Annotated in this window: 86 protein-coding genes, 2 tRNA genes, 1 pseudogene and 1 riboswitch; of the genes and pseudogenes, 31 read left to right on the top strand and 58 right to left on the bottom strand. The window is 73.6% G+C overall.

Annotation, left to right across the window (positions count from 1 at the left end):
• The first annotated feature begins 515 nt into the window (after positions 1–515).
• The 4 genes from ABT093_RS15045 to ABT093_RS15030 all read left to right on the top strand — a co-directional run bounded on the left by ABT093_RS15045 (position 516) and on the right by ABT093_RS15030 (position 5,439).
• Positions 516–1,796: a serine hydrolase domain-containing protein gene (locus tag ABT093_RS15045; protein WP_350564246.1), complete on the top strand. Its 1,281-nt coding sequence runs from the start codon at positions 516–518 to the stop codon at positions 1,794–1,796.
• Positions 1,797–2,008: 212 nt separating this feature from the next.
• A complete protein-coding gene (locus tag ABT093_RS15040) occupies positions 2,009–3,307 on the top strand; it encodes a serine hydrolase domain-containing protein (RefSeq protein ID WP_350564244.1) in 1,299 nt (432 codons plus the stop codon).
• A gap of 117 nt (positions 3,308–3,424) precedes the next feature.
• Positions 3,425–4,060: a TetR/AcrR family transcriptional regulator gene (locus ABT093_RS15035; protein ID WP_350564242.1), complete on the top strand. Its 636-nt coding sequence runs from the start codon at positions 3,425–3,427 to the stop codon at positions 4,058–4,060.
• On the top strand, positions 4,057–5,439 hold the full coding sequence (locus ABT093_RS15030; RefSeq protein WP_350564240.1) for a carotenoid oxygenase family protein: 1,383 nt from the start codon (positions 4,057–4,059) through the stop codon (positions 5,437–5,439). Before ABT093_RS15035 ends, ABT093_RS15030 begins: the two co-directional genes overlap by 4 nt.
• A 470-nt stretch (positions 5,440–5,909) precedes the next feature.
• Here the strand turns inward: ABT093_RS15030 and ABT093_RS15025 are convergent, their stop codons facing one another.
• Positions 5,910–6,032 (bottom strand): hypothetical protein, encoded by a 123-nt coding sequence (locus ABT093_RS15025; RefSeq protein WP_350564238.1) that lies wholly within the window; start codon positions 6,030–6,032, stop codon positions 5,910–5,912.
• Positions 6,029–6,391, bottom strand: a complete 363-nt coding sequence (locus ABT093_RS15020) for an ATP-binding protein (RefSeq protein WP_350564236.1) — start codon at positions 6,389–6,391, stop codon at positions 6,029–6,031. Before ABT093_RS15020 ends, ABT093_RS15025 begins: the two co-directional genes overlap by 4 nt.
• Positions 6,392–6,470: 79 nt before the next feature.
• On the opposite strand from ABT093_RS15020, the gene ABT093_RS15015 reads away from it, so the two are divergent.
• Positions 6,471–7,448, top strand: a complete 978-nt coding sequence (locus ABT093_RS15015) for a helix-turn-helix domain-containing protein (protein WP_350564234.1) — start codon at positions 6,471–6,473, stop codon at positions 7,446–7,448.
• On the top strand, positions 7,448–7,633 hold the full coding sequence (locus ABT093_RS15010) for a DUF397 domain-containing protein (protein WP_350564232.1): 186 nt from the start codon (positions 7,448–7,450) through the stop codon (positions 7,631–7,633). The genes ABT093_RS15015 and ABT093_RS15010 overlap by 1 nt, the downstream gene beginning before the upstream one ends.
• Positions 7,634–7,834: 201 nt before the next feature.
• On the opposite strand, the gene ABT093_RS15005 is transcribed toward ABT093_RS15010, so the two are convergent.
• On the bottom strand, positions 7,835–10,195 hold the full coding sequence (locus ABT093_RS15005) for an ATP-binding protein (protein WP_350564231.1): 2,361 nt from the start codon (positions 10,193–10,195) through the stop codon (positions 7,835–7,837).
• The gene (locus tag ABT093_RS15000) at positions 10,192–10,572 is read right to left on the bottom strand and encodes a hypothetical protein (RefSeq protein ID WP_350564229.1); all 381 of its coding nucleotides are present in this window, start codon (positions 10,570–10,572) and stop codon (positions 10,192–10,194) included. The genes ABT093_RS15005 and ABT093_RS15000 overlap by 4 nt, the downstream gene beginning before the upstream one ends.
• A 151-nt stretch (positions 10,573–10,723) precedes the next feature.
• On the opposite strand from ABT093_RS15000, the gene ABT093_RS14995 reads away from it, so the two are divergent.
• The 3 genes from ABT093_RS14995 to ABT093_RS14985 all read left to right on the top strand — a co-directional run bounded on the left by ABT093_RS14995 (position 10,724) and on the right by ABT093_RS14985 (position 13,174).
• Complete coding sequence (locus ABT093_RS14995; protein ID WP_350564227.1) at positions 10,724–11,353, top strand: RNA polymerase sigma factor; 630 nt, start codon at positions 10,724–10,726, stop codon at positions 11,351–11,353.
• The gene (locus tag ABT093_RS14990) at positions 11,350–12,381 is read left to right on the top strand and encodes a CU044_5270 family protein (RefSeq protein WP_350564225.1); all 1,032 of its coding nucleotides are present in this window, start codon (positions 11,350–11,352) and stop codon (positions 12,379–12,381) included. The genes ABT093_RS14995 and ABT093_RS14990 overlap by 4 nt, the downstream gene beginning before the upstream one ends.
• Positions 12,382–12,496: 115 nt before the next feature.
• Positions 12,497–13,174 (top strand): peptidase inhibitor family I36 protein, encoded by a 678-nt coding sequence (locus tag ABT093_RS14985; RefSeq protein WP_350564223.1) that lies wholly within the window; start codon positions 12,497–12,499, stop codon positions 13,172–13,174.
• Between the two features lie 84 nt (positions 13,175–13,258).
• Here the strand turns inward: ABT093_RS14985 and ABT093_RS14980 are convergent, their stop codons facing one another.
• Positions 13,259–14,776 (bottom strand): MFS transporter, encoded by a 1,518-nt coding sequence (locus tag ABT093_RS14980; protein WP_350564221.1) that lies wholly within the window; start codon positions 14,774–14,776, stop codon positions 13,259–13,261.
• A 161-nt stretch (positions 14,777–14,937) separates the two neighbouring features.
• Between ABT093_RS14980 and ABT093_RS14975 the strand changes: the two genes are divergently transcribed.
• On the top strand, positions 14,938–15,684 hold the full coding sequence (locus tag ABT093_RS14975; RefSeq protein WP_350564219.1) for a TetR/AcrR family transcriptional regulator: 747 nt from the start codon (positions 14,938–14,940) through the stop codon (positions 15,682–15,684).
• Between the two features lie 107 nt (positions 15,685–15,791).
• Here ABT093_RS14975 and ABT093_RS14970 read toward each other — a convergent pair whose 3' ends face one another.
• The 11 genes from ABT093_RS14970 to ABT093_RS14920 all read right to left on the bottom strand — a co-directional run bounded on the left by ABT093_RS14970 (position 15,792) and on the right by ABT093_RS14920 (position 27,375).
• Entirely contained in the window at positions 15,792–16,568 is a 777-nt protein-coding gene (locus tag ABT093_RS14970) for an ABC transporter permease (protein ID WP_350564217.1), read from the bottom strand.
• The gene (locus ABT093_RS14965) at positions 16,565–17,521 is read right to left on the bottom strand and encodes an ATP-binding cassette domain-containing protein (protein ID WP_350564215.1); all 957 of its coding nucleotides are present in this window, start codon (positions 17,519–17,521) and stop codon (positions 16,565–16,567) included. Before ABT093_RS14965 ends, ABT093_RS14970 begins: the two co-directional genes overlap by 4 nt.
• 37 nt (positions 17,522–17,558) lie before the next feature.
• Positions 17,559–18,395, bottom strand: coding sequence for a DUF4097 family beta strand repeat-containing protein (locus tag ABT093_RS14960; protein WP_350564213.1), 837 nt, complete (start codon positions 18,393–18,395; stop codon positions 17,559–17,561).
• Between the two features lie 97 nt (positions 18,396–18,492).
• On the bottom strand, positions 18,493–19,059 hold the full coding sequence (locus ABT093_RS14955; RefSeq protein WP_350564212.1) for a hypothetical protein: 567 nt from the start codon (positions 19,057–19,059) through the stop codon (positions 18,493–18,495).
• Between the two features lie 146 nt (positions 19,060–19,205).
• The gene (locus ABT093_RS14950) at positions 19,206–20,273 is read right to left on the bottom strand and encodes an adenosine deaminase (RefSeq protein WP_350564259.1); all 1,068 of its coding nucleotides are present in this window, start codon (positions 20,271–20,273) and stop codon (positions 19,206–19,208) included.
• A gap of 90 nt (positions 20,274–20,363) precedes the next feature.
• Positions 20,364–21,743 (bottom strand): DUF445 domain-containing protein, encoded by a 1,380-nt coding sequence (locus ABT093_RS14945; protein WP_502884226.1) that lies wholly within the window; start codon positions 21,741–21,743, stop codon positions 20,364–20,366.
• A 53-nt stretch (positions 21,744–21,796) separates the two neighbouring features.
• Positions 21,797–23,113, bottom strand: a complete 1,317-nt coding sequence (locus ABT093_RS14940; protein WP_350564210.1) for a nucleotide sugar dehydrogenase — start codon at positions 23,111–23,113, stop codon at positions 21,797–21,799.
• Positions 23,110–24,477, bottom strand: coding sequence for a glycosyltransferase family 2 protein (locus ABT093_RS14935; protein ID WP_350564208.1), 1,368 nt, complete (start codon positions 24,475–24,477; stop codon positions 23,110–23,112). The genes ABT093_RS14940 and ABT093_RS14935 overlap by 4 nt, the downstream gene beginning before the upstream one ends.
• 184 nt (positions 24,478–24,661) lie before the next feature.
• Positions 24,662–25,621, bottom strand: a complete 960-nt coding sequence (locus ABT093_RS14930; protein WP_350564206.1) for an ABC transporter ATP-binding protein — start codon at positions 25,619–25,621, stop codon at positions 24,662–24,664.
• A 31-nt stretch (positions 25,622–25,652) separates the two neighbouring features.
• Positions 25,653–26,516, bottom strand: coding sequence for an ABC transporter permease (locus tag ABT093_RS14925; RefSeq protein ID WP_350564205.1), 864 nt, complete (start codon positions 26,514–26,516; stop codon positions 25,653–25,655).
• Positions 26,509–27,375 carry an ABC transporter permease gene (locus ABT093_RS14920; RefSeq protein WP_350564203.1) on the bottom strand — a complete coding sequence of 289 codons (867 nt, stop codon included), beginning with the start codon at positions 27,373–27,375 and terminating at the stop codon, positions 26,509–26,511. Before ABT093_RS14920 ends, ABT093_RS14925 begins: the two co-directional genes overlap by 8 nt.
• A 260-nt stretch (positions 27,376–27,635) precedes the next feature.
• On the opposite strand from ABT093_RS14920, the gene ABT093_RS14915 reads away from it, so the two are divergent.
• Complete coding sequence (locus ABT093_RS14915) at positions 27,636–30,089, top strand: transglycosylase domain-containing protein (RefSeq protein WP_350564201.1); 2,454 nt, start codon at positions 27,636–27,638, stop codon at positions 30,087–30,089.
• A gap of 29 nt (positions 30,090–30,118) precedes the next feature.
• On the opposite strand, the gene ABT093_RS14910 is transcribed toward ABT093_RS14915, so the two are convergent.
• The 3 genes from ABT093_RS14910 to ABT093_RS14900 form a co-directional block, all read right to left on the bottom strand.
• On the bottom strand, positions 30,119–31,294 hold the full coding sequence (locus tag ABT093_RS14910) for a winged helix DNA-binding domain-containing protein (RefSeq protein WP_350564200.1): 1,176 nt from the start codon (positions 31,292–31,294) through the stop codon (positions 30,119–30,121).
• Between the two features lie 62 nt (positions 31,295–31,356).
• Complete coding sequence (locus ABT093_RS14905) at positions 31,357–31,659, bottom strand: co-chaperone GroES (protein ID WP_078881937.1); 303 nt, start codon at positions 31,657–31,659, stop codon at positions 31,357–31,359.
• Between the two features lie 203 nt (positions 31,660–31,862).
• Positions 31,863–32,213 carry a DUF3618 domain-containing protein gene (locus ABT093_RS14900; RefSeq protein WP_350564198.1) on the bottom strand — a complete coding sequence of 117 codons (351 nt, stop codon included), beginning with the start codon at positions 32,211–32,213 and terminating at the stop codon, positions 31,863–31,865.
• A 131-nt stretch (positions 32,214–32,344) separates the two neighbouring features.
• Here ABT093_RS14900 and bcp point away from each other — a divergent pair, with 131 nt between their 5' ends.
• Positions 32,345–32,821, top strand: coding sequence for a thioredoxin-dependent thiol peroxidase (gene bcp / locus ABT093_RS14895; protein WP_350564196.1), 477 nt, complete (start codon positions 32,345–32,347; stop codon positions 32,819–32,821).
• Positions 32,822–33,004: 183 nt separating this feature from the next.
• Positions 33,005–33,688, top strand: coding sequence for a hypothetical protein (locus ABT093_RS14890; RefSeq protein WP_350564194.1), 684 nt, complete (start codon positions 33,005–33,007; stop codon positions 33,686–33,688).
• A gap of 90 nt (positions 33,689–33,778) precedes the next feature.
• Here ABT093_RS14890 and ABT093_RS14885 read toward each other — a convergent pair whose 3' ends face one another.
• Positions 33,779–36,157 (bottom strand): chitinase C-terminal domain-containing protein, encoded by a 2,379-nt coding sequence (locus ABT093_RS14885; RefSeq protein ID WP_350564255.1) that lies wholly within the window; start codon positions 36,155–36,157, stop codon positions 33,779–33,781.
• A gap of 409 nt (positions 36,158–36,566) precedes the next feature.
• Between ABT093_RS14885 and ABT093_RS14880 the strand changes: the two genes are divergently transcribed.
• Together ABT093_RS14880 and ABT093_RS14875 are read left to right on the top strand one after the other, a co-directional pair.
• Complete coding sequence (locus ABT093_RS14880; protein ID WP_350564192.1) at positions 36,567–37,397, top strand: HNH endonuclease signature motif containing protein; 831 nt, start codon at positions 36,567–36,569, stop codon at positions 37,395–37,397.
• Positions 37,398–37,411: 14 nt separating this feature from the next.
• Positions 37,412–37,489 (top strand) — tRNA-Leu (locus ABT093_RS14875).
• A gap of 63 nt (positions 37,490–37,552) precedes the next feature.
• Here ABT093_RS14875 and rdgB read toward each other — a convergent pair.
• The 4 genes from rdgB to ABT093_RS14855 form a co-directional block, all read right to left on the bottom strand.
• Positions 37,553–38,158: an RdgB/HAM1 family non-canonical purine NTP pyrophosphatase gene (gene rdgB / locus ABT093_RS14870; RefSeq protein WP_350564190.1), complete on the bottom strand. Its 606-nt coding sequence runs from the start codon at positions 38,156–38,158 to the stop codon at positions 37,553–37,555.
• A gap of 74 nt (positions 38,159–38,232) precedes the next feature.
• On the bottom strand, positions 38,233–38,622 hold the full coding sequence (locus ABT093_RS14865; protein WP_350564188.1) for a hypothetical protein: 390 nt from the start codon (positions 38,620–38,622) through the stop codon (positions 38,233–38,235).
• Between the two features lie 209 nt (positions 38,623–38,831).
• Positions 38,832–39,566: a ribonuclease PH gene (gene rph / locus ABT093_RS14860; RefSeq protein WP_350564186.1), complete on the bottom strand. Its 735-nt coding sequence runs from the start codon at positions 39,564–39,566 to the stop codon at positions 38,832–38,834.
• Positions 39,567–39,740: 174 nt separating this feature from the next.
• Complete coding sequence (locus ABT093_RS14855; protein ID WP_063349220.1) at positions 39,741–39,974, bottom strand: PTS sugar transporter subunit IIB; 234 nt, start codon at positions 39,972–39,974, stop codon at positions 39,741–39,743.
• A 379-nt stretch (positions 39,975–40,353) separates the two neighbouring features.
• On the opposite strand from ABT093_RS14855, the gene ABT093_RS14850 reads away from it, so the two are divergent.
• From ABT093_RS14850 to ABT093_RS14835, 4 genes are all read left to right on the top strand, one after another.
• Positions 40,354–41,643 (top strand): PTS transporter subunit EIIC, encoded by a 1,290-nt coding sequence (locus ABT093_RS14850; RefSeq protein ID WP_350564184.1) that lies wholly within the window; start codon positions 40,354–40,356, stop codon positions 41,641–41,643.
• Positions 41,644–42,049: 406 nt separating this feature from the next.
• The gene (locus tag ABT093_RS14845) at positions 42,050–43,321 is read left to right on the top strand and encodes a PTS transporter subunit EIIC (protein WP_350564183.1); all 1,272 of its coding nucleotides are present in this window, start codon (positions 42,050–42,052) and stop codon (positions 43,319–43,321) included.
• Positions 43,322–43,780: 459 nt separating this feature from the next.
• On the top strand, positions 43,781–44,827 hold the full coding sequence (locus ABT093_RS14840; protein ID WP_350564182.1) for an LLM class flavin-dependent oxidoreductase: 1,047 nt from the start codon (positions 43,781–43,783) through the stop codon (positions 44,825–44,827).
• Positions 44,824–46,113 carry an LLM class flavin-dependent oxidoreductase gene (locus ABT093_RS14835; RefSeq protein ID WP_350564181.1) on the top strand — a complete coding sequence of 430 codons (1,290 nt, stop codon included), beginning with the start codon at positions 44,824–44,826 and terminating at the stop codon, positions 46,111–46,113. The genes ABT093_RS14840 and ABT093_RS14835 overlap by 4 nt, the downstream gene beginning before the upstream one ends.
• Before the next feature lie 37 nt (positions 46,114–46,150).
• Here ABT093_RS14835 and ABT093_RS14830 read toward each other — a convergent pair whose 3' ends face one another.
• Positions 46,151–47,167 carry a LuxR C-terminal-related transcriptional regulator gene (locus ABT093_RS14830; protein ID WP_350564179.1) on the bottom strand — a complete coding sequence of 339 codons (1,017 nt, stop codon included), beginning with the start codon at positions 47,165–47,167 and terminating at the stop codon, positions 46,151–46,153.
• 142 nt (positions 47,168–47,309) lie between these two features.
• Between ABT093_RS14830 and ABT093_RS14825 the strand changes: the two genes are divergently transcribed.
• Entirely contained in the window at positions 47,310–48,227 is a 918-nt protein-coding gene (locus tag ABT093_RS14825; protein WP_350564177.1) for a branched-chain amino acid transaminase, read from the top strand.
• A 4-nt stretch (positions 48,228–48,231) separates the two neighbouring features.
• Here ABT093_RS14825 and ABT093_RS14820 read toward each other — a convergent pair whose 3' ends face one another.
• From ABT093_RS14820 to clpS, 9 genes are all read right to left on the bottom strand, one after another.
• Positions 48,232–48,978, bottom strand: a complete 747-nt coding sequence (locus ABT093_RS14820; RefSeq protein WP_350564175.1) for an MBL fold metallo-hydrolase — start codon at positions 48,976–48,978, stop codon at positions 48,232–48,234.
• A gap of 198 nt (positions 48,979–49,176) precedes the next feature.
• Entirely contained in the window at positions 49,177–49,368 is a 192-nt protein-coding gene (locus ABT093_RS14815) for a MerR family transcriptional regulator (protein WP_350564174.1), read from the bottom strand.
• Positions 49,369–49,520: 152 nt separating this feature from the next.
• Positions 49,521–50,489, bottom strand: a complete 969-nt coding sequence (locus ABT093_RS14810) for a PLP-dependent cysteine synthase family protein (protein ID WP_350564172.1) — start codon at positions 50,487–50,489, stop codon at positions 49,521–49,523.
• Positions 50,490–50,585: 96 nt separating this feature from the next.
• The gene (locus tag ABT093_RS14805) at positions 50,586–50,864 is read right to left on the bottom strand and encodes a MoaD/ThiS family protein (protein ID WP_218200404.1); all 279 of its coding nucleotides are present in this window, start codon (positions 50,862–50,864) and stop codon (positions 50,586–50,588) included.
• Positions 50,865–50,967: 103 nt separating this feature from the next.
• Positions 50,968–51,087: a putative leader peptide gene (locus ABT093_RS14800; protein WP_326846449.1), complete on the bottom strand. Its 120-nt coding sequence runs from the start codon at positions 51,085–51,087 to the stop codon at positions 50,968–50,970.
• Between the two features lie 150 nt (positions 51,088–51,237).
• Positions 51,238–51,669, bottom strand: a complete 432-nt coding sequence (locus ABT093_RS14795; RefSeq protein WP_350564170.1) for a M67 family metallopeptidase — start codon at positions 51,667–51,669, stop codon at positions 51,238–51,240.
• A 54-nt stretch (positions 51,670–51,723) separates the two neighbouring features.
• A complete protein-coding gene (locus ABT093_RS14790) occupies positions 51,724–53,181 on the bottom strand; it encodes an amino acid permease (protein WP_350564169.1) in 1,458 nt (485 codons plus the stop codon).
• Positions 53,182–53,404: 223 nt separating this feature from the next.
• Complete coding sequence (locus ABT093_RS14785; protein WP_350564167.1) at positions 53,405–53,989, bottom strand: DUF2017 domain-containing protein; 585 nt, start codon at positions 53,987–53,989, stop codon at positions 53,405–53,407.
• 81 nt (positions 53,990–54,070) lie between these two features.
• Complete coding sequence (clpS, locus tag ABT093_RS14780) at positions 54,071–54,364, bottom strand: ATP-dependent Clp protease adapter ClpS (protein WP_350564165.1); 294 nt, start codon at positions 54,362–54,364, stop codon at positions 54,071–54,073.
• 201 nt (positions 54,365–54,565) lie between these two features.
• On the opposite strand from clpS, the gene ABT093_RS14775 reads away from it, so the two are divergent.
• Complete coding sequence (locus ABT093_RS14775; protein ID WP_350564163.1) at positions 54,566–55,882, top strand: nicotinate phosphoribosyltransferase; 1,317 nt, start codon at positions 54,566–54,568, stop codon at positions 55,880–55,882.
• 182 nt (positions 55,883–56,064) lie between these two features.
• A complete protein-coding gene (locus ABT093_RS14770; RefSeq protein WP_350564162.1) occupies positions 56,065–56,655 on the top strand; it encodes an isochorismatase family protein in 591 nt (196 codons plus the stop codon).
• Positions 56,656–56,702: 47 nt separating this feature from the next.
• Here ABT093_RS14770 and ABT093_RS14765 read toward each other — a convergent pair whose 3' ends face one another.
• Positions 56,703–57,719: a hypothetical protein gene (locus ABT093_RS14765; protein WP_350564160.1), complete on the bottom strand. Its 1,017-nt coding sequence runs from the start codon at positions 57,717–57,719 to the stop codon at positions 56,703–56,705.
• Positions 57,720–57,975: 256 nt separating this feature from the next.
• Here ABT093_RS14765 and ABT093_RS14760 point away from each other — a divergent pair, with 256 nt between their 5' ends.
• Together ABT093_RS14760 and ABT093_RS14755 are read left to right on the top strand one after the other, a co-directional pair.
• Positions 57,976–58,749, top strand: a complete 774-nt coding sequence (locus ABT093_RS14760) for a hypothetical protein (protein ID WP_350564158.1) — start codon at positions 57,976–57,978, stop codon at positions 58,747–58,749.
• A gap of 551 nt (positions 58,750–59,300) precedes the next feature.
• Positions 59,301–59,762: an RNA polymerase sigma factor gene (locus ABT093_RS14755; protein WP_350564156.1), complete on the top strand. Its 462-nt coding sequence runs from the start codon at positions 59,301–59,303 to the stop codon at positions 59,760–59,762.
• Positions 59,763–59,811: 49 nt separating this feature from the next.
• On the opposite strand, the gene ABT093_RS14750 is transcribed toward ABT093_RS14755, so the two are convergent.
• Positions 59,812–60,384 (bottom strand): DinB family protein, encoded by a 573-nt coding sequence (locus tag ABT093_RS14750; protein ID WP_350564155.1) that lies wholly within the window; start codon positions 60,382–60,384, stop codon positions 59,812–59,814.
• Between the two features lie 273 nt (positions 60,385–60,657).
• Here ABT093_RS14750 and ABT093_RS14745 point away from each other — a divergent pair, with 273 nt between their 5' ends.
• Positions 60,658–61,251, top strand: a complete 594-nt coding sequence (locus ABT093_RS14745; protein ID WP_350564153.1) for a GNAT family N-acetyltransferase — start codon at positions 60,658–60,660, stop codon at positions 61,249–61,251.
• Here ABT093_RS14745 and mycP read toward each other — a convergent pair.
• From mycP to ABT093_RS14715, 6 genes are all read right to left on the bottom strand, one after another.
• Positions 61,242–62,474, bottom strand: a complete 1,233-nt coding sequence (mycP, locus tag ABT093_RS14740) for a type VII secretion-associated serine protease mycosin (protein WP_350564152.1) — start codon at positions 62,472–62,474, stop codon at positions 61,242–61,244. The genes ABT093_RS14745 and mycP overlap by 10 nt on opposite strands.
• Before the next feature lie 131 nt (positions 62,475–62,605).
• A complete protein-coding gene (locus ABT093_RS14735) occupies positions 62,606–64,093 on the bottom strand; it encodes a WXG100 family type VII secretion target (RefSeq protein ID WP_350564150.1) in 1,488 nt (495 codons plus the stop codon).
• Between the two features lie 44 nt (positions 64,094–64,137).
• Positions 64,138–64,590, bottom strand: coding sequence for a DUF2563 family protein (locus ABT093_RS14730; protein ID WP_350564148.1), 453 nt, complete (start codon positions 64,588–64,590; stop codon positions 64,138–64,140).
• A 95-nt stretch (positions 64,591–64,685) separates the two neighbouring features.
• Positions 64,686–65,411: an endonuclease V gene (locus ABT093_RS14725; protein ID WP_350564146.1), complete on the bottom strand. Its 726-nt coding sequence runs from the start codon at positions 65,409–65,411 to the stop codon at positions 64,686–64,688.
• A gap of 150 nt (positions 65,412–65,561) precedes the next feature.
• A complete protein-coding gene (locus ABT093_RS14720; protein ID WP_350564145.1) occupies positions 65,562–66,287 on the bottom strand; it encodes an RDD family protein in 726 nt (241 codons plus the stop codon).
• A gap of 89 nt (positions 66,288–66,376) precedes the next feature.
• A complete protein-coding gene (locus ABT093_RS14715) occupies positions 66,377–67,837 on the bottom strand; it encodes an RDD family protein (protein WP_350564143.1) in 1,461 nt (486 codons plus the stop codon).
• 407 nt (positions 67,838–68,244) lie between these two features.
• Here ABT093_RS14715 and ABT093_RS14710 point away from each other — a divergent pair, with 407 nt between their 5' ends.
• Positions 68,245–68,661: an SsgA family sporulation/cell division regulator gene (locus tag ABT093_RS14710; protein WP_350564141.1), complete on the top strand. Its 417-nt coding sequence runs from the start codon at positions 68,245–68,247 to the stop codon at positions 68,659–68,661.
• A 41-nt stretch (positions 68,662–68,702) separates the two neighbouring features.
• Here the strand turns inward: ABT093_RS14710 and ABT093_RS14705 are convergent, their stop codons facing one another.
• The 4 genes from ABT093_RS14705 to ABT093_RS14690 form a co-directional block, all read right to left on the bottom strand.
• Complete coding sequence (locus ABT093_RS14705) at positions 68,703–70,100, bottom strand: glycosyltransferase 87 family protein (RefSeq protein ID WP_350564140.1); 1,398 nt, start codon at positions 70,098–70,100, stop codon at positions 68,703–68,705.
• A 162-nt stretch (positions 70,101–70,262) separates the two neighbouring features.
• Positions 70,263–71,915, bottom strand: coding sequence for a glycoside hydrolase family 18 protein (locus ABT093_RS14700; RefSeq protein ID WP_350564138.1), 1,653 nt, complete (start codon positions 71,913–71,915; stop codon positions 70,263–70,265).
• A gap of 234 nt (positions 71,916–72,149) precedes the next feature.
• A complete protein-coding gene (locus tag ABT093_RS14695) occupies positions 72,150–73,715 on the bottom strand; it encodes a sensor histidine kinase (protein ID WP_350564137.1) in 1,566 nt (521 codons plus the stop codon).
• On the bottom strand, positions 73,712–74,431 hold the full coding sequence (locus tag ABT093_RS14690; RefSeq protein ID WP_350564135.1) for a response regulator transcription factor: 720 nt from the start codon (positions 74,429–74,431) through the stop codon (positions 73,712–73,714). Before ABT093_RS14690 ends, ABT093_RS14695 begins: the two co-directional genes overlap by 4 nt.
• Positions 74,432–74,585: 154 nt before the next feature.
• Here ABT093_RS14690 and ABT093_RS14685 point away from each other — a divergent pair, with 154 nt between their 5' ends.
• On the top strand, positions 74,586–75,146 hold the full coding sequence (locus tag ABT093_RS14685; RefSeq protein WP_350564133.1) for a hypothetical protein: 561 nt from the start codon (positions 74,586–74,588) through the stop codon (positions 75,144–75,146).
• A 28-nt stretch (positions 75,147–75,174) separates the two neighbouring features.
• On the opposite strand, the pseudogene ABT093_RS14680 reads toward ABT093_RS14685, so the two are convergent.
• Positions 75,175–75,621, bottom strand: a pseudogene (locus ABT093_RS14680) (VOC family protein); the annotation flags it as partial.
• Between the two features lie 331 nt (positions 75,622–75,952).
• Between ABT093_RS14680 and ABT093_RS14675 the strand changes: the two are divergent.
• Positions 75,953–76,528 (top strand): Lrp/AsnC family transcriptional regulator, encoded by a 576-nt coding sequence (locus tag ABT093_RS14675; RefSeq protein WP_350564132.1) that lies wholly within the window; start codon positions 75,953–75,955, stop codon positions 76,526–76,528.
• Between the two features lie 43 nt (positions 76,529–76,571).
• On the opposite strand, the gene ABT093_RS14670 is transcribed toward ABT093_RS14675, so the two are convergent.
• The 5 genes from ABT093_RS14670 to ABT093_RS14650 form a co-directional block, all read right to left on the bottom strand.
• Positions 76,572–77,378, bottom strand: coding sequence for a S16 family serine protease (locus tag ABT093_RS14670; RefSeq protein ID WP_350564130.1), 807 nt, complete (start codon positions 77,376–77,378; stop codon positions 76,572–76,574).
• A 78-nt stretch (positions 77,379–77,456) separates the two neighbouring features.
• Entirely contained in the window at positions 77,457–78,107 is a 651-nt protein-coding gene (locus tag ABT093_RS14665; protein ID WP_350564128.1) for an IclR family transcriptional regulator, read from the bottom strand.
• Between the two features lie 367 nt (positions 78,108–78,474).
• Positions 78,475–78,918: a DUF2752 domain-containing protein gene (locus ABT093_RS14660; RefSeq protein ID WP_502884225.1), complete on the bottom strand. Its 444-nt coding sequence runs from the start codon at positions 78,916–78,918 to the stop codon at positions 78,475–78,477.
• A gap of 3 nt (positions 78,919–78,921) precedes the next feature.
• Positions 78,922–79,167: a TM2 domain-containing protein gene (locus ABT093_RS14655; protein WP_350564126.1), complete on the bottom strand. Its 246-nt coding sequence runs from the start codon at positions 79,165–79,167 to the stop codon at positions 78,922–78,924.
• Positions 79,168–79,433: 266 nt separating this feature from the next.
• Positions 79,434–81,266, bottom strand: a complete 1,833-nt coding sequence (locus ABT093_RS14650; protein WP_350564252.1) for a DEAD/DEAH box helicase — start codon at positions 81,264–81,266, stop codon at positions 79,434–79,436.
• 320 nt (positions 81,267–81,586) lie between these two features.
• On the opposite strand from ABT093_RS14650, the gene ABT093_RS14645 reads away from it, so the two are divergent.
• The gene (locus tag ABT093_RS14645; RefSeq protein WP_350564125.1) at positions 81,587–82,021 is read left to right on the top strand and encodes an SsgA family sporulation/cell division regulator; all 435 of its coding nucleotides are present in this window, start codon (positions 81,587–81,589) and stop codon (positions 82,019–82,021) included.
• A 227-nt stretch (positions 82,022–82,248) separates the two neighbouring features.
• Here ABT093_RS14645 and ABT093_RS14640 read toward each other — a convergent pair whose 3' ends face one another.
• Genes ABT093_RS14640 through ABT093_RS14630 form a run of 3 tightly spaced genes read right to left on the bottom strand, consistent with a single transcriptional unit; the run spans position 82,249 to position 86,839 of the window.
• Positions 82,249–84,873 (bottom strand): bifunctional lysylphosphatidylglycerol flippase/synthetase MprF, encoded by a 2,625-nt coding sequence (locus ABT093_RS14640; protein ID WP_350564123.1) that lies wholly within the window; start codon positions 84,871–84,873, stop codon positions 82,249–82,251.
• Positions 84,870–86,198, bottom strand: coding sequence for an alpha/beta hydrolase (locus tag ABT093_RS14635; protein ID WP_350564121.1), 1,329 nt, complete (start codon positions 86,196–86,198; stop codon positions 84,870–84,872). Before ABT093_RS14635 ends, ABT093_RS14640 begins: the two co-directional genes overlap by 4 nt.
• Positions 86,195–86,839, bottom strand: coding sequence for a class F sortase (locus ABT093_RS14630; protein ID WP_350564120.1), 645 nt, complete (start codon positions 86,837–86,839; stop codon positions 86,195–86,197). Before ABT093_RS14630 ends, ABT093_RS14635 begins: the two co-directional genes overlap by 4 nt.
• 438 nt (positions 86,840–87,277) lie before the next feature.
• Here ABT093_RS14630 and ABT093_RS14625 point away from each other — a divergent pair, with 438 nt between their 5' ends.
• Positions 87,278–88,582 (top strand): polysaccharide deacetylase family protein, encoded by a 1,305-nt coding sequence (locus ABT093_RS14625; protein WP_350564119.1) that lies wholly within the window; start codon positions 87,278–87,280, stop codon positions 88,580–88,582.
• 30 nt (positions 88,583–88,612) lie between these two features.
• Here ABT093_RS14625 and ABT093_RS14620 read toward each other — a convergent pair whose 3' ends face one another.
• Together ABT093_RS14620 and ABT093_RS14615 are read right to left on the bottom strand one after the other, a co-directional pair.
• Positions 88,613–90,052 (bottom strand): MFS transporter, encoded by a 1,440-nt coding sequence (locus ABT093_RS14620; RefSeq protein ID WP_350564117.1) that lies wholly within the window; start codon positions 90,050–90,052, stop codon positions 88,613–88,615.
• Positions 90,053–90,134: 82 nt separating this feature from the next.
• Complete coding sequence (locus ABT093_RS14615) at positions 90,135–90,449, bottom strand: DMT family transporter (protein WP_350564115.1); 315 nt, start codon at positions 90,447–90,449, stop codon at positions 90,135–90,137.
• A gap of 45 nt (positions 90,450–90,494) precedes the next feature.
• A riboswitch (guanidine-III (ykkC-III) riboswitch) is annotated at positions 90,495–90,560 on the bottom strand.
• A gap of 256 nt (positions 90,561–90,816) precedes the next feature.
• Between ABT093_RS14615 and ABT093_RS14610 the strand changes: the two genes are divergently transcribed.
• Positions 90,817–90,888, top strand: a tRNA-Cys gene (locus ABT093_RS14610).
• 104 nt (positions 90,889–90,992) lie between these two features.
• On the opposite strand, the gene ABT093_RS14605 is transcribed toward ABT093_RS14610, so the two are convergent.
• The gene (locus ABT093_RS14605; RefSeq protein WP_350564114.1) at positions 90,993–93,320 is read right to left on the bottom strand and encodes a xanthine dehydrogenase family protein molybdopterin-binding subunit; all 2,328 of its coding nucleotides are present in this window, start codon (positions 93,318–93,320) and stop codon (positions 90,993–90,995) included.
• Between the last annotated feature and the right edge of the window lie 510 nt (positions 93,321–93,830).

Genomic DNA, 93,830 nt, shown 5'->3' with positions numbered 1-93,830 from the left:
GGTGGCGCTCGCGGCCCCCCGGGCCGGGGCCCCGGCCGGGCCGCCGGGGCGGCCGGGGGCCCCCCCCCCGGGGGGGGCGCCGCCGCCCCGCGTTCGCGGGGTGCCCGGCCGTGGCTGTGCCCCATGGCCGGGCGGCAGCCGTCCTCGCCGCACCGGGCCGCGTGAACGGCGTTCGGCCGGGACCTGCCGTTGGCCGACCCCGCCGTCGCTCCGCCCGTACGGCCGGGAGCCCGTCGCCCGAACCGAGGGCGAACCGTACGGGCACTCCGCCGCCGCTCCCGAAGGCGGCCTCGACACCTGACCGAACGTCGCCCCGGCCGCCACGGCGACGTCCACCGGCGGGCGCCGTCAACCCCGGTGATGCCGATCCGCCTTCCCGCCACCCCCGCCGTTCGGCCGGGTCGTGCCATACCCCGGAGGGCCGCCGGGGCCGCTCCGGAGGACGACGCGGATGACCCCAACATGTGCGAACTTGGCCTCAGGGGCCCGGAGTTCGGGCCCGGGGAGGGATCACCGTGAACGTCACCCGCACCACCCCTGCCACCTCTGCCACCTCTGCCACCCGCGCCGTGCGGCTCGCCGCCGCCGCGCTGGCCGGCGCCACCGTCCTCGCGCTCGCCCCGACGGCGGCCGTGGCGGCCGACGGCGGGAGCGCTCCCGCCACCGCGTCGGCCGGCGCCGCCGCGCGGGTCGACCTGAGCCCCGAGCTGCGGGCCATCGTCGAGCGCGGCTCCTCGACGGCCGCGCTCGGCGAGGCGCGCGAGAACGGCCGCCGGGTCTGGCGCGACGCCGCCGGGGTCAACGACCTCGACTCGCCGCGACCGCCGCGCGCCGACGGCCGGTTCCGGATCGGCAGCGTCACCAAGACCTTCGTCTCCACGGTCGTGCTGCAGCTCGTCGACGAGGGGAAGCTCCGGCTGGACGACCCGGTGGAGCGCTACCTGCCGGGCGTCGTCCCGAACGGCGGCACGATCACCCTGCGCCAACTGCTCAACCACACCAGCGGCTTGTACGACTACCTGGAGGACCCGCGCTTCCTCTACCAGGACGAGGCCAGCCTGCGCAGCTACCTCGCCGACCGCCGCTGGACGACCTGGAGCCCGGCCCAGCTGATCGAGGTCGGCGTGCACGGGACGCCGTACTTCCCGCCCGGGCAGGGCTGGCACTACTCGAACACCAACTACGTCCTCATCGGCGAGGTGGTCCGCAAGGTCACCGGGCACAACTGGCGCGGCGAGGTGGACCGGCGGATCGTCAAGCCGCTGCACCTCGACAACACGGTGTTCGCGGGCGCCCGGCCGGGCATACCCGGCCCGCACGCGCACGGGTACGCCAAGCTGCCGGAGGGCCTGGCCGACCTCACACTGATCAATCCGAGCTTCGGCGACGCGGCCGGCGACGGCATCTCCACCACCGCCGACCTCAACCGCTTCCACGCCGCCCTGTTCGGCGGCAGGCTGCTGTCGGCGGCCCGGTTCGCGGAGATGACCACGGCCGTCCCGGCGCCGATGATCGGCGCGCACTACGGGCTGGGCCTGATCCGGTACGACCTGCCCTGCGGCGAGGTCTGGGGCCACACCGGCGGGATACCGGGCTACAACACGGTGTGGCTCGGGCCGAAGGACGGCACCCGGCAGTTCTCGCTCTCCTTCACCCTCTCGCAGGGGGCCGAGACCGAGGAGACCTTCACCACGCTGAACGCCTTCATCGTGAACGCGTCCTGCGGCTCCGGCACGCCCGGCGCCAAGGGCGCCACGGGCGCCACGGCGAACTCGGCCTTCACCTTCGTACGTTGAGCGACCCGCCGGACGGCGGGGAGGGTGCGGTGTCAAGCCCGGTGACGCCGATTGGCCTGCGTGCCACCCCCGCCGTTCGGCCGGGTCCCGGGATACCGGCGGTGGACCGCGGGGGCCCGCGAGGCCGTCCGGAGGACGACGCGAGGCGGGTGGGGCGGGTGCGAGTCTGAGCGGCGAGGGCCCGACGCACGGGCCGGGGAGGCTGGTTCACCATGGCGTTCGTTCAGGCTCACGCACCGCGCAGACTCGGCCGGTTGGGCATGCGGCTGGCCGCCGTCGCACTGGCCGGGGCGACGGTCGTCACGCTCGCCCCGGCGGCGGCGATGGCGGCCGCGCCCGCCACGCCCACCGCGCCCGCGGGGAGCGAGGACCGCAAGGGCGGCGTCGACGCCCAGGCCGAGCTGCAGGCGTTCATCGCGGACGGCTCCTCGACGGCCGCGTTCGCCGAGGTCCGGCAGGACGGCCGCCGGATCTGGCGCGGCGCGGCCGGCACGGCCGACCTGACCACCGGGCAGCCGGTCAGGCCGGACGGCCGGTTCCGGATCGGCAGCGTCACCAAGACCTTCGTGTCCACGGTCGCGCTCCAGCTGGTCGCCGAGGGCAAGCTGCGGCTGGACGACCCGGTGGAGCGCTACCTGCCGGGCGTCGTCCCGAACGGCGGGGCGATCAGCGTGCGCCAACTGCTCAACCACACCAGCGGGTTGTTCGACTACCTGGAGGACCCGCAGTTCTTCTACCGGGACGAGGCGAGCCTGCGCGACTGGGTCCACGGGGCGAGCCGCTGGCAGGACTACCGGCCGGAGCAGCTGATCGCCGTCGGCTTCGCCCACCCGCCGTACTTCGCGCCGGGCGAGGGCTGGAAGTACTCGAACACCAACTACGTCCTCGCCGGGATGCTGATCAGGAAACTGACCGGGAACAGCTGGCAGCGCGAGGTCGAGCGCCGGATCGTCAAACCGCTGCACCTCGACGACACGGTGTTCCCCCGCTCCGAGACCGGCGTGCGCGGCCCGCACACCCACGCCTACGCCAAGCTGGCGGAGGGTCCGGCGGACATCACCCGGCTCAACCCGTCCGTCGCCGACGCGGCGGGCAACGGCATCTCCACCACCGCCGACCTCAACCGCTTCCACGCCGCCCTGTTCGGCGGCAAGCTGCTGCGGCCGGCCGAGCAGGCCGAGCTCAAGCGGACGGTGCCGACCGGATCGGGCCACTCGTTCTACGGACTCGGCGTGGCCCAGGCCGACTTCGGCTGCGGCCCGCTGTGGGGCCACGACGGCGGCATCCCGGGCTGGGGCACCCTGCTGTTCGGCACGGCGGACGGGAAGCGGCAGGTCGCGCTGTCGTACAACCCGTACGAGGGCACGGACCCGTCGGGCCTCGACGCGGCGGTCGTCGACGTGGCGATCAAGACCCTGTGCGGCACCTCGGCCCCGGCGGGGGCGGCCGCGGACGCGCGCGCCGGGCTCTCGGCGCTGCGGAGCCCGAGCGCGGTGGGCGCCGCGCGCTGAGCGCCCTCCAGGGCCGGCGCCGACCGCAGGTCGGCGCCGGCCCGCTGCGGACGGTCCGTCAACCCTGGTTCCGCCAAGGGGTGGTAACAGCGTTTCTCCATGGTTACGCTGTTACCCATGAACACGATCTACCAGGCCGCGTTACAGCGCGGCCAGGAATCGGCCCGCGCCGCCGTCCTCGACTGCGCGATCGGCCTCCTCATCGCCGACGGCCCCGCCGCACTGACCATGCGGCGGGTCGCCGCCGAGATCGGCGCGTCGACGAAGGTCCTCTACACCATGTTCGGCGCCAAGGAAGGGCTCGCCGACGCCCTGTACCGGGAAGGCTTCGCCCGGCTGCGCCGCACCCAGGAGCAGACCCGGCTCACCGACGACCCGCTGACCCACCTCAACGACCTCGGCGCCGCGTACCGGCAGCACGCCCTGGCCGAACCCGCCTACTACCGCGTCATGTTCGAGCAGGCCATCCCCGGCTACCGTCCGAGCGCCGAATCCCTCGCCTCCGCCGAGACCGCGTTCGAGACCTCCGTGGCCGCCGTCGGAGCGTGCATCACCGCCGGTGTCTTCCGCCCCGGCGACCCGTACGAGATCTCCAAGCTGCTCTGGGCCGCCGCACACGGCGCGGTCAGCCTCGAACTCGCCGGCCACTTCCCGCCCGACACCGCGGACCGCCGCTTCACGGCGCTGATGGCGGCGGTCGGCCGGGCCTTCCTCGCCGACGCCCCCGGGCCGGACGGAGGACCGACCGCATGACCGCCCCCGCACGCACCAACCGCTACCTGTCGGGCAGCTTCGCCCCCGTTACCGAGGAGGTCACCGCCCACGACCTCCCCGTCACCGGCCGGATACCCGCCCACCTCAGCGGCCGCTACCTGCGCATCGGCCCCAACCCGCTCGGCGTCGAGGACCCGGCCGCGCACATCTGGACGCTCGGCGAGGGCATGGTGCACGGCGTCCGCATCCGCGACGGCCGCGCCGAGTGGTACCGCAACCGCTGGGTCCGGTCCGCCTCCGTCGCCGACCGGCTCGGTGAGCCGCGCCGTGGCGCCCCCGTCGACGAGCGCATGGACTTCGCGCCGAACGTGCAGGTCGCCGGGCTGGACGGCCGCACCTTCGCGCTCATCGAGGGCGGGCTGAAGCCGTACGAGCTGACGTACGAGCTGGACACGGTGGGCGCCTGCGACCTCGGCGGGACGCCCGAGGGCTACACCGCCAACGCGCACTCCGTGTTCGATCCACGCGCCCGTGAACTGCACTCGGTGGCCTTCCGCTACGGCGCCGAGGCCGTGCAGCACATCGTCATGGACGACACCGGTACCGTCCGCCGCGTCACGACCGTTCCCACGCCGGGCAGCCCGTACATGCACGACTTCGCGCTGACCGAGGACTACGTCGTCCTCTACGACGCGCCCGTGGTCTTCAGCGCCGCGCACCTGGGCACCGGCGTGCCGTTCGTCTGGGACGACGGCCACCGGGCCCGGGTGGGCGTGATGTCCCGGGAGGGCGGCGAGGTGCGGTGGTTCGAGGTCGCGCCGGGCCTCGTCGGCCACACCCTCAACGCCCACCAGCGCGGGGCGGAGGTCGTCGTGGACATCGTCCGCCACCCCGAGGGCTTCGCGATCCGGGACTTCGGCACCAGCCGCCCGACCCTGGACCGCTGGACGGTCGACCTCACGGCCGGCCGGGTGCGGGAGGAACGCCTCGACGACCGCATCCAGGAGTTCCCCCGGCTCAACCCCCGGTACACGGGGCAGCCGTACCGGTACGGCTACGCCGCCGCCGTCGAGCTGTACGCGCCGCCCGCCGGGCCCGAGGACAACCGGCCGGACGAGGGCTTCAGCAGTGCGCTGCTGAAGCACGACCTGCTGCGCGGCACCACCGAGGCGCACGAGTTCGGGCGGTTCGGGGCCGTGGGCGAGGGGGTGTTCGTGGCCGCCGAGCACCCGACCGCGGAGGACGACGGCTATGTGATGGCCTACGTCCACGATCCGGAGCGCGGCGCCGCCGACCTGGTGATCCTCGCCGCCCAGGACTTCACCGGCGAACCGGTCGCCCGCATCCACCTGCCGGCACGGGTACCGCTCGGCCTGCACGGCAACTGGGTGCCGGACGATGAGTCAGGGACGCACTAGCGTCCACTCGGTAGCGATGCGGCTGGACGTGAGGGCGTGCTTTCCGTCCTCCTCGACCGCGTTCGCCAGCGTGATGTGACACTTCTTCGGGCCGACGACGTCGATGTGTACCTGGTATCCGGCATCCGTCACCCAGGAAGCCTCCCAGGTGCCGTTCGTGATCCCCCAAAGGTCGCCGGTCGCAGGAACGCCAAGGCGATGGCTGGGATGGCGTACTTCGCGGCGCTTTCCACGGCGGGACCGCAGCAGCACGGTGATCGCCGAAGCCAGGCTGCGCTCACAGGAGGAGCGACGACCCGCCGATCGGCAGATGGACGGCGGCAGTTCGGCACCGGGACGATGATCGGGCCGGGGCCGTCGCCATCCTCGCCCACCCCTGCGGCGGCGATGGCGGGGCAACGTCCCCGGCACTGGCGTCCGACCTGACCGACCGGGCAGCCGGTCAGGTCGGACGCGCCCGCCCGCCGGGCCTACTCGGGTATGCGGTGATCGCGGTCGCGTTGGCGCTCGTGGAGGAAGTCCGAGCGGAGCCGGCAGACGGCGCCGACGACGGCCGCCGTGATGATGAGCGCCAGGAGGCCGAGCACGGTCACGCGGCGGCGTCGAGCTCGAACCAGACCAGCTTGCCGCGCTTCTGGGGTTCGGCGCCCCAGCGGTGGGTGAGGCCCTGGACGAGCTGGAGCCCCCGGCCGGACTCGGCGAGCCCGGCCGGGGTGAGAGGGACGGGGAGGTCGGAGGAGTCGTCGCCGACCGAGACGCGGAGCGTCCGGTCGAGGATGCGGACGACGACGACCGGCGCGATCGTCCGGCCGTGGCGCCAGGCGTTGACGATGAGCTCGACGAGGGCGAGTTCGGCGTCCGCGACGGCCTCGGGGAGGAAGCCGGCGAGGTCCATGGACGACCGGAGGGTCTCTCGGGCGACGATGAGGGAGGGGGTGTTGCGGTTACACATGGGGACACTCCCAGCGGTGTAGGTGGGGGCGCACCGGAGGGAGGCATGAGGGTGCCAACTGCCCGGCTGAGGGAGGTTGATGACAATCCGTCCGGTGAGCGGTGCGTCACAGACTGTAGAGCATCAAGCGGTACATGTACCACCGGAGTCGGTATTTGTACCGCCAATCGCGGCTGGACTCGTGCAACGCTCACGGTGGATGCTTGGGCGCATGCCACCTACCCCAAGTGCACGAAGGCAGCGGGTCGGCATCGAGCTACGGAAGATGCGAGATGCCGCCGGCACGACCACCGCCGAGGCCTCCACGGTCCTCGGCGTGGACCGCACAAAGATCACGCTGATCGAGCAGGCCCTCTACGCGGTGACACCGGAGAGAGTCACCGCGCTTGCCCGCAAGTACGGCGAGACCGACGATGCGTTCGTCTCGGCGCTCGCGACGATGGCGGGTGATCGCTCCAAGGGGTGGTGGGAGGAATACCGGGGAGCCGTACCGCTCGGATTCCTCGACCTTGCCGAGCAGGAGTACTACGCAAAGGCGATGCAGTCCTATCAGATCTGCCATCCGCCGGGCCCCATGCAGTCCGAGCGGTACAGCAGGGCAATCTTCCGGAATGCCCAAACTCCACTGACTCCGCGCATAGTCGAAACGCGCGTTGAGCATCGCATGCGCCGGGCCGATATCCTGATGTCAGAAGGCGCGGCGCCCTATACCGCGATCGTGCACGAGGCCGCGCTCCGCATGCAGTTCGGCGGACGCGAGGTGCTGCGGGAACAGCTGAACTGGATGCTGGAACTGTCGGAGCGTTCGCACATCACGCTTCGCGTCATCAGCTTCGACTCCGGGGGCTTCATGGGATCCGGGCAAGCCCTGATCTACATGAACGGCCCGGTTCCGCGCCTCGACACCGTGCAGTACGACACTGTCGAAGGTCCGACGTTCCTGCACACGACGGAGCATCTGGAGAAGTACCGCGGACTCATGAAGGTGATGACCGAACGGTCGCTCTCCGTGGACGGTTCTCGCGACCTGATTTCAAAGATCAAGAAGGAGCTCTGATGGAGGAACTCTCGTGGGCACGACCGTCGTCGTGCGCGAACGCCAACAACTGCCCGGAGGTGGCCATCACCGATGACGGCGTCTATGTCCGGAGCAGTCTCCACCCCTCCTCCATAGCCCGGCTGACCGTCACGGAATGGCGTGACCTCGTGGCCGGCATCCAGATCGGCGAATTCAACGCCTGACGCTGATCTTCCAGCCGCGCCCTTCGCTGAGCAGCGAAGGGCGCGGCCCGGGTTCAGTTAGCACGCCGGCATGCTCTGGCCTCCACAGCCCTTTTCCGCCGCCACCATGCCGCATCTCCCTGTCCCGCCACCGGTGCTTCTCCGGTCTCCGTTGTGTGTGTCGGATCGACGCGGTCCCTTGGACTGCTCGGACCGGGGCGACTACTCGTCGGCCTTGCTCAGCGCCTTCTCGGCTTCCTCCACGGCGCCGCATGCCCGGTATGCCGCTGCCGAGGCCTCTCGCATGGCCCGCACCTCGGCGGCGGGTCGCTGGGCGGCGAGGAGGGTGTCGGCGAGTTCGTCGGATGCCGCGCCCAGCCGATGCCGGTCGTCCAGGTTCTCGAACAAGCCGACGGCCCGCTCGCCGGCGTCAATCGCCTCGACCATCGCCCCTCGACTCCGCAGTGTGGTGCCGAGGTTGTTCCAGGCGATGGCTTCCCGGTGATGGTCGCCGAGGTCCTGGTGCCGGGTCAGAGCGGTGCGATGGGCCGCCTCGGCCTCCTCGAATCGCCGCAACGCCTGCAGCACGACGCCGAGGTTGTTCCAGGCGGTGGCTTCCCGGTGATGGTCGCCGAGGTCCTGATGGCGGGTCAGAGCGGTGCGATGGGCCGCCTCGGCCTCCTCGAATCGCCGCAACGCCTGCAGCACGACGCCGAGATCATCCCAGGCGACGGCTTCGCCGTGGTGGTCGCCGAGAGCCTGGTACTGGGAGAGGGTGGTGCGGTGGGCCGCCTCGGCCTCCTCGAATCGCCGCAACGCCCAGAGCACGTTGCCGATGTTGCTCCGCGCAGTGGCTTCCCCTTGGTGGTCGCCAAGGCTCTGGTGCTGGGTAAGAGCGGTGCGATGGGCCGCCTCGGCCTCCTCGAATCGCCGCAAGGCCTGCAGTGCGAGACCGAGCTCGATCCACGCGCTGGCCTCCCCGCGAGGGTCACGGCTGTCGTGTGCTGCGGCCAGAGCGATTCTGGCGATGTCCAGGTGGTCGTCGAGGCGGCGACGCAGGTTGAGGTAGAAGCTGAGGTGGGAGGTGAGGTGTTGGGCGGTTTCGTAGCGACCTGCGGCGTGGGCGGTATGGACGGCGGCGACAAGGTTGGCGCGCTCGGCGGCCAGCCATGCCAGCGCCTCTGCCCGGCCGCTGAATTGCTGTCCCACGCCGACACCGTGCTCGACCGGATTCACGCGTGCCTCCGCCTCGTGGGTGGTGAAGGTGTAGTGGTCCAGGAGGCGTTGCAGAGCAGTGGCGGTGTGGGCGGGGTGTCGAGCGGCTTGTTCGCCGGCGTAGGCGCGCACCAGGTCGTGCATGTGCCAGCGCCCGGTGTCGGGGTCCTGGCGGATCAAGCTGGCCTTGGAGAGTGCGACGAGACGGGCCCGGACGTCCCTGAGCTTGCTGATGCTGGTGACCGCAGCGGCCGTCTCGGTGGACAGGTCCGGTCCCGGATTGACCGCGAGAAGGCGGAACAACTCGGCGTGGGGCAGGGACAGCCGCTGATAGGAACGTTCCAGCACGGCGCGTACGGCCCGTGGGCCGTCCTCCAGCACGTCGAGGCGCTCGCCCAGGTCATGCATGTCGTCGGCGAGCCGACTCGGCTTCAGCCCCTTCTCGGCGACCAGCTGGGCGGCGGCGATCTGCAAGGCGAGCGGCAGGTGGCCGCACAGTTCGGCGACCCGGGCCGCGCCGTCGGGGTCGTCGGCGATCCGCCGGTCCTTGGGCAAGGTGCGGCGCAGGGCGGCGGCCATGAGGGCGACGGACTGTTCGGGGTCAAGCACGTCCAGGTCCACCAGCCGGGCACCGAGTGCGGCGGTGAAGTCGTCGCGGGAGGTCACCAGCAGCCGGTGCGGACCGGCACCGGGGACGAGGTGCCGCACCTGTTCGGCGGCGTTGGCGTTGTCGGCGAGGACGAGGACGCGTTCCCCGGCCTGCTCCCGCACGGCCAGTTGGGCGCGATAGTAGGCGGCACGCTGGTCGGCCCCCGGCGGGATCCGCTCGGGATCGGTTCCCAGGGCGCGCAGGGCGGCATCGAGAACCTGGTCGGCGTCGAGAGTGGTGTCGTCGTAGCCGTGCAGGTCCAGGAACAGCACCCCACTGAACAGGCCCCGCTCGATCGCCGCGTGGGCGACGGCGAGGGCCAGGGTGGTCTTGCCCATCCCTCCCATGCCCAGCACCGACGCCACCACCACCGGCTCCGGGTCGGCAACCGGACGCAGCAGGTCGAGTAGTTCCTCCAACTCCTCGCTCCGGCTGGTGAAGCCCGCCGGGACGGCTGGAGGAGGAGCCAACGCCGACTGCACGGCAGCGGGCAGCGGCGCGTGGTGGTGCTCGTGGACATGGATGTCCCGGCCGGCCTGGTGGATCCTTCCGGTGCCGTCGGCCCGCAGCTCGGTGTGCTCGACAGTGCTCTGCTCACCGAGTGCGGCATGGGCGATGTCACCACCCGCGCCGACCGCGCCCTCCCCGGAGGCCGCGACCTCCCGCCCGGTGACCGGCTGCCCGGCGCGCGGCTTCTTCCAGGGCAGTTCACGCGTCACGAGCGCCGCCCGCTCAGGTCGATGCCGACGATGTCCCCGCCGGCGGCGATCGAGCCGGGCCCGGTGGCGCGCACCTCACGCGTGTCGACCCCGTCCACGACCCCGCCCCCGGGAGCAGCGCCGGCCGCGGTGATGCTGCCGGCCGCGGCGATGCCGCCCTCCGCGGCCCGCACCCGCACCTCCCGCACGTTCCCGCCCGGCGCGGCAGGCCCCGCGGACCGCCGCAGTGCGAGCAGGGTCAGCGGAACGCCGGCCAGCGCGACGACCGCACCGGTCACGCTCGCGATCTTGTCCGCGCCCTCCAGCTCCCCCAGCGCCGCGACGGCCACCAGGCCGACCCCCGCCGCCGCGCAGACCGCGGCCACGGTCCACCACATCCACCGGCGCACCCGCGCCACCCCCAACTCCCGAGCTCGGGCATTCCTTGTGACCGAATATCATTCCATCCCCGAGACCGCAGGTCGGCATCCTCGAACTTCCCTGGAACCACCTCCGCCCTGCGGACACCAGTTCTGCGTGGAGTCCTCCTTGTCCAGTAAGCAGACGCAGGCCGGCGAGCGGCAGCTCTTCGCCGAGCTCTACGATCAGCACGCTCGCACGGTCTTCGCGCACGCGTACAGATCCACCGGGGACCGCGACCTCGCGGACGACATCGTCTCCCTCACCTTCCTCGAAGCCTGGCGGCTCCGCAGGAAGCTCCGCGACGAGGTCCTGCACCCCCGCGCCTGGCTGCTGGCCATCGCCACCAACGTGCTCCGCAACACCGCCCGCACCGCGCGCCGGCACCGGGACGCGATGTCCCGGCTGCCCCGGCGCGACCCGATCCCCGACTTCGCCGACGAGGTCGTCAGCCGGATCACCGACGCCGGCACGGCCGCGGCCGCCGTGCGCGCGCTCGACCAGCTCGGCGGTCCGGAGCGCGAGGTGTTCACGCTCGTCGTCTGGTCCGGGCTCGGCTACGCCGAGGCCGCCCAGGCCCTGGGCATACCCGTCGGCACCGTCCGCTCCCGGCTCTCGCGCGTCCGGGACAAGCTCCGCCGGATCGTGGACGCCGAGGATCCGCCCGCACCACGCCGGGCCTCCTCGGTCGCCCCGGCTCCCTCCGGCCTCGCCATCAGCCATCAGCCCGTGGGCCACCACCAGGAAAGGCGGCCATGAGCAACACACGCACCGACCACTCCGAGTGGAACGAGCACAGCGAGCGCCGTGAACTCGCCCGGCTGCTCCCCCCGCCGCCCCACCCGGAACCCTCCCCCTCGCAGCTCGCCGCCCGCCGTGACGTCCTCCTCGCCGAGTTCGCCCGGCCGCGCCCCTTCTCCGCCCTCACCGCCCGCTGGCGCGGCCTGGCCGTGGTGGCCGCCGTCGCCACCGCCGCCGCCATCACGGCCGTCACCCTCGCCCCCGACACCTCCTCCTCGCAGGACCCGCCGCCGCCCGCCACCGCCGCCTCCGTCGAACTCCTCGACCGGATCGCCAAGGTCGCCTACAGCCAGCCCCAGCGCCCCGCCCGGGACGACCAGTTCACCTATCTGCGGACGGTCTCCCACACCACCACGCTCTCCGAGGCCTCCGACGGCGCCATGGCGCCCGCCCCCATCACCGCCACCACCGAGCGCTGGACCGCCGTGGACGGCAGCCGCGCCGGCCTCCAGCGCCGCGACGGCGCCGACGCCCAGCTCCCCGCCGTCGCCCACGGCGGCTCGCTGAACTCCCCCACCTACCGTCTGCTGGCCAATCTGCCGACCGATCCCGACACCCTGCTGAAGCTGATCTACACCGACGCCCGGCCGAACCACGGTCCCGGTTCGGCGTCGACCGCCGGAGCGGACCACGAGGCCTTCGTCACCATCGGGGACCTCCTGCGCGACTCGGTCGTCCCGCCCCAGGTGGGCTCGGCGCTCTACCGCGCCGCCGCCCGCATCCCCGGGGTGGTGGCCGTGGACGACGCGGTCGACGCCACCGGACGGCGCGGGGTGGCGGTGGCCCGGGTGAACGACGGCCGGCGCTTCGAGTGGATCTTCGACCGGGCGACGCTGCGGCTGCTCGGCACCCGCACCGTCCTGCTCCAGGACGGCCCGTGGGGCAGGACGGGCGAGGACGTGGCGTCCACCGCCGTCCTCGCCCAGGGCATCGTCGGCGCCCCCGGCGAGGCGGCGCCCGCGGAGGCCGCAGAATCAAGCCATTGAGCCAATTCGGTCAGCCATTGACCGGTCCTTGTCGGAACTATTGTGCGAACGGCTGATCCGGCGTTGGGTCGTGGCAGCACAGTCCTGCCACGACTCATCAGGGGAGAAGTTGACCGTGCGTTCCTTCCGCATGCTCGCCGTCGCCACCGCGGCCGCCGGCGCGCTCGCGCTGGCGGCCCCGGCGGCCACGGCCACACCCGCGCCGTCCGCACCGGCGGCCCCGTCCGCCGACGCCCAGCAGTCCGCCGGCTCGACGAAGGCAACGCCGTCCAAGCCGGTGATCGCCACCTACAAGGGCCGGCAGATCGACCTGGCCAAGGGCTGGGACGGCGCCCGCGTCTGCACCGAGGTGACGGGCGGCGCCGTCTACTGCCACGACAGCGTCGCCGAGGCCGACGCGGCGCTCGCCACCATCGACCCGGCGCTCGCCCGGGCCACGAAGGCCGCGAAGGCGGCCGCCCCGGCCGCGGCCGCCAACGTCGTGCTGTCGCCGCAGGCGACCTCCGACTGCGGCTCCGGCTGGGCCTGCCTCTGGGAGCACGCCAACTACTCCGGCTCCCTGCTGCGCTGGTCGCAGCCGGGCACCAAGTACCTCTCCGACTGGTCGTTCCGCGACATGGCCAGCTCCGCCTGCGTGTTCCGCTCCGGCGGCGACCTGACGGTCTACGACGACCGCACCCTGCAGCCGGACCCCTCGGTCTACCTGTGGAACGGCAACTGCTACGACTTCACGGGCCTGAGCTACCCGTACGGCGGCAACTGGAACGACAAGGCGGACTACATCGTCCTGTAGCCGCCCCGCCCGGTGCCCGCGCCGACGCCCGAAGGCCGGCCCCCTCCCCGGGGTGCCGGCCTTCGTCGCGTTCTCCCGCCGGTGTCACACCGCCAGCTCGGCGATGTCCTCCTTCGGGGCCTCCGGGGCCTCGGTGGCACCCACCTTCTTGTTCCGCAGCACCACCGCCGCCAGCAGGGCCGCCGCCAGGACGCCCGCCGCGCTCACCGTGAGGGTGGTGGACATCGCCGAGGTGAACGCCTCCCGGGCCGCGTGGGCCAGACCCGCGTCGCCCTTGGCCCCGGCCTCGGCCAGCGCGCCGACGATCGACTGCTTCGCCTCCTCGGAGGAGCCGGCCGGCATCTCGTCGGCGTAGCCGCTGGCCAGCAGCGAGCCGAGGATCGCGATGCCGAGCGCGGTGCCCGCCTGCTGGATGGTGTCGTTCAGGGCCGAGCCGACGCCCGCCTTCTCCGGCGGGATCTCGCCCATCAGCGCGCCGACGGCGGCCGGCATCGCGAGGCCGGCGCCCAGGCCGAGCAGGGCCAGCGCCACCGCCGGGACGGTGAAGCCGGTGTCCGCGTCGACCGTGCTGAGCAGGACGAACGAGCCGGCCATCAGCCCCATGCCGACCAGGACCAGCGGCCGGAAGCCGACCTTGGCCGTCAGACCGGCGCCGGCACCGTTGCCGATCAGCGCGGCGACCGCCATCGGCACGAAGGCCAGGCCCGCCTTGAGCGGTGAGTAGTCCAGCACGAACTGCAGGTACTGGGTGAGGACGAGCAGCAGACCGCCGTTGCCGATCTGGACCAGGGTCAGCGAGAGCGAGCCGCCGCTGAAGTTGCGCTTCTTGAACAGCACCAGCGGCACCATCGGCTCCGCCACCACGTTCTGCCAGATCACGAAGCCGCCGAGCGCGACGACCGCCACCACCAGGGTGATCAGCGAGGTGCCGCCGAACGCGCCGTGCTTCGGGATCTCGATGATCCACCAGATCAGCGCGGTCATGCCGACCGCCGAGAGGACCGCGCCCAGCGGGTCCGGCTTCTGCCACGGCCCCTTGGACTCGGGCATCAGGACCAGCGCGGCGGTGATCGCCAGCACCACCACCGGCACGTTGATGAAGAAGATCGAGTGCCAGGAGAAGTGGTCGATCAGCACGCCGCCGAGCACCGGGCTGCCGACCAGGCCGAGCATCGAGACCGAGCCCCAGGCCGCCATGGCCTTGCCGCGCTCGTCCTCCTCGAAGACGGTGATGAGGATCGACAGGGTCGAGGGCATGATCAGCGCGCCGCCGACGCCCATCGCCACCCGGCTCGCGATGACCTCACCGGGGTTGCTGCAGACCGTCGCCGCCAGCGAGGCCGCTCCGAAGAGCAGCAGGCCGATGATCATGATCTTCCGCCGGCCGAACCGGTCGCCGAGACTTCCGGAGGTCAGCAGCAGTCCGGCGAAGACCAGGATGTAGGAGTCGAGGATCCACTGCGTGTCCTGTGCGGTGGCCTTCAGGTCCTCGGTCATCGACGGCACCGCCACGGTCAGCGCCATGCTGTCGACCACCAGGACCAGCGTGCTGAGGCACAGCACGATCAGGATCCACCAGCGCCGCGGGTTACGGCCTTCCATGATTTTTCCCCTCCGAAGTACGACGATGCGTACGATGTTCCGTCGATGCGCACACTGTACGCAGTGCGGAACAGTGTGCGCAATCCTGTTTCCTGTACGCTTCCTGCGAACGGTGTACGCAGGGATGTTCTGAGACCGCTTCACGCGAGGAGGACCGGCCGATGGCCGCCAAGACGAACCCGATCCCGTCCGTGTGGGCCCGCCGGCAGCGCGAGCCCGAGTCACCCGCGCTCAGCCGGGAGGCGATCGTCCGGGAGGCGATCGCCATGCTCGACGCCGACGGGGTCGAGGCGCTCTCGATGCGCAAGCTCGGCGCCCGCCTCAACGCCGGCGCGACCTCCCTGTACCGGCACGTCGCCACCAAGGACGAGCTGATCGAACTCGCGCTGGACGAGGCCTTCGGCGAGATCCCCGTCCCGGACCCCCGCGCCGCCGACTGGCGGGCCGACGTCACCGCGACCTGCGAGGCCTTCCGGGCCACCACGCTGCGCCACCGCTGGCTGGGATCCGTCATCGGCCAGGCCGGACTCGTCTACCTGGGTCCCAACCTGGTCACCGTCTCCGAGCGGATGGCCGCGCTGTTCGCGGCCGCCGGCTTCCCGGAGCCCTCGCGGGCCATCGACACGGTGCTCTCCTACGTGCTCGGGATGAGCACCACCGAGGCCGCCTTCCTCACCACCGTGATCCGCAGCGGGCAGACCGAGGCCGAGTTCGTCGCCGACCTGATGCCCTCCGCCCAGGAGGCGGTGGCCGGGCACGAGTTCCTGTCCGACGCCTTCGCCGACGCCGCGGCCAACGCCGTCGTGAACCCGGCCGCCCTGCGGGACGAGAAGTTCGCCTACGGCCTGAACGTCATCCTCGACGGCCTGGCCCTGCGGCTTCCCCGCCGGGAGGAGCCGGCGGCCTGAACGGCCCTGCGGCCTGAACAGCTCCGAACAACCCGGCCGTCCGGTCGTTCAGGCCCGCGGCCGCCGCCCGTCCCTGTGGCGGCCGCGGACCCCGCGCCCCCCTGCCGTCAGCGCTTGGCCGGACGGCGGAAGGTGGCGCGGGCCCAGAGGTACCCGGCGGCGGTGAGGGCCGCGCACCAGGCGAGCGAGACGATCCCGCTCGACCCGATGGCGGTGCCCATCAGCAGCCCCCGCAGGGTTTCGATGAGGGGCGTGAACGGCTGGTACTCCGCGAACCAGCGCAGGGCGGTGGGCATCGACTCCGGCGGCACGATCGCGCTGCCGACGAAGGGCAGGAACTGCAGCGGCAGCGGCAGGTTGCTGGCGCTCTCCGGCGTCTTGGCGACCAGGCCTATGCCGGCCGACAGCCAGGTCAGCGCGAACGTCACGAAGAGCAGCAGCCCGGCCGCCGCCACCCACTCCAGCGGACCGGCGTCGGGGCGAAAGCCCATCGCGAAGGCGGCCGCGACCACGATCAGCAGACCCAGCACGGTCTGGATCACGCTGCCCAGCACGTGCCCGGTGAGGAAGGCCGAGCGCGCGATCGCCATCGTCCGGAACCGGTTGACGATGCCCTCGGTCATGTCGACGCAGACCCCGACCGCCGTCACCAGCGAGCCGGCGGTCGCCGCCATCAGCACGATGCCGGGCGTCACGTAGTCGATGTAGTCGCCGCCCCCGATGCCCGCGCCCAGGGTGTCGCCGTAGGCGTAGTTGAAGAGCAGCAGGATCATCACCGGCATCAGCACGACCGAGAAGGTCATCGCCGGATAGCGCTGCGCGTGCCTGAGGTTGCGCCGCAGCATCGTCAGCGAGTCGGTGACGGCGTAGGACACGGTGCTCATCGGGCGGCCCCCTCCGCGGTCAGGGTCAGGAAGACGTCGTCGAGGTCGGGTGTGTGGACGGTGAGCGACTCGGCCCGGACGGCCGCGTTGTCGAGGACGTCGAGGACGGCCTTCACCGTGACGACCGAGTTGTCGCCGGGGATCGACAGGGTGAGCGCCTCGGCGTCCGCGCCGGCGTAGTCGAACAGCGCGGCGGCCGCGGCGAGCTCGGCGGGGCGGGCGAAGTGGAGCCGGAGGTGACCGCCCGGGATGCGCCGCTTGAGCTCCTCGGCCGTGCCCTCGGCGACGATCCGGCCGCCGTCCAGCAGGGCGATCCGGTCGGCCAGGTGGTCGGCCTCCTCCAGGTACTGGGTGGTCAGGAAGACGGTGACGCCCTGCTCCTGGACCAGCCCCTCGATCAGCTCCCACATGGTGCGCCGGCTGCGCGGGTCCAGCCCGGTGGTCGGCTCGTCGAGGAAGATCACCCGGGGGTCACCGACCAGGGTCATGGCGAGGTCGAGCTTGCGCCGCATGCCGCCGGAGAAGGTGCTCGCGGGCTTCGCGGCGAACCCGGTCAGCTCGAAGCGCCGCAACAGCTCCGCCGCCCGCCGCCGCCCCTCCCGGCGGGCGAGGTGGTGCAGGTCCGCCATCAGCAGGAGGTTCTCCTCCGCCGTGAGCAGGTCGTCCACCGCCGAGAACTGCCCGGTGACGCCGATCGCGGCGCGCACCCGGTCGGCCTCCCGGACCACGTCGTGGCCGGCCACCCGGACGGACCCCGCGTCGGCCGGGACGAGGGTGGAGAGGATCTCCACCGCGGTGGTCTTGCCGGCGCCGTTCGGCCCGAGCAGCGCGAAGACGGTGCCCTCGGGGACCCTCAGGTCGATGCCGTCGAGCACGGTCCGCCCGCCGTAGGCCTTGGTCAGCCCGACGGCCGAGATGGCCGTGTCCGGCCCGAGCGTGCTGGTGATGGTCATGTGGTCACTCCCCCTGTCCGTGGTCGGCCGCGGCCGGTCAGGCGCGCCGGATCACGACGTCGCCGAGCTGGGTCCGGGCCCGCACCTCGAGCCGCTCCAGGGCCTCGCCCGGCGCCCCCGAGGCCTCCAGCTCGTTGCGGACGCCGCCGACCTTGGTGTGCACGTCGAGCCAGGCGGCGGTGCCCTCCGGGATGCCGATCTCCAGATCCCCGATGGAGGTCTGCAGCACGGTGCGGCCGCGGACCACCTCGCCGATCCGGATGGTGCCGTGGGCGGACTTGGCGTCCACCCCGGCCAGCGCGGTGCCGACGGTGATGGCGCCGTTGGAGGAGTTGGCCCGCAGCTCGCCGCCGACCTGCCCGACGACCGTCTCGCCGTTGAGGTTCTTGACCGTCAGGGAGCCCGCGACGCTGGTGAGCTCGATCCGCCCGGAGGACTGCACCTCGGCGTCCCCGTCGGCCCGCCGCAGCCGGACCTCCCCGTGGTCGCTGCGCAGGTGGACGGTGGCCGCCTCGTCGACCTGGATCCGGCCGACCGAGGTCTTCAGCCGGCAGTCGCCGAAGACGCCCTCCAGCAGGAAGTCGCCCATCGGGACGTCGCCGCGGACCTCGGAGCCGGCCGGCACCTCGATCTCGACGTCGATCGATCCCGGACGGCCGAAGATCGACCGCTTCTTCGGAGCCTTGAGCACCAGCGCGCCGTTGACGCAGGTGACCTTGGTCTGCTCGGCGATCCGGACGTCCGTCTCGGAGGCCGGGTCGGCCGGACGGACCTCGACGACCGTGTCGGTGCGCTTGGCCGCGGTGATCCGCACCGAGCCGATGTCGAACTCCAGGGTGACGCTGATCGGGTTGGGGGTGTCGAAAGAAGGCATGACTGTCCCGTCCTCGTGGCTCTGCCCTGCGTCGCCGCAGGTGGAAAGGGGTGGAGTAGGCAGGTGGGCGGATGGTCGGGTGGAACGGGCGGGCGGACTAGCGGACCCAGCCGGTGAACCCCTGGCCGAGGGCGCGCCTGGCCCGCGGCTCGGGCCGCACGGGTGCGCCCGGGTCCAGCGCGGCGGAGACGGCCCGGACCAGCCAGGCGTTGACCGAGAGCCCTTCCTGGCCGGCGGCCTCCTCGACCCGGGCCTTGAGGTGGGCGGGGAGCCGGAAGTTGATCCGGGCGGTGTTGCCGTCGTCGGCCCCCTCGCCCGGGCCGGCGGCCGGGACGGCGGACACCGCCGACGGTGCCACCGGTGGTGCCGGTGGTGCCATCGCGGCACCGACCGGCTCGGTGTCGTGGAACGCGTCGGCGCCCGGCGGCACCGAGACCACGAACTCCGGGTCCAGCCCGCGCAGCCGGACGTCCACCGAACCCGGCGCCAGCTCCCGCGTCACCTCCCCCATGGCATCGGAGAGCGCGTTCAGCAGCGTGAGTCTGGCGGCCGCTTCCAACGGCAGGGTCAGGCGCTCGGCCAGGGCGCGTGCCTCGTCCCCGCCCGCGCCCGCGGCCACCGCGAGCTCGTGCCGGAGGTTGTCGACGTACGGCGTGAGATCCATGGCTAGAGAATGGCACACCCTTGGCGCCATGTCGAGCCTTTTTGGCACCACACCATGGCGCCATTCAGGCGAAGACGTGGCACCGGAGACGCCAAAGGCCCCGCCGACGCACGCCGACGGGGCCCCGAGGAGCGGAAGACCGCAGGTCAGACCTGGCGCCACCGCGCCAGGTGGGCGTCGATCTCGCCCGCCAGCCGCGCCTTGCCCGGGGCGTCGAGGAAGGACGCCTCCACCGCGTTCTTCGCCAGCGCCGCCACCCCGGCCTCGTCCAGGCCGAGCAGCCGGGCCGCCACCGCGTACTCGGTGTTGAGGTCGGTGCCGAACATCGGCGGGTCGTCGCTGTTGACGGTCACCAGCAGCCCGGCGTCGACCATCCGCTTGATCGGGTGGTCCTCGATCCGCTCCACCGCGCGGGTGGCGATGTTGGAGGTCGGGCAGACCTCCAGCGGGATCCGGTGCTCGCCCAGGTGGTCGAGCAGCGCCGGGTCGTCGACCGCCCGGGTGCCGTGGCCGATGCGCTCGGCACCGAGCACCCGCAGCGCGTCCCAGACCGTCTGCGGCCCGGTGGTCTCGCCCGCGTGCGGGACGCTGCGCAGGCCGGCCGCCCGCGCCCGGTCGAAGTAGGGCTTGAACTGCGGGCGCGGCACGCCGATCTCCGGGCCGCCGAGGCCGAAGCTGACCAGGCCCTCGGGCGCGAGGTCGACGGCGAGCCGCGCGGTCTCCTCGGCCGCCGCCAGCCCGGCCTCGCCCGGGATGTCGAAGCACCAGCGGAGCACCACCCCGAGTTCCTTCTCGGCGCGCACCCGGGCGTCCTCGATGGCCTCCATGAAGGCGACGTCGGGGATGCCCCGGCTGACCGAGGAGTAAGGGGTGACGGTCAGCTCGGCGTAGCGGATGTTCTGCCGGGCCATGTCCTCGGCGACGCCGTAGGTCAGGGCGCGGACGTCCTCGGGGTCGCGGACGAGGTCCACGACGCTCAGGTAGACCTCGATGAAGTGCGCGAAGTCGGTGAAGGTGAAGTACTCGGCCAGGGCCTGCGGGTCGGCGGGCACCCTGGCCCGGCCCTCGTGGCGCGCGGCCAGCTCGGCGACCACGCGCGGCGAGGCCGATCCGACGTGGTGGACGTGCAGCTCCGCCTTGGGCATCGCGGCGATGAACGCCTCGATGGAGCGGTCCGCGGGGCCCGCGGGGGTGCTGGCGCTGGGGGTTCCGATCCGACTTCCGTCCGGCTGGACCACGGTGGGTGCCCTTCTCTGAGGTCTACGCGCGTTTGAGCGGTGCTGGCAAGGATAAGCAGACCGGGCTCAGCCGCCGAGCGCGACCGCCACGGTGTGGATCAGCAGCCCCGCGAGCGCGCCGACCACCGTGCCGTTGATCCGGATGAACTGGAGGTCCCGGCCGACGTTGGCCTCGATCTTGCGCGAGGCGTCCTCGGCGTCCCAGCCCGCCACCGTCTCGGAGATCAGCGAGGTGATCTCGGTCCGGTAGGTGTCGACCAGGTACTGGGCGGCGTCCTGGAGCCAGCCGTCCACCTTGGCCTGCAGCTTCGTGTCGGTGGCCAGGCGCGAGCCGAAGCCGCGCACGCCCTCGCGGATGCGCCGGCGAAGCTCGCTCTCCTCGTCCTCGGCGGCGTTCAGCACCAGCGACCGGACGGCGGCCCAGGTGGAGGCGATGAGGTCCTGCACCTCCGGCCGGGCGAGCAGTTCGCCCTTGGCCCGCTCGACCCGGGCGATGGTCTCCGGGTCGGTCTGCAGCTCGGTGGCGAAATCGGCGAGGAACTTGTCGACCGCGCCGCGCGCCGGGTGCCGCGGGTCGTCCCGGATGTCGGTGACGAACCGCATCAGCTCCTTGTAGACCCGCTCGCCGACCTGGTGGTCGATGAACTTGGGGGTCCAGCCGGGGGTCTTCTGGGTGACCCGCTCGACCACCTCGGCGTGGTTGTCGGTCAGCCAGTCGTGCGCCCGCACCGCGATCAGGTCGACCACCCCGTGGTGGCCGCCGTCCGCGACCACCTTGCCGAGCATCCGGCCGGCCGGCTCGGCGACCGAGGTGGCGGCGGCCCGCCGGGTGACCGCCTCGGCGACGACCGCCTGCACGTCGTCGTCGCGCAGCACGGCGAGCACCCCGCGCAGCGCCGCCGAGGCCTCCTTGGTGACCCGCTCGGCGCTGCCCGGCGCGGCCAGCCACTCGCCGAGCCGCCGGGCGATGCCGAGCGCGGCGAGCCGGCCGCGCACCACGTGGCCGGAGAGGAAGTTCTCCCCGACGAAGTCGCCGAGCGAGCGGCCGAAGGCGTCCTTCTTGGTGGGGATGATGGCGGTGTGCGGGATGGGCAGGCCGAACGGGCGGCGGAACAGCGCCGTCACCGCGAACCAGTCGGCCAGCGCGCCGACCATGCCGGCCTCGGCGGCGGCGGCCAGGTAGCCGGCCCAGGCCCCGGCGCCGGCCGCCTTCGCCCAGGTGGCCAGGACGAAGACCAGGGTCGCGAAGGCCAGCAGGCCGGTCGCGATGGTCTTCATCCGGCGGACGCCGCGTCTCTTCTCCTCGTCGGCCGCGGTGAACCGCATCCCGGGGCCGGTCCCGCTGAAGGCTTCGTCGCTCACCCCGCCAGTCTGCCCGCTGCCCGGCGCGAACGGACGGCGCTCCCGGGTATCGCGCGCCGGTCCGGTGTCACACCCGCCCCACACGGCACCCGCGCGAGCCCGGGCGGAAGGCGAACGAACGGGGCGCGCCGCAGCCGTCACGCGCCCCCGAGCACCATCCTGCGCACCCCGGCCACGCCCGCCCACCGGGCCGGATCGGTGCACCGCCGCCCGTCCAGCAGCACCCGCACGCCCGGCAGGTCGGCCGGCGCCAGCTCCCGGTACTCCGGGTGGTCCGCCTGGAGCACCGCCGCCGCCACCGGCTCGCCGCCCCACGCGGGCAGGCCCAGTGCCGCCAGCTCCCCCGCCGGGTACAGCGGGTCGGCCACGTACGGCCGGGCCCCGGCCGTACGCAGCGCCTCGACCAGCGGGAACACGCCCGAGTACGCGGTCTCCTTGACCCCGCCCCGGTACGCGGCGCCCAGCACCAGCACGCCCTGCCCGGCGAGCCCGCCGTCCAGCGCGCCGTCCAGCGCGCCGACCGCGTACGCCGGCATCTCCAGATTGGCCGCCCGGGCCGCGCGGACCACCGTCGCCGCGGGGTCGTTCCAGAGGTAGAGCCGCGGGTAGACGGGGATGCAGTGGCCGCCGACCGCGACGCCCGGCCGGTGCAGATGGCTGAACGGCTGCGAGTTGCAGGCGTCCGCGACGGCCGCGAAGTCCACCCCGATCCGGTCCGCGTACCGGGCGAACTGGTTGGCCAGCGCGATGTTGACGTCCCGGTAGGTGGTCTCGGCGAGCTTGGCGAACTCGGCGGCCTCGGCGGACTCCAGCTCCCAGACGCCGTTGGGCCGGCCCTGGGCGTCCAGCTCCGGGCGCGGGTCGAAGTCCAGCACCGCCCGGTAGAACTCGGCGCCGCGCCGGGTGGCGGCCGGGTCGATCCCGCCGACCAGCTTGGGGTAGCGGCGCAGGTCGGCGAAGACCCGGCCGGTGCGGACCCGTTCGGGGCTGAAGACCAGCGCGAAGTCCCGGCCGGGGGCGAGCCCGGAGCCGGCCGCCAGCCGCGGCGCCCAGCGGCCCCGGGTGACGCCGACCGGCAGGGTGGTCTCGTAGCTGATCAGCGTGCCCCGGCGCAGCCCGGCCGCGACGGCGTCGGTGGCGGCGTCGAGCAGGGTGAAGTCGGGGGCGCCGTCGGCGGTGGTGACCAGCGGGACGACCAGGACGACGGCCTCGGCCCCGGCGACGGCGGCCGCGGTGTCGGTGGTGGCGCGCAGCCGCCCGTCGGCGACCACCCGCTTGAGCGCCTCCTCCAGCCCGGCCTCCCGGGGGAACGGCGGCCGGCCGTCGTTGACGGCCTCGACGACCGGCGGGGCGACGTCGGCGCCGGTGACCCGGTGGCCCTTGGCGGCGAACTGGACGGCGAGCGGCAGGCCGAGCTTGCCGAGGCCGACCACGCAGATGTCGAGCGGGTTCACCGGCTGCCCCCGTTCGCCCCGGGTCCCACGGAACCGGGCCCCACGGAACCCGACGCCGCGGAACCGGACCCCGCGGCACCCGACCCCGCGGCACCCGACCCCGCCACCGCGTTCGCCAGCCGGCGCCAGGCCGGGTAGCGGCGCAGCCGCCGACGCACCCCGACGGGCACCGCGCCGCGCCACAACTGCTGCACCAGCCTCGGCGGCGGCGCGGCCACCCCGTCGGACTCCACAAACGCCACGGACGCCACGGACGCCACCGCCTCCTCCCCCAGCAGGAACAGCTCGTCCGCCAGGCCCACCTCGGCGTCCCGGAACGCCGGGTAGCCCGCGTACCGCCGCCGCATCCCGTCCGCCCCGTCCTCCGTCACCTCCGCGGGCGCGCCGTGCTCGGCCTCCCAGGCGATCAGCTCGCCCAGGGCCCGGTACCGCCCGGTGGCCGCCAGCTCCAGCCGCACCCGGTCCGCGGCGGCGAGCCGGTGGTACACCTCGTGCGCCGCGAACCGCCGGACGAGTTCGCCGACCCCGGCGCACACCTCCTCCCGCAGCGGCGGGTCGAGGTCCAGGAGGCCGGCCCGGAGCAGCTGCGGCACCTCCCAGCCGAAGTGCCGCGCCTTGATCGCGTCCAGCTGCCCGCCCGGCGCGGCCAGCTCGGCGGCCACCCACTGCACCGCCGCGACGCCGCGGATCCGGTCCAGCGCCCCGGCCCGCTGGGTGACGTTGCCGCGGTCCTCGCGCAGCACCAGGAAGTAGTGGTCGTAGTCGGCGAGCACCGAGATCCGGCGGGCCCTCAGCAGGGCGGCGAGGGTGAAGGGCTGGTCGGAGTAGACCTTCAGATCCTCGTTGCGGGCCAGGTTGTGCCGCCGGATCAGCTCCAGCCGGAACAGCTTGGTGTCGGCGAGCGCCCAGGCCAGCGCGGAGTCCTCGAAGCCGACCGAGGCGGCGGTGGCCCCGAAGATGCCCTGCGGGACCTGCCGCCCGTTCACCCCGACCTGCTTGGGGATCAGCACGTCCGACTCCCAGGTGTCGGCGGAGGTCACCATCCGTTCCAGCGCCTCGTCGCCGAGCCAGTCGTCGGCGCCGAGGAAGAGCACGTACCGGCCGCGGGCCAGCGCCAGGCCCCGGTTGGTGGGGGCGGCCGGGCCGCCGGAGTTGGCCTGGTGGACGACCTGGAACAGTCCGGGGTGGCGGGCCGCGTAGGTGTCGAGCAGGGCGCCGCCGCCGTCCGTGGAGCCGTCGTCGACCGCGACCACCTCCATGCGCGCGTGCCCGATGCTCTGCCGGACCAGCGAGTCCAGGCAGGCGGTCAGGTACGGCATGGTGTTGTAGACCGCGATCACCACGGTCACGTCGGGTACGGTCATCGGGCGCTGCCCTCCGGTGCACGGGTCGCCAGGACGGTGCCCGGCGCCGCGCCGCCCGCGAAGCGGGGCGGGCGGCGCGGCGCCGGGCGATGCAACGGTCAACTAGGCGGCCCGGCGCGGGGTCACGTTCGCCACCCGCACGAGCGAGCGGCGGCGGACGCCCGTTCCCCGGCCGAACGGTTGCTCAGCCGATGGCGACCTCCGCGTACATCCGGGCGATCACGTCCTCGATGGCGGGCTCGCGCACCGAGAGGTCGACCAGCGGGTAGCCGGCGGCGACGGCCGCCACCACCGGGGCGGCGCTCTGCTCGGCCGGGAAGGCCAGCCACTGGCGCGGCCCCTCGACCCGGACCACCCGGGTGCCGGGCACCTCGATCGGCGGGCGCTCCTCGGCCAGGTCGACGACCAGGGTCCGCTCGCTGTCGCCGACCGCGTGCAGGCCCCCCAGCCCGCCGTCGTAGACGACCCGGCCGTGGTCGATCACCATGACCCGGTCGCAGAGCTGCTCGATGTCGGTGAGGTCGTGCGTGGTGAGCAGCACCGTGGTGCCGCGCTCGCGGTTGACCTCGCGCAGGAAGTCGCGCACCTTGCCCTTGCTGACCACGTCCAGGCCGATGGTCGGCTCGTCCAGGTACAGCACGGCCGGGTCGTGCAGCAGGGCGGCGGCGAGGTCGCCGCGCATCCGCTGGCCGAGCGAGAGCTGGCGCACCGGCGTGTCGAGCAGCGTGCCGAGGTCGAGCAGTTCGACGCAGCGTTCCAGGTTGGCGCGATATCGGTGCTCGGGGATCCGGTAGAGCCGGCGGGCCAGCTCGTAGGAGTCGCGCAGCGGGAGGTCCCACCACAGGGTGGTGCGCTGCCCGAAGACCACACCGATCCGGCGGGCCAGCGCGACCCGTTCGCGGGCCGGGTCGACGCCGGCCACCCGCAGCCGTCCCGCGCTGGGGACGAGGATGCCGGTGAGCATCTTGATGGTGGTGGACTTGCCGGCGCCGTTGGGGCCGATGTAGCCGACGCACTCGCCGGCCCGGACGGTGAAGGTCAGTCCGTCGACGGCGCGCACCTCGCGCTTCTCGCGCTTCAGCCGGCCGGCCTTGGCGCGCACGGTGAAGGTGCGGCGGACGTCGTCGAGTTCGATCAGTGCCATGGGTCTTCCTCAGTAAGGGCGGTGGGTGGAATCAGCTGCCGGCGCCGCGGTAGGCGCGCAGGCCGGCGCGCCAGACCAGGCCGGCGGCGGCCAGGCTCAGCACGGCGGCCAGCGGCGAGGCGAACCGGAAGGCGGCGGGCAGGCCCAGCGGGTCGGGCTCGTCGAGGATGTGCAGGGCGGGCAGCCAGTTGACGAAGGCCAGCGGCACGCCGAAGACGGTGCCCGCGACCAGTTCCTTGGCGAACACCGTCGGCGGGTACTGCAGCACGGTCGCGCCGCCGTAGGTGAAGGAGTGGTGCAGCTGCCCGGACTCGCCCCACCAGAACTGCAGGCCGGCGAAGCCGATGAAGACCGCGGCGAAGATGAGGGTGCCGCAGAGCAGCAGCACGGGCACCAGCAGCACCCGGTCCCAGGTCCAGCGGACGTCCAGCACGAACAGCGACCAGACCAGCACGGCCGCCGCCTGCGCGGGCCGTCCGATCCGGCGCAGCGAGAACCGCTCGGCGCAGATCTGGGCGAGCGCGGGCGCGGGCCGCACCAGCATGGTGTCCAGGGTGCCGGTGCGGATGCGCTCGCCGAGGGCGTCGATGGAGCCGACGAACAGGTTGGCCGTGCCGAGGGCGAAGGCGGAGGTGCCGTAGAGGAAGCCCAGTTCGGGCAGGGTCCAGCCGCCGAGGCTGTCGGTGTGCCGGAACATCAGGATGATCACGACGAAGTCGAGGAAGGTGATGGTGACGTTGGCGAAGGTCATCATCACGAACGACGCCCGGTAGGACATCAGCGCCCTGGTCCACATGGCGGCGACGAGCCACCAGGAGCGCACCGCCCACGCCGTCCGGGCGGCCAACCGTTCACGGGGAGCCAGCGGTTCGCGGGAAACAAGCAGCTCAGCCACCCTGGACCACCACCTTGCGGGTCGCGAGCAACTGGACCAGCCGCCCGGCCGCGAGCAGCACCAGCGCCCAGGCCAGCTGGAAGCCCAGCGCGCCGAGCAGTCCGGTGCCGGTGGCACGCTCCAGGAAGACGTCGGTCGGCACCTTCACCAGCGCCGCCCAGGGCAGCACCGTGGCGAGGTCGCCGAGCCGGCCGGGGAAGAGCGCGAGCGGCAGCAGCATCCCGGAGAAGAAGATCGACAGCATCACCATCAGGGTCCGCACCCCCTCCGAGTCGTGCAGCCAGAAGCCGGTGAGCGCGACGAGGAACCGCAGGCCGAAGCTGACCACCACCGCGAGCAGCACCGACAGCAGGAAGAACACCCAGGTCAGCGGGTGTTCGGGCATCCGAGTGCGGAAGGCCAGGGCGCCGACCAGCACGGGCGGCACGCCCCGGGCGAACAGGTCGAAGGCGGCCCGGCCGAGGTCGGTGGCCAGCCACCAGCCCTGGAAGTCCACCGGGCGGTAGAGGTCGATGGCGATGTCGCCGCTGCGGAACCGCTCCTGGACGTCGTCCTGGAAGCCGCCGCCCATGACGGCGACCGTCATCAACAGGGCCTGGCTGACCCAGATGTAGGTGACGGCGGCGCTCTCGTCGTAGCCGCCGAGGCCGGGGCGGGCCCGCCAGAGGGCGACGAAGGTGTAGGCGAGGATGAAGCCGAAGACCGTGTTGGTGAAGGCCCCGGCCACGGTGGCGGCCCGGTAGGTGGAGAAACGGCGGAAGGCGCCGCGGACGACCGCGGCGTACAGGCTCAGGGCGGCGCGGGCGCCGCCGGGATCGGGAGGACGGAGCTCGGCCCGAGACGGCCCAAGCCTCTGCATATTGTCTCCTTATCGACAAATGGCGGCACAGGGAGACCCCTGTCCGCGAGCGCGCATGCCGGACCGGCCCCGGCCGCCCATCCCCCGGGGGTCCCGGGCCGGGCGGCGGAGCTGACGGGCCGAAGCCCGAAGTGGCTGCGCTATCTGGTTTGCACCTTTCACCGTACTGCGACCGCGCCCCGCCCGCACCCGGTTTTTCCATCACCCGACCGGAGCCGCCCCGGCAGCTGATGCGCAGTCAAATAGCACATAATCTCCGCATGACCCCGCGCACCAGCCGCCAGGCCAAACGGGCCGCCCGCCGCGAGGCCCGCCGCGCCCTACCGCTCCGGCGACGGCTGCTGCCCACCTGGCGGGTCACCCTCGGCGCCGTCCTCGGCACACTGCTGCTCGCCGTCGGTGCCTTCGCCGTGCTCTACGTCATCGTGCCGCTGCCCGACCCCAACGCGCAGGCCGTCGCCCAGAGCAACATCTACCTCTACGCCGACGGCGTCACCGAGATCGCCCGCACCGGGGCCGTCAACCGCACCGACGTCACCATCGACGAGGTCCCGGTCACCACCCGGCAGGCCGTCGTCTCCGCCGAGGACCGCACCTTCTACCAGAACCGCGGCATCGACCTGAAGGGCATGGTCCGGGCCGGCTGGAACAGCCTGACCGGCCAGGGCATGCAGGGCGGCTCCACCATCACCCAGCAGTACGTCAAGAACTACTACCTCACCCAGAGCCGGACCATCGAACGCAAGGGCCGCGAACTGCTCATCGCCCTCAAGGTCGACCAGCAGCGCGGCAAGGACGAGATCCTCGCCGGCTACCTCAACACCAGCTACTTCGGCCGCGGCGCCTACGGAATCCAGAGCGCCGCCCGCGCCTACTACGGCGTCGAGGCCTCCCAGCTGACCCTCCCGCAGAGCGCCTACCTCGCCGCCCTGCTCCAGGCCCCCAGCGCCTACGACGTCAAGACCGCCACCCCCGCCAACCGCGAACGGGCCGTCGCCCGCTGGCACTACACCCTCGACGGCATGGTCCAGCTCGGCTTCCTCGGCGCCACCGAACGCGCCGCCCTCACCTTCCCCGAGCCGATCGACCCCCAGCCCGCCACCGGCCTCGCCGGCCAGGCCGGCTACCTGGTCGGCGTCGCCGACGACTACCTGGTCGGCAGCGGCATCCTCGACAGCGCCACCCTCAAGGCCGGCGGCTGGCGCATCACCACCACCTTCGACCAGCAGAAGCAGGACGCCTTCGTCCACGCCGTCCAGGACGAACTCACCGACGAACTCGACCCCACCGCCCGGCCCGACACCGACACCGACGTCCGGGTCGCCGGCGCCTCCGTCGAACCCGCCACCGGCCGCGTCGTCGCCGTCTACGGCGGCCCCGACTACGCCAGACAGCCCTACAACGACGCACTGCGCCAGGACAACCAGATCGGTTCCACCTTCAAGCCCGTCGACCTCGCCGCCGGCCTCACCTCCCACCACAGCAGCGGCGACGGCCACCCGATCACCACCGAGACCCGCTACGACGGCACCAGCGAACGCCCCGTCACCGACGGCCCCACCCCCTACGCGCCGCCCAACGAGGACGACCTCGACTACGGGCCCGTCACCCTGCGCCAGGCCATGGCCAAGTCGGTCAACTCCGTGTACGCGCAGGTCGGCGTGGACGCCGGACTCGACCACGTCCGGGAGACCGCCATCCGGCTCGGCATCCCCGGCGACGTCCCCGGCCTGGACCCCGCCAACACCTCGATGACCCTCGGCACCGCCACCCCCAGCGCCCTCGACCTGGCCGGCGTCTACGCCGCCCTCGCCAACCACGGCGAGGCCCACCGGCCCTGGTCGGTCGCCGCGCTGGAACGGATCACCCCCGGCACCGGCCCCGTCGAGGCACCGGAACTGCCCGAACACATCCCCGCCACCGCCCTCGACCGGGGCACCGCCGACGCCGTCACCGACGTCCTGCGCGACGTCATCAGCACCCGCGGCACCGGCGCCGCCGCCCTCGACCTCGGCCGGCCCGCCGCCGGCAAGACCGGCACCACCGACGCCAACCTCTCCGCCTGGTTCGCCGGCTACACCCCCGAACTCGCCGCCACCGTCGGCCTCTTCCGCGAGAACCCGAAGACCCACGCCAAGGAACCGCTGGCCGGCACCGCCGGCTACGCCCGGATCAACGGCGGCGCCTTCCCCACCCGGATCTGGACCGCGTACATGAGCGCCGTCCTGGACGGCACCCCCGTCCAGAGCTTCGACCTCGAACCCAGCGAGGGCAACGGCCGCCCGGCCGGCGGCGGACCCACCGGCACCCCGACCGCCACCTCCACCGCCACCTCGTCCGCCGCCCCCACCGCCCCCGTGCCCTCCCCCCACGCCCCCGGCGGCCGCGACGGCACCGCCCAGACCCCGGCGGCCCCGGCCGCACCCGCGGCCCCCGCCGCGCCGCTCACCCCCCGGCAGCCGACCGTCCCCGCCCCGGAGCCCACCCGGCCCACCGCCGCCCCCGAACCGGTCACCCCCACGGCACCCGCCGCGCAGGAACCCACCCAGCCTCAGCCCACCCCCAGCACCCGGCCCACCACCGACCGGCCCACCGCCCAGCCGGCGACCACCGCCCCCAGCAAGGCCCCCGACCCGACCCGCACCCCGGGCCCCGGCCCCAGCACCGCCCAACCCCCCGCCGGCGCCCAACCGGGCACCCCGCCCCCGGCGTGACGCCCGAGGCGACACGCAGGCGCGACGCCTCAGGCCACCAGCTCACGCTCCAACGGCGTCCGGAACCGCGGCGTCACCCGGACCGCCCCCAACCAGCCCGCCAACCGCCGCGCCTGCGCCGCCACCGCCTCCCCCGCCTCGGCCCCCACGTCCCCGAACAGCCGCCACACCACCTCGCCGTCCGCCCGCTGCGCCCAGCCGCCGACCACCCGGCCGCACCACCACACCGTCGGCCCCGCGTTCCCCGCCCGGTCGAACAGCGCCGGCACGTCCCCGGGCCGCAGGTACCAGTCCCGGCCGCGCCAGCCCATCACCGCCGGATCCAGCCCCGGCAGCAGCGCCGCCCACGGCTCCGGCTCCGCCACCGGCCCCTCGTCCCCCGGCAGCACCAGGCCCACCGCGCCGCCGGACAGCGACACCTCCACCGCGCCGACGTCCGCCAGCGCCTTCCGGACCTCCCCCAGCGTCCAGCCCGTCCACCACTTCACGTCCTCGACGGTGCCCGGCCCGTACGACGCCAGCCAGCGCCGCACCACCTCCGCCTTCGCCTCCCGCACCGGCACGTCCGGCCACGGCGCCACCGGCGCCCACGGATAGCTGTTGCTCAGCCACGACCCACGCGGCCGGGAGCGCCGCACGTGCCCGTCCGAGGCCAGCACCCGCAGCAGCCGGCTCCCCACGCTCTGCTTCGCCTCGTACGGCTTGCCCACCGACATCAGCATCGTCTCGCGCAGCGCCGGCACGTCCGCGCCCAGCTCGGCCGTGGTCGCCTCACCGCGCGCCGCCAGCGCCGCCAGCACCGCCCGCTCGGTGCGCGCCAGCCGGACCTCGTCCCAGCCCTCGGCGAACTCCGCGAGGTGCTTGACCAGGGTCGCCCGCTCCTTGGCCGCGATCTGCCGCGCCGCCGCCGCGCTCACGTACGGCGCGAACTCCTCGGTCACCGCGAAGAGCGTGCGCCGCATCGACAGCAGCTTCACCAGCGAGACGTCCTCGTACAGCGCCCGCTCCACCTCGCCCGCCGACGGCTCGCGCAGCCGCGCGCACGCCGACAGGTACACCGTCGCGGGGTCGGAGGCGTGCAGCCCGACGACCGCGTCGGCCACCTCCTCCACCCGCGCCGCCCACCCGCCGGGCGCCAGCAGCAGCCGCCGCCCCAGCCGCGCCCGGCGCTCGGCGTCGCCGATCTCCACTCCACTGCTGACCATGACCGGCTCCCCGGGGCTCAGAGGTCGGGCGACAGGACGACCGGCGGGACCTCGTACGGCGGCTAGAGGTACAGACCCGTCGAGCCCTCGGTGTCACCGAAGCGCATCGCGGCCACGGCGTGCAGGTCGCGCTCGCGCAGCAGGACGTAGGTGGCGCCGCGGACTTCGACCTCCAGCTTGTCCTCGGGGTCGTAGAGGACCCGGTCGCCGGGCTCCACGGAGCGCACGCTCTGTCCCACGGCCACGGCCTCGGCCCAGGCGCAGCGCTTGGAGATCTCGGCCGTCGCCGGGATGAGGATGCCGCCGGTGGAGCGGCGCTCGCCCTCGCCGGCCTCGGTCTTCACCAGCACGCGGTCGTGCAGCATCTTGATCGGCAGCTTCTCGCCCAGCCGGTCGTGACGCGGCGAGTCGGCCTCGGCGGAGAGGGACTGCTGGGTCGGTTCGTCGTTCGTACTCACGACCCCGAAGGTACCGCCCCCGGGCGCGGCGTGTGACGCCAGCCCGGTCCTGCGGCGGGAACGGCACCGGGCCGGGCACGCGGTGCCCGGCCCGGAGGTGCGGTGGCCGCTCAGCCCTTGCGGCGCCGGCGCGCCGAGGCGACCAGCAGCACCAGGCCGACGCCGACCAGCGCGGCCGGGACGATCCGCTCCTTGCGCGGCTGCCCCTTCTCGTCCACGAACTGCGCACGGGCCTGCTCCACCAGCCCGCTCGCGGCCACGTACGCCCGGCCGGCCTTCTCCTCGACGGCGGCCACGGCCTTCGCCTTCACCTGGGCGGAGATGGTGGTCGGGTGCACCCGCACGGCGAGCTCGTCCAGCGTCGCCGCCAGCTGGGTGCGGGTCCGGGCGATGTCCGCCTCGATCTGGGCGGTCGTCCGCGCCGACTTGTCCGTACTGCTCGCCTCGCCCACTCGGGCCACCCCATTCACTGATGTTCGTCCTGTGCGACTGACCCAGTGTGTCAGCTACCACGCGCAGCCGCGCGGCCCCACCCACCATCGGAGGTAGGTTTGCCGTGGTACGACCGCCCGTCCAGCACCAGGAGAAACCCGTGAGTGAGCGTCTCCAGCCCGGTGACACCGCGCCCGCCTTCACCCTGTCCGACGCCGACGGCAACGAGGTGTCCCTCGCCGACCACCTCGGCCGCAAGGTGATCGTCTACTTCTACCCGGCCGCGCTCACCCCCGGGTGCACCAAGCAGGCCTGCGACTTCACCGACAACCTGGAGGTCTTCTCCGGGGCCGGCTACGACGTCATCGGCATCTCGCCGGACAAGCCGGAGAAGCTCGGCAGGTTCCGCGAGGCCGAGGACCTCAAGGTCACCCTGCTCTCCGACCCGGAGAAGAAGGTGCTGGAGGCCTACGGCGCGTTCGGCGAGAAGAAGCTGTACGGCAAGACCGTCACCGGCGTGATCCGCTCCACCGTGATCGTGGACGAGCAGGGCAAGGTCGAGCACGCGCTGTACAACGTCAAGGCGACCGGCCACGTCGCCAAGCTGCTGCGCGACCTCAAGGTCGCCGCGGCCTGACGCGACGCCCGGGCACGGCGGCGGCGCGTGACGTTTCGTCACCGCCGTGTCCCGGTGCTGTCCGCGCTCTGCCCGGGACCTGTCGGCGGCGGGCCCGCACCCCCTAGCGTTCTGCTCACCGGGCGCCAGCCGCCCGGGTCACGTTCCCGCCCCAGGAGTAGAGCCGTGCAGAGTGCCAGATCCGTGTCCACCGCCCGTGTCGCCGTCGCTGGCGCGATCGTCGCGGCGCTCGCGCTGACGGCCTGCGGGCCGGAGAACGAGGACACCGCCGTACCGCCGCCGGCCACCCCGGCCGCCTCGGCACCGGCGACGGCGCCCGCCACGGCACCGGCCTCCGCACCCGCGAGCAGCGCCGCCGGCAGCTCCGCGAGCGGCTCCGCCAAGCCCTCCGCCCCGGCCGGAAAGCGCCGGGTCGTCGACGCGCGGACGGCCGGCGGGCTCGCCAGGACCACCGGGAAGGACGCCGTCTCCGACGTCGCCGTCGACCCGGGCGAGATGCGCGAGAACATGCACATGGTGCTCGCCGACTTCGACCGCCCCGGCCAGACCTCCGGCCGCCGGATCCTGCTGATCGCCGTCGACAACATCCCCGAGGACCCGGCCAAGCGCCGCGAGCACCTCTGGCGCGGCATGATCGACTACGCCCTGCGCAACGGCTCCACCGGCGAGCCGACCACCGCCACCCCGTTCGCGGCCGGCCCGCTCGGCGGCTCGCTGGAGTGCCTCAAGCTGCCGGAGGCTCCCACCACGGACGTCGTCTGCGGCTGGTCCGACGCCTCCACGGCCGGCGTCGCGCTGTTCCCCAGGACCACCCCGGCGGAGGCGGCCGCCCTGTTCGCCACGATGCGCGGCGACATCGAGAAGTAGGCCCGGAGACACGACGACGCAGCGGTGGCGGCGCACCCCCCGACCGGGTGCACCGCCACCGCCGTCTCTCACCTCAGGCGACCGCTGTCATCAGCAGGCGCCGAGGTCGCTCCAGACACCCCAAGAGCCGCTGGCGCTCGGGTCGTCGCCCTTGGTCCACCACTTGTTCTGGTAGTAGTGGCCCTTCCAGGAGACCTTGGTCGGGGTGGCGTAGGTGGTGCCCGCGTCCCAGCTCGGCGCACCCGCGCAGCCGGCCGGCGTGGTCGGCGGCGTCGTGGGAGGCGTGGTCGGAGGCGTGGTCGGCGGGGTGGTGGGAGGCGTGGTCGGCGGCGTCGTGGGAGGCGTCGTCGGCGGGGTGGTCGGAGGCGTCGTGCCGCCGTCGACCGCGCCGCGGGTCAGGTCGCCCTTGAGGCCGTACAGCGTGCCGCCCACGTTGACCGTCCAGTTGGACGGGGTGGACACCGGCAGGTAGTAGACGAAGTCCATGTCGATCGACGCGCCCGGCGCGAGCGACTGCCAGCCCGGCAGCTTCACCGAGACCCGGTTGTAGGTGCCCTTGAGGCCGCCCACGTTGCCGGTGCCGGAGTGGTCCTGCTTGATCACGGTCAGACCGAAGCCGGACTGGTCCTTGGCGTTGCCCGGGGCCGAGTTGCTGTAGTCGAACTGGAACTCGGTGCCGCCCGGCAGGGTCGTCGTCGAGTTGTTGACGATGTGGATCTTCGGGTTGATCGGGTAGTTCGAGTCACCCAGCGCGAAGTTGGTGAACGACACGTCGATCGGCAGGGTCTGCTGCGGCAGCGCGATCGTCGAGCGGGTCGCGCCGTACGGCGAGGCCGCCTTGAACTTGTCGTACATCAGCGTGGTCAGCGTGTCACCGGGCACGTACTGGCCCTTGCCGCCGTTGGCGGTGGCGTCCCACTTGTAGTCGCCCGCGAGCTCCCAGATCATCGTGCCGCCGGCACCCTGGTTGACGATGTAGTCGGCCTTGGCGGCGATCGACTGCTCGTCCTCGGTCGACAGGTAGACCTTCTTGGTCTCGTTCCACAGCCACGGCGCCACCAGGGTGGAGCTGTAGTTGCGCACGTAGCTGCCCTGCAGGGCGGTGTCGGTCACGCCGTACTTGGAGAGGTAGTCGGGCACGATGCCCTTCTCCAGGTTCTTGGCGTGCCACATCGGGTTCGACCCGGCCGGGGACTCCTTGCCCGCGTCGTCCTTGTCGTTCCAGATGTTGTCGATGCCGACCGCGCCGTCACCGCACGAGGTCAGGCCGGAGCCGACCGGGCAGGTGGTCGCCGCGGCGGTGCCCCAGAGACCGTTGGTGCCGCCCTGGACGTTCTTGAAGCCGCGGGTGTAGTACGGCAGGCCGACGTTGATCCGGCCGGCGGGCATCGCACCGCGGAAGTAGTGGTACGACCAGTCGGCGTTCAGGTAGCCGATGCCGCCGTACTGGCCGGTGCCGTAGACGTTGGCCGCCGCCAGCTCGCCGTCCTTGCCGTCGTCGAACAGCGCGGCGTTCGGGCCGACGTACTTGTTCCAGGAGCCGTGCAGGTCGTACGACATGATGTCGACGTAGTCCAGGTACTGCGCGATCTGGAAGGTCTCCATGCCGCGCAGCAGGTAGCCGGACGACGGGGCCGCGACCGAGAGCAGGTAGTGCTTGCCGTCGGCGGCGCCGGCCCGGTCCAGCTTCTCGCGCAGCGTCTTCATCAGCGCCGCGTAGCCCTTGGCCAGCGAGCCGCGCTTGCCGTTGGCGATCTGCCAGTCCAGCGGGTTGCCCGCGTCCTTCATCGAGGTCGGGTACTCGTAGTCGACGTCGACGCCGTTGAAGCCGTACTTCTTGATGAAGTCGACGGCCGAGTTGGCGAAGGTGTCGATGCCCGCCTGGTTGACGCTGCCGTCCGGGTTGACGGTCATCGAGTAGAAGCCGCCGGAGTTGACGCGCTTGCCGTCGTCCCCGAAGTACCCGCCGGTCTCGGTCCAACCGCCCACCGAGATCATCGTCTTGACGTTCGGGTACTGCTTCTTGTACTTCGTCAGCAGGTTGAAGTGGCCCTTGTAGGGCAGCGACGGGTCGAGCTCCGCGCCGGGCACGCCGGGGAAGGACATCCCGGTGGCCGGGTTCTGCGCGTTGTCGCCGCCGACCGACAGCTTGTTGTCCGAACCGACGTGGGCGAACGCGTAGTTGAGGTGGGTGACCTTGTCCCACGGGATGTCGCTGACCAGGTACGGCTTGGTGCCGTCCTGGCCGGTGCGCCAGCTGGTGAAGTAGCCGATGATGCGGCGCTGGTGGTCCGCGCCCATCTTCTCGCGGCCGTTGGTGTCGTAGACACTGCAGTAGGGGACGTCGACGCCGGGCGTGGCGTACAGGCCGTCGGGGCGACAGGCCGCGTTGTCGACGGCGGCGGACGCCTGGGAAGGCGCCGCGCCCAGCGTGGCCACCAGCAGGCCGGCCATCGCCGCACCCGCCATCGCGGCCAGGCCGGCGCGGGCCGCCGGGCTCGTGGAACGACGGGCAGCGGTGGGACGCCGCTCCGCCGAGGATCGGATCAACACTCGGTCCTCCGGGCAGAGTGTCGGCGCGTGCCTGTGGGGGAGCACGCACGTGGGGGAAAGCAGATTGGCGCCGAAGCTATGTGGTCTGAACCACATAGGTCAATAGGTCTGTACCAATTGGTAATCAATTCCCCAACATCCCCGGTCGAACGGCTGATTGTCGACGGTCACCCGGCACCCCCCACACCCCAGCCACCCCCGCACTCCTCCGCATGCCGACCACCCCCCACCCGGGCCCCCGCCGGCACCACCCCCGTAACCGAACGCCTCACCGATCGTTCACCCGGACGGGGGACGGGCACGCGCGAGCCCGAAGGGGAGAGTCATGGCGGTCAGGTACACCCGCGACCTGCTGACGGCGGTCGCCGCCGAGTCGTCCAGCGTCAACGACATGATGAGGAGGCTTGGCGTGCCGCTGGCGGGCGGCACGCACAGCTACCTGAGCAAGCGGTTGCGGCACTACGGGATCGACACCTCGCACTTCACCGGCGGCCGGCCCGCGTACGAGCGCCGGACCTACACCCGGGAGCAGCTCGCCGAGGCCGCCGCGAGGAGCACCGGGATCGGCGCGATGCTGCGCGAGCTGGGCGTGGTGCCGTACGACAGCGCGTACTCCTACATGAAGCGGCGACTGGCCGAGTTCGGCATCGACACCTCGCACTTCCGCGGGGAGGTCCGGGACGAGCAGGTGATCACGGCCGTCCGCGAACAGTCCAGCATCGCCGGCGTGATCCGGGCGCTCGGCCTCTCCGAGAGCGGCGGGGCGCGCAAGCTCGTCAAGAACGTCATCGCCCGTCACGGACTGGACACCGGCCACTTCACCGGGTCGGCCCACAACCGGGGCGCGCGGACAGGGCCCCGGGTCCGTCCGGACGCCCTCCTGGTGGCGCTGCCGCCCGGAAGCCACCGCGTCCCCGGCGACCGGCTGCGGGCCATGCTCGTCCACATCGGCACACCGGACGCCTGCTCCGGCTGCGGCACCCCGCCGTCCTGGCGCGGACGTCCGCTGACGCTGGAGGTCGACCACATCAACGGCGACTGGCTCGACAACCGGCGCGAGAACCTCCGGCTGCTCTGCCCGAACTGCCACGCCGTCACCCCGACGTACTGCGGACGGAACCGCAAACCTGTCATCGGCGCCCCCGGCAGCCGGTAGGCTTGTGCCGACGTGCGCCCGTACCCCAGCTGGCTAGAGGGCTGCGACTTAGGATCGCAGTGTCGTGGGTTCGAGTCCCACCGGGCGTACCAAGCAAAATGGCCCACCTGCCTTCAAATCAAAGGCAGGTGGGCCATTGCCGTGGTGCGCGGGGGTCAGGCGATGAGGTCCTTCACGACCGGGGCGAGGGCGCGGAAGGCCTGGCCGCGGTGGCTGATGGCGTTCTTCTCGGCGGGGGTGAGTTCGGCGCAGGTGCGGGTCTCGCCGAGGGGCTGGAGGACGGGGTCGTAGCCGAAGCCGCCGTCGCCGGACGGGGCGGTGCGCAGGGTGCCGAGCAGGCGGCCCTCGACGACGCGCTCGGTGCCGTCGGGCAGGGCGAGGGCGGCGGCGCAGAAGAAGTGGGCGCCGCGGTGCTCGGCGGCGATGTCGGAGAGCTGGGCGAGCAGGAGGTCGAGGTTGGCGCGGTCGTCGCCGTGCTTGCCGGACCAGCGGGCGGAGAAGATGCCGGGCGCGCCGTTCAGGACGTCCACGCACAGGCCGGAGTCGTCGGCGACGGCCGGCAGGCCGGTGGCGCGGGCCAGCGCGTGTGCCTTGAGCAGGGCGTTCTCGGCGAAGGTGACGCCGGTCTCGGGGACGTCGGGGATCTCCGGGTAGGCGTCGGCGCCGACCAGCTCGACGTCCAGGCCGGCATCGCCGAGGATGTCGCGCAGTTCGGCGACCTTGTACTGGTTACGGGTGGCGAGGATGAGTCGAGTGGTCATGGAACCACCCTAAACCGAGCAAACGGTGTGATCCCGCGTCAGCCGGAGCCCCGGCCGCCGCCCCGGTCGGCGCCTCAGCCGGTGCAGACCTTGGTGAGGTTCGAGGCGGCGTCGCCGAGCGGCTTGAAGTCCGGCACCTGCTTGTTGTTGACCGCCTGCTGGACCTTCTCGACCTGGGTGCCGAGGTCGGTGATGGCCTGGGCGACGTCGGTGTCCTTGGAGTTCTTGCCCAGCTGGTCGAGGTCGTTCTTCAGCTTCTGCAGCGCCTGCCCGGCGGCGGCCGCGTCGTTGCTCGCGTTGCTGTAGGCGTTGCTGACCTCGTTGATGTCGCCGGTGATCTTGACGGCGGTGTTGCCGCAGTCGATCGCCTTCTGGGCGGCGGAGCAACTGACCGCGCTGAGCGGGAGGATGGCGATCAGGCCGGCCACGGCGAGCATGGTGGGGCGGGCGATGCTCTGGGGCATCCGGTCCTCCTGGGTGCGCGGGGTATCCGGAAGGGAAGGACGCGCGCTGAGGGGTGCGCGGTTCCCGCAATCGGGTGCTGCGGGAACCGTACGGGCTCCGGGCCCGGCCTGTACAGCGGCCGTGCCCGGAGCCGGTGATTTCCGGAAACCGAAGCGGAACCGCGCCCTCAGGAGGTAAGGGGCGGCCCGCCGGCGCCGGCTCGCCGGTGTCAGCCCTCCAGCTCGCCGAGGACCTTGCGCTGGACCTCGTCGAGCTCGGCGCAGCCGAGGGTGCCGAGGTCGAGCAGCCGGTCGAGCAGGGCGCGGTCGAAGGGGGCGCCCTCGGCGGTGCCCTGGACCTCGACGAAGCGGCCGTCGGAGGTGCAGACGATGTTCATGTCGGTCTCGGCGCGGACGTCCTCCTCGTACTGGAGGTCGAGCATCGGGACGCCGTCGATGATGCCGACGCTGACGGCGCTGACGCCGCCGGTGATCGGCTTGCCCTTGGCGCGCAGCAGCTTGCGCTCGCGGGCCCAGGAGACGGCGTCGACGAGCGCGACGTAGGCGCCGGTGATGGCGGCGGTGCGGGTGCCGCCGTCGGCCTGGAGGACGTCGCAGTCGAGGACGATGGTGTTCTCGGCGAGGGCGCGGTGGTCGACCACGGCGCGCAGCGAGCGGCCGATGAGCCGGCTGATCTCGTGGGTGCGGCCGCCGAGGCGGCCCTTGACGGACTCGCGGTCGCCGCGGGTGTTGGTGGCGCGCGGGAGCATGGAGTACTCGGCGGTGACCCAGCCTTCGCCGCTGCCCTTGCGCCAGCGCGGGACGCCCTCGGTGACGCTGGCGGTGCACAGCACCTTGGTGTCGCCGTAGGAGATGAGGACGGAGCCTTCGGCGTGCTTGCTCCAGCCCCGTTCGATGGTGACGGGACGGAGCTGGTCGGGGGTGCGGCCGTCGATGCGTGACATAGGCACCGAGCGTAGTCGGTTGCGGCGGGTGGTCCGGGTACGCCCCGAGGCGTCCTGAGGCGTCCCGAGGCGTCCGGGTCTGCCCGGACGGGCCGCCGCCGGTGCCGGGACGTGCCGCGGCCCGCCGACCGGAGGGGTCGGCGGGCCGGGGTGCGCGAGCCCGGTGGGCTCAGCTCACATCATGTCCTCGATGTCGGCGGCGATCGGGTCGGCGTCGGTGCCGATGACGACCTGGATCGCGGTTCCCATCTTCACGACGCCGTGGGCGCCGGCGGCCTTCAGCGCGGCCTCGTTGACCAGGGAGGCGTCCTTGACCTCGGTGCGCAGGCGGGTGATGCAGCCCTCGACCTCTTCGATGTTGTCGATGCCGCCCAGACCGGCGACGATCTTCTCAGCCTTGCTGGCCATTGCTTTCTCCCTCTGTCTCGGCCCGTCGGCTGCTCTGCCGGGTGCCGTCCTGCGCGGTGACCTCGGTCGCGGTGACGCGGGGTCAGTGGTCGGTCGTGCCGTGGCACGCTGCCGGAGCAGCGCGACCAGCATGACCCGAGCCGGACCGATATGCCACGTTAGTCCACTTTTGGCCCACTCCGGCGCGCATGCCGCGGATCGGCGTCCGAGGATGACGAGCAGTGGGGCCGTCTCCCGGCGCGCCGCCTGCGTCCCAAAGTGGTCTACACCAATATAGGTGTACCCCGATGAACGCAGGAAGGGCCCCGGGTGTTCCCGGTCCCCGCCCGAGGCTCCCGGCGGGGGCCGGCGGCCGGCCACTGCACCCGGAGGGCGAAGGATGAGTTCGGCAGGCGCCACAGCACCGCGGACCACGTGGTGGCACACCTTCTACGGCGGCCTCCAGAAGATGGGCCGCTCGCTCCAGCTGCCGGTGGCGGTGCTGCCCGCCGCCGGCATCCTCAACCGTCTGGGGCAGGACGACGTCTTCGGCAAGGACGGCCTGGGCTGGGACAACGTCGCCAAGGTGTTCGCGGCGGCCGGCGGCGCGCTGCTGGACTCCTCGCTCGGCCTGCCCATGCTGTTCTGCGTCGGTGTGGCGATCGGCATGGCGAAGAAGGCCGACGGCTCGACGGCGCTGGCCGCGGTGGTGGGCTTCCTCGTCTACTACAAGGTGGTGCACGCCTTCCCGGAAGACTGCAAGCCGCCGACCGTGCTGGTGAGCGACCAGTGCGTGGACTACACCTCGGCGAAGGCGGCGGCCGCGACGTACCAGAACCCGGGCGTGCTGGGCGGCATCCTGCTCGGCCTGATGTCGGCCTGGCTCTGGGTGCGCTTCCACCGCACCAAGCTGGTCGACTGGCTGGGCTTCTTCAACGGCCGCCGCCTGGTGCCGATGATCACCGCCCTGGTCGGCATGCTGCTGGCCGTCGTGGCGGTCTGGGCCTGGCCGCCGATCGGCCGCGGCCTGAACTCGTTCAGCCAGAACCTCGCCGACCTGGGCGCGGCCGGCGCGGGCATCTTCGGCGTGTTCAACCGGGCCCTGCTGCTGATCGGCATGCACCAGCTGCTGAACACCTTCGTCTGGTTCCAGTTCGGCGAGTTCACCAAGCCCGACGGCACCGTCGTGCACGGCGACATCCCGCGCTTCCTGGGCGGCGACCCGACCGCCGGACAGTTCCAGTCGGGCTTCTTCCCGATCATGATGTTCGCCCTGCCGGCCGCCGCGCTGGCCATCGCCCACGCGGCGAAGCCGCACCGGCGCAAGGAGATCTACGGCCTGATGCTCTCGGTCGGCCTGACCTCCTTCGTGACCGGCGTCACCGAGCCGATCGAGTACTCCTTCGCCTACATCGCCCCGGCGCTGTACGGCGTGCACGCCCTGCTGACCGGCGCGTCGATGGCGGTCACCTGGGGGCTCGGGGTGCACGACGGCTTCAGCTTCTCGGCCGGCCTGATCGACTACGTGATCAACTGGGGCCTGGCCACCAAGCCCTGGATGATCATTCCGATCGGCCTCGGCTTCGCCGCCGTGTACTACGCGCTGTTCCGCTTCATCATCGTGAAATTCGACCTGAAAACGCCCGGACGCGAGGACGAGAGCGAGGTCGAGGACGTGACCAAGGCATAAACCCAGCGTCACCACGGCGAATCCGAAAAGACCCCCGGACCCCCGGTCCGGGGGTCTTCGGCATATCCGGGGCGGGTCGTTGGTCCCGGTGCGAACGCCGGAGCCGGGCGCGTGACGAGCCGACGGCACCCCGCCGGTGACCTGCCGGGGAGTCCTCGGCCGCCCCGGCTTTTTGTTGCGCAAATAGCCAAAATCCCAATCACGACGGGTAATCAAGATCGTTGATCCGCAAGTAGGTTTCGATTTCATAGCGCTTCCCATCTGCGGCGCTTTCGAGGGTTCCCCGTCTCCTCCGCCCGTGCTACAAAACTGGTCTACACCACGTGTGGTGTAGACCAGTTCGCGGTTCGGCCCCCTGTGCACCTTCCCCCGACCGATCCGCCCTTGCCGTTAGGAACCCACCCCCATGAGTCAGTCTGCGCAGGCACCGGCGCCCGCCACGGCTCCGGCCACACCCAGCCCCGCAAAGAAGTTCGGCCAGAACACGCTCCAGGGTCTGCAGAAGATCGGCCGCAGCCTCCAGCTGCCGGTCGCCGTGCTGCCCGCCGCCGGCATCCTGCTGCGCCTCGGCCAGGACGACGTCTTCGGCAAGGACGGCCTCGGCTGGGGGAAGGTCGCCACGGTGTTCGCCACCGCCGGTGACGCCGTCTTCACCAACCTCGCGCTGCTGTTCTGCGTCGGTGTGGCGATCGGCTTCGCCAAGAAGGCCGACGGCTCGACCGCGCTGGCCGCCCTGGTCGGCTTCCTGGTCTACAAGAACGTGCTCACCGCCTTCCCGATGGACGGCTCCGTCACCGCCGCCCTGCCCAAGGGCAAGCCGCAGGACCCGGGCGTCTTCGGCGGCATCGTGGTCGGCCTGCTCAGCGCCGTGATCTGGCAGAAGTACCACCGCACCAAGCTGGTCGACTGGCTCGGCTTCTTCAACGGCCGCCGCCTGGTGCCGATCATCATGGCCTTCGTCGGCACCCTGCTCGGTGTCGTGTTCGGCCTGGTCTGGGGCCCGATCGGTACCGGCCTGACCAACGCGAGCGACTGGCTGACCGGCCTCGGCGCCGGTGGCGCCGGCATCTACGGTGTCGCCAACCGCCTGCTGATCCCGGTCGGCATGCACCAGTTCCTGAACACCTTCTTCCAGCAGCAGGTCGGCAGCTTCACCGACGCCTCCGGCACCACCTGGACCGGCGACATCCCGCGCTTCTTCCACGGTGACCCGACCGCCGGCCAGTTCATGTCCGGCTTCTTCCCGATCATGATGTTCGGCCTGCCGGCCGCCGCCCTGGCCATCGCCTACTGCGCCCGCCCCGAGCGCCGCAAGGCCGTCCTCGGCATGATGATCTCGGTCGGCCTGACCAGCTTCGTGACCGGCGTCACCGAGCCCATCGAGTTCTCCTTCATGTTCATCGCCCCGGTGCTGTACGTGATCCACGCCGTCCTCACCGGTCTGTCGATGGCCGTCACCTGGGCCCTCGGCGTGCACGACGGCTTCGGCTTCTCGGCGGGCCTGATCGACTACCTGCTCAACTGGAACCTGGCCACCGACCCGTGGCTGATCATCCCGATCGGCCTCGCGTTCTCCGCCCTGTACTTCTTCCTCTTCCGCTTCGCGATCATCAAGTTCGACATCAAGACCCCCGGTCGCGAGGACGACGACGAGATCGAGGACGTCACCAAGGCCTGACGCCCGAAGACCACCGCACGCCGCTCACGGCCCCGCCCCGCCACCCGCTCCCCGGGTGGCGGGGCGGGGCCGTTCGCGTGCCCGGGCGTGCCCGTCCGGGTGTCCGCGGCGGCGGCCGCCCGCTGAGACGGTGGTTGACGAACACACGGACGCGCTGGTCAACTGAAGCGGTGAACGCCCCCCGCCTGCTGGTGACCCGCAGCCACATCGACTTCGGTCGCGTGTGGTCCGCGGCGTGTCGCGGCTGACCCGAGCGTTCCCGCCGCCGCCCGGCTGACGTCCCCGCCGCGCCCCGGCCCCCGCACCACCCCGTCACCCGCGCCCGCCCGCGTCCCGGGCGGGCCGGCCCGTGCCCGCGCGCACCCGCCCGCCCCGTCCCCGCCCGGGGACAACGGGGGCACGGGCCGGTGCGCGAGCGCCGCACGCACCGCTTCCGTCCCAGGAAAGTCAAGGCCACCCATGCCCCGCCAGCTGCACCTTTCCGCCGCCCTCGACAGCCCCGGCCACGTCGACGCCGCCCACTTCACCGCCCTCGCCCGGCTCGCCGAACGGGCCGCACTCGACTTCGTCACCCTCGACGACTCCTACACCCCCGAACCGCGCCGGCTGGACGCGCTCGCCACCTTCGCCCGGCTCGCCCCGGTCACCCGCGGCCTCGGCCTGGTCCCGACCGTCACCACCACCCACACCGAGCCGTTCCACACCTCGATCTCGGTCAACACCCTGGACTGGGTCAGCGAGGGCCGGGCCGGCTGGCTGGTCGGCGTCTCCGACACCGAGGCCGAGGCCCGGGCCTTCGGCCGCAAGGGCACCGCCCCGGCCGACGAGCTCTGGGCCGAGGCCGCCGACGCCGCCGAGGTGGCCGTCCGGCTCTGGGACAGCTGGGAGGACGACGCCGAGATCCGCGACACCGCCACCGGCCGCTTCGTCGACCGCGCCAAGCTCCACCACATCGACTTCGAGGGCCCGCACTTCTCCGTGCGCGGCCCCTCCATCACCCCCCGCCCGCCGCAGGGCCGCCCGGTCGTCGCGGTCGGCGTCGCCGCCGCCGACCTCGCGCCGGACGCCGCCCCCGGCGGGCGCGCCCGGGTCGACACCGCGGCCCGCTACGCCGACGTCGTCCTGCTCGACGCCCCCGACCGGGCCACCCGGCTCACCGCCGCCACCGAACTGCGGCTGCGCGGCGGCGAGGCGCTGCGGATCCTGGCCCGGATCCCGGCCGCGCTCCCCGACGAACCGGCGGCGGACGCCCTGCTCGGCGAGATCACCGAGGGCGGCGGCGGGGTGGACGGCTTCCACCTGGTGCCCGCCGATCCGGCCCGCGACCTCGCCGCGCTCGCCGACCGCGTCGTGCCGGCCCTGCGCGAGCGCGGACTGTTCCGCACCGGCTACACCGGCCGCACCCTGCGCGAGCACCTCGGCCTGGCCCGCCCCGCCAGCCGCTACGCGCTCGCCGCGACCATCGCCGCCCCCGCCCCCGCCGCCCACGCCGAGGTGACCCGATGACGGACCGTCCGCTCAAGCAGATCCACCTCGCCGCGCACTTCCCCGGCGTCAACAACACCACCGTGTGGAGCGACCCGGCCTCCGGCAGCCAGATCGCCTTCGACTCCTTCCGCCACCTCGCCGCGACCGCCGAACGCGGCCGCTTCGACTTCTTCTTCCTCGCCGAGGGCCTGCGGCTGCGCGAGGTCAAGGGCCGGATCCACGACCTGGACGTGGTCGGCCGCCCCGAGTCGATCACCGTGCTGGGCGCGCTCGCCGCCGTCACCACCCACCTGGGGCTGGCCGCCACCGTCAACGCCACCTTCAACGAGCCCTACGAACTGGCCCGCCGGTTCGCCTCCCTGGACCACCTCTCCGGCGGGCGCGCCGCCTGGAACGTGGTCACCTCCTCCGACGCCTTCACCGGCGAGAACTTCCGCCGCGGCGGCTACCTCGACCGGGCCGACCGCTACACCCGGGCCGCCGAGACGGTCGCGCTCGCCCGGGAGTTCTGGGACGCCGCGGGCACCGCAACGGTCCGCCACCAGGGCCCGCAGTTCGACGTCGAGGGCACCCTCTCGGTGCCGCGCCCACCGCAGGGCCACCCGGTGGTGATCCAGGCCGGCGACTCCGACGAGGGCCGCGAGTTCGCCGCCGCCACCGCCGACGTGGTCTTCAGCCGGCACTCCACACTGGCCGCCGGCCAGGCCTTCCACGCCGACGTCAAACGGCGGCTGGCCGCGTACGGGCGCAAGCCCGACGAGCTGAAGATCATGCCGGGGGTCACCTATGTGCTGGGCGACACCGAGGAGGAGGCCGTCGAGCGCGCCGCCGCGATCCGCCGGGCCCAGGTGAGCCCGGCCACCGCGATCAACTACCTGGAGCAGATCTGGGGCGTCGACCTCTCCGGCCACGACGTGGACGGCCCGCTGCCGGCCGTCGACCCGGTGCGCGACTCGGGCCTCGTCCAGGGCCGCACCTCGCTCGGCGACCCGCTGGAGGTCGCGGCCAAGTGGCGTGCGGTGGCCGCCGAGAAGGGGCTCAGCAGCCGCGAGCTGGTGATCGAGGTGACCGGCCGGCAGAGCTTCATCGGCACCCCGGCGAGCGTCGCCGCCCAGCTCGACCACCACGTGCAGAGCGACGCCGCGGACGGCTTCATCCTCGTCCCGCACCTCACCCCCGGCGGCCTGGACGACTTCGTCGACCGGGTGGTGCCGCTGCTCCAGGAGCGCGGGGTGTTCCGCACCGAGTACACCGGGACGACGCTGCGCGACCACCTCGGCCTGCCGGTCCCCGGCCGGCCCTGACACCACCCCACACCGCCGCGGCCGGCGTGCCCCGCCGTCAGACCCGGCCCAGCCGGGCGGCGTGCACGCCGGCCTGGAAGCGGCTCTCCGCGCCCAGGTCGGCGGTCAGTTCGGCGACCAGCCGGCGCACCGTGCGCTCGGAGAGCTCCAGCTTGCGGGCGATCGCCGCGTCGGTCCGCCCGGCCGCCAGCAGTCGCAGCACCTCGGCGTGCCGGCCGGGCGTCCCCGTCCCGCCGGACAGGAGCTCGGCCGGCGTCCAGGCCGCCGACCAGAAGTACTCGAACAGTTCGGCGACCAGGGCGACCAGGGTCGGCTCGCGCACCACCACGGCCGCCTCCGCGACCGGGGCGTCCCCGCCGGGCCCGGCCCCCGGGGCGGGCAGGATCGCCAGCCGGGCGTCCACCACGATGAGCCAGAGCGGCAGCGAATGGGCCACCCTGATCCGGGCCCCGGCCTCCGTCAGCTCCCGGAGGTGACCGAGCACGGCAGGGCGGCGCAGCGCGGCCGCCGGGTGGACGGCGCGCAGGGCCGCGCCGTGCGCGAGGGCGAGGCGTTCGCGGGCGAGTTTGCCGGCGAGGGCCGGGCCGGAGAGGTCCTGTCCGGGGCGCAGCGAGAGTGCCTCGCCGCGGGCGCCGCGGGCGGCGTCCTCCAGCAGGGCGGCGATCCGGTCGGCGCCGCGGACGACCTCCAGCGCGCTGCCGGCGCGGTGGCGCTCCTGCACGGGCAGGTAGCCGGTGTGCAGCCGGTCGACCGCCTCGCGGGCCCGGTCCAGGGCCCCGACGAGGTCGGCGACCTGCCGGTCGGCGTCGAACAGCAGTTGCCGGACGGCGGTGTCCACGGACACCGCGGCGTGGCCGGGACCGGGCCCTGGGGCGGGCCCTGGGGCGGGGCCGCCCGCGGCGGGCTGGAGCAGGCCGAGGCCGAGGAGTTCGGCGGTGGCGGCGGCGAGCCTCCGTTCGTCCCAGTCGGGAAACAACTCGCCGGGTGGGCGGCCGGGTTCGGCGAGCAGGCGGGCGTAGAGCCGGGTGGCGTCCGGGTCTGCGGGGCTCTCCATCGGCGCAGCCTACTGACGCCCGGCGCGGATCCGTGCGGGGCTTCCACCCTGCGAGACGGGTCGCTTCCGCTCCTGGTCATGGCCGGTTCCGGCAGTGGCCGCGGCGCTGACCGGAGGCGGTCGGGTGGTCAGGATGGCGGACATGACGGCTCTTCCCGAAGCTTCGACGATCTGGCTGGACGGTGCGCTGGTGCCTTGGCACTCGGCGACCACGCACGTCCTCACCCATGGCCTGCACTACGGCACCGGGGTGCTGGAGGGCACCCGGGCGTTCGCCACGGCGGACGGCCCGGCCGTGTTCCGGCTGCCCGAGCACCTTCGCCGGCTGGACCGCAGTGCGCGCATGCTGCGCATGGAACTCCCCCACGGTGTGGACGAGTTGGCGAAGGCCACGGTCGACCTGGTGCGGGCCAACGGTCACCGGTCCTGCTACCTGCGGCACTTCGCCTTCCTGGGCTACGGCGCGATGGGCCTGGACATGCGGTCCTCGCCGACCGTCACGGCGATCGCGAGCTGGGAGTGGCACTCCCAGCTGCCGGACGGGCGGGGCGGGATCAGGCTGAAGACGAGCAGCTGGCGGCGCACCGACCCGAACGCGGTGCCGCCGGCCGCGAAGGCGACCGGGCCGTACCTGAACTCGGTGCTGGCCCGCCGGGAGGCGACCGACGCGGGGTACGACGAGGCGCTGCTGCTCGGCCCGGACGGCGCGGTGAGCGAGTGCACCGGGGAGAACGTGTTCGTCGTGCGCGACGGGGTGCTGCGCACGCCTCCCACGAGTGCGGGCGCCCTGGAGGGGATCACCCAGGACACCGTGCTGACGCTGGCGCGCGACCTGGGTGTGCCGGTGCGGGTGGAGGCGCTGCTGCGTTCCGACCTGTACGCGGCGGACGAGGTGTTCGTGTGCGGCACGGCGGCCGGGGTGGTGGCGGTGGGCTCGCTGGACGACCGGGAGCTTCCGGCGGCCCCGGGACCGCTGACGGATCGGCTGCGGGCGTCCTACGAAGCGGCGGTGAGCGGCGCGGACGGGCGCTACCGGCACTGGCTGACGTACGTGGAGTGAGCGGTCAGACCTCGTAGACCGCGCCGGCCCGGGCGATGTCGACCGGTCCCGCGTAGGCGGCGGCCGCGTCCCGCCGGTTCACCTCGGCATCCGTCCACGGCGGGATGTGGGTGAGGACGAGCCGGCGGGCGCCGGCCGCGGTGGCGTGCTCGCCGGCCTCGCGGCCGTTGAGGTGGACCGCCCGGTAGGTGTCGCGGCCGTCGAGGTAGGCGGCCTCGCACAGGAAGAGGTCGGTGTCCCGGGCCAGTTCGACGAGTTCGGCGCTCTCACCGGTGTCGCCGGAGTAGACGAGGCTGCGGCCGTCGTGTTCCAGCCGGAAGGCGAAGGCGTCCACGGGGTGGTTGACCTGGGCGACGTCGATCCGCAGCGGGCCGAGGTCGAAGCGGCCGGGGGTGAGGGTGCGGAACTCGAACACCTCCTTCATCCCCGGGTTCTCCGGCATGTCGTAGGCGCGGGCCATCCGGGCGGCGGTGCCGGCCGGGCCGTAGACGGGCATCGGATCGGGGCAGCCCTCGGCCCGGTAGTTGCGGGCGACCCAGTAGGCGCACAGGTCGACGCAGTGGTCGGCGTGCAGGTGGCTGAGCAGGACGGCGTCGACGTCGTAGATCGAGACGTACTTCTGCAGGGCGCCGAGCGCCCCGTTGCCGAGGTCGAGCACGACGCGGTAGCCGTCGGCCTCCACCAGGTAGCTGGAGCACGGCGAGTCGGCCGACGGGAAGCTCCCCGAGCACCCCACCACGGTCAGTTTCATCCGAGCCCCTCCGCCCCGACACGTCCTGGCTGCCGCTGGTCATGACAGCGGGCCGGGAGTACCGGCCGGAGGCGCTGCCCTGCGCGTGTTGTCGAGGGTAAGGGCGGACCGGCACTTTGCCCCCGTCTCCGTGCCGTGCTGTGGCTGGAATCACCAGAACGCCGGGGAGACGGGGGCGGGCGCGCCGCGGTGGGCGGGTCAGCGGCGGCCGGGGCGCCGGCGGGCCCAGGCGCGGATGGTGTCGGGGTACCAGCGAGGGTGTCCGGCGGCGTCGAGCAGGTCCGGTTCGGGCAGCAGGCCGTGCCGCCGGTAGGTGCGCACGGTCTCCGGCTGGACGTTGATGTGGCGGGCGATCTCGGTGTACGACCACAGGTCGGTGCTGCGGCTCACGGGTCACCTCCGCTGGTGCGTGGGGGACGTTCGTGGCCAGCCTTTCCGGGCGCCGGGCGATCCCGGCCCCGGACCCGACACCGTGGTCGTACCGTGACGAACCGGGAGCACGGTGCGGACAAATCCCCGGCCCCCGCCGCCCGGCGGGGGCCTCAGGCCCAGAGCTGGCCCTGCAGCGCCTCGACGGCGGCCTCGGTGGACTCGGCGGTGTAGATGCCGGTGGACAGGTACTTCCAGCCGCCGTCGGCGACCACGAAGACGATGTCGGCGCGCTCGCCGGCCTGCGCGGCCTTGCGGCCCACCCCGATCGCCGCGTGCAGGATCGCGCCGGTGGAGACGCCGGCGAAGATGCCCTCCTCCTGGAGGAGTTCGCGGGTGCGCCGGACGGCGTCGGCGGAGCCGACCGAGAAGCGGGTGGTGAGCACCTCGGCGTCGTACAGCTCGGGGACGAAGCCCTCGTCGAGGTTGCGCAGGCCGTAGACGAGGTCGTCGTAGCGCGGCTCGGCGGCGACGATCCGCACGCCGGGGACCTTCTCGCGCAGGTAGCGGCCGACGCCCATCAGGGTGCCGGTGGTGCCGAGGCCGGCCACGAAGTGGGTGACGGTGGGCAGGTCGGCGAGGATCTCGGGGCCGGTGCCGGTGTAGTGGGCGCCGGCGTTGTCGGGGTTGCCGTACTGGTAGAGCATCACCCAGTCGGGGTGCTCGGCGGCGATCTCCTTGGCGATGCGCACGGCGGTGTTGGAGCCGCCGGCGGCGGGTGAGGAGATGATCTCGGCGCCCCACATGCGGAGCAGCTCGCGCCGTTCCTCGCTGGTGTTCTCGGGCATCACGCAGACCATCCGGTAGCCCTTGAGCTTGGCCGCCATGGCCAGCGAGATGCCGGTGTTGCCGCTGGTGGGTTCGAGGATCGTGCAGCCGGGGGTGAGCCGGCCGCCGGCCTCGGCGCGCTCGATCATGTGCAGCGCCGGGCGGTCCTTGATGGAGCCCGTGGGGTTGCGGTCCTCCAGCTTGGCCCAGAGGGTGACCAGGCCCTCGGTGTTCCCGGGCACCGCGGCGGACAGCCGGGGCAGGCGCACCAGCGGGGTGTTGCCGACGGCTTCGAGCGGGCTGTCGTAGCGCAAGGGGTCCTCCGGCGGGCGGCGGTCGGGATCGGTACGGGCGGACCCGCCCCGTCCCGGGCGGTGCGCGGGACGGGGCGGCGGGTGGCGGGGCCGGGCCTACCGGGCGCCGCCGGCCACGGCGGGCAGGATGGTGACGCTGTCGCCGTCGGCGACGGCGGTGGAGATGCCCTCCAGGAAGCGGACGTCCTCGTCGTTCAGGTAGACGTTGACGAAGCGGCGCAGCTCGCCGCCCTCCAGCAGGCGGGCGGCGATGCCCGGGTGACGGGCGTCGAGGTCGGTGAAGAGTTCCCCGAGGTTGCTGCCGGTGCCCTCGACGGCCTTGGCGCCGTCGGTGTAGGTGCGGAGGATGGTCGGGATGCGGACCTCGATGGCCATGGGTGCGCTCCTGTGCGAGTCGTGAGGTGGGTGGGCCGCAGCGGGCGCGGCAGGGCGTTGCGGCCCGGGGCGGGGATCTCCGCTGCGGGCCGCGGCGGGCGGCTCAGCGCGAGCGCGCCGGCGTGCCGGGACAGATCGCGCTGGCGAGCCGGCACAGGTCGATGTGCAGGCGCGCCACGAGGCGGGTGCCCGGGGCCTGAGTGCTCACATCGACGGAACGCATGGGCTCATCGTATAGATTCCCGGCCCCGCTCCTCCATGCCCGTCTCGGGATGCGGATGAGTCCGTCCCCCATGTCGAGACCGCCCGGAAACGGCAGTGGCCCGCCGACCGCTCGCGGACGGTCGGCGGGCCCCGCCCAGGTGGGTGCGGGTCAGGCCGGGTAGGCCTCGACGACCTGGACGTCTTCCTCCGTGATCACGCCGTCCACGATGCGGAACGAGCGGAACTGGTACGGGTCGTCGGGGCCGTTGCCCTCGGCGGTCGAGACCAGGACGTAGTGGGCGTTCGGCTCGGAGGCGTAGCTCACGTCGGTGCGCGAGGGGTAGGCCTCGGTGGCGGTGTGCGAGTGGTAGACGATCACCGGCTCCTCGTCGCGGTCGTCCATCTCGCGGTAGAGCTTGAGCAGGTCGCCCGAGTCGAACTCGTAGAAGGTGGGCGAGCGGGCGGCGTTGAGCATCGGGATGAACCGCTCGGGGCGGCCGCTGCCCTCCGGTCCGGCGACCACGCCGCAGGCCTCGTCCGGGTGGTCGGCGCGGGCGTGGGCGACGATCGCGTCGCGCAGTTCTCGGGTGATGGTCAGCATGGCGCCAGGATAGCCACGCCCCGGCGGCGGGCCGCCGGGGCGTCCGGGGGGCGGTCAGCGGGGGTCGCTGCCGCCGCCGTCCGGCACGTGCAGGTGGTCGTGGGCGACCGCGTGCACCGCCTCGGGGGCGCGGCGTCCGAGCCCCCGGTAGCCGGCGACCAGCAGCACGGCCCAGACCGGGAAGACGTACAGCGAGATCCGGTTGTCGGCGTCCAGGCCGATCAGCACGACCACCAGCGCCAGGAAGGCGAGCGCGGCCCAGCTGCTCCAGACGCCGGCGGGGGCCTTGAAGCTGGGCGGCGGCAGGTGGCCGGCCTGCCAGGCCCTGCGGTAGCGGATCTGGCAGACGAGGATCATCGCCCAGGTCCACAGGCCGCAGACGGTGGCGACCGAGGTGATGTACTCGAAGGCCTTGGCCGGGACGAGGTAGTTGAGCACCACGCCGACGCCCATCAGCAGCGTGGAGACGGTGATCGCGGCGGCCGGGGTGCGGTGGCCGTTGAGCCGGGTGAGCCGCCCGGGGGCCTGGCCGCGCAGGGCGAGGTCGCGCAGCATGCGGCCGGTGGAGTACATGCCGGAGTTGCAGGAGGAGAGCGCGGCGGTGAGCACCACGAAGTTGATGATGCCGGCGGCGGCGGGGATGCCGATCTTGCCGAAGGTGGCGACGAACGGGCTGACGCCGGGCTGGAACTCGGTCCACGGCACCAGCGAGAGGATGACGACCAGGGCGCCGATGTAGAACAGCGCGATCCGCCACGGCAGGGTGTTGATGGCGCGTGGGAGGGTCTTCTTCGGGTTCTCGCTCTCGCCCGCGGTGACGCCGACGAGTTCCACGCCCAGGTAGGCGAACATGACGATCTGCAGGGTCATCACGGTGGCGCCGATGCCCTTGGGGAAGAAGCCGCCGTCCTGCCAGAGGTGGGTGACCGACGCGGTGTCGCCGGCGTCGCTGAAGCCGAGGGTGAGCACTCCGACGCCGATCAGGATCATGCCGATGATCGCGGTGACCTTGACCATGGAGAACCAGAACTCGATCTCGCCGAAGATCTTCACCGAGATCAGGTTGGCCCCGTAGAGGAGCAGCAGGAAGCAGAGCGCGCAGAGCCACTGCGGGATCTCGGGTGCCCAGAACTTCACGTAGACGGCCGCGGCGGTGGTTTCCGCCATGCCCGTGACAACCCAGAAGAGCCAGTACGTCCAGCCGGTCACGAAGCCGGCGAAGGGCCCGAGGAACTCCCGCGCGTACTCGGCGAAGCTGCCGGCCACCGGCCGGTAGGTGAGCAGTTCGCCGAGCGCCCGCATGATCGCGAAGATCACCACGCCGGCCACGGCGTAGGACAGGATCAGGCTGGGGCCGGACTTGGATATGGCGGTTCCCGCGCCGAGGAAGAGGCCGGTGCCGATGGCGCCGCCGATCGCGATCATCTGGATCTGGCGGCTGCCCAGGCCCCGGTGGTAGCCCTCCTCGTCCGGCCTGGCGTCGACGACCTCGTCGTAGAGCTGTTCGGTCATGCTGCACCGTCCTGGAGGGGATGTCGCGGATGGGACTCGCGGGGGAGCAGTCGTACCACGCACGGTCCGGATACCGGTGTCCATCTGAGCGATATTTGAGCATGCCCTGATGGGGTTTCGCCCGTTTTGGACGAAAAGGCCCCGGCCGCTCGTCCGGCATGCGGACGAGGGGCCGGGGCCTGCCCCGAACGGGGGAGACTCGGTCCGGGAACGGGCCCCGGCGTCAGTCGGTGAGCGCCTCCAGCAGCGACTCCTGCAGGGCGCCGAGCCACAGGTAGGCCATCACCAGGGGCTTGCGCTCGTCGGTGTCCGGCAGGTCGTACAGCCCCTGTTCGTCGTCCTCGGTGACCTCCAGCCGCACGCCCAGGGTCAGCCGCAGGTCGTTGAGCGCGCCCAGCCAGCGCAGGCACGCGGCGGCGTCCAGGTTGACCAGGCCGCCCTCGCCGCCCAGGCCGTCCAGCGCCCGGACGACCTGCAGGGCGTCCTCGCGCTTGCGGGCCCGCAGGTCCAGCTCGGTGTAACGGCGGAACTCCCCGGCGGCCTCCCGGGACTCCTCGTCGGCCGGGCGGGCCGGGTCCCCGTAGGCGTCCGGGAAGAGCCGGGCCAGCGCCGGGTCGTCGGGCGCCTTGCTCGGCCCCTCGGCGAACAGCGCCGCCAGCGGGTCGCCGGACCCGTCGCCCTCACCGCCCGGACCGGGGCCGATCAGCTCCAGCATCTGCACTTCCAGCGAGCGCAGGATGGAGACCTCCAGCTCGTCCAGCGCGAGCACCGCGCCCCCGCCGCCGGCACTCTCGAACAACCCAGCCATCGGTATCGGTCAGCCCGTCCTCGTCGGTTCCAGTGGTCCGCGGCATCGGCCGCTCGGCCGCCCGCGCGGCCGGTCGTGCGGTCAGTCGTGCTGCAGGGTCGCCCAGAGGCCGTAGCCGTGCATCGCCTGCACGTCGCGCTCCATCTCCTCGCGCGAGCCGCTGGAGACCACCGCCCGGCCCTTGGTGTGCACCTCCATCATCAGCTTCCGGGCCTTCTCCCGCGGATAGCCGAAGTAGGCCTGGAAGACGTACTGGACGTAGCTCATCAGGTTGACCGGATCGTTGTGGACGATGGTGACCCACGGGGTGTCCGGCTCCGTCACGGGTACGCCCTCGACTTCCGGGCGCTCGATCTCCACGGGCGCGACACTCACCGCCGGTTCCCTCCTGCCGCTCAGTTCGGTTCCCGGGTGGCTCCCACCCGGCCGTCACGTGGTCTCCACGTGCCCCTCCAGCCCCATGCTGCCATCCGGGGGACCTGCGGGCGATTCCGCCCCCGTGCCCGCGACGCGCTGGACGGATCACCGCGCCGAGAAATCGTCACATTGACGCTAAGGGGTAGTAGCATCATCCGCATGGACGCCACTTCCGTGCCCGCGGCCGGCTCGACCGCGCTGCTCACCGACCGCTACGAGCTCACCATGCTGCAGGCCGCCCTGCGCAGCGGGGCGGCGCACCGCCGCTCCGTCTTCGAGGTGTTCACCCGTCGGCTGCCCGCCGGCCGGCGCTACGGCGTGATGGCGGGCACCGGCCGGGTCCTGGACGCCGTGGAGAGCTTCCGCTTCACCTCCGCCCAGCTCGACTGGCTCGCCGACCAGGACGTGGTCGACGAGGAGACCCTGCGCTTCCTCGCCGACTACCGGTTCACCGGCGACATCCACGGCTACCCGGAGGGCGAGGTCTACTTCCCCGGCTCGCCGCTGCTGACCGTCGAGGGCAGCTTCGCCGAGGCGGTGATCCTGGAGACGGTGATCCTCTCGATCCTCAACTACGACTCGGCGATCGCCGCCGCCGCCTCCCGGATGACCTCGGCGGCCGGTGGCCGGCCGGTGATCGAGATGGGCGCCCGGCGCGCGCACGAGCGGGCCGCCGTCGCCGCCGCCCGCGCCGCGTACGTGGCCGGCTTCGCCGCCACCTCCGACCTGGAGGCCGGCTTCACCTACGGCATCCCGACCACCGGGACCGCCGCGCACGCCTTCACCCTCGTCCACGACAGCGAGCGGGACGCCTTCCGGGCGCAGATCGACTCGATGGGCCGGGGCACCACCCTGCTGGTCGACACCTTCGACCTGCGCGAGGCGGTGCGCACCGCCGTCGAGGTGGCCGGCCCCGAGCTGGGCGCCGTGCGGATCGACTCGGGCGACCTCACCCTGCTCGCCCACCGGGTCCGCCGCCAGCTCGACGAGCTCGGCGCCACCGGGGCCCGGATCATCGTCACCTCCGACCTCGACGAGTACGCGATCGCCGCGCTGGCCGCCGCCCCGGTGGACGGCTACGGCGTCGGCACCAGCCTGGTCACCGGCAGCGGGGACCCGACCTGCGCGATGGTCTACAAGCTGGTCGCCCGCGCCGCCGGGCCGGACGGCCCGCTGGTCCCGGTCGCCAAGCGCGCGGCCGGCGGCAAGACCAGCATCGGCGGGCGCAAGTGGGCGGCCCGGCGGCCGGACGCGGACGGCGTCGCCGAGGCCGAGGTCGTCGGCACCGGGACCGTCCCGGACGCCCTGGCGCCGCACCTGGTGCAGGTGCCGCTGATCAAGGCCGGCGAGGTGATCGGCCGGGAGCCGCTGGAGGCCGCGCGCGAGCGGCACACCCGGGCCCGGGCGGCGCTGCCGCTGTCGGCCACCCAGCTCTCCAAGGGCGACCCGGTGCTGGCGACCGAGCTGCACGTGTGACGCCCCACCGGCCCCGTGACGGTTCGTGGACGGGGGAAGGCCCCGGGCGCGCCCCGGGCCTTCCGCCTCCGGATGCCACTGCCTACAGTCGACCGTAGAGTTCCCCCGTACGGACGTGAGGCCCCCTCGCACCGTCTCCCCCCGTCCTCCGCAGGACCCCACCAGACCGAGGAATGCCAGCCATGCACCGGGCACTGATCGTCGTCGACGTGCAGAACGACTTCTGCGAGGGCGGCAGCCTGGCCGTCGCCGGCGGGGCCGAGGTGGCCGCCGCGATCACCGACCTCATCGCCGAGTCCGCGCCCGGCTACCGGCACATCCTCGCCACCCGCGACAACCACATCGACCCGGGCGACCACTTCTCCGACGAGCCGGACTACGTGCACAGCTGGCCGGTGCACTGCGTCGCGGGCACCGAGGGGGTCGGTTTCCACCCCAACTTCGCCCCGTCCGTCACCTCCGGCGCGATCGAGGCGGTCTTCGACAAGGGCGCCTACGCGGCGGCGTACAGCGGCTTCGAGGGCGTCGACGAGAACAGCCGCGGGCCGGCCGAGTGGCTGCGCGAGCGGCAGGTCACCGAGGTGGACGTGGTCGGCATCGCCACCGACCACTGCGTCAGGGCCACCGCGCTGGACGCGGTGCGGGCCGGGTTCACCACCCGGGTGCTGCTCGACCTCACCGCCGGGGTGGCCGCGCCGACCACCGCCGCCGCCCTGGACGAGCTGCGGGCGGCCGGGGTCGAGCTGGTCGGCACGCCGGTCGTCGGGGGCTGAGCCCGGGCGCCGGCACCGTCCTGGGCGGTGCCCGCCGTTCCGGACGCTCAGTGCTCGGTGACCAGCAGCTCCACCACGTCGGTCCCGCCCAGCCGGAACGCCTCGCGCAGTTCGGCGCCGACCGCGTCCGGGTCCTCGGCCAGCCGCGCGCCGGAGACGTACACCACCCGCACCCCCAGGTACTCCATCCGGTGCTGGCCGCCGCGCATCCAGGCCGCCTCGCCCTCGCTGACGCTGCGCAGCTCCGAGTCGACCTCGACCGCGACACCCGCCCGCGGCCAGTAGAGGTCCGGGACGGCGACGTAGGTGCCGCCGCGCATCCGCAGTTCCGGGCCGGTCAGCGGGACGGGCAGCAGCCACTCGTCGACCAGCTCGCCGATCCGCTCCAGCGAGCGGTCCCGCTCGGCGGCCAGCAGGCCGTCCAGCACGGCCCGCACCCGCAGGTCGGAGACCAGTCCGGACTCGGCCAGCTCGGCGGCCAGCTCGCGCACCGTGCAGCGCAGGTCGGGGCGGCGGACGGCCTCGCCGAGCACCTCCCGGACCGGGGCCGGCCCGCCGGCCGCGCCTTCGGAGGTCCACTCGTGCAGCGCGTCGGCGACCGCCCTGGCGACCGGCGCGCAGGCCAGCCCGTGCACCGAGCGCGCCACCAGCTCCCGCTCGGTGCGCCGGATCCGCACCTCGCCGGCGTCCTTGAGCCGCCGCTGGCGGGGCACCAGCACGTCCACCCCGGTGACGGCGGGCAGCCGGGGCACCGCGGCGAAGCCGTACAGCGCGAGCGCGGCCGCCCCGGTGATCACCGCGCCCTCGGCGCGGCCGCCCTCCCGGCCGTTCCGCGCCGCGTACAGCAGCGCGGCCCACATCCGCTGCTCCGGCGAGGGGTCGCCGGACTGCAGCAGGTAGACCCGGGGCAGCAGCCGCTGCCAGGGACCGCCGCGGCGGCAGTGCTCGCTGATGATCCGGGCCGGCACACCACGGGCGCGCAGCTGGCCGGCGGTGAGGACGTTCTGCTGACGGCGCGCCAGTTCCTCCAGGGACGGCGGCGGCGTGGGAATCCGGTAGCTCATGCCGACACCATCCCCAACGGCCCGGAACGAGTCGCGGCCGCCTGACGCACTGTTACCCAACCGTCGCGAAACCGGGATCAGGCCGCACTAAAGTCCTCATACCCTCACCCATTCGGAGGAATGGGCGATCAGTCGCTTGTCATACTCGATCATCATTGATCAGCCACCAGGCCGTCTGACCCTGCGTGATCAAGCACATACGGCGAAGTCACCTCCGGGCGTCACTCCAGCCCGCCGGATTGCCTACCCTTAGTACATGTCACGTGACGAGACCGCCGGCCTCCGCGCGGCCCAGCTCCGGCTCGGACGCCTGCCCGGATACGTCCGCCGGCCGGACCCGGCCCGCCGCAGCGGCGCACAGGGCCATACCTACAAGAAGGGCTGGGAGGTCCGCTTCACCGCGCGCAGCGAGGCGGAGATAGCGGAGATCCGCGACCTCGTGGTCGCCGCCGGGTTCGCCCCCGCCCGCCCCTTCTTCAAGGGCCACCAGTTGATCCAGCCCGTCTACGGGATGGCGGCCGTCCAGGCCTACCTGGCGGCTAGACAGGTGGCCGAGGAACACGCGGCGCGCACGGCCGACGGGCGGGCCCGGCGGGGCTCCGGAGCGGCCCGCCTCCGCAGCGCCACCAAAGCCGCACACGAGGCCGCGCACGAGGCCGCGCAGGAAGCGGCCCACCAGACGGCCCACGAGGAACAGGAGGCCCAACTGGCCCAACAGACCCAGGAGATCGAGAAGGCCGAGGAGACCGGGGAAGTCCAGACGATCGAGGGAATCCGGCAGGACGCCGGGCGCGAGGACGTGGAGCACGCGACCGCGCCGCACGAGGGCGCGAACGCCCGGGGCCGCGAGCACGAGCGGGAGCGGCTGACCGCCGCCACGGAGGCGGCCGGGGCCGCAGGGGCCGCGGCTGCGGCGGCCGCGCGACTCGCCCGCCGCCGGGCGGTCGAGGCCTTCCCCGCCCAGCTCGCCCGCGGCACCACACCGGACGACCGGGCCGTCCCGGCGGAGAGCCGCCGGGCGAGTTCCTGACAGTTCGTCAACTTTCGTCTCGTACACGGCGATCCGCCGACGAAGGGCCGGGCACGCGGGACGCGTGCGACGGGGCCGGCCCACCACCCCGCCCCCGCCCGGGGGCGCCGCCGAACGGCCCGCTCGCGGCATCGCCGCAGCCCGGCACGGTCCGGCGAGGACCGGGCGGCGCGTGCACGGTGGTGCGCCCGGTGGTGCGGGCGCGGCTTCGCGCCGCAGGCGTGGACGAGAACCGCCGAACCGCCTACGGTGGCACATCACACCCTCTGCGGTGGCGCGCCGAACGGCTGCCACCACCGGCCGGATCACCCCGCTGACCGGCCACGGAGCTCCGCGTCCACGCCTCTGACACCACTGCGCACCACTCCCCGCCCGTCCGCCACCGCCGCACCGCCCGCCGACCCCCCACCCGGCCACCGCCGGAACCGGCCGCGCGGCGGCGCCTTCCGGGCAATCCAGCCGATTGGTAACCCAGCGCACCGAGCGCCTACCGTAGAGTGAGCACAGATGATCGACCGTCAGAAGCCCATCTCACTTGCCGAGAAGCCGAGATGACCCAACGTCATGACAGCACCGCCGAGCCGCCTCCGGGGCCCGGCGAACCCGCCGTACCGCTGGAGTTCGCGGCGTTCTGCGAGCTGCACCGACCGCGGTACCTCAGCTATGCCCGGGTCTGGCTGCCCGACCCGGACCGCGCGGCCGGCGCCGTCCAACAGGCCTTCGCCGAAATCGCCGTGCAGTGGCGCGAGTTGCTGGGAAGCTCCAACCCCACCGCGCACGCCTGGCAGATCCTGCGCGACACCGTCGGCGACCACACCCGGCAGAACGGGCTGCCCTCCGGCCGTCCCGACACCCAGGACCGCCCGGCCCGCCCGGCCGACGACGACCTGGCCATCCTGCACTACGTCGTCGGTCTCGCCGCGCCCGAGATCGCCGACGTCATCGGCACCGACACCGCCAGCGTGGCCGGCCGCCTGCGCCGCACCATGCTGCGTGAGGCCTCCGGCTGGTGAGCCGCACGAGCGGGCGCCCGTGAGCCGGTGACCACCCTCGCCGGCCCCCTCAGACCCGCTCACCGGTGACGTCGTACAGGTGGTGGACCGGATCGTGCACCAGGTAGCGGGAGAACGACTCCACCGTGAAGCGCGCCCCGTCGCTGCGGTTGCCGGTGCGCTCCCACCCCGCGCCCGTCACCCCTTCGAACGCCGCCGCCAGCACCTCTGCGGCCTGCGTCAACTCCCCCGCCACCACGGCCGGATCCTGCTCGCCGTACCGCTCGGCGACGGCCGTCTCGTCCTGGTCCCAGTTGGCGAACAGCGGGTCGTCCCGGTCCAGCATCAGGGCCAGCCTGACCTGGAACAGCCGGAAGACGTCCCGGACGTGGCACGCGTATTCGAGGTCGGACCAGATCTCCGGCCGCGGCCGGCGGCGCAGCGCCGCCGGATCGCCGGCCAGCACCCCCGCCCAGGCCGCCGCGTTGGCCCGGATCATCCCGGCCACGTCCTCGCGGCCGATCGCCCCGGCGTCCAGCCCGCAGTCCGCGCAGGGGCGCTCCAGCACCCACGTCCAGTCCTTGGTGTCGGGGACGATCGCGTCGTCGCCGGCCGTGCCGCTGATGTGCTCGGAAGTGCTCATGCGCCCAGGATGGCCGCCCGGGACCGCCCCCCACCAGCGGCGTCAGCGCCAGCGGTCGCCGAAATCCTGCCAGCCCCGCCGCCCCCGGCGGCCCGGCGGGCGGCGTCAACACGTCATCCACCCTTGGGGGGCTCTCCGCGTACTCCGTTCGGCTGATAACGCCGTCCGGTCCCGTCGACCGGCCCGACTCGGCCGGCAGCGGCACCTGCGGCCCCGGGAAGGGCGGGCGAATTCACTGGCGGGAACGGAGCGCTCCGGTCCATCCTGACCGGCATGCCGACCTCCGCCCGTGATCCCCACGCCGCCTTCGACCCCGGCGCGCTCGCCCGCAAGCCGACCCTGCCCGGCGCCACCGTCACCCTCGTCCCGCTCTCCGCCCGGCACGCCGGCCCCATGTGGGAGTCCACCGACGACGAGGAGACCAACCGCCTCACCGGCACCCGCCGGGTCTTCACCGAGGACGAGATCCGCGACTGGTGCGCCACCCGCCCCGAGCAGCCCGACCGCCTCGACCTCGCCGTCGAGGACCGGGCCACCGGCCGCTTCCTCGGCGAACTCGCGCTCAACGACGTCGACCCCGACAACGCCTCCGCCCACTTCCGGATCGCCCTCGCCCCCGGCAGCACCGGCCGCGGCATCGGCACCGAGGCCACCGTGCTGCTGCTGCGCCACGCCTTCGGGACGGTCCGCCTGCACCGCGTCCAACTGGAGGTCTACGCCTACAACCCGCGCGCCGTCCGCGCCTACGAGAAGGCCGGTTTCCGCCACGAGGGCCGGGCCCGCCAGGCCCACTTCTGGGGCGGCGCGTACCACGACGTCCTGCAGATGGCCGCCCTGCGCCCCGAGTGGCTCGCCGCTCACCCCTGATAGGGCGGCCACTGCTGCGGCGGCGGCGGATAGGCCTGGTGCGCCGCCGCCGCGGCGGCCCGCGCCCGCCGGCGCCGCCCGCGCACCACCAGCAGCACCGCCACCACGACGCCCACCAGCACCACTCCGGCGACCACCGCGGTGCCCATCAGCACCCACTTCACGCCGCGGTTCTCCGCGGTCACCGGCACCGTCACGGGAGGCGGCGACTCCCACTCCTCCTCGCTCGGCGAGGCGGTCACGCCCCCCTTCGCCTCCGCCCGCCCGGCCAGCGGATTCTCCCGCGGCCCCCCGTCCACCGCCGGATTCACCTCCAGCGCCTTCGCCGGCGACAGCACCCCGTACCCGTACCGCTCGCTCGGCACCGCCGATCCGTCGGCGGGCGGGGTGGCGCTCTTGATCATCCGGTTGATGACCTGCCCGGCGGAGAGCTCCGGGTACTTCGCCCGGATCAACGCGGCGGTGGCGGAGACGTAGGCGGTGGCGTCGGAGGTGCCGTTGGCGACGCCCTGCGAACTCGTCGACTTGGCACCTGCCCGGGGGATCTCCGCGCCCGGCGCCACCAGGGTCGTCTCGGGACCGGAGCTCGACTTGCTCCAGATCAGCCCGTTGCGGTCCACCGCGCCGACCGCCACGACCCCGGGGAAGGCGGCCGGATAGTCCACGGAAGCGCCCTTGTCCCCGTCGTTGCCCGTACTCGCCACCAGGACAACGTCCTTGTCCATCGCGTACTTCACCGCCGCACGCTCGTCGGGGTCGGCCCCGGAAGGCCCTCCGATGGACATATTGACGACCTTCGCACCGTGGTCAACGGCATAGCGGATCGCCCTGGCGATGTCCGACTGGTCCGAGGGTGACTCCTGAGTCAGATCGATCCGAATCGGAAGGATCTTGGCCTTGGGTGCCAGGCCCACGATGCCGGCCCCGGTACCGTGGCCGTGGCCCGCGATGAGACTCGCCATCCCGGTGCCGTGGCCGTTGGTGTCCACCGTCCCGTCGGTCTTCTCCCCGGTGAGGTCCACTCCGGCCAGGACCTGCCCCGTCAAGTCCTGGTGCTCCTTCAGCACGCCGCTGTCGACGACGGCAACCGTGACACCTTCTCCCTGCGAGACGGGCCAGATCGCCGATTCCGCCCGGTAGGTCACAAGGGGCCACTGCGCATCGCGCACATTCTCGGCATGGACAGGACCCGTGCCCACGGCCGCCAGCAGTGCGCCGGCCATCAGCACAGCCGCCCTGCGGCCAAGACGCCAGCTCCTCAAGTCCCGCCACCCCACTCAGCACAGAGGCCGCCCTGCAGCCTGGACGGCCGCAGGGCACCCGATCGATCGGCCCAAGACCCGCAGGCCGGGCGTCATTCCACCACGTTCGGATTGACCGGGTCGTCCGACGCCCAGGTCTCCTCGTCCTCGACGAGGTAGTCGGGACGGCTCCGCTTCCTCTCGTCGTCCCTCCGGCCCCGGTCGACGCCACCCAGCGGAACCATGGGCGTCTGCGCAAGCGGGCTGCCCGCACCGGTCTCCGGCCGGATCCGTCCGCGCGCTCCCACGCCCGAACCGCCCTCGGTGAAGGCCTGCTTGCCACCGCCGCTCCTGCCTGAGTGGTCCTCGGCACCGACAATCGCGCCACCGACTCGACCGGCCTTGCCCTCGAGGGTGCCCCTGCCACGGTCGGCGCCCGCGCCGACGCTGCCGCCACCACTCGCCCCTGACATGCCCTCGGCCCCGAAGACCACACCGCTGCGGCCGGCCCCGGACCTCCCCGGAGTCCCTTCGCGGCCACCGCGCGCGGCTTCCGAAGCGACCTGCCCGTTCCACCCGGCGCCGGGCCCTTGTCCCTGCCTGACAGCCGGGCCGAAGGACTGCGGGATCCCGCTCGGGTGGGAATTACCTGCGCCGTTGCCGCCCTGCGGCGCGACGGGCTGCGTGACCGGGCTGTTGGGCAGGGTCTGGTTTCCGCCGTTCCCCGGCGAACCAAGGATCGACGTACCGCTCCCCCCGGACGGCAGCGGCCCGCCGGATGTCGACGGCGTGGGAACGGCGGCCGCGCCGTCCACGACGGTCCCGGCGCCGAACTTCGCCGGCGCGGCCTTGGGTGGCGGCATGGCAACGCCGCCCTTGACACCGGGGTCGGAGGGAGCCGACGGCGCCTTCGAGAACGACGGGCTCGTCCCTTGCGGGTTCGCGCGTCCCGCGCCGACCGTCCGGGGATCCGCCACCGCCCCCTCGCGCGGGCGGTACACCGGCGCCGCGCCGGGGCCGACGTTGCCGACACCGACCCCACCGAGAAAGCCACCCACAGCCGCGTAGCCGCTGGAGCCCGCGTCGTCGGCCGGGCCTTCCGTGAATTCGTCCTTGCCCCTGCCCTTGCCCGGTGGCCCCGGGGGTGGTGGGGGCTTCAGCATCGGACTGGCCGTGCGGTAGTGCATCGCGAGGGTCTGCAGGACGGTGGCGGCTTCGGACTTCTTCTGGTTGGCGATGTCGGTGCGGGCGTCCTCATCGTCGGCGCCGAAGAGGGAGGAGAAGGTGTCGCCGACGCCGTCCTTGAACTGGGCCCAGCCGCTGGGCTCCTCGGGCATGTCGCGCTTGGCCTTGGCCATCGCCTCGGAGATCGCCTTGAGGGTGTTGGCCGCGTCGTTGGCGTAGGAGGCGGTGGTGTTGATGGTGGTGGCGAGGTGGAGCATGCGGGCGTGGAAGGCGTCGCTGGTGCTGCCCTCCCAGGAGGTGGCGGCCTCGGTGCTGGCGCGGGTGAGGGTGGCGCGGATGGCCTTGAGGGTGTCCGCGGCGCGGCGCCAGGGGTCGGCGGCGGCCATCACCTCACCGGGGTTGAGGGCCTGGACCATCTTGCGGAGTTCGGCGTGGCTGTAGGCGCCGAAGTCGGTGTACGTCACCGGACCCCCTTCCCGTCGTCGTGCCGGGCCGGGGCGGTGGTCGCGGCGTAGGCGGCGGTGCTGGTGGCGGAGGGGTTGGCCACGGACCAGCCGTCGTCGCCGAGTTTCAGCTTCGTCTTGGTCCGGTGTTCCTGCTCCTCGTAGTTGGTGGCGGTGAGTTCGGCCTTCTTCTGGGCCTCGTCGACCGCGTCCTGGAGCTGGTTGAGGACGTCGCGCAGGCCGTCGCGCATGGTCTGGTAGCGGCCGTGCAGGTCGGTGGCCTCGGCGAAGGTGCCGAGCGAGCTGGGTCCGATGCCGCTGCGGCCGTGTGTCGCGTTGCCGTCGGCATGACGCTGGAACTCGGCCAGCAGCAGGCGTACTTGGGCGGCGAAGGCGTGCAGCTGCTCGACCTCGACGCGGTAGCCGCGTCCTGCCCCGCCGGTCGATCCGGTTCCGTTCCCCGTTGCCACGTGCGGCGCCTCCCCCGTGCGTCCGGGCAGTGTGTCGTTGACGGTTCTGGTGAGCCAGTCATGTCTAACACACGGGCCGGTGCTCTGGTGGGCCGTCAGTCCGCGTCCGGCGTCCGGCTCGCGGCGGCGAGGGCGCGGCGGCAGAGCGAGTCGGCGTGCCGGGTGGTCTCGGGGAGGCGGTAGCGGGGGGCGAGGGCGAGGGTGGCCTCGACGGCCTCGGCGAGGCCGATGCGGTGGCCGACGGAGACGAAGACGGGCTTGACGCCGGGACGGGTGCGCAGGGCGCGGCCGACCTCCTCGCCGGTGGCCGGGTCGGTGAGCGGGGTCGAGTCGCCGCGGGCGGGGCCGGGTTCGCGGTGGTCGAAGGTGAACGGGGTCTTGGCGACGCCGAGGGTGCGCAGGCCGGTGAGGACGCCGAGGTGGCTGGCGAGGCCGAGGCGGCGCGGGTGGGCGAGGCCGTAGCCGTCGCAGACGACGGTGCCGGGGCGGTGGGTGAGGGCCGCGAGGGCGTCGAGGACGGCGGGGAGTTCGCGGAAGGCGAGCAGGCCGGGAACGTAGGGGAAGGCGATGCGTCCGGTGGCGGTGGCCTCCTCGACGACGGCGAGGGTGGCGCGGTCGAGGACCACGGCGGCCGCGACGACGAGGTCGCGGGCGTCGTCGTAGGCGACGTCGACGCCGGCGATCAGCCGGTCGTCGCCGGCGTCGGTGCCATCGCCCGCGGTGGCTCCGATGGCGCCGGCCGGCCGGACGAGCGGGCGCAGGCGCTCCTGTTCGGCGAGCGCCTCGGCCTCGGTGGTGGGCCAGTCGGCGGGGATGGGCACGGCGGTTCCCCCTGGGTGCGCGGAGCGGTGGTGCGGTCGCGCCCACGGTACCGAGCGGGTCGGACGGGCGGAGCCGCCGGTCCCGTACCCGCCGACCGGCGCGCGGAGCACCGCGCGCCGGTCGGCGGGTACGAGCGGGGGCCGGACGGTTCAGGCGGTGGAGACCACCACCGTCTTCGCGGACTTGTCGTGGATGCACTGCCGGTAGGGCTTGTCGAAGACACCGAACAGGCCGTCGATCAGCCACCAGAGCCCGGCGCAGCAGAGCACGGCGGGCACGATGAAGACGGCCGCCCTCGTCCAGGCGGCCGCCTGTGTCGGGGAGTTGCCGTCGACGAGCATGGCGACCCGGATCTTCATGGCCTTCTTGCCGAGGGTCTGCCCGTCCCGGCTGAGCATCAGGCCCTCGTAGACGAGGTAGAGCCCGCAGGCGAGCCAGAAGGCGCCGGCCGAGCCGGAGCGGTCGGAGAGGGAGGCGAACGGCAGGACCAGCAGGACGGCGACGGCCTGCACCAGCAGGTAGTCGATCAGCCGGGCGAGGATCCGGTTGGGCCAGCTGCCGAGCGGCGGCATGCCGGGGACGGGGCCGGCGCCGGGCGTGCCGTACCCGGCGGGGCCGTAGCCGGGCGGGGGCTGGTCGTACGGCGACCCGCCGTAGGGCTTCTGGCCGTACGGCGGGCCCGCGGGAGCGCCGCCGTAGGTGCCGCCGTACGCGCCGGGGCCGCTGTCCGGCGGCGGGCCGGCGGGGGGCGGAGTGCCGTACGGGTCCGACGGCGTACCTTCCGGCGTGCCGCCGCCCGACTGCGGGGGCTGCTTGCCGAAGGAGGGCTTGCCGCCCCCCTCCGGCTCGGGGCCTGAGGGGTCGTAGGTGCTCATGCCCCGAGTAGAACATCACACTTTGTATGAACTTGGGATATTGACTCCGTTTTGTCCGACATGACCATCGGACGGAAGGCCGGGCGAGGTCAGAGCCGGACGACCCGGGTGCGCGCCGCCCGGTCGTGCCAGCCGCGCCGGGCGGGCCGGTCGAACAGCGGCCAGAACAGGCCCGCCACCAGCAGCGTCGAGAGCTGCCTGACCAGCCAGCGGAGCAGCGAACGACCGATCCCCGGACGGTCGGGGGCGGTGGCCGCCGCCGTGCGGGCCACCGCGACCACCCGGATCCGGGCGAGCCGTTTGCCGAAGGTCTGGCCGGTGCGGGCGGTCGGCAGGACCTCGTAGAGCAGGCCCACGAACAGCAGGATGCCGAGCAGGACGGCGGCCTTGCCGAGCACCGTGCCGTCGACCAGCCAGACGTCGATCTGGCGGTGGGTGAGCCGGCTGGCCATCCGGGCCTGGTCGAGCTTGCGCTGGAGGTGGGCCTCGACCGAGCGGCCGAGCGGGGCGCCCGCCGCGACGGCGACCACGGCCAGCACGGCGGTGTCGACCAGGCGGGCGGCGACGCGGCGCCCGAGCCCGGCCGGCAGCGCCGCCGGGGCCGCCCCGGCGGCCCTCACCCGGCGGCGCGGGGCGGGGGCAGGGGCAGGGGCAGGCGAACGGACGGCGGCGGGACGGGCCGCGGTCGGACGGACGGCGGACGGCACGACAGGAGCGGCCGGCACGAAAGGGGCGGGCTGCACGGACGGCGCCGGTTCGGCGTCCCGCACGGCCGCCACCGCCGGGAGCGGATCGGCGAGCGGATCCGGAAGCGGATCCGGGGCCGATACCGGCGACGGGGCGGGCGGCGCGGCCTGAACCGGAGACGGCACCGGAGAGGGCATCGGCGACAGCACCGGCGACGGCACCGGAACGGGCCGCGGGCCGGCCGCTTCGGAGCCGCCCGCCCGCTCCGGGGCGGCCGGCGCTTCGGCGGGCGGGTCCTCCACCGCCTCGGGCAGCACCCCCCAGGACACCCAGCGCGACGCGTCTCCCGAATCCCTCGGGCCGTGCCACTCCCGGTGGTCCGCCCGCCCCCCGACCGGCTCCGGTCCCGGTACCGGCTCCCGCCCGGGCTCCGGTACCGGATCCCGCCGGAACACCCGCCCGGCCGGCTCCACGCCAGACGCCCGCTCCCCGCCGCGGCGGAACACCGGCCCGTTCTCCGGCACCGCGAAGGTGAACGACGCGCCGCCGCCCGTCTGGTCCAGGTACACCGGCCCGGTGTCCCCGCCGGAGGACGGCCGCCCCGCGGGCTCCCCCGCCGGCTCGTCCGCCACCGGCGGCGGCACGTACCGCCCCGCGCCGACCGCGGCCCCCGGCCGGCGGGTCGCGTACCGGGGCGGTTCGAGCACCTCGCCCTCCGCCGGGGCGGGCCGGCTGGTGCCGGGCACCCAGGCGGACCCGCCCCAGTAGCGGACGAAGCCGGGGACGGAGGGGTCGGGGTAGTAGCCCGGCGCGGGACCGGCGGCGGTCTCCGTGCTGCCGCCGGCGTGGGGCCGGTCCGTCATGGGGGCTCGCTTTCCTGGCAGGCCGATGCGGCTCGCCCGGCGGGGAGCTGTGCGCGACGGTGGCACGGGCGACCCGGGGTGGCTCCGCCGTCGGCGCGCGCGGAGGTACCGCCGAGGGGGCGGACAGTCGCCGGGCAGTCACAAAGAGTAGTACCTCGGCGGGCGGGCGGCGCCAAGTTGGCCATTCACCGGACACGCCAGGGCCGCCCACGGTAAGGAAGACGGCGCGAACGCCCGGCCACGCGCCCGTCGTCCCGGGCGCACCACTGCGCACACGACCGCCGTCGAAGCTCCGCAAGAAAACCGAGAAATCCCGGAAACCCGTGTAAGAGCGCTCCCTGACCGCGCTCTCCCAAGGCACAGGGCCCTGAACCGGGCACGAACCGCAGGCAGAGAGGAACCCGATCATGGAGCGCCCGACGAGCGTGGTCGAGCACGAGCTGGAGCTCAACCTGGTGCTCTCGCCCGAGCACAGCGTCCCCGTGCCGGCCCGGCTGTCCTACGGCAGCCACGACCCCTTCGCCGTGCACATCACCTTCCACCTGGACACCGGCTCGCCGGTGACCTGGGTGTTCGCCCGGGAGCTGCTGGTGGAGGGCACCTTCCGGCCCTGCGGCCAGGGCGACGTGCGGATCTGGCCGACCCGCTCGGGCCGGCGCAGCGTGCTCTGCCTGGCGCTGAGCTCGCCGGCCGGGGACGCGCTGCTGGAGGCGCCGCTGCCGGCGGTGGCCGCCTGGCTGGAGCGGGCGCACCGGCTGGTGCCGCCGGGCAGCGAGCTGGCCGCGCTGGACATGGACGGCTCGCTGGCCGAGCTGCTCGCGTGACGCGCCGGTCCCCCTCCTCCCCCCGGGGTGACCGGGCCGGCTCAGCGGGCCGCGGGGGCCTGCTGACGCTCGCGCGCGGAGTCCGGCCGCTCGCCGCGCTGGCCGGGCAGCGCCGCCGCCGGCCCACCGGCCGCCAGGCGCCGGGCGCGCACGCGTAGCGCGGCGGCCAGCAGGAAGCCGATCCCGACGAGCGGGTAGATCGAGGTCGGGATCTGGCGCAGCGGCGACAGCTCCAGCACCAGCGCGCCCTGCGGCTTGGCGAGCCACATCGCGAAGGACAGGAAGGCGACCAGCGTGGCGGCGAAGGCGACCCGCCAGCGGACCTTCCGGACGGCGGCCGGACGGGCCCGTTCGACCGCCGCCTCGCAGGCGAGCAGGACGAGCAGCGGCACGCACCAGACCCAGTGGTGGGTCCAGCTGATCGGCGAGATCAGCACGGCGGTGACGGCGGCGCAGCAGACGCCCCAGGCCTCGGAGCGCGAGAGCCAGCGCGAGCTGCGGGCCGCCCAGGCGGCGACGCCGAGGCCGGCCACCGCGACGACGACGGCCGCCAGGGTGGCGGCGGTGCCCGGTTCGGCGGTGTGCAGCAGCCGGGCGACGGCGCCGCTGAGCGCCTGGTTGTCGACGATCTCGGTCTTGCCGACCCGGGAGGAGTCGTAGAGGTACTTGGTCCAGAAGCCCCAGGTGGCGTCCGGCAGGACGAGCGCGCCGATCAGGAAGGTGCCGAGGAAGGTCGCGCCGGCCACGAACGCGGCCCGGACGCGGCCGGTGAGCAGCAGGTAGACCGCGAACAGGCCGGGGGTGAGCTTGATGCCGGCGGCGATGCCGATCGCGACGCCCTTGCTGCGGCGCGCGTCGGGCCGGGTGAGGTCCCAGAGGATGAGGCAGGCCAGGGCGAGGTTGATCTGGCCGTAGCGCAGCGTGGTGTAGACGGGTTCCAGCCAGACGCCGGCGCCGGTGACCAGGATCACGCCGATCGCGCGCAGGTCCCGGCGCGGCCAGCCGACCAGCTTGAACGACAGGTGGGTGAGCAGCGCGAGCAGGCCGAGGTTGCAGAGCGTGACGGCGACGCGCAGGAACGGGATCGGGAACCAGGTCGTCGGCACGAACAGCATCGCGGCGAACGGCGGGTAGGTGGCGGGCAGGTCCCACTGCGTGACGCGCAGCGCGTAGAGGTCCTCGCCGTTGGCCACCGCGGCGCCCTCGGCCCGGTAGACGATCATGTCGACCATCGAGGTGTGCGCGAAGTGCCGGACCACCGCGTAGGCGAGCAGGGAGAACAACGCGACCGCGGAGGCGGCCAGCAGGGGCCGGCGCGGAGCCTCGCGCAGGGCGCGCAGCGGTGCGCCGAGGGCGGCGCGCAGCCGGTCCGACAGGGGGGCGGGGGCCCGGTCCGGTGTGGTGGGCACCGCGCCGCGCTCGTCTTGCACCGCTGTCACTCTTCGCTCCGTCCGCCGGTCGGCCAACCAGCGACGATACCCGATGCCCCGCGGCCCGCCCCGATCGGACCAACTACGGAGAGTGACCGGGCGGGATGTGGTGCCGGCCGGCCGTGCCCCGTTGCGGTCGGGGCACGGACGGCCGGAGTCGGTGGTGCGGGCTCAGCCGGTGTAGGCGCCGAGGGCCCGGGTGAAGTCCAGCGGCTGCTGGACGATCGAGCTGCAGCTGGCGTCGGCGTACGGCTTGGCGCCGCCCTCGCAGGCCTTGTCGCGGGTGCCGGACCACATCGCCAGCCAGGCCAGGTGCTTGCTCTTCGCGAAATCGGCGAGCTGCTTGGCGTCGGCGACGGTGAAGACCTCGCTGGCGACGTCGTTGACGCCGATCATCGGGGTGACCGCGACCTTGCGCCAGGCGGCCGCGTCGTCGAGGCCGAGCACGCTCTTCACCTGGGCCTGGGTGGCGGTGGCCGCGGCGATGGCGTACGTGCCCATCCGGCCCTGCGGGTCGGGGGCGACGCCGTCGCCGTAGTCCATCGCCATGATGTTGACCGCGCCGATCGCCACGCCGTTGTTCTTGGCGTCGGCGATCAGGTTGACGCCCTCCTGGGTCAGGCCGGAGGGGAGCACCGGGAGGGTGAAGGAGACCTCCAGGGGCTTGCCCTTGGCGGCGGCGTTCTTCTGGATCTGGGCGATGGCCTGGGCGCGGCGGGCGTTGGCGGCGGCGTTGGCGATCGCGCCGCCCTCGACGTCGAAGTCCACCTTGGTGAGGCCGTAGGCGTCGACGGTCTTCTGGTAGACGGCGGCGAGGTCGGCGGCCGAGGAGCAGGCGAGGGCCAGTTCGGAGCCGTTGGCGCCGCCGAAGGAGACCCGGACGTCGCCGCCGATCGCGCGCAGGGCGCCGATCTGGGCGGCCACCGCGTCGGCGGCGAGGTCGCTCACGCCGCCCCACTTCGGGGTGCAGCCGCCGCCGGAGACGACGAAGGCCAGGTTGAAGTGCTTGACGCCGGTGGCCTTGGCGGTGGCGACCAGGTCGTAGGGCGGGTAGAGCGAGGTGTCGACGAACGGCGTGAAGCCGGCGCCGGCGGCCGGGGCGGGGGTGCCGGTGGCGGTGGCGGTGGGCGCCGGGGTGGTGGGGACGGCCGTGGTGGTGGCGGTCGCGGTGGCCGTCGGGGCCGGGGTGGTGGGCCGGGGGGTCGCCGTGGCGGTCGGGCTCGGCGCGCCGGTGGTCGGGGCGCCGGTGGCGGTCGCGGTGGCCGAGGCCGAAGCGGTGGCCGAGACGGTGGGCGAGGCCGAGGCGGACGGGGAGGCCGTCGCGGTGGTGGTCGGGCGGCCGGACGGGGTGGGCGCGGTGCCGTCCCCCGGCTTGCAGGACGCCTTGTTGATCAGGCAGTTGCCCGGCTCGGCCTGCGCGGCGCCGGAGCCCTGGGCGACGAAGCCGACCACGACGCTCTTGCCCGGCTCCAGCCGCTTGCTCCACGCCTCCGGCTTGACGGTGATGTGCTGGCCCTCGGCCGTGAAGGTGGCGTTCCAGAGCGAGTCGATCTTCGCGCCGGCCGGCAGGTCGAAGGTGAGCGTCCAGTCCTCGATGGCGCTGCCGTCCGGGTTGGTGACCAGGTACTGGCCGGTGTAGCCGGCGTCCCAGGCGCTGGTGCGGCTGTAGACGGCGCCGAGCGAGGCGGCGCTGGCCGAGGAGGCGAGGACGACGACGCCCCCGGCGACCAGGGCGGCGGCGACCACCGAGGCACCGAGCAGCACGCCCTTGCGGCTTCGCCGGCGGCGGCCGCTGGAGCGGCGGTGGGGCTGCTGGGTCGTCATGGGGGCTTACCTCCGGGGCTGGCAGGTGTGCGGTCGGGCTGACCGACGCCGATGACGCTAACGGCGCCGAATGGCCGGAAACCGTCTGCTGAGCCAGGGGTAGAACTCCCTTACGGCGCGCTTAAGAAAGAGGGGGAGCGCACCCCCGCCCCGCCGCTCCCCCGGCCCTCTGTCCCCGCCCGAGGCCCTGACGAAGCGCCGAAACCTTTCGCCACAGGCGCGCGGCGGCCCCGGTCAGCGCGGGAACAGCGGCCCGCGGCCGCGGCGTCTGCCGGTCCGTGCCGGGGCGGTGCCGTCCTGCCGGACGCGCAGCCGCAGCCGGATCTCGGCGCCGCCGAGCACGTCCGACCTGCCGAGCGCGAGGTCGCCGCCGGTGGCCTCGGCGAGCTTGCGGACGATGTCGAGGCCGAGGCCGGTGGAGCCCTCGCCACCGTGGCCCTCGCCGCGCTTCAGCGCGGCCTCGGGGTCGGTGAAGCCCGGACCGGCGTCCCCGACCAGCACGATGACCGAGCTCTCGGTGAGCAGCACGTCCACCGAGAAGGCGGTGCCGACCGCGGTGTGCCGGAAGACGTTGCCGAGCAGCGCGTCCACCACCGCCGCCAGGTCGCCGCGCTGGACCGGGACGGGCGTCTCGCGCTCGGCGCCGGCCAGTTGCCAGGGGCGGCCCTCGTCCTCGGCGAGCGCGGACCAGAAGCCGACCCGATCGCGGATCACCTCGGCGGCGTCGCAGCCGACGGTGACGGCGGGCGCGTCCTCGGGTGCCCGGCGGGCCGAGCGGATGATCTGGTCGACCTCGCGCTCCAGCTGCGACACCGCGTGCCGGGTGGCGTCGGCCGCGTCGCCCTCGCCGAGCGAGGCGGCGTTCAGCCGCAGCACGGTCAGCGGGGTGCGCAGCCGGTGCGACAGGTCGGCGGCCAGCTCACGTTCGGCGGCGAGCAGTTGGACGACCCGGTCGGCCATCGCGTTGAACGCGTGGGCGGCCTCGTGCAGCTCGACGGGGCTGCCGGCGGCCTGCTTGCCGTCCACCGGCACCCGGACGGCGAGGTCGCCCGCGCCCAGCGAGCGCGCGGCAGCGGCGAGCCGGCGGGCCGAACCGACGATCCGGGCGCCCATCCGGTCGGCGACCAGCACCGAGATGGCGACCAGCCCGAGCGCCACCCCCGAGAGCACCTGCCAGGCGGTGGCGACGCCCCGGGTGAGGTCGCCGTCGGCCACGAACACCTCCACCACGGCGGTCCGCTCGGCGTCCACCGCGACCGGCTGGAGCAGCGCGTAGCCGCCCGGCACCTCGACGGTGAAGGACCGCCCCTGGCCGAGGGCGACGGCCACGTCGGCGTCCAGCGCCCGGACTTCGCCGATGGTCGCACCGGCCTCGTGCCCGGTGGCCGCGGCGGACGTTCCCGGCGCCGCCACCGTGCCCACGGCCACCCCCGTCCCGCCCGGCGCTGCGGCCACCCCGCCCGCAGCGCCGATCGGACCGGACGCGACACCGCCGCCGGCACCGGAAGAGGCACCGGCCCCGGCGGCGCCCTCCTTCGCCGGCAGGTGCACCGCCATCCGCTCCTGCGCACCCGCGTCCGTCGAGGCCACCGCCCGGGCGATGGCGTCCTCGTCGGTGGTGATGGCCAGCGCCGGGCCGAGCGCCGCGGCCTGCCGCTCGGCCGCCGTGAACGCCCGGTCCCTGGCGGTCTGCTGGACCATCAGGCCGAGCGGGATCAGGAAGGCCAGCGCGACCATGGTGGTCCCGGCCACGGCGGCCTTGATCAGGGCCCAGCGCAGCGAGTGCCGCAACCGCCTCATGTCCGGCGCTCCACGGGGACGGGTCCGGAGGACTGCCCGGACGCCTCCAGCCGGACCCCGACCCCGCGCACGGTGTGCAGGTAGCGCGGGTTGGACGCGGTCTCACCGAGCTTGCGGCGCAGCCAGGACAGGTGCACGTCGATGGTCTGGTCGCCGCCGTAGGTCTGCCGCCACACCTCGGCCAGGATCTCCTTGCGCGGCACGACCACGCCCGGCCGGGCCGCGAGGAAGGCCAGCAGGTCGAATTCACGGCGGGTCAGGTCCAGCCCCCGCCCGTCCAGCGAAGCCTCCCGGCGCTGGAGGTCGATCGCCAGCCCGCCGACCCGCAGCACCTGGCTGACCGGGGCCGCCCCGCCGCCGAGCCGGCGCAGCACGGCGGCCATCCGGGCACTCAGGTGCTCCCCGGAGAACGGCTTCACCAGGTAGTCGTCGGCCCCGTCGTTGAGCAGCCGGACGATCTCGGCCTCGTCGTCCCGGGCGGTGGAGATGATGACCGGGACGTTGGTCAGGCCACGGATCATCTTGAGCGCCTCGCTGCCGTCCAGATCCGGCAGCCCGAGGTCCAGGATCACCAGGTCGCAGCCGACCTGGGCGACCTCGCGCAGCGCCTCAAGTGCCGTGCCCACGCTGCGGACCGCGTGGCCGGTGTCGGTCAGGTGGCGGATGAGGGCGGATCGTACGAAGGGGTCGTCCTCGACCACGAGCACTGTTGCCATGGGGCTGCACGGTACGCCATCGGCCCCGATTGGTCTGTACCTCGGGGTGGTTCGCGCCGGTCTGCGGGGAGTCCGCCGCACTTGTGCAAGTTCCCTGTGGAAGTACCGGGGTGCCCGTCTGCGCGACCCGGAGATACGGCAGGATGTGCGCACGATGCGGAACGGACTGGTACAGCTCGGCGCCTGGGCGGCGGCCACCGGGGCGGCGGTGGCGCTGTCCTGGTTCGGTGTGCACGCCGTGCTGACCGGCGCCGCGTTCGAACGGCCCAAGGCACTGCCGCTGCCCTCGCCGGCGTCGGCCGACGGGGCGAGACCCGTGCCGACTCCCTCGGCGACGCAGCCGCAGGCGGCCGACCGCACCGGGCCGACCGCGACGCCGTCCACCGCCCGGGCCTCGGCGGCCCCGCCCCGGCCCACGGCCCACGCCACCCCCACGGCCCCGTCGGCCGGCGCGTCGGGCCCGCAGCGCCCGGCGCCGGCCGCCGGCGCCACGTCCTCCGTGCGCAGTTACCCCGTCCCCGGCGGCAAGGTCGCCCTGGACCTCCAGTCGGACCACGCCTCGCTGGTCTCGGCCACCCCTGACTCGGGATGGCAGATGCAGGTCTGGAACGGCCCGCAGTGGCTCCGGGTGGACTTCACCAAGGACGACCAGGCCAACTCGGTGATCGTCTCGTGGAACGGGTACCCCCCGAGGGTCGACACCGTCGTCCGCTGACCGGGGCCGGTCACCAGCGCTCGAAGGGCACGTAGCCCGGCAGGTAGGGCCCGCGGTACCGGGAGCGGTCGACCAGGGTGTGCCTGGTCCCGCCGGGCACCCCGATCGCGGCGAGCACCACGGTGCCGTACGCGTCCCGCACCTCGTAGGGCTCGGCCAGCGAGGCGGCGCCCCGGTCGACGGCGTAGTCGTAGGCGTAACAGACGTCCGGCACCGCCACCGCGAGGTCGATCACCCCGTCGCCGTGCCGGGCCAGGTGCCCGGCCAGTTCCCGGCCGCGCGGGCCGATCGCCTGGACCAGCGAGGTCAGCACGAACCTGGTCCCGGGCCCCCGCAGCACGTAGGAGACCGTCTCCGGCTCGCCCGTCTCGGGTCCGGCGTACGCGGCGCAGCGCAGCCCGAGCGCGACGGCGTACCGGTGGGCCGCCCGCTCGGCGTCGGCGACCGCGAAGACCACCGCGTCGGCGCGGCCCATCGGCAGCAGGCCGGGCTCCTCCGGGCCCCCGGCGGTGGCCGGGCCGACCGCGCCGGGCCCGGGCGCGCCGAGGCCGGCCGGGCCGGGGCCGGCGGCGAGCAGCACGCGTTCGGCGGCGGTGTCGGTCATGTCAGCCCTCCCGGACGGGGTACGGGACCACGGGTCGCCCCGGCACGCCGGGTCGGGGCGGACGCACGGGGTTGTGGCTGGAGGGTGGCGCCGGGCCGACGTCCGCGCAACTGTTCCGTTTCCTCCTGGTCAAGCTGTGCTCCGGGGCGGGAGAATCGGGCGCACCGCTGTACAGAATGCCCACCGGAGGACGGAGCCCTCGATGCCCCCCGCCCACGCCGCCGGCGCCCCGGGCGCCCCCGGAACGTCCGACTCGCCCACCGGACAGGGACATTCCGGCGCGGCGGGCGGCCCCGCCGGGAGCACCAACGACGCGATCGACGCGCTGGACGGCCGGCTGATCCGGCTGCTCGCCGAGGAGCCGCGGATCGGCGTGCTGGAGTGCTCGCGCCGGCTCCAGGTGGCGCGCGGCACGGTGCAGGCGCGGCTGGACCGGCTCCAGGCGCGCGGGGTGATCGGCGGTTTCGGCCCGGAGGTGGACCCGGCGGCGCTGGGCTACCCGGTGACGGCCTTCGCGACCCTGGAGATCTCCCAGGGCCAGGGCACGGACGTGCGCGAACACCTGGCGGCGGTGCCGGAGGTACTGGAGCTGCACACCATCACCGGGCACGGCGACATGATGGTGCGGATCGTGGCCCGGTCGAACGCCGATCTGCAGCGGGTGATCGACCGGGTGGTCGGCTTCGACGGGATCGTGCGGTCCTCGACGGCGATCGCGCTGGAGAACCCGGTGCCGTACCGGATCCTGCCGCTGGTCGACCAGGCCGCCGCCGAGTAGCCGCCGCGGAGCGACCGGGGCCGCGCCCCGGAGCGGCGGGGGCTCAGCAGGCGGGCACGGCCCCGCCGGTGCGCAGCCCCTCCAGCGCGGAGAGCGACTCCTCCAGCGTGCCGACCGGCACCAGCCGCAGTCCGGCGGGCGTGTTCACCCTGGCGTCCGCGCACTCGTCCTTGGGCAGCAGGAAGACGGTCGCACCGTCCCGGGCCGCCGCCTGGGTCTTGAGCGGCACGCCGCCCACCGCGCCGATCACACCCTGGTCGTCGATGGTCCCGGTGCCGGCGACGGTCAGCCCGCCGGTGAGGTCGCCGCCCTTGCCGTCCCCGGCGAGCTTGTCGACGATGCCGAGCGCGAGCATCTGGCCGGCGCTCGGGCCGCCGATGTCGCCGAGGTCGACCTTCACCTTCACCTGGGCGGGCGACAGCTGGAGGTGGGCGAGCGCGGCCGCGGTGGCGGCGTCCTGGGACTCGGCCATCTGCTCGGCGGTGACCTCCTCGGCCTTGGCCGGGTCGCCCTGCGGGTAGACGGTGTCGGTGGGCCGAACGGCCTCGTCCTGGTCGAACCAGGCCTGCAGCGAACGCCACAGGGTGGTCCGCTCCCCGGGGTTGGTCGCCGAGATGGTGACCATCCGCAGCTGCCCCTGGGTGGTGCGCACCGGCGCACCGGTGATGGTGAGCACCGGCCGGTCCTGGTAGCTGCCGAGGGTGTCCGCGGTCACGCCGGGAAAGGTCAGCGTGTACGGCAGCGGGACGAAGGCGGCCACGCCGAACAGCGCGGCGACCAGGACGCCGCAGAGCGCGAGGGCGCGGGCCCGGGGGGAGGTGAGGGCCGGGGGCAGCTTGGTGTCGGACACAGAGGCATCCAAACACACCGCGCCGTCCGGCGGGCGCGCACGCCGCCACCCGGACGGCCCGCCCGCCGCACCGGGCGCTCAGCGCAGCGCGTCGGCGACCTCGGTGGCGGCCTCGACGACCCGGGGGCCGACCCGCTCGGGGACGAGCCCGTTGAGCATCACGACGCCGACACTGCCCTCGATGCCGCTCAGTCCGAGCAGCGCCGCGGCCGCGCCGGACGCCCCCGACTGCTCCTCCGCGCGGGTGATGACGAAGCCCTGTTCGGGCCGGCGCTGGCTGGGGAAGCCCCGGGCCTCCAGGATCGCCCGGCCGGCCGCGCTCTCCCCCAGCGGGTGGCGCAGCCCGGTCCGGTAGGCGACGTGGAAGTCGGTCCAGCTGGGTTCGACCACCGCCACCGCGAGCGCCTCGTTGCCGTCCACCAGGGTGAGGTGGGCGGTGGCGCCGAGGTCCTCGGCGAGGCTGCGCAGCGCGGGCAGCGCCGCCTCGCGCAGCAGCGGGTGGACCCGGTGGGCGAGCCGGAGCACCCCGAGGCCGACCCGGGCGCGGCCGCCGATGTCCCGGCGGACCAGCCCGTGCTGCTCCAGGGTGGCCAGCAGCCGGTAGACGACGGTCCGGTTGACGGCGAGGCGGGCCGCCAGCTCGGTCACGGTGAGCCCGCGTTCCGAATCGGCGAGCAGCTTGAGGACCCGGACGCCGCGGTCCAGGGTCTGGGAGGTCTCTGCAGTCACGACACGCAATTCCTTTCCGCGGCGGGTCGCGGATCGGCGGGCCGGTCCGGGACTCGGAATGTCGCGCGCAGGTGGGTGGCCGCGCTCGGGCCGCGGAGTGTCGTCCTTGACGTCCTGGGGCCCTGCGGCGCCCGTCTCGCGGGGGGTCGCCCGGCGGGAGAGCGTGTGGGAAAGGTAGTGAAGGAATTGCGGCGGCGGAAGTGTTTGTCCAAAATTCGGTCAAGATCAATGGCGCACGCCCCGTCAAAACCGGGCAAACCAGCACAGAGCGCTCCGGTCAGGCGTTCCCGGATCCGCCCGGAGTCCGGGTTCCGGACGGATCGGGTCTCACCGGGGCCGCGCCCCGCGGGCCGTGCCGGAGCCCGCGTCAGAGCAGGTTGCGCAGGACGGTCCAGGCCGTCGCCGCACCGAGCAGCACGGCCGTCCCGCGCCGGCCGAGCGGCGGCTGCCAGCGCCGGCCGGCCAGCCCGTGCCGCAGCCAGACCAGGTAGGTCACGGCGACCAGCGGCAGCGCGAGCAGCAGCGCCGCGTTGTCGTGCCAGGCGGCGGCGAGGTCGCCGTGCAGCAGGTCGTAGGCCATCCGGGTGCCGCCGCAGCCGGGGCACTGCAGCCCGGTGACCTTGCGCCAGGGGCAGAACGGCAGCACCTGCCCCGGCAGATGGGGGTTGCGCGACCACAGGTACGCGGAACCGGCCACGCCGCCGGCCAGCACCGCGACCGGTGCCCACGCCGTGCGCAGCCGCTCGGGAACGGCGAAGCCGCCCCGGCCGGAGTGGCCGGGGCGGCGGCGCGCCTTCGCGGACGTGGCCAAGGCTCAGCTGCGCAGCAGACGGCCCTGGGCGTCGGTGCGGTCGTTGCTGGTGAGGAAGAGGATGCCGTCGATCAGCGACCAGACACCGAGGCCACCGCAGGTCAGCAGCTGGGCGATGCCGATGCCGATGTGGCCGGTGTAGAAGCGGCCGACGCCCAGGCTGCCGAGCAGGATCGTCAGGACGCCCGCGACGACCTTCGACTTGTCGGAGAGCTCGGGCTGCTGCGCGTAGGGCTGCTGGTACGACACGTTGGGTGTGCTCCTTGAAAAGACAGACAGGCCCGGACGCACGACGGCGCGTCGCGTCCCCCCGGGTCGGTGAGGTGCCGGCCGGATTCACCGGGAGCTGCGACGGCCGGCCCCGGACGGGGGGCATGCGGTGTCGGCGGCCCGGAGGCGGCGCGGCACGCGGAACACTAGCCGATCATCTGACCGGCTGTCTCCACAAATCCTTCGCGTATATCCGAACGTCATGTGACCTTTATGGTCACGCCATCCGACCGCCCGACGGATCGCTACTTCGCCCACTCCCGGATCCTGGCGATCCGCGCCTTCAGTTGATTGGCCGTCGCCTGGGCGGTCAGCGGACCGCCGCACTGGCGGCGCAGCTCGTTGTGGATGGTGCCGTGCGGCTGGCTGGTGCGGTGGTGCCAGGCGGCCACCAGCGCGTTCAGCTCCTTGCGCAGCTCGCGCAGCTCCTGATGGGTCACCACCGGCCGCTGCTCGGCCGGCAGCTCCAGCAGGTCGGCCTCCTCGGCGGGCTTGCCCTTGCTCCGCTGGATCTGCCGGTGCTGGCGCTTCTGCAGCAGCATCTGCACCTGGTCCGGCTCCAGCAGGCCCGGGATGCCGAGGTAGTCCTCCTCCTCCTCGCTGCCCGGGTGCGCCTGCATGCCGAACTCCATGGCGTTGTACAGCACCCGGTCGAAGACCGCGTCGGAGCCCAGCGCCTCGTAGGAGAACTCCTCGCCGCCCGCGCCGTCCGGGCCGTCGTTGGCCCGCTCGGCCTCGGCGAGCAGCCGGTCCTCCTCGTCGAAGAGGCCCTCGCCCTCCTTCTTCGGCCGGTCCAGCACGTGGTCGCGCTGGAGCTCCATCTCGTTGGCGAAGCCCAGCAGCATCGGGATGGTCGGCAGGAAGACGGAGGCGGTCTCGCCGCGCTTGCGGGCGCGCACGAAGCGCCCGACGGCCTGGGCGAAGAACAGCGGGGTGGAGATCGAGGTGGCGTAGACGCCGACGGCCAGCCGGGGCACGTCGACGCCCTCGGACACCATGCGGACCGCGACCATCCAGCGCGAGGTCCCCTCCGAGTACTCGGAGATCCGCTTGGAGGCCTCGGTCTCGTCGGAGAGGACCAGGGTGACCTTCTCGCCGCAGATCTCGCGCAGCATCTTGGCGTAGGCGCGGGCCACCGTCTGGTCGGTGGCGATCACCAGGCCGCCGGCGTCCGGGATCGCCTTGCGGACCTCGCCGAGCCGGCGGTCGGCCGCCTGCAGCACGGCCGGGATCCACTCGCCCTGCGGGGAGAGCGCGGTGCGCCAGGCCTGGGCGATGAGGTCCTTGGTCATCGGCTCGCCGAGCCGGGCCTCCAGCTCGTCGCCGGACTTGGTGCGCCAGCGCATGTTGCCGCTGTACGACAGGAAGATCACCGGGCGGACGACGTGGTCGGCGAGCGCGTGCCCGTAGCCGTAGGTGTAGTCGGCGACCGACTTGCGGATGCCGTCGCCGCCCGCCTCATACTGGACGAAGGGGATCGGGTTGGTGTCCGAGCGGAACGGCGTACCGGTCAGCGCCAGCCGCCGGGTGGCCGGCTCGAAGGCCTCGAAGCAGGCCTCGCCCCAGGACTTCGAGTCACCGGCGTGGTGGATCTCGTCCATGATGACCAGCGTCTTGCGGGCCTCGGTCCGGTTGCGGTGCAGCATCGGGTTCACACCGACGCCCGCGTAGGTGACCACGATGCCGTGGTAGTCCCGGGACAGCGGCCCGGAGGAGTACGCCGGGTCCAGCCGGATGCCTATCCGGGCGGCGGCCTCGGCCCACTGCTTCTTCAGGTGCTCGGTCGGCGCGACCACGGTGACCTGCTGCACCAGGTGGTTGTGGAGCAGGTAGGAGGCCAGGGTCAGCGCGAAGGTGGTCTTACCGGCGCCCGGGGTCGCGACGGCGAGGAAGTCGCGCGGCTGGTTCTCGATGTACTTGTCCAGCGCCCCCTGCTGCCAGGCCCGGAGCTTTCCCGCGGTGCCCCAGGGGGCGCGGCCGGGGAAGGCCGGGGACAGGTGGTGCGAGGCGGCCGGCGCGGCATGGCCGGCGGCCCGGACGGGCGCTTGCGGCTCCTGGGCGTCGGAGAAGAGCGGCATCGAGGCGGCGGCAGTACTCACGGTCTCCGAGGGGGGATCATCGCAGGTCAGAGGCGGTCTTTCGGCCTCGCCCCGCGGTCGGACGGCGTTCGGACAACCCGCCCAGCGTACCGGGCCCGGGGGTGATCCGGCGGCGGCGGCAGGCCCGGACCGGCCCTGTGTACGGCGGGTGCGGCCGGAAATCGATGTGACGTGGATCACGCGGGAAAGTCGCGAAAACGCGGTAAGCGGAACCCCCTCGACCGCCTCTCTTCCGGGTGAGGCCGCCCCAACCCTCCACAGCCGTCACCGGCCTCGCACCCCCAGAGAAGGGAACCGCCGTGCACGCCATCGCCGAAGAGACCGTCCAGGCCCGTCTGGTCCTCTCCCCCCACCGCTCCGTCCGGCTGCGGGTCACCCTGACCTACCTCCCGGACGACCCGCTGGCCGTCCGGATGGGCTTCCCCGCCGAGTTCTCGCTGGACGAACCGGGCGACGGGACCGGCCCGCAGGCCGCCGACATCGTCTGGGTCTTCGCCCGCCGGCTGCTCGCCTCCGGTCTGGAGGTGCCCTCCGGCATCGGCGACGTCCACGTCCGGCCCTCGCTCGGCCGGCGCACCCTGGTCGAGCTGCGCGCGCCCGAGGGCACCGCGATGGTCCAGTTCGACACCGCCGACCTGCGGCGCTTCCTGTGGCGCAGCCGCCTGCTCGTCCCCGAGGGCGAGGAGCACCTGCACCTGGACGCCGACCGCGCCCTCGCCCAGCTGCTCGGCTGAGCGCCCCGGCGGGGCACGCGTCAGCGGCCGCCCGGGCCCGGCAGGCGCCGTGTTGTCGCCCGCTCGCCTCCAGGGCGCTCCGATCCGGCGCCGACGGTCGGCGCTCCAACGCCGCGACTTCGTCACGGCGTCCTCGCTACTCCCTCTCGGCGCCGGCGCGCCCCTTCGGCTCGGGGCGGGGGCCTTCGGCCCGTGCCGCGGCGGGCTGGGCCCGGGGCGGGGGCCGCCTACGCCGAGAGCTTGCGCATCAGCCGCACGCCCTGGGCCGGCGTGAGGTGCGGCAGGTACGCCTTGCCGATCGCCCGGGTGATGCTGGGCAGCGCGGCCGGGTCGGGGTAGGCCATGTACATCGGCCGGTACTCCGGCTGGAACTTCGCCTTGAACGCGAGCAGGGAGCGGAAGCCGTACACCGGCTCCAGCGCCCGGCCCAGCCAGTCCAGGGTCTTCTGCAGCCCGGTCGGCGGCTCCTGCTCCGAGCGGGCCAGCGGCGCGCCGGAGAGCGAGACGAAGCGCGCGCCCTCCTGCTTGAAGCCGAGCGCCGCGGAGGCGATCAGGAACTCGGTCACGCCGCGGAAGCCGTCCGAGCGCCGGCGCATGAAGTCCAGCGTCCAGCCGACCGGCTCGCCGTTCTCGTAGACCGGCATCCAGCTGGTCAGGCCGTGCACCGTGCGGTCCCCGTCGACGGCGAGCAGCAGCCGCACCGCCGGGTCGTCGAGCTCCTCCAGGCCACCGAGGGTGAAGCCCATCTCGGGCAGCCCCTTCTCCGAGACCCACTCCTCCGAGATGGCCCGGATCTGCTCCTTCAGCGCGAGCGGCGCCTCGTGGTAGGACCACCACTCGGCGGTGATGCCCTGCTTGCCGGCCTTGTTGAGCGCGGTGCGGATGTCCTGCCACTTGCGGCCGGTGAAGGCGAGGCCCGGCAGCGCGACCACGGTGTCCTCGGCGACCTGCAGCGAGCGCCAGCCGAGCTGTCCGGCGGCGGCCCGGGTCTCCGGGGTGACGCTGTAGAAGCAGGGCGTCCAGCCGCGCGCGTCGCAGTACCGGGCGAAGCCGGCCACCGCGCGGGCGCGCGCCTGCGGGTCGCCGAACGGGTCGCCGGTGGTCAGCGCCACGGTGTTCAGCACCCGGTAGGCGACGGCCGCCCGGCCCTCCTCGTCGAACCAGTAGTGGTTGCCGTCCCAGGTGGTGAGGAAGGAGAGCGTCCCGCCGCCGTGCTCGGTGAGCAGCGTGCGGGCCCGCTCGGCGTCCTCGGCGTCGACGTGCACCACCGGGCGGCGGAAGACCACCAGCAGCGCGCCCAGCGCGACCGCCCAGAAGAGCAGCCCGCAGTACGTCTCCAGGACGCGGGCGAACGGCCCGACCGCGACCGGGTAGTCGGGCAGCAGGTCGTTGTAGGCGGGCGGCAGGAACTGGGCCGGCAGCCCGGCGACCAGCCCGCCGAAGGTCGCGCCCGGCTCGAACTGCCGGGCGACCAGCACGCCCAGCCCGGTGTACGCGGCGCTCGCGAGGACCAGCGCGCCGCCGAGCACGGCGGCCAGCCGGCCGAGCAGCGCGCGCGGCAGCAGCAGCGGGAAGCGCTTGCGGGTGACCAGCAGCAGGCCGCCGGTGACCAGCGGCAGCAGCAGCGCCTCGACGAAGTACTGGACGACCCCGCCGGAGCCGGTGCCGGTCTCGGTGAACAGCCAGACCAGCATGGCGGTCCAGAGCAGTTCGGTGGCGACGGTGATCCGCCAGGCGAGCCGCAGACCCCGGCGCAGGCCCTCGGCGAGGACCAGCAGCAGCGCCGGGAAGAGCGCGGCCATCAGCCGGGCCGGGGTGTCGAAGATCCGCTCGACGGCGTGCGCGCGGGCGCAGTCGTGGGCCGAGACCGCGCAGAAGTCGGCGACCTCCTCCGGGCTGAGCCGGTGCGAGAGGTAGATCTCCGAGAAGGTGTTGAACGGACCGGCCGCGTTGTCGTACAGCGAGGCGATCAGCGGGCCGAGCGCGGCGGCGACCAGGCAGAGCGCCACCAGCACCCGGGTCTCGGTGTGCGAGGAGCGGTGCGAGCGCAGGTGCGGGCGTCCGCGCGCGAGCAGCGCGCCGGCGGCCAGGCCCACCAGGGCCCCGGAGAAGCGCTGCACGCTCTGCAGGTGCCCCACGTACAGCGTCATCACCAGCGGCACCAGCACCACCAGCAGGTGCAGCCGACGGCGCCAGAGCACGGTGAGCCGGTAGCCGAGCACGCCGGCCAGCGCGAACAGGCCGACGCCGGGGCCGACCGCGGTCTGGTCGACGATCGAGGCCGTCCACTGCTCGCCGAGCCCGGCGCCGGCCGCGACCAGGCCGGTGCCGACCAGGGTGCCGGCCAACTGCCCGGCGACCAGCACCCCCAGGGTCCGCAGCGGGCCGAGCCGGCGCTCGGCGGCCGGAGCGACCAGGAGCAGCAGCAGGCTGGTGAAGACGTAGGCGCCGATGCCGGAGCACCAGAACAGCGAGGTGAGGGGCGTCCACCAGCGGCCCTCGCCGAGGGTCGGGGTGCCGACGCCGATCCGCTCCAGCAGGGCGGCGGACGGGCCGCGGGCGAGGCTGCCGGTGGCGGCGCCGACGGCCCACAGGCCCAGCAGCAGCACCAGGGTGAGCGGGGCCTCGCCGAGCCGGGCGGCCAGCCGGGTGCCGAGGAGGGCGGCGCGGGCGAGGCGCTGCGGGGGGCGCGGCGCGGGTGCGCCGGGGGCGGGCGCGGACCCGCCACGGGACTGTTCGGGCACCCGTGGGCGCGGCTGCTCGCCGTCGCGCCGCGGCGGCCGCTCGCCCTCCCCCACCCGGTCGCGTTCGCCCACCAGGGCCCGGGCGGGCGCGGCGCCGAGCCGGATCACCGGATCATCCCGGTCTGCCGGCCGAGCCAGGGCAGGTTGCGGTCGAGGGCCTCGCGGAACACCGTCCAGCTGTGGCCACCGGGGATCGGTTGGAACTCCACCTTCATCCCTGCCTTCTGCGCGGCGGCGTACATGGTCTCCTGCTGCGGGCGGAAGTCGCCGTCGCCGGCGCCGACGGCGAAGATGCCGGCGGTGTCCGGGTACTGGCGGGTGGCCATCAGGTGCGCCGGGTCGACGGCCTCGAAGGCCTTCTCGTCCCCGTCGAAGGCCTTGTCGACGGTCTCGCCGTGGCTGCCCAGGGTGGGCTCGTCCTGGCCGGAGATGTCGATGAACGAGCCGTAGACCTGCGGCGCGTTGACGGCCAGCTGGAGCGCGCAGGTGCCGCCGAGCGAGGCTCCGCCGATGGCGAGGGAGGTGCGGCCGGTGGCGGTCTGGAGGTGGCCGCGGATCCAGTCCGGGACGTCCTCGGCCAGGTAGGTCTGGGCCCGGGCGACGTTGGAGTCCATGCAGAGGCTGTTGCCCCACATGGTCGCGATCTGGTCGACCATCACCACGATCGGGGCGAGCCCCTGGTGCTCGGCGGCGAAGGCGTCCAGCCGCTCCTGCATGCCGCCGGAGTTGACCCAGTCGGACGGGTTGCCGGGCTGGCCGGCCATCAGGACCAGCACCGGCAGCAGCGGCCGGGGGGCCGCCTGGTAGGCGGGGGGCAGGTAGACGTAGGCGTCGCGGGCGTCGAAACCGGACTTGGTCCCGGGGATCGGGGCGGTCGAGACGGTGCCCTTCTCCGGCAGGCCGGGCGGGGCGTGCCAGACCTCCTCCAGCACCTTGCCGGGCGGCGCGCTCACCACCTCGGGCGCCTTGCCGGTGGTCAGCGCCTGGGTCCTCGGCGCCAGCATGACGCGGGCCGTCGGGTACTGGTCGAAGCCGCGGTTGACCTGCGAGGCCGCCATCAGCACCACCAGGACCGCGCCGCCGGCCGCCAGGAACCGCTGCCGCCCGGGCAGCAGCGGGGCGCGGAAGCCGGCCAGGGTCAGCGCGAGGACGGCGAGGGCGACCCAGCCGAGCACGTAGTCGGGGGTGCCCTCGGGGAAGGGGTGCCACCACCCGTCCACGACGATCTTGACCGCGCCGGTGAGGGCGGCGGCGAGCAGCACCGCGCCGAGCGGGCGCAGGCCGAGCCAGCGCCGGTCGCGGGAGAGGACGAGCAGCGCGAGCGCGGCCCAGCCGGCGGCGAGCACGGCGTACGGGATCGGTCCGTGGGTGAGCGGCCAGTCCAGCGGGTTCCAGCGGACGGCGAGCTCGGTGGTGGTGGCGAGGGTGGTCATACGGGTTTCCCCGGCCGCGTGGTGTCGGCGAGGAAGCCGTAGGCGACGACGTTGCCGTCGTAGCCGCGCTCCTCGCTGTAGCCGCCGCCGCAGGTGATCACCCGGAGTTGGGCGTCGGCGGCCTGGCGGTACACCCGGTCGTCCGGGAAGTCCTTTCGGTCGTGCACTTCGATGGCGTAGAGCTGGTAGACGGCGGTGCGGCCGTCCTCGCGGAGGATCTCGATCCGGTCGCCGCGGTGCAGCGCGCCCAGATGGTAGAAAACGGCGGGCCCGCTGTCGTTGTCGACGTGTCCGGCGATGATCGCGGTCCCGCGCTGGCCGGGGGCGGCGCCGTCCTGGTACCAGCCCGCGAGGTTGCGGTCCTCCTGCGGCGGGGCCTGGAGGCGGCCGTCCCGGTCGAGGCCGAGGCCGGTGACCGGGGCGTCGAGCCGGACGGCGGGGATGCGGATCCGGGTCGGCCGGGAGGGTCCGAGCGGCGGCACCACGGAGACCGGGGCGAAGCCGCTGAGGGCCTGCCCGGTGCCGGGGGCCGGGGGGAGCACGGCGGCCGTGCCGTCGTGCAGCAGCCACGCCCCCAGCACGAGCGCGGCGCCGACCGCCAAGGTGCCCGGCCACGGGCTCCTGCTCTGCTGGGCGCCCACGGGCGCTCCCCTCTGCTGACGGTCCGACCGCTGCCGGTTCCTGGGAACTTCCTGAGAACCATGCAACCGGATCGGACCCTATGCCACATTCATACGCTGGTCGTACTCACTCCCCCCGATCGGCAGGGTCCTTGGGGCACACCCTGGTCCGATGGGGTGAGACGTCACCGTCACGCCACCCTCCGGTCACCTGGCGGTTCCCAGGAATGGCGACGATCTCTTCATCGGACACTCAGGAACACCGTCCTGGTTGCATCCTTCGGGCGATGAGTTCCGACCGTTCGTGGTGGAGCAACGACCGATCCCGATCGCGTGCCATGCTGACCCCGTTCACAGGCCTATCACCGCACTTGTCCCACCGGGCCCCGGTCCGCCCGGACGGCCGTGCGCCGCGCCTGCCGTGCCCCGCCCCGCGCACGCCCCACGAACGGAGTGACCATGGACGCTCTCTCCCGCCGCACCCTGTTGGCCGCGGGTGCCGCCGGCGCCGCCGCCCTCGCCGCGGGCTGCGGGGCCCGGACCGACCCGGGCGTCGGGCAGGCGACCACCCCGGCGCCGGCACCGGCCACCCCGGCCGAGGACCACGCGCCCGCCCCGGTGACCGAGGCGGCCAAGCCCCCGGTCACCCTGATCGGCGACGGCTCCACCTCCGACACCGGCCCGCAGCCGGGCCGGCTCGCGCCCGACGCGCTGCGGCCCGGCGGGCGGCCCCCGCAGTTCGTGGTCTTCTCCTGGGACGGCGCCGGCGAGCTCGACAACGGCCTGTTCGCGCGCTTCCGCCGGCTCGCCCGGGAGCACAACGCCTCGATGACCTTCTTCCTCAGCGGCCTCTACCTGCTGCCGGAGTCCCGCAAGGACCTCTACCGCCCGCCGCAGCACAAGGCCGGCGCCTCCGACATCGGCTACCTGAGCGACCAGCACATCCGCGACACGCTGGAGAACGTGCACGCCGCGTGGCTCGAAGGCCACGAGATCGGCACCCACTTCAACGGCCACTTCTGCGGCGCCACCGGCGTCGGCCGGTGGTCGCCGGAGGAGTGGGACAGCGAGATCCAGCAGGCGATGGACTTCGTGACGAACTGGCGGACCAACACCGGCTTCACCGACCTGCCGGCGCTGCCCTTCGACTACCGCAAGGAGCTGATCGGCAGCCGCACCCCCTGCCTGGAGGGCCAGCGCAACCTGCTGCCCACCGCGGTCAAGCGCGGCTGGCGCTACGACAGCAGCGGCAACGGCACCCAGACCTGGCCGCAGAAGATCCAGGGCGGCGCGCTCTGGGACCTCCCGCTGCAGTCCATCCCCTTCCCCGGGCACACCTTCCAGGTGCTGTCGATGGACTACAACATCATGTTCAACCAGTGCGGCAGCAACACCAGGGTCGACCCGGCGCTGCGCCCCGGTTTCCAGACCCAGGCCCGGGACTCCTACCTGATGGGCTTCGAACGCGCCTACACCACCAACCGCGCGCCGTTCGTCATCGGCAACCACTTCGAGGAGTGGAACGGCGGCATCTACATGAACGCCGTCGAGGAGGTGCTCAAGGAGATCGCCGGGCGGCCCGAGGTGCGGCTGGTGTCCTTCCGCCAGCTGGTCGACTGGCTGGACGCCCAGGACCCGGCGGTGCTGCGCAAGCTGCAGACCCTCGGCCCCGGCCAGGCCCCCGCCGGCGGCTGGGAGACCTTCCTCGGCACTGAGACCCGCCCGCTCGCCTCCGAGGCGCTCCGACCCGGCGCCGCCGGCTGAAGCCTGCCCGTTCAGGCAGCCCTCCGGACCTCAGGCGGCCTTCCGGACCCGGCCCGAGACCAGGGCGCCGAGCAGGGCGACGCCGGTCATGGTCAGGAAGATCACCGTGAACGCGCCGGTCGACCCGGTGCCGGCGGTGCCCTCGTGGGCGGCGGTGACCGAGCCGCCGCCCAGCGCCGCGAACAGCACCCCGGACAGGCCCACCAGCAGCACGTTGCCCAGCGCGTCGCTCACCTGGAGCGAGGCCGAGTTCGCCCCGGCGTCCTCCGGCGTCGACAGCCGCATCATCAGCACGCTGACGCTCGCGATCGTCAGGCCCATGCCGATGCCGCCGACGCCCCAGGCCACCGCCGCCACCCAGGCCGGCACCGCCGGGACGAGTACCAGCGCCGCCCCCGCGATGGCCACCGCGGTCAGCACGAAGCCGCCGCGGATCATCACCTCGCGGTACCGCTCGGCCCCCGGCCGGCCCTGGATCCAGGAGCCGAGCGCCCAGCTCAGACCGCCGCTGGTCAGGGTGAGCCCGGCCAGCGTCGGCGACAGGCCGCGCTCGGTCACCATCATCAGCGGGATGAACGCCTCGGCCGCGAAGAACGCCCCCGCCGCGACGCCGCGCAGCAGGATCACCGTCGGCAGCCCGCGCCCGGCCCGCAGCGTCCCGGCCGGCAGCAGCCCGAGCACCGCCGGGACCAGCAGCGCCGCCCCGGCGACGGCCGGCAGCAGTCCGAGCAGGTCCAGCCGCTGGCCCGCGTACTGCAGCAGGCCGGCGCCGAGCGCGGCCATCGCGGCCAGCCCGGTGCGGCGGCGGTCGAAGGCGGCGCCCCTGAGCACCGGCTGCTCCTTCTCCGAGCGGCGCAGCGCCGGGCCCATCACCGCGAGCGGCAGCAGGATCAGCAGCGGCACGGCGAGGAAGACCCAGCGCCAGCCGAGGTGCTGGGTGACGGCCCCGGAGACCACCGGGCCGATGATCGAGGGCAGCACCCAGGCCGAGGAGAAGGCGGCGAACACCGACGGCCGCAGCCGTTCGGGATAGGCCCGGCCGACCACCACGTAGAGCGCGACGATCACCAGGCCGCCGCCGAGGCCCTGGATCGCCCGGCCGCCCACGAAGATCCACATTCCGGGGGCCGAGCCGGCCACCAGCAGTCCCACGCCGAACACCGCGATGCCGGCGAACAGCGGTTGCAGCGGGCCGCTGCGGTCGCACCACTGGCCGGAGACGACCAGCGCGAACAGCGTGGTGGTGAAGTAGCCGGAGAAGGCGAAGGCGTAGAGCCCGAGCCCGTCCAGTTCGCGGGCGGCCACCGGCATCGCGGTGTTGACCGCCGTCGCCTCGAAGGCGATCACCAGGACCACCGAGACGATCCCCAGGGTGAGGGCCCGGAAGCGGTCGCCCAGCACCCCTCCCCCGGGGTCGGTCGGTATCGGAACGGAGGCGGTGTCGGCCGAGGCGGGGGAGGCTGTGGTCATACGTATGATCGTAAGGCGCATCTGGCCCGTTGGCCCCTGACCCGGGTCGCTGCTCCTCTCCGACTCCGGACCTAGGACCGGGTCAGTGCAGCACCTTGAGGCCCACCACGCCGGAGACGATCAGCAGCAGGCAGCCGATCCGGGCCGCGGTCACCGCGTCCCCCAGGACCGCCATGCCGTACAGCGCGGTGCCCACCGCGCCGATGCCCACCCACACCGCGTAGCCGGTGCCGATCGGGATGGAGCGCATCGCGTACGCCAGGCCGCCCATCGAGAGCGCCAGCGCCACGCCGAACACCACGGTCGGGACGAGGCGGGAGAAACCCCTGGAGGCCTCCAGGGCCACCGCCCACACGGTCTCCAGGACACCGGAAACGATCAGAACGAGCCAGGCCATGACGGTCGTACCTCCGCAGTCGGCAGCGGCCGGGTTGCCGCTGTCACTGCGCCGTCTTGTCGTCACCGGGTACGACGCGCTCGTCCGGGGCGGCCACGAGGGACCACCTGCCCCCGACCGTAGCACACCCCACCGGAAATCCCGCCACACGGAATTTACAAAAGGATATTGACGTTCCGCCGGGTGCCGGGCCAAACTGAATTCACCAACACGGCGAACGACGACAGGAGTCGGACATGGACAGGAAGACGGCGGCCCGTGCGCCCCGTACCTGCGCCCCCGCTCCCCTGTGTTGTCGCGCCTGTCGCTGCTGCCGCTGCGCCTGAGGCGCCCCCGCAGTCCAGCCTGTCCCCAGTTCCGCCCCCATGGCCGTGTGCCCGAGTGGTTGAGGGAACCGCCTGCAAAGCGGTGTACACGGGTTCGATTCCCGTCATGGCCTCCGAAAGCGAATTGCCGGTCGGCGCGAAAAGCGCCGCCCGGCAATTCGTCATGCATTTGCCGGGGAATTCGGCGGACCCTCCCGCCGAATTCCCCGGCCGGTGCTCAGCCGGTGACGGCGTCCTCCGGGCGGATCGGCAGCCGGCCCACCGGCAGACCGGTGGCGGCGCGGACCGCCGCGGCCACCGCCGCCGGCGCGGTCACCGCCGGCACCGCGCTGACCGCCTTGGCCCCGAACGGAGCCACCACGTCGCGTTCCTCCAGCAGGGCGGCCACCCGGATCTCCGGGGTGTCCAGCGCGGTCGGCAGCCGGTAGCCGGTGAGCGAGGGGTTGGCCAGCAGGCCGCCCTCGGTGCGAAGGTCCTCCAGCAGCGCCAGGCCGACGCCCTGGGCGACCCCGGCCTCGATCCGGTCCTCGATCTGCCGCGGGTTCAGCGCCCGGCCGACCTCCTGGGCGACCGTCACCTCGACCACCCGCACGGCGCCCAGCTCGATGTCCACGTCCACCACCGCGCGCATCGCGCAGAACGCGATGGAGACGAAGGCGTCGCCCTGCCCCGCCTCGTCCAGCGGCTCGGTCGGGTGCGGGCGGCACTGCGCGGTCGCCCACAGCTCCTTGCCCTCCAGCGCCTCGGCCACCGGCATGCCGAGCACCCCGTCGTACGAGGTGATCTTGCCGTCGGCGATCTGCAGCAGCTCCGCCGACATCCCGAAGTTGGCCGCGATCGGCTGGAGCAGCTGGTGGCGGACCATCAGCGCGGCCCGCTCGATCGCGCCGCCGGAGACCCAGGTGTGCCGGCCCCGGGCGGACGGACCGGCCACCGACTGGTCGCTGTCGGCCGGGGCGATGTACACCTCGCTGACGCCCAGGACGCTCTGCACGATCTGCCGGGCCAGCGTGGCGAAGCCCTGGCCGGCGTCGACCGCGGCGCAGATCACCGTGGCGTGGTCGCCGCTGACCCGCACCGTCGCGGTGGCGACCTCGTCCTCGCCCTCGGCGCCCAGCATGTGCACCATGCCCAGCGCGTAGCCGATGCCGCGCCGCACCGCGCCCGGGTCACCGGCGCCGCCGGGCCCGCCCGGCAGCAGCCACTCGGCGTCCGGGTCGTCCACCGGCAGGGCCGGCAGCGGCTCCCCGGCGACGGCCTCCAGCAGCGCGCTCACCGGGGCCGGACAGGTGACGGCCTGTCCGGTGGGCAGCGGGTCGCCGGTCGCCATCACGTTGCGGCGGCGGATCTCCACCGGGTCGACGCCGACCCGGGCGGCCAGCTGGTCCAGCTGAGACTCGTAGGCGAAGCACGCCTGCAGCGCGCCCTCGCCGCGCATCCGGCCGGCCGGCGGGTTGTTGGTGCGCACCGCCCAGGCGTCCACGAAGACGTTGGGGCAGTTGTACGGGCCGACCGAGAAGGCGGTGGCGGCGGCCAGCGCCTCGGCCGAGACGTCCGCGTAGGCGCCGCCGTCCAGCAGGATCTGCGCCTCGACCTTCACCAGCCGGCCCTCGGCGTCCGCGTGGTGACGGTAGCGCAGCAGCGCGGGGTGCCGCGAGGCGTGGGTGTGGAAGGACTCCTCGCGGGTGAGCGTCATCTTCACCGGGCGCCCGGTGCGCAGCGCCAGCAGCGCCAGGGTGACCTGGAAGGAGGGGTCCTCGCGGTCGGCGGTGGCCCCGGGCACACCGGTGACCACCAGCCGGACCCGGTCCGGCTCCAGGCCCAGGCAGGCGGCGGTGCGGTCGCGGTCCCCGTGCGGGTCGGTGGAGGACAGGTGCAGCTCGACCCCGCCGTCCGGGCGCGGCACGGCCAGGCCCGCCTCCGCGCCGAGCGGCGCCGGGTCCTGCCGACCCACCTGGTACAGGCCCTCGACGACGACCTCGCCGGCCGCCTCCGGGTCGCCGGTGCGCAGCGGCAGGTGGCGGAAGAGGTTGCCGTCCGGGTGCAGCGGCGGGGCGGTGAAGGACTGCTCGGGGTCGGTGACGGCGTCCAGCGGCTCGTAGTCGACGGTGATCAGGCCGACCGCCAGCCGGGCGGTGTCGGGGTGGTCGGCGGCGACCGCGGCCACCGGCTCGCCGTGGTGGCGGACCACGCCGGCGGCGAGGACCGGCCGGTCGGCGACGATCGGTCCGGACGGCGCGCCGTCCGGCAGGCCGTCCGGGCCGGCCGGCAGGTCGGCGGCGGTGACCACGGCGTGCACGCCGGGCAGGGCCAGCGCGGCCGAGGTGTCGATGCCGCGGATCCGCGCGTGCGGGTGCGGCGAGCGCAGCACCGCGCCCCACAGCAGGCCCTCGGCCCACAGGTCGGCGGCGTACGGGTAGATGCCGAGCGCCTTGGGCAGGGCGTCGCTGCGCAGCGGGGAGCTGCCCAGCCCGAACGGCTCCGTCGTGCCGCCCGCGTCGCCGTCCTGCTGGAGTGCTGCGCCGATGTCGGTAGGCGACGTCATGATGCGTGGTCGTCCTCGGGGAGCCGGATGCCGTGGGCGGGGGTGGCGCCGTACGGGACACCGGCGGGGGCGGTGCCCCCGGCCGGGACGCCGTGCGGGGGCGTGGGGACGTACGGCGTGCCGTGCGCGGGGGTGCCGCCGTCGTGGCCGGACTGCTGCGGGTAGCCGGCGGTGCCGTAGCCCGGGAGCGGGGTGCCGGCGGCCGGGGTCTCGTACACCGGGCCGTCGTACCCCGCGCCGTCGTAGGCCGGCGCGGGGGCGTAGCCGTTCTGCTGCGGGTAGCCGGCCGCGTCGGGGTACCCGGCGGCCGCGGGCGGGTAGGTGCCGTGCGCCGGGGTGGTCTCCGGGTACGGCTGCCCGCCGGGGTGGCCCTGGACCGGGTGGAAGCCGGTGGAGCCGTCGGCCGGCTGGGCCGGGACGTCCCGGATCGGGGCCAGCACGGTGGTGTCGTACACGCCGCTGTCGTAGCCGCCCGCGCCGTCGGGGGCGCCGTACGGCGCGGCGGGCGGC

The organism is Kitasatospora sp. NPDC002551, from assembly GCF_040296005.1.
GTDB lineage: Bacteria > Actinomycetota > Actinomycetes > Streptomycetales > Streptomycetaceae > Kitasatospora.
Note: the sequence above shows the minus strand (reverse complement) of the source record. Positions and strands in the feature narration are given on the sequence as shown.

Bases quoted from the DNA above. Each gene is read 5' to 3' on its own strand.
- ABT093_RS15040 (WP_350564244.1), top strand. From the start codon at position 2,009: ATGGCGTTCGTTCAGGCTCACGCACCGCGCAGACTCGGCCGGTTGGGC.
- ABT093_RS15035 (WP_350564242.1), top strand. From the start codon at position 3,425: ATGAACACGATCTACCAGGCCGCGTTACAGCGCGGCCAGGAATCGGCC.
- ABT093_RS15030 (WP_350564240.1), top strand. From the start codon at position 4,057: ATGACCGCCCCCGCACGCACCAACCGCTACCTGTCGGGCAGCTTCGCC.
- ABT093_RS15020 (WP_350564236.1), bottom strand. From the start codon at position 6,391: ATGTGTAACCGCAACACCCCCTCCCTCATCGTCGCCCGAGAGACCCTC.
- ABT093_RS15015 (WP_350564234.1), top strand. From the start codon at position 6,471: ATGACAATCCGTCCGGTGAGCGGTGCGTCACAGACTGTAGAGCATCAA.
- ABT093_RS15010 (WP_350564232.1), top strand. From the start codon at position 7,448: ATGGAGGAACTCTCGTGGGCACGACCGTCGTCGTGCGCGAACGCCAAC.
- ABT093_RS15000 (WP_350564229.1), bottom strand. From the start codon at position 10,572: ATGTGGTGGACCGTGGCCGCGGTCTGCGCGGCGGCGGGGGTCGGCCTG.
- ABT093_RS14990 (WP_350564225.1), top strand. From the start codon at position 11,350: ATGAGCAACACACGCACCGACCACTCCGAGTGGAACGAGCACAGCGAG.
- ABT093_RS14980 (WP_350564221.1), bottom strand. From the start codon at position 14,776: ATGGAAGGCCGTAACCCGCGGCGCTGGTGGATCCTGATCGTGCTGTGC.
- ABT093_RS14975 (WP_350564219.1), top strand. From the start codon at position 14,938: ATGGCCGCCAAGACGAACCCGATCCCGTCCGTGTGGGCCCGCCGGCAG.
- ABT093_RS14970 (WP_350564217.1), bottom strand. From the start codon at position 16,568: ATGAGCACCGTGTCCTACGCCGTCACCGACTCGCTGACGATGCTGCGG.
- ABT093_RS14965 (WP_350564215.1), bottom strand. From the start codon at position 17,521: ATGACCATCACCAGCACGCTCGGGCCGGACACGGCCATCTCGGCCGTC.
- ABT093_RS14960 (WP_350564213.1), bottom strand. From the start codon at position 18,395: ATGCCTTCTTTCGACACCCCCAACCCGATCAGCGTCACCCTGGAGTTC.
- ABT093_RS14955 (WP_350564212.1), bottom strand. From the start codon at position 19,059: ATGGATCTCACGCCGTACGTCGACAACCTCCGGCACGAGCTCGCGGTG.
- ABT093_RS14935 (WP_350564208.1), bottom strand. From the start codon at position 24,477: ATGACCGTACCCGACGTGACCGTGGTGATCGCGGTCTACAACACCATG.
- ABT093_RS14930 (WP_350564206.1), bottom strand. From the start codon at position 25,621: ATGGCACTGATCGAACTCGACGACGTCCGCCGCACCTTCACCGTGCGC.
- ABT093_RS14920 (WP_350564203.1), bottom strand. From the start codon at position 27,375: ATGCAGAGGCTTGGGCCGTCTCGGGCCGAGCTCCGTCCTCCCGATCCC.
- ABT093_RS14915 (WP_350564201.1), top strand. From the start codon at position 27,636: ATGACCCCGCGCACCAGCCGCCAGGCCAAACGGGCCGCCCGCCGCGAG.
- ABT093_RS14910 (WP_350564200.1), bottom strand. From the start codon at position 31,294: ATGGTCAGCAGTGGAGTGGAGATCGGCGACGCCGAGCGCCGGGCGCGG.
- ABT093_RS14905 (WP_078881937.1), bottom strand. From the start codon at position 31,659: ATGCTGCACGACCGCGTGCTGGTGAAGACCGAGGCCGGCGAGGGCGAG.
- ABT093_RS14885 (WP_350564255.1), bottom strand. From the start codon at position 36,157: ATGGCGGGTGCGGCGATGGCCGGCCTGCTGGTGGCCACGCTGGGCGCG.
- ABT093_RS14880 (WP_350564192.1), top strand. From the start codon at position 36,567: ATGGCGGTCAGGTACACCCGCGACCTGCTGACGGCGGTCGCCGCCGAG.
- rdgB (WP_350564190.1), bottom strand. From the start codon at position 38,158: ATGACCACTCGACTCATCCTCGCCACCCGTAACCAGTACAAGGTCGCC.
- ABT093_RS14865 (WP_350564188.1), bottom strand. From the start codon at position 38,622: ATGCCCCAGAGCATCGCCCGCCCCACCATGCTCGCCGTGGCCGGCCTG.
- rph (WP_350564186.1), bottom strand. From the start codon at position 39,566: ATGTCACGCATCGACGGCCGCACCCCCGACCAGCTCCGTCCCGTCACC.
- ABT093_RS14855 (WP_063349220.1), bottom strand. From the start codon at position 39,974: ATGGCCAGCAAGGCTGAGAAGATCGTCGCCGGTCTGGGCGGCATCGAC.
- ABT093_RS14850 (WP_350564184.1), top strand. From the start codon at position 40,354: ATGAGTTCGGCAGGCGCCACAGCACCGCGGACCACGTGGTGGCACACC.
- ABT093_RS14845 (WP_350564183.1), top strand. From the start codon at position 42,050: ATGAGTCAGTCTGCGCAGGCACCGGCGCCCGCCACGGCTCCGGCCACA.
- ABT093_RS14840 (WP_350564182.1), top strand. From the start codon at position 43,781: ATGCCCCGCCAGCTGCACCTTTCCGCCGCCCTCGACAGCCCCGGCCAC.
- ABT093_RS14835 (WP_350564181.1), top strand. From the start codon at position 44,824: ATGACGGACCGTCCGCTCAAGCAGATCCACCTCGCCGCGCACTTCCCC.
- ABT093_RS14830 (WP_350564179.1), bottom strand. From the start codon at position 47,167: ATGGAGAGCCCCGCAGACCCGGACGCCACCCGGCTCTACGCCCGCCTG.
- ABT093_RS14825 (WP_350564177.1), top strand. From the start codon at position 47,310: ATGACGGCTCTTCCCGAAGCTTCGACGATCTGGCTGGACGGTGCGCTG.
- ABT093_RS14820 (WP_350564175.1), bottom strand. From the start codon at position 48,978: ATGAAACTGACCGTGGTGGGGTGCTCGGGGAGCTTCCCGTCGGCCGAC.
- ABT093_RS14805 (WP_218200404.1), bottom strand. From the start codon at position 50,864: ATGGCCATCGAGGTCCGCATCCCGACCATCCTCCGCACCTACACCGAC.
- ABT093_RS14800 (WP_326846449.1), bottom strand. From the start codon at position 51,087: ATGCGTTCCGTCGATGTGAGCACTCAGGCCCCGGGCACCCGCCTCGTG.
- ABT093_RS14795 (WP_350564170.1), bottom strand. From the start codon at position 51,669: ATGCTGACCATCACCCGAGAACTGCGCGACGCGATCGTCGCCCACGCC.
- ABT093_RS14790 (WP_350564169.1), bottom strand. From the start codon at position 53,181: ATGACCGAACAGCTCTACGACGAGGTCGTCGACGCCAGGCCGGACGAG.
- ABT093_RS14785 (WP_350564167.1), bottom strand. From the start codon at position 53,989: ATGGCTGGGTTGTTCGAGAGTGCCGGCGGCGGGGGCGCGGTGCTCGCG.
- ABT093_RS14775 (WP_350564163.1), top strand. From the start codon at position 54,566: ATGGACGCCACTTCCGTGCCCGCGGCCGGCTCGACCGCGCTGCTCACC.
- ABT093_RS14770 (WP_350564162.1), top strand. From the start codon at position 56,065: ATGCACCGGGCACTGATCGTCGTCGACGTGCAGAACGACTTCTGCGAG.
- ABT093_RS14765 (WP_350564160.1), bottom strand. From the start codon at position 57,719: ATGAGCTACCGGATTCCCACGCCGCCGCCGTCCCTGGAGGAACTGGCG.
- ABT093_RS14760 (WP_350564158.1), top strand. From the start codon at position 57,976: ATGTCACGTGACGAGACCGCCGGCCTCCGCGCGGCCCAGCTCCGGCTC.
- ABT093_RS14755 (WP_350564156.1), top strand. From the start codon at position 59,301: ATGACCCAACGTCATGACAGCACCGCCGAGCCGCCTCCGGGGCCCGGC.
- ABT093_RS14750 (WP_350564155.1), bottom strand. From the start codon at position 60,384: ATGAGCACTTCCGAGCACATCAGCGGCACGGCCGGCGACGACGCGATC.
- ABT093_RS14745 (WP_350564153.1), top strand. From the start codon at position 60,658: ATGCCGACCTCCGCCCGTGATCCCCACGCCGCCTTCGACCCCGGCGCG.
- mycP (WP_350564152.1), bottom strand. From the start codon at position 62,474: ATGGCCGGCGCACTGCTGGCGGCCGTGGGCACGGGTCCTGTCCATGCC.
- ABT093_RS14735 (WP_350564150.1), bottom strand. From the start codon at position 64,093: ATGGTCCAGGCCCTCAACCCCGGTGAGGTGATGGCCGCCGCCGACCCC.
- ABT093_RS14720 (WP_350564145.1), bottom strand. From the start codon at position 66,287: ATGAGCACCTACGACCCCTCAGGCCCCGAGCCGGAGGGGGGCGGCAAG.
- ABT093_RS14715 (WP_350564143.1), bottom strand. From the start codon at position 67,837: ATGACGGACCGGCCCCACGCCGGCGGCAGCACGGAGACCGCCGCCGGT.
- ABT093_RS14710 (WP_350564141.1), top strand. From the start codon at position 68,245: ATGGAGCGCCCGACGAGCGTGGTCGAGCACGAGCTGGAGCTCAACCTG.
- ABT093_RS14700 (WP_350564138.1), bottom strand. From the start codon at position 71,915: ATGACGACCCAGCAGCCCCACCGCCGCTCCAGCGGCCGCCGCCGGCGA.
- ABT093_RS14695 (WP_350564137.1), bottom strand. From the start codon at position 73,715: ATGAGGCGGTTGCGGCACTCGCTGCGCTGGGCCCTGATCAAGGCCGCC.
- ABT093_RS14690 (WP_350564135.1), bottom strand. From the start codon at position 74,431: ATGGCAACAGTGCTCGTGGTCGAGGACGACCCCTTCGTACGATCCGCC.
- ABT093_RS14685 (WP_350564133.1), top strand. From the start codon at position 74,586: ATGCGGAACGGACTGGTACAGCTCGGCGCCTGGGCGGCGGCCACCGGG.
- ABT093_RS14675 (WP_350564132.1), top strand. From the start codon at position 75,953: ATGCCCCCCGCCCACGCCGCCGGCGCCCCGGGCGCCCCCGGAACGTCC.
- ABT093_RS14650 (WP_350564252.1), bottom strand. From the start codon at position 81,266: ATGCCGCTCTTCTCCGACGCCCAGGAGCCGCAAGCGCCCGTCCGGGCC.
- ABT093_RS14635 (WP_350564121.1), bottom strand. From the start codon at position 86,198: ATGACCACCCTCGCCACCACCACCGAGCTCGCCGTCCGCTGGAACCCG.
- ABT093_RS14625 (WP_350564119.1), top strand. From the start codon at position 87,278: ATGGACGCTCTCTCCCGCCGCACCCTGTTGGCCGCGGGTGCCGCCGGC.
- ABT093_RS14620 (WP_350564117.1), bottom strand. From the start codon at position 90,052: ATGACCACAGCCTCCCCCGCCTCGGCCGACACCGCCTCCGTTCCGATA.
- ABT093_RS14615 (WP_350564115.1), bottom strand. From the start codon at position 90,449: ATGGCCTGGCTCGTTCTGATCGTTTCCGGTGTCCTGGAGACCGTGTGG.
- ABT093_RS14605 (WP_350564114.1), bottom strand. From the start codon at position 93,320: ATGACGTCGCCTACCGACATCGGCGCAGCACTCCAGCAGGACGGCGAC.